This is a genomic window from Shewanella oneidensis MR-1 (assembly GCF_000146165.2).
GTDB classification, from domain to species: domain Bacteria; phylum Pseudomonadota; class Gammaproteobacteria; order Enterobacterales; family Shewanellaceae; genus Shewanella; species Shewanella oneidensis.
In genome coordinates this window covers 2,537,548-2,652,890 of sequence record NC_004347.2, presented here as the reverse complement: position 1 = coordinate 2,652,890, position 115,343 = coordinate 2,537,548, and the positions used below count along the sequence as shown (strand labels likewise).

The window sequence follows — 115,343 nt, the reverse complement described above, 5'->3', positions numbered from 1 at the left end:
TTCAGAGTGTTTAGGGTGTTTCAATGCAAAGCACATCAATCAATGTTGAGTTCCTGTTGAAATGATATAACCCTAAACCGAGCCCAAAGGACTCGGTTTAGCAGCTCCATGATGATTTACTGCAGAGCAGACATCATCGCTATTTCAGCGAGATTTTCTCAACAATGCTACTCCAAGGTAACCATTTAAAGGATTGGTTATTATCGGGTAAATGGTTGTGGCCATCTTGCACCACTAACATTCCTTGTTGCCATGCTCCTTTGCCAACACTTAAGTGGGTCACCGCAAGGCCATCGGTCTCGCTGCTGGCGTCGATACTGGTTTCGTGGCCATTTTCAACACCGTTTAAATTCATCCCGATCCTAAAACGTCCTACTTGGGCATAGGGCGGTTTGGCCTGATACAAAATATAACTATTATTGCCTTGGCTTGAGACCACCAGCAGATCCTGTTTTTGGCCTTGGATTTGAGCGCCTAAGTAGAGTGCTATACCTTCAACATCGGCCACTAAATCTCCTTCAGCTTTGATGATAAGCTCGCCTTGAGTATCGGCATTAGGTTTGGCATTAAAGCGCCAAATGCCTTTATCCTCTTCACCGATAAACAATGCATGTTGCGTTTCATCGGCCACACAACCTTCGACTTGGCTGGGGGTATGAATATTACGAAGGAGCTTGATACTCGGGCCATTGGCTTGCCAGTCGACACGGTACTGGGCAATGCGGCCGGATTTTTCATTGGCAAACACATAGAGATTGTCGGCATCTTGATACAAACACATGCCATAAATATCCACCAAGTCAGTGGCTTGGTTGGGATATTCAACAATCTTGCCCTGTGGATTGATTTCATAAAAGGCAAGACTGTCGTTGTCCCTTAAGGTGGCAACAGCGATATCGCGCTTTTTACCACCGAGCATAACCTGTTGACGTAAATCGACATTATTAATGCGTCCTGATGGCAGTGCTTGCACTTGCTCGCCGCGCATATTAAAGCTCAACAGCCCCCAGCGTTTGTTGGTGCCGAGTACAAGACTGTGTTCAGGCTGTGTGGGATGCACCCAAATCGCGGGGTCATCCATGGTATCGCCGGGTCTGTCCGAGGACGCGCTTTCAACCCACGCAGGGATTTCGATGATGTTATCGCTGGGCTTGCTACCTGCTTTAGTCAGGGCTGCAGGCAAGGCAGCTTGGGTTAATAAATACTGATCGGTTTTATCATCATAGAGGGCAAGTTGGATTGCCCTGTTGGTGCTAGTTCCGTTTAGATAACCACTGAACCCTTGTACCTTCCCTAAGTCGTAGTTTGCAATCGCTTGTTTATCTAACGTTATTTCACCTTTTTTATTGCTTAACAGTAACTTGCCATTAATGACCTGCATGCCCGCGATATCATTATCAGGCGAGGCCAAAATCAACTTAGCACTGTTGTCGGCAAAAGGGCTTGCGTCAAATTGCCAAACACCGGCTTCGCCTTCGCTGACGAATAAGGTATCGCCATCAATAGCGCAGCTAGTGCTGTTGACGGGAATCGCTTGGCGGCGCATTTTTTTAGGTACAAAGTGACCCGCATCGCCTAATAACCACTGTTCACTATAGCCATCTTCACTACCAAACCAGACGTAGATATTGCCATCCTGCGGCCTTGGTTGAATACAGATCCAATTGATTTCAAACGAAGCCATTGGCAGCAGCGGCAACACGTTGGTCGCGACATTGCCTTCTATCTGCTTGAGCATTATCGGCCTAATGCGATCGGCGCGGCGATCGAGTGTTAAGGCGTAGGGATCGCTAAAGGCTAACAGCTCAAACTCGCCTTTAACTAAGGTTGCGGCCGCAGGCATTGGCGTATTGTCGGCTGTTGGTAGCGTTTGCAACATCAGCCCTTGCTTTTCACTGACCCAGAGCCAAGCTGGCGTATTTGGGTTTTGTGGTGCTGTGGGTGTCGAACTACCATTGGCGGCGAAGACTAATGGTTGTGCTTGGCTGCCCTTATGAGCTGCGATCGAGTAGGGCGTTTGCGCTAAGCTGCTGGCGTGAATGCCCATGACACCGAACAGCGTTAAGGTGATTTTTTGAATAATCGAGCCGTAATGTTCACGGAAATAAATTAAAGGTTTCGTCATTGTTTTCTTCTTTTATCAATAGAGTATTAGTAGTTGGTATACTGCAGGCCTAATTGGAAAGTGCGTCCATAGGCTTCATATTGGGCGTTATAGGCGCTGTTGCCGGTGTAGCTATAATAGGGCTCATCGGTTAGGTTTACCCCTTTGAAATATAAGGTCACATTGCTGGTCAAATGGGCTTTTGCGACAAAATCCCATTGCAGATGATTGTCTTGGTAGAGATCAAGGCGCTCATCACTTAGCTCGGTGACTTCCTGTAAATATTCAGATTTATAGGCCGCCGATAACCAGACACTGGCGTAGCTATTTTCGTATCCCAGTGAGAGGTTCGCGGTTAGATCCGATTGGCTCGGCATCGGGATATCGCGACTCAGTAACTGGCCGTCCTCAATCCAACTGATGTTGGCACTGGAATCGGTGTAGGTAAGGTTAGAGTTGAGCACCAAGGCATTAAATGGCTCGGGTAAAAAGTGAAACTCCTGCACATAACTGAGTTCTAGCCCGTAGATGTCGGCGCTGTCACCATTAACAAAAGTCACGGCGCTGTGGGCATCCACATAGTCACCGAGGCCGGCTAAATCCGCTTGATAAATAAAGTTTTCGATATCTTTATAGAAAAGACCCGCCGAAATTAATCCTATATTGCCGAAATAGTGCTCAAGGCTTAAGTCAACATTCATTGATTCAAGCGACTTAAGCTGTGGATTACCAAAGGTTAAATCAATATCGCCATCATCTTCTTCGAGCAAATACCCCGGCGCTAATTGGCCGAACGTCGGGCGCACTAAGGTGTTTGTCCACGCGGCGCGCAGCACGGTATTGTCGGTATAACGATAGGTTAGGTGCAGCGCGGGTAGCCAATGATCTTCATCGCTAGAATGATTGATATCGATAAATTCGTCTTTGGCGCCATCATAGCCAGAGCCGGTAGAGTCCCATTGATTTTGCTCGACACGCAGTCCTGTGAGTATCCGCAGCTTTCCGATATCCATATGTCCCATTAGGTAGGCGGCATTAATATCTTCAGTAATGTCAAAATCGTTAATGGTGGACTCGACTTCATCGCGATTATCATCCGCATCGAGGCTATTGACGAGCTCCCACACTGGGGTTGAATCAATACCTGTACCGAAGCGGCCTAAGCTATAGTCGAGTTCATTGCCCGCATATTGGCTTAGCAGCAGGGCATCATCGCTCACACCTTGATCGCCTAAGTCACTGTATATCCAAATATCTTCCCGATTACTTTTATCGCGGCGACTCACTTTCACCCCAGTTTTCACTTCGGCGCTGTAGTCGCCTAGGGTGAGTTGACGGGTAAGATCGACATTCACTGCGTTGATGGTGTCTTCGGCCTTGGAGGCGGCAATTTCAATCTCATCGAGTTCAAAATTTGCGTTTTGGTAATAGTCTTCAGGGGCGATGATTTGTGGCGTCTGTGTATTGCTAAAGCCGGTGTTATCAATCTTGGCCACAAAATCGGCGCCCGCAATATCCCGCGGTTTTTCGGCGCTGGCGCTGCTGTGACTCGCTTGATAGTCAAAGGTCCAGCGGTCAAAGCGGGTTTGGCCGCCGAGCACAAAGGAAGTAATATTTTGATTCTCAGTACGCGATTTGAGCGAGCGGGTGGTTTTACCTTGGCTTAATGCATCTGCCTGCTGCGCTGACTTCCACTTGGTTTTAGCGCTATTGCGGGTTTCTGTGTCATCAAATTCGCTATAAAGTGTGCGTAGATACAAGTCGGTATCATCGCTTGGACGATAATCAAAGTTCACTCCGACACCTAAACGCTCACGATTGATTTCATAATCACGGGCATCAACAGATGCAAGTGCTGCGTCATCAAAGCCGGAATCCTCTGCAAACGCCCAATCGCCACCGGTTTCGACGTTATCAGAGCCAAAGTCGCGGTTATACCAACTGGTCGCGATGGCAATACCCAGATTTTCAGCAATGATATCGCTGTAACTGGCCGCTAATTTGGGGTTGATATTGTCGGTTAAGGTATCTTGGCTCGCCTCAGTGTTGAGATTGAGATAGGTATCATCGCGATCGAAGGCCGACAGGCTTTTTACCTCAATGGCGCCGCCTAGGGCATCAGCATCCATATCTGGGGTTAAGGTTTTACTCACTTCTACCGATTGCAGTAGATCCGATGGCACCACATCAAGGGCGACCGCGCGTCTATCACTTTCGGGGGAGGGTAAGCGTGTACCGTTCATCGATACTGAGTTATAGTCTGGCGCCATACCGCGCACACGCACAAAACGACCTTCGCCCTGATCCCGTTCAATTGATAAGCCTGGCACCCGTTGCAGCGACTCACTGATATTACTGTCGGGGAAATTCCCCAACACATCAGCGCTTACCACACTGAGCACATTATCTGCACCGCGTTGGCGGTTCATCGATTTACTGAGCGCGCCCTGTTGCCCCACAACGCGGATATGCTCCACATCATCTTGGCTGTTTAAACTGATATCTTGCAGTGTGGTTTGTTTGTCACGAATGCTGATCTTATGTTCAGTCGTCATTGCTCCGAGGTAATTGACGACTAAGGTGTAATCGCCATCTTTCACTCCCACAAAAAAGAAGCGGCCATCGCGGCCAGCCTGTTGACTCAGGTTTAGTTCTTTTAAGGTCACAGTCGCGCCCGCAAGGGGTTGCTGGCTGCTGTTATCACGAATTTGCCCTTCAAGTTTGCCCACGGCGAGGGCGTTAGTACTAAAACCTGCGAGCATCATTGCTAAGCTTATCGCCGAAAGGCGTGCCGAAATGGATTTGGATGCTTTTGCGATTAAACGTTCTTTATGTGGTGCAGACGCTGCTGCTTTTAAGGAGGATGTAGCAGATTGCATGTTTTTGTTCCTCTAGTTTTAAGACAGAGTCTTTAGCGATGTTTGGGCAAGCATGGTTGCCATCCGTTAATGGCCGCCAAGTTAGGGGAGCTTAATGTCAGATTTGTGACGGGATTTTGGGGTTGCTGCTTTCGAGGTGATTTAGGCCGTGCAATATGGCATTTTTTGCGCGGTGTTGAGCCAAAATGACTGCAAAAAATGCCGCAAATCAATCGTCAATAACCATACATAAGATCTGATAATGTGAATGTGGGCGTAAGGCGGTTTTTTGCTTAAAACAATTGATTTATAAATGGTTAAATGATTTTTAGCCATGTATGTCGATGAAAGTTGTTATCTGATGATTGATGTATTGCACCACCAACAAACCGCCAAACTAAGGGCAAATGGGGGCGTTATTCTGTACATCAGTGTGTTCATCATGATCTTAAAAAAATGCTTGAGCTAATTTACCGCAGTGTGAGCGGTTTAAGTCTGTTGCAAGGGCTTGCCAGACGAACCCTTCTTGCAGCATTTGGCTGACGTTTCTGCTGCGTTATCGTCCGTTTATGTTGAATAACTACACTACACGGACTTTGCCTTGCATAAACGGTGAGCCAAATAGCTGCAAAAATAACCCTGAAACGTCAACAAGCCCTAGCTTTACTGCTTATTTAAATTCAATTGATTAGCGGGGCAATGTCACTGTGTTGTCATAAAAGCTCGCTAACTTGCAACCCACAGTATTTTCACTGCATGAGCTCCTTTAGGACTTAACATAACAAGGTGTGTATTTTGGGCACTACTGCAAAATCATTACGTTTAGCCAGTGTCTATGGCTTAAGCCTGTTTATTCTCTTCATTGTGCCGCTGTATCTGTGGCAGAGCACTGCGGCCAAAATGATTGCAGAGGTGGATTGGCTTGATGTCGCTACCGAAGGCGCTTTATTTGTGCTCGGGATGTGCTGGTTGATGGTGATAGTGTCTGTTCGCCCTTCAGGGCGAGTGACCAACTTATTAATTGCGGGTTTATCAAGCTATTGTTTAGGTTGTTATTTGGATTTACTGGATGAGATTTTTATTGTCAAAACCCTCCCTATTTATAACTGGTTTGAAAAAATGCCGACGCCAGTAGGGTTACTGGTGCTTACGGGCGGTTTATGGTTATGGCGAGATGAGCAAACCGTGGTTAATCGCCAGCTACAAACGCGAGAGCAATTTCATCGGGAGCATCAATTGACAGATAGTCTGACCTTACTCAATGATGCCAAGGCTTTTGAACATCACTTAGTCAAACAATTATCACAAAATCAATCAGTTGGATTATTAATGCTTGATGTCGATTATTTTCATCGATATAACAAAAATCAAGGCGTTGAAGAGGGGGATAAGCTGTTGTCTCAGTTGGCACTCTGGTTAAGTTCAACCTTACGCAATCAAGATTTAGTCTGCCGCTACGCTGGAGATCGTTTTGTTATCCTGCTTCGTGGGGCGATTCCTTCATTTGTTAGTGTGATGGCAGAGCAGTTGCAGCATGGAATTAAGGCTTTTGATTGTAGCGCGACAGTGGTGTGGACACTGCCGTCACCCAAAATGCTTCCTCTGCAAAATAGTACATGTACAGCCAAAGAAGAGGCGATAGCACTACTGCAAGTATTGAATCAAAAAATGTCACAGCAAAAAGAGCTTCGTGTATCAGAGGCTATCGCTCCATCCCCCTTTAATACGCTGGATAAATCAGCAGCAAGCGAGCTTAACTAATGCGTGCGCTGGCCACTTGGCAGGATAAATGTATCGATAGCCAATTGCTGGTGGCAAGCCTTGTGGGGCTCTTTAAACAACGAGATCTTGATTGCGATAAGTTACTCAGGGGGACGGGCATTTTTATAACGGATATTCGTAAACCCGATCACCTTATCAGCCCCAAGCAGTTAGCTCGTCTGCTGGATAACGCATTAGCGCAATGGCCAAATGGCGATTTGAGTTTTTTGCTCGGCCAGCTGTGGTTTCCGTCACAAAGTGGTGTGCTAACGTCGGGGATGTTTTGTGCGCGGGATGTTAAGGAGCTGATTTATTTTTGGCATAAGTATCATTGGCTCACCCAGCCTTGGTTGCAAACCTGGCGTTGGCAGGGGGAGCATGAGTGGCATTTTTTGTTAAGCCTCGATTTAGGTATGCACAGGCACAAGCAGTTTTTTATTGAGTTAAGTCTGTCGTCATTTATGGCGTGTTTTAAGCAATTACTTGGGCAAGCGTGGCGCGGCAGTATCTGTTTTCCATACCCAGCACCGGATAATTTGGCCCATTACTATAAATATTTTGGTATGGATTTACGCTTTGATGCGCCGCTGTGCAGGATCTCCATGGCGAAAAATTTATTGCGCCAGCCTTCGCTATTTGCCAACCAAAGTCTACTTTATTCCCAACCCGAGAATGTCGATACTCACTGTGCTGAGGATGCTCAGCTGCCATCTGCGTCTCAATCTTGCATTCATGGTGAGGCAGCCTCTCCAGCTCTGGATATTCAACCTCTGCAATTGCCATTAAGGCCGCAACTCAATATGGCAAAGGCGGCTCGCCAAGCATTATTCGCGCAGGAGTTTCGTCTCGGATTAGCAGCGGGCATTCGCCTAAAATTGATGCGAAGAACACTGTCGTTGCCCGAAATGGCGCAGATCCTGGAGATTAGCCCTGCCACACTAAAACGCCGTCTTGGCGAGATGGGATTAAATTATGGGCAACTTGCTGATGAAAGTCGTTTAATCAGGGCGCTGTATTTTTTAGCAGAACCCGAGCAAGACGCCCACAGTATTGCCTCCTCGTTATCCTTTAGTGATGCCAGCAATTTTAGGCGTTCATTTAAGCGATGGACGGGCCAATTACCTGGTTATTTTCGCTATTGGTTAGCTTAGTTTGCGTCTAAAGCAAAGATTTGCCTATTTACTGAGTAAACTCACTGAATTTATGGGGCTTTTGAATTGTCATTCAAAATTTTGCATAAGTGTTAGCAAAATCTCCGGGGTTATACTTTTATTTATGCAAAATCTAGAATAAATATACTAGCCCGGACTTCCGCATTAGGGTAATGCTATAAATGTAATCAGCTTTCACATAGAATGACCTTTATGCATTACTTAACCTACGATTTTAACGGATAGTGTTAATTCATCAGCAATATACCCGCCATGGCCCTGATTATCGCTTTGGTGAGCAAATGACCTTTCTCGATGTGAAACAAACCTTTGGCTTTAGTCATGTGCGCGTAGGGCGTTGGGTTACGCGGGAAGAATCCTTAATTGCCGCTAATTTAGTGTTTGATTCGCTGGCAGACCTTGCCTTTATCCTGCATTTACCGCCCTTAACCTTAGGGCTAAGGCAAAGCTTAAGCCTTGCTTTTGGTCATGGCGGACAAAAGGGCGTGCAGGCTCATTATGCGCCTGCAGCAAGAGAGTTGGCATTGGCAAAAAATGCCGGCGCTGGCGCCTTGGCCCATGAGTTTTGGCATGCGTTTGACCATTATGTGGCGCCTAAGGCGTTTCAACGGGTAACGGGGCGGTTTACGTGCGCCAGCGATTTATGGCTTGCTGATCTGCCGCTCATTGATCATCCGTTAAATCAGCGTTTAGTCGAAATTTTTCGAGTGACATTACTCTCTGAGGACAATCTAGCGCCGAGCGATTATGTCCGCCGCGCAATAGCATTAGATAAACGTTATGGCTCGCAGTATTTTGCTAAACCTACCGAAATGATGGCTCGGGCCTTTGAAGCGTGTATCGAATCCTATCAAGGTATCCAAAATCCCTATCTGGTGTCTGGCACGCGATATTCATCCTTAGCCAAGGAAGGCGCGTATCCCGACGAGCCGCATAGGCAACGCATTTTCAAGGCACTGATTGCCTATTTTGAGCCGCTAGGCATCGCGTTAGGGAAAGCGGGATAAGCGTTCAGTGTTAATCTGCGAGTTGTTGCTGGCAATAGGCGAGCTGGTGGCGAATGGCATCCAGCCATTGTGAGGCTTGGTAATCCATTAAATACCAATGGCTTAGCTGTGTTTCGGGCTGGTGATTAAAAAACAGCGACTCACATGCGATGAGCTTGGCTTTATCTGCACACTGCAACCAAATCGCACTGGGAATGCAGGCTAATTCGGCTAAATGTTGCCGTATTCCTTGCTTAGTATCCTCATTCACACTCTCAACTAGGCGATATTGTCTCAATATATCCAGTTTACTAAAGGGATCTTCACTTTCATTGACGAAGTTTACTTGGTGTGTTGCCTCAGTTGTTTGCTCCCAAGGGGTCAGCGTAAATTCAGCCCAGTCTAAGCGCTCACAGAGCAGGGCTTTAGCGATTCTTCTTTCTCCTAACCAGTTATGAACCATGCAGGGGAGATGAACCGTCTCGGGCAGTTCAACACTCCGCCGTAAGCTGGGCAGTAGCGACATGCGCTGAACTTGTAGTTGTTGTGCCAAGGTCATCATAAGAACGATCGCCGTTAAGCCCGATGATGGCCAGCAACCGAGAGTTGCAGTGAGATCGGTGGCGACTTGGGTCAATGCCTTGGCCAGTTGCAAACTTTGGGGATGACCTTGAACTTCAAAAGCATATTGCGATTCGGCAAAACCGCCATTGGCAATCGTAACTACATGACCATGGGGCGTGAAATGCTGCGGACATTGCGTACCATTAAAAATAAAGGTGAGACCTTTAGCGGCAGGTTGCCATTCCCCTGACGCATTGCCAATGATGGTGGCTTGCTCAAGCTTGAGTTGCTCGGCAAGTGCTTTGAGGGAAATCCTAGGTTGCGGCTTAGCCAATTGACGGTGCATATGCGTATGTGGCTGAGGCACATCGGCTAAGGGCTGTGAATAGGGCATACTCGCAAAGACTCTCTAAAGCAAAGAGGATTAGTGTACTGGATCTTCTGTTTTGACTAAAGAATTATTGCCTGTAAGCTATCGACTTCATAATGAATAAATTTTCATACGTAACAGTACGTTAGACTGTTTTAAATTCTGCTGATTTTTCTTTGAATTGGTTTGTTAGGCATACCGATGGCCGGTTTTATGGCGTGGGAGTACGCCATGTCCGCGCCTTTATCGAGGCTCACAGTACCGATTTTGCTGCAGAGTTGTTTTTCACTGATAGAGTTGGCATCCTCAATATTTTGGTTAGAAGTATAAAAAGGAATGGGCATGGAATTTACTGACGCGGAGCTGGTATTGATTGCGGCAGCGAAACATAAGGTGAAGTGGGTGCAGCGAGTGCGGATTGGCGTGATTATTTTGCTTCTCTTAGGCACGCTGGCGTTGCTTGCTGATCTTTGGAGTCACCCGTATGCCATTTATATCGCTTTCGCGCTGGTGGTGTTTGCGGTGGCTTTGCCGCAGTTTGGCCAAGGGCCAAAATATGAGGAATTGCTTGAGCTATTACTGGAAAAATCTAGTAGTCCGAAAACCAATGTGTGAATAGTAAAGGGCTTTTAGCTTAGGAGTGTCTAGCCTGTAAGCCCTTTAGCTTTTAACACCTTATCCGTGAATTTATTCTTCGGGGTAAACCTTCTCTTTAAAGTGCTTTTATATTCACACAAATCTTCAATAATACAGCTGCCGCAGCGGGGTTTGCGTGCAAGGCAGGTGTAGCGGCCATGCAGAATAAACCAGTGGTGTACATCCACTTTAAATTCGGCGGGAACGACCTTTAACATACGCTCCTCGACTTCGACCACATTTTTACCTGGGGCAAATTTAGTGCGATTAGCGAGGCGAAAGATATGGGTATCGACAGCGATAGTTGGCCAACCAAAGGCGGTATTGAGCACCACATTGGCAGTTTTACGGCCAACACCAGGAAGGGACTCGAGGGCTTCTCTGTCTTCTGGCACTTCACCATTGTATTTTTCAATCAAGATCTCGCAGGCCTTAATCACATTGACGGCCTTGTTGTTATACAGGCCAATCGTCTTGATATATTCCTTTAATCCTTCGACACCTAAGGCATAAATACTGTGGGCAGTATTGGCCACCGGAAACAATTTATCGGTCGCCTTATTCACACTCACATCGGTTGCCTGCGCCGATAACGTTACCGCCACCAGTAATTCAAAAGGGCTGGAGAAATTCAGCTCGGTCTGTGGTTTAGGATTGTTTTCACGTAGGCGGGTGAGGATTTGGATGCGTTTTTGTTGATTCATGGTGATCCTTGTAAGTCAGAGGGTTTAACGCTAAACCCTCCGCCTATTCTGTTATCTCAATGAGTGAGAAGGCTTAACTCACTTTAGTGATCCGTGCCCGTGCGACGCTTGGTTGAACCGCCGTTTCAGGCTGACGCTCTCTAAGCTTTTTATCGATAACGTTTTTAAGAGCGATAAGTAAACCCATGACGATAAAGGCGCCGGGCGGCAACATGGCTAGCAGGAAGGACGTATCAACTTGCCATACCTGAAATGTTAAGGCTTTTGCCCAAGGGCCAAGCAGTTGATCTGCGCCATCAAACAGTGTGCCTTGACCAAGGATTTCTCGCGTGGCGCCAAGTAAGACCAATACCAAGGTAAACCCTAATCCCATCATCAAACCATCGAAGGCGGAGCTAAAGGCATTATTACGGGAAGCAAATGCTTCTGCGCGGCCAATGATAATGCAGTTGGTCACAATCAGCGGTAGGAAGATCCCCAACGACATATAAAGCCCATAGGCATAAGCATTCACCAGAAGTTGCACCGCCGTCACCAGCGCTGCAATGATCATCACAAACACGGGGATACGGATTTCCTTGGGCACATAGTCGCGTACTAACGATATTAAGACGTTAGAGCCTATCAGTACCAGCATAGTGGCGATACCAAGGCCAAGGGCATTGGTGAGGGTTGTTGTGACCGCTAGCAATGGGCAAAGCCCGAGGCGCTGTACTAGACCAGGGTTATTTTTCCACAGCCCTTGCCAAGCAATTTCGCGATAATTAGTCATGTTTGGCCTCACAATTAAGTGGTTGGCTGAAAATTTCTGCTTGATGCTGAGTAAAGTACCATACCGCGCGTTTTACGGCTTTCACATAGGCGCGAGGCGTAATCGTGGCACCGGTAAATTGATCGAAATCGCCGCCGTCTTTTTGCACCTGCCATTGCTTATCATCTTCGGATTTAAGTACTTTTCCGACAAACTTGGTGACCCAATCGGATTTACGTAATTCGATTTTATCTCCAAGCCCAGGGGTTTCTTGGTGGGCAAGGGTGCGCACGCCTAACACTTCACCTTGGGTATTGATGCCCACAATCAGTTTGATATTACCGTTATAGCCATCAGGGGCGATGGCTTCCATAGCGATTGCAACGGGTTTACCGGCTGCGGTGGCAATATAAGCAGGCATGGCATCTTCTGTGCCTAGCGCCTCTTTGTTCTGCAGCAATGTACATTGAGCGGTCAGCTCATTGTCATGGATTTCCTCGGGGATCAGTTGATGTAAGATGCCCATCAGTTCTTTCTGCTGTTGCAGCTTTATTTTATCGAAGGTCTGTTGATTGACCACTGCGACTAAGCCAGTGCAGAGCAGGGCAAACAGGGCGAGTAACAGACCATTTTTAATCATTGGGTTATTCAAATTTTTTCCTCAAGAGTCTTTGTTCAAGCTCGCTTGATTCGCTATTTCACAGGCCTAGCCCGCTGAGTGGCCATAGGTGCGCGGACGCACATAATAGTCAATAAATGGTGCACACAGGTTTGCGAGTAGCACAGCAAAGGCAAACGCATCGGGGTAGCCACCTTGGGTGCGAATGATATACACCAAGACACCAATTAACGCACCGAAAATGATACGGCCACGTGGACTGGTGGCGGCCGTGACGGGATCGGTCGCAATAAAGAAGGCGGCAAGCATGGTGGCACCAGAGAATAAATGAAACAGCGGGCTGGCATGGGTATCGGGCGATAATAAAAAGCCGACGCTAGATGCCACAAATAATCCCGCTAATACCCCCGTACTAATATGCCAGCGGATCGCTTTTAACTTCAGTAGCACTATACCGCCCGCTAAATAGGCTAAATTGACCCAAAACCAACCAACACCTGTGCTGCCATCAAAGATGCTTTTAGCCATACTCTCGGTCGTTGTTAGCCCTAAAGAAAGATCGGTCTTTAAGGTATCCAGCGGTGTTGCCATACTGATGCCATCAATGCCTAGGCGAAATTGCTCCATGCCTACGTGGGCGCCGACATTGAAGATAAGTTGCAGACTATCAACAATACTCGGGGTATTGAGTGCGACGGTACTTGGCGCAATCCAAGTTGTCATCTGCAGCGGAAACGACACCAGTAACAACACATAGGCGGCCATGGCCGGGTTAAACAGGTTATGCCCTAAACCGCCATAGAGATGCTTGACGATAACAATCGCAAAGGCGGTGCCCATGACGATCATCCACCAAGGCGCGAGCGGAGGAATGGCAACCCCAATTAAGATGGCCGTGAGCATGGCGCTATTATCACCAAGGCTCGCTTTGATGCTGCGCTTACGCAGTTTCATCACCGCCGCTTCACAGCTTAAGGCCACGATAATCGCCAGTAATACTTGGATAAGCGTGCCCCAGCCAAAAAAGGCGCATTGCACCACAAGTCCTGGGAGCAAGCATAAAATCACCCGCTGCATCACTGTTGATGTCTGCAAATTACGGGTTACATGGGGTGATGATGCTATTTTAAACGCCATTGTGATCCCTTTTATCTAATCTTGAGTCACTGATTTTTAAGCTACAGATTTTTAAGTCAACTGCGCTATTCATTTGAGTCACTGATCGCATCAGCTTCCCTTGCTGCTTTTTTTGCTTTCGCGCGGGCAACAGCGGCGGCCACTTTGGCCTTTTTCTCATCTTCTGGACTGAGTTGCGCGCTTAGTTCAGGGCTAAGTGGCGCATTACTTGGTTGAGCTGATACTGGCTCGGCCCCAACGATTGGTTGAGCCGGGATATCCTCATTCAATTCGACCTGTTGCGCGGCAGCTTTTTTGGCTTTCGCACGGGCAACGGCTGCAGCCACTTTGGCTTTTTTCTCATCTTCAGGACTAAGTGTTGAATTAGGTGCTGAATTAGGTTCTGAGTTAAGTTCAGGCTTAAGTGTCGCATTGCTTGGCTGAGCTGACTCTGCGACATCACTTGACTGAACTTCAGCAGCGTCATTCGATTCGGTTTGTTGCGCAGCGGCCTTTTTAGCTTTAGCGCGTGCAACCGCAGCGGCCACTTTGGCTTTTTTGTCATCCATCTCAGTGTTAGCTGCGGATGGAATAACAGGCTTATCTGAGTTTATCTCAGCAGTATCTGTACCCTCGTTAGCATCTGAGTCTGCATTCATCGCCGCTTTTTTGGCTTTGGCCCGCGCAATCGCCGCTGCGACTTTATCTTTTTGCGATAAAGACTCGGCTTGTTCAGTAGGCGCTGTTTGCTTAGAAGATTCAGCATCATCTTCTGCTTGAGAAACGTTGGTTGCAGCGGCTTTCTTAGCTTTTGCGCGGGCAATCGCAGCGGCTACAGCCGCTTTACCCTTAGGTGCTTGTGTGCTGACTGCATCAACTTCAGCAGTTGCGATCGTAGCCGTTGCGTCATCGGCGGTGGTTTGTGCTGCTTTCTTCGCGGCAATACGCGCCATGGCCTGTGCAACGGCATCCTTATCCGTTGTGGTCATGGTCGTTTGGCGACGCGCAGCGGCTTCTTTCGCCTTGGCTTCACGGGCGAGTTTTTCTTCTTCAAGACGTTGAAGTCGTGCCTCGAAGCGTAATTTTGCGCGCTCGGCTTGCTGTTTTTCATCTGCGGTTTGTTTTAGTGCTGACTTGGCGATGCGGTAGTATTCCACGAGGGGTATATCACTCGGACATACATAGCTACAACAGCCACATTCGATACAGTCTTTGAGGTTATAGCTGGCTGCTTTGTCGTATTCTTCAGCCTTGGCATGCCAAAACAGTTGCTGTGGTAGCAAGAGTGCAGGGCAGGCATTGGCGCATTCGCCGCAGCGGATACAGGCTTTTTCCTCTGGCGTGGTTCCAATCTCTTGACTGCTCGGGACCAAAATACAGTTAGTGCCTTTTAAAATGGGCACTTGGATCGTTGGCAGCGCATGGCCCATCATCGGGCCGCCAATAATCACCTTTTGATCGGCTGCGGCGTTAAATTCGGTATGGGCGAGCACGTGCTCAACGGGCGTGCCTATGGGTAACCAATAGTTGCCAGGTTTACCGACATTTTGTCCAGTAACGGTAACTACACGTTCAATCAGTGGTTTACCTTGGGTGACAGCTTGGTGAATCGCAAAAGCAGTACCGACGTTATGCACCACAATCCCAAGCTTAGCGGGGATGGCGCCAGAGGGTACTTCACGACCGGTGATGATCTGAATAAGCTGTTTTTCACCGCCAGAAGGATACTTGGTTGGGATCACTGTGACTCGAACACTGCCCGTAGGAAGCGTTGATTGACTCACTGCGTTCTGCATGGCTTGTATTGCTTCGGGCTTATTGTCTTCAATAGCAATCACAATGCGCTTGGGGGCTAAGAGGCGATGGATAATGCCAATGCCCGCCAATATCTCTTGGCTGTATTCACGCATGAGTCGATCGTCGGCACTGATATAAGGCTCGCATTCTACGCCGTTGATAATCACTAATTCGATTTCACTAACGGGATTAAGCTTGATATGGCTTGGAAAGGCTGCGCCGCCCATGCCGGCAATACCTGCCGCATGGATCTTGGTAATTATTTGTTGATTACTCAGACTATCGAGTGAGCCTGATGTGAGTTCACACCAACGATCTTCACCATCGGCGGCAATCACACAGGTATTCACTGGTAGCGCCGAGGCGTGGTTACTGGCTCTTAGCTCAATGGCGACAACAGCGCCGGAGGTTGGCGCATGCACGGGTAAATGCCAAATGGATGTACCTTGAGTTAAGGGCGTACCTTTTAATACTTTGTCGCCCACTTTTACTGCAAGGGTGCAGTTCTCACCGACCTGTGGCACAGGCACGAGGTATTCTCGTGCTAATGGCAGTTGGCTAATCGGCGTAGTATTGGAGAGGAATTTGACTTCGGGTGGATGTATGCCACCGGGTGAGCGCCAAAGGGTTCCTTTATCTAATTGATCTAATAAAGTTAGCACCGCTTATCCTCTCTTCTCTTCGTGCGGGGTCTCTTGGATAAGAGTCACGGGAATCGCATTTAAACGCCAATTCCAGTTTTTCAGATTTTGGGTCACTGGCACCATATCGATACAGTCGACGGGGCAGGGCTCAACACACAGATCGCAACCTGTGCAATCGGCAGTGAGCACGGTATGCATTAATTTACCCGCGCCAATAATGGCATCGACTGGGCAGGCCTGAATACATTTAGTGCAGCCAATACACTCATCTTCACGGATATAAGCGACTTTTTTAACCTGAGACTGCGCCTCAGCATTGAGAGGCTCTGGTTCTACGCCCATTAAACTGGCGAGTTTTTCCATTGTGGCAGTGCCGCCGGGAGGGCACTTATTGACTTTGTCGCCATTGGCAATGGCTTCGGCGTAGGGACGACAGCCGGGATAACCACATTGACCACATTGAGTTTGTGGCAAAATCGCTTCAAGCTCATCAACGATAGGGTTGCCTTCAACCTTGAATTTTAAGGCGGCAAATCCGAGTAATACCCCAAAGAATAATGCCAATAGGGTTAATAAGATAACGGCAATTAACATGGTGGACATTTATTTAACCAATCCTGTGAATCCCATAAAGGCCAAGGACATCAGGCCCGCGGTGATCATGGCGATGGCACCGCCTTTAAAAGGCTCTGGTACATCGGCAGCCGCTAAACGTTCACGCATCGCAGAAAACAGAATTAACACTAAGGAAAACCCTACCGCGGCACCAAATCCGTAGATAGCGGATTGAATAAAATCGTGTTTCTCATTCACGTTTAATAGTGCTACCCCTAATACAGCGCAGTTAGTGGTGATCAGCGGCAGATAAATCCCCAACGCGCGGTGTAGGGCTGCACTGGTTTTTTGCACGACCATCTCGGTAAATTGCACCACCACCGCAATCACTAAAATAAAGCTCATGGTGCGCAGATAACCGAGGTCAAAGGGCAATAGCAGATATTGATTCACGAGGTAACTGAGAATGGATGCCAAAGTCAACACGAAGGTGGTGGCCATAGACATACCGATAGCGGACTCCAATTTGCTGGAGACCCCCATAAATGGACATAAACCTAAGAATTTCACTAAAACGAAATTGTTGACCAATACAGTGCTGATCAACAACAGGAGATATTCACTCATCTCAATACTTGTCTAAACGGATCTTGGCCGTATTATCGACTTTTCCGTTTGCATAAACAACATATAGAATGCAGGGTTAACTATCTTTACTGTAAATTTGCGTGCTAGGTAAACACCGTTTTGGCTTAAATTTGATCAGTTAAGGTAATGCCCTGTGGCTGCGAAATATAATAGCCTTGTAGACCATCGACGAGGAGTTTTTCGAGGGTCAATTTTTCTTCTTGACGTTCAACACTGGTGGCGATCACGCGGATGCCGATACGTCTAGCAACGTCCACCATCATGCGCACGAAGAACTTATTGTTACTATCTTCATCGATAGACGCGGTGTAGCTTCCATCGAGCTTAATGTAGTCTGGGCGCACCTCGCTGAAGAATTTGAACGAAGTAAAGCTCATGCCAAAACGTTCAATCGATACCCTTGAACCCACACTATGAACTTCGCGGACAAACTTATAACTTGCCCCTAAATTGGCTTGCATACCGGATTCGTTGATCTCAAACACTAAGCGAGAGGCAATATATCGATGCTTACCAAGAATATCCCTTAACCAGCCAACAAACAGTTCCTGATGGGCAGAAAATGCACTGATATTGATGCCAAAATTGCCGCTAATGGTGGGATTTTCCTTAAGCATTTTTAATGTACTGATCACCACAAGTTTATCTAACTCAGTGCTCATACCATGACGTTCAGCCATGGCGATGACTGTGGTAGTAGGCAAAAACTTTCCTTCACTGTTGTAGAAGCGCGCGAGTAGCTCGCGATATACCTCAACATCATTGCGGCAGGGTTGAATGGGTTGTTGGAAAAACTTCAGCGCTTGGCGAGTGATTAAGTCATTGATCGCTAATTTCCAACGATCATCACCAAATTGCTCATCACCATTAAGTTTTTCTTGAATATGATAGCTATTGGGACCGAGGGTTTGCGCGATGCTGACTGCCGTATCAGCAAGTGAGAGCAAATTGACTGGATCCGCGCCCTGTTGGTAAGGAACAAGTCCTACATGGGCAGCGGATTCAGTTTTAATCATCTGTTGATATTCATCGAGTAAAATCTTCAGTTGGTCTAAAAACTTAGGTCCATCCTTTAGCACTAAATCAGGTAGAAAAATCGCAAAATCGGCACTGGATACGCGGTAGCACTCTGCATCGGGATATTTTGAGCTGGCCTTGCGAATGCAAGTGGCTAAATTCGATAAATAATCATCCCCTGCTGAGCGACCTTGGAGTTGGTTGATATGGGCCAATTCCGTAGCTTTGACCATGGCCATTAACCCTAGTTGGGGAACTGCGTGATTGCTAATGCTTTCCAATTTAGTCGTAAAACGAGGACGGCTACCGAAGCCTGTAATAGGATCTTGATAGGCTACTTTATGCAGTTTTTGGTTTTCATTTGTGAGGCTATCCATTTGCGATTTTAACTGTGCGCGGCATTCCTCAAGCGCTAATCTGACAGGGGTCATTTCACCATTAAGTTTGGAAGACTCTATGGCTGAAAAGTTCATCTCTGGAATGTGGGTAATATAATCGGCGGCATAACGGATAGCTGCTCTTACTTTGTTGATAAGCAATATAAAAACAACCACCAACACAATATAGGTTAGCAGCAGTACGAGTCCTAACTGCTGAGTGTTGGCAATAGCATTTTCAATGGCTTGGTCGGCAGCTAATTTGACTTGTAAGCGACCCGCTGCCAGTTTTTGGGTATGGGATAAATCTAAGGCAAATAATCCTGCGAGTGGTTGGGAAATTTGAGTGTTGAGTTCGCCTTGTGTGTAATTAAGTTGACCATCGGTATCGTCGATATACTGGAAAAATTGCAATGGGTAGAGTGTTGAGATGCTTTGGTAAAGATCGCTACCATTGCCTTGCCATTGGGAAAAATTAACCATGTATTGTTTGAAATTATTGAGTTCTTGCTGTTGATCTGCCTGTAACTGGTTATTCTCGTTTTGATAACCCCAACCAAACAAGCCTAAAAAAACCAGCAATAAGAAAATGGGATATGATTTAGACATCGCCATAAAAATCCGCTCTCAATATATCAGAGTATATGCAATAAGATATTGCATGATATTTCAAGCAATACCGCTATCTGCGTGATGATACTCGGAATTTTGGTTAACAAATTGCTCACAGTGTAACCGTATTTAACGCAAAACAGCAATGAAAAGCGAGATGACTAAATTTGAAGGGTAGTTTAAGCAGATAAAGTAGAGATTGGCTCCCCTGACTGGACTTGAACCAGTGACATACGGATTAACAGTCCGCCGTTCTACCGACTGAACTACAGGGGAGTAGAGGGTGCGATATTACTATCGACTTTGGCTATTACATTAAATTGGCTCCCCTGACTGGACTTGAACCAGTGACATACGGATTAACAGTCCGCCGTTCTACCGACTGAACTACAGGGGAGTAGAGGGTGCGATATTACTATCGACTTTGGCTATTACATTAAATTGGCTCCCCTGACTGGACTTGAACCAGTGACATACGGATTAACAGTCCGCCGTTCTACCGACTGAACTACAGGGGAATCATTTTAATGCATCAGCGTGTTAACTAAGTGGCTCCCCTGACTGGACTTGAACCAGTGACATACGGATTAACAGTCCGCCGTTCTACCGACTGAACTACAGGGGAATCGTTAGTTACCTAACTGTATTCTCATTGTTTACCGATACTTAGATTTGGCTCCCCTGACTGGACTTGAACCAGTGACATACGGATTAACAGTCCGCCGTTCTACCGACTGAACTACAGGGGAATCGTTTTTCTTGTCTCGATGACTCGTTGAGAACGGAGCGCATAGTAAAACGCTCTGTGGGAGGAGTCAACTCGAGTTACTAAAAAAAGTGTAATTATGCTGTTAAGTGCTTATCTAATGTGCATTCTGGCGTAGAAATCAGCATTTTGATGAAGAAATAACTTAACTTTTCGCAAGATAGCGATGTTCAGCATCATTTAAATTGGTTGATTTTTGAGGGGCAAATGGCCGTTAATGCCTTCAGTTTGCTTTGAGCTGTTTAGTCTATTAACAGGAAACACTTATAGCAGCCTTGCCCTGAATGACTACCCGGCACAAAACATGAGCCAGTGCTGATGCATATATTCTTTTTGGTTGTCGAGGCTCTGTATCAGATAAGAGAACATCCTTTGCGACAGTGCGCCTTGTTTAGTGAGCACCATCCTAGAGTAAACAATGTCATAGGTGGCTAAATCAATTTGAGTTAGAGGCGGTGAAATGAGCTCGTCAATTTTAGAGATAGCTTCAGCAGCAACACAGCGGAGTCTTTACCGCTTGGCTTAGCACTCCTTATGTTTACTATGGGAGCTAAATGTATCGATCGCATAGATGATCGTTTGATGGCTAGAAAATGAAACTTTTTGACTACGGTGATTTAGCGCTCAAACTGGCGCTAAAATGCCCTAAAATTCAGGGGAAATGCAAAATTAATACACAAGAGGGGACTTTCATCTGCTTACAAAATTGCAACTCCAATCTATCCCAAAGAAGATAAGGCTTGCTTTTATCAAATATTTGAAAATTAATAACTAATTTCCTCATCGCCAAAATAGTGCAATTTAAGTCCATTGCCCGTGGCGCAAGGCTTTGCTGCTCGTTTTAAGCCGCAACTCACAGGGTTATCCACAGAATTTGTTGATAAGTCGAAATAAACGAGAAACCATGCGGGATTCAGGACTTTTCTCGTCTGTGACATGCGAAAGGAACTGTTTGTAATTTAATTACATTTGATAAATGTTACTACTTGTTACGCAAAGTTTCTTTCAGCAATGCTTTGATTTAGAGATAACTGCTGGAGCTTAATGGGCGTCTTGATTAGAATGGTTCGACTAACCACAAGGATATGTAAGCGTGTCAGAATCTGTTTTTCAGCTTGAATCCCAATTTGCTCCCGCTGGTGATCAGCCCACAGCCATCGCTAAATTGGTTGATGGCCTCGAATCTGGCCTAGCTTGCCAAACCCTATTAGGGGTGACGGGCTCTGGTAAGACGTTCACCATCGCCAATGTGATAGCCAAGCTTGGGCGACCGACCATTATTATGGCGCCAAACAAAACACTCGCCGCACAGTTATATGGTGAGATGAAAGAATTTTTCCCCAATAATGCGGTGGAATATTTTGTCTCCTATTACGATTACTATCAGCCAGAAGCGTATGTCCCCGCATCCAATACCTTTATTGAAAAAGATGCCTCGGTAAACGCCCATATTGAACAAATGCGGCTCTCGGCCACCAAAGCTTTGCTAGAGCGCAAGGATGTGGTGCTGATTGCCTCGGTGTCGGCGATTTATGGTCTTGGCGATCCCGACTCTTACTTAAAGATGTTATTGCACCTACGCCAGGGCGATACCATGGGGCAGCGGGATATTCTTAAACGGTTAAGTGAATTGCAATACACCCGCAATGATATCGAGTTGCAGCGCGGCACGTTCCGCGTTCGCGGTGAAGTGATTGATATTTTCCCTGCCGATTCAGATCGCTACGCGATTCGAGTGGAGTTATTTGACGATGAGATTGAACGCTTAAGCGAGTTCGATCCGTTAACCGGGCAGATTGTAAAGCGTATCGCCCGCACCACAGTGTACCCTAAGACCCACTATGTGACGCCGCGGGAAAAAATCCTTGAAGCCACCGAGCTGATTAAACAAGAGCTGCGTGAGCGCAAGCAATATCTGCTCGACAATAATAAATTGATTGAAGCGCAGCGGATCCACGAGCGTGTGCAATATGACATTGAAATGATGGTGGAGCTAGGCTATTGCTCCGGCATTGAAAACTACTCCCGTTATTTATCAGGACGCGCCCCCGGCGAGGGGCCGCCAACGCTACTCGATTACTTACCCGCTGATGGTTTATTGGTGATCGACGAATCCCACGTTACCGTGCCACAAATTGGTGCCATGTATAAGGGTGACCGTTCCCGTAAAACGACCTTGGTGGAATATGGCTTTCGTTTGCCCTCGGCGCTGGATAACCGGCCGCTGAAGTTTGAAGAGTTTGAGCAGTTAATGCCGCAGACGATTTATGTGTCGGCGACGCCAAACTCCTATGAATTGGAGAAGAGTGGCGGCGAGATTGTTGAACAAGTTGTGCGGCCTACAGGATTGCTCGATCCTGAGCTTGAGGTGCGCCCCGTCGGTATTCAAGTGGACGATTTGCTCTCGGAAGTCGCTAAACGGGTTGCGGTAAACGAGCGGGTGTTAGTCACCACGTTAACTAAACGTATGTCGGAGGATTTAACTGAATACCTCGATGAACATGGTGTCAAAGTCCGCTACTTACACTCTGATATCGATACCGTAGAGCGGGTAGAGATCATTCGCGATTTGCGCCTCGGTAAGTTTGATGTGCTCGTCGGGATTAACTTGCTCCGCGAAGGCTTAGATATGCCAGAAGTCTCACTCGTCTGTATTTTGGATGCGGATAAGGAAGGCTTTTTACGCTCGGAACGTTCACTGATCCAAACCATTGGCCGTGCGGCGCGCAATGTGAATGGCAAGGTGATCCTCTATGCCGATCGCATCACCAACTCGATGGCAAAGGCGATAGGTGAAACCGAGCGCCGACGTGAGAAACAGCGTCTCTATAACCTTGAGCACGGTATAGTGCCTAAAGGGGTGGTGAAACGCATTACTGATGTGATGGATGTGGATGATGGCAGAGAGGCTGAAAAGGGTCATGGTCAAGCATCCCTTGGCAGAGTTGCTGAGCCTAAAGCGAAACGCTACCATGCTGATGCCGCGCAGCTTAGCCATGATATCGATAAGTTAGAAAAACAAATGCACGAGCATGCGCGTAACTTGGAGTTTGAACAGGCGGCGGCCTTGCGTGATGAGGTGAAACGCTTAAGGGAATTACTGATCAGCGCATAAATGAGTTTCTAGGGCGTGTTGACGTTTCAGGGTTATTTTTGCAGCAATTTGGCAGGCTTTTATGCAAGGCAAAGTCCGTGCAGTGTAGTTATTCTACATAAACGGACGATAACGCGGCAGAAAAGCCAGCCAAATGCTGCCCGAAGGGTTCGCCTGGCAAGCCCTTGCTCTTACTTTCTGTCATAAGAGCCGCTCGTCATTTGAGTAAACTACACATCATTCCTCGTTTCGCGAGCACGTGCTTGCCAGAACGAACAAAATCTAATCTCGAAACGTCAACACGCCCTAGTCTAAACAAGGCGTTAAGACTCGACTCTGTGGTGCTAAAGTTCTGCCACAAAGCTGTTCTACTGAATAAAAAGCCGCTAACACAATGTGTTTTGTGGCTTTTTATTAGATTAGATCATCAAAGAAGAATCAAGTATTTACGCTTTGGCTTTGGTTAGTATCAAGCGTTGGAATACAAAGAATAATAGCGCGCACACTAATCCGCAGATCAAACCAACTAAGTGCGCTTCGGTGGCGACCCGCGCACCGATCATTGCGGTTACATCGTCACTTGCGCCATAGAATTGTTCATGGCCAACTTTGATGATTACCCCGAGCAGTAGCAGATAACCCGAGCGCATTTTGCGGCGAATATCCTGCACTGCGCCATAGGCAAATAGGCCATGTAACATGCCGCTCAGCCCCACATAGCCTAATAATTGTGGATAGCCCAGATACAGACCAATGCCTTCAAACAGGCAAAGTAGGATAAAGAGTACGGTTAATCCCCTAGGCTGATAATGGAAGTGGTGCAAAAATAGCACTACCCATAATCCAGCGAGGTTCATCAGCAAATGCCAATGATTGGTATGTAGCAGGTTACCTGTGACTAGACGCCACCACTGTCCATCACCAATGTCGCTACGACGATAGGCAAGCAGAGTATCTATGCTTGGGGTAAAAAGTCCCGCTACATACAAGAGCGCGCAGAGCACACTGACGATAAACGCCAGCCAATAGGGGCCGAATTTATTTAACGTCAACAGTTTCACGCCTGTGGCTTACCTGTTTCAATTGCTTGTGTGAGCGAGGCCATCACTGCGGATTTGTTTTGCAGATAATCATCCAATCCACGTTGGCGAAGGTGGCAGGCAGGACAGTCACCACAACCATCACCCACAATGCCGTTATAACAGGTCAGAGTATGGTGGCGGACTAAGTCGAGCTGCTGATATTTATCTGCTAGCGCCCAAGTTTGGGCTTTGTTGAGCCACATTAGCGGGGTGATGATGTTAAGTTTTTTATCCATGCCTTGCACGAGTGCCGATTCCATCGCGCGGACAAAGTCGTGGCGACAGTCGGGATAACCGGAAAAATCGGTTTCACACACGCCCGTGATAATCGCCTCGGCCCCTAATTGATAGGCGTAAATGCCTGCTAGGGTTAAAAACAGAATATTACGGCCAGGGACAAAGGTATTGGGCAGGCCATTTTCCATCAACTCGTGGGAGACGGGGATCGCATCACGGGTGAGGGCAGAAATGGCTAATTCGTTGAGTAAACTCACATCCATCACTTTATGGCTGGTGATGTTTAAGCGTTGGGCGAGGGATTTCGCCACGTCAATTTCTTCACGGTGGCGCTGTCCATAATCGAAGGTGATCCCATGGACTTCATCATACTGTGTTAAGGCTTGAATAAGACAAGTTGTTGAGTCTTGCCCACCACTGAATACGACCACGACCTTTGAAACTGATGCTGACATAAGATCCACTTTAGAGTGACACAAAAATAGGGCGTAAGTGTAACTCAGGTGTTAGGGCTTGAAAACTCTTTGCTGGCGCGGCTATGCAGGCATTTATCTGTGTGGCTGCTTAAATGCAAGGCGGTAAAAACTTGCAGCTACCGTTAAAATCCTCTATAACTGCCGCCCCAGAAAAATGGAACGCTAGCATGAATTACCCAGTCAACGAAGTCTTTGAAACCATTCAAGGTGAAGGTGTCTTTACCGGAGTACCCGCCATTTTTGTGCGTTTACAGGGCTGCCCTGTAGGCTGTGCTTGGTGTGATACCAAACAGACTTGGGACTTGCTTGAGACGAATAAAGTCTCACCAGAGCAAGTGATCACCGTTGACGGCACTGTGGGGCGTTGGGCAAATCACACCGCGCAGAGTCTAATCGAGGCATTCCATGCGAAGGGATACACTGCGCGCCATGTGGTGATCACTGGGGGTGAGCCTTGCATGTACGATCTGCATGAATTAACCCACATGCTCCATCGCGCCGGCTTTGCCACTCAAATTGAAACTAGCGGGACCTTTGAGGTGAAATGCGATAAAGATACTTGGGTCACTGTTTCACCCAAGGTGAATATGAAAGGCGGTTATCCGGTGTTAGCGCAGGCCTTGAACCGTGCCAATGAAATTAAACATCCGATTGCGACTCAAAATCATATCGATGAACTTGATGAATTACTTAGCGATATTGATGTATCAGCCAAAACCATCTGTTTACAGCCTATTAGCCAAAAACCAAGGGCGACCGAATTAGCAATGAAGGTGTGTATTGCCCGTAACTGGCGTTTATCGATTCAGACCCATAAGTATCTGAATATCGATTAATGTGTACTTAGCTCAACGCAGAAATATTTCTTACTTAGCTCAACGCAGAAATATTTCTTAGCGCTCCAAATGGGGCGTTTTTTATCAGCAAAATCTACAGGTTAGAGATATAGATTTGAGCGATGAATAATAAGTTTGAATAAGCTGGTGTGCTAGAAAGAAAATTTGGGCAATAACGAGAGATAAAGTTTGATATGAGAAAGAAGTGGTGGAGGGAGAAGGATTCGAACCTTCGAAGGCGGAGCCGTCAGATTTACAGTCTGATCCCTTTGGCCACTCGGGAACCCCTCCACATATTTTCTTTTGACGGTTAAGTGGCAACTAAACGTCATCTTAAATCTTGGCCTGATTTAAGGGTAAAGCAAGTTACAGCAAACTAACACTCTTTGAACCACAGTCAGATAAAAGTGGTGGAGGGAGAAGGATTCGAACCTTCGAAGGCGGAGCCGTCAGATTTACAGTCTGATCCCTTTGGCCACTCGGGAACCCCTCCACAAGTATCTTTTATAGCATCGCTAATTGTTAGTGCAAATGGTGGAGGGAGAAGGATTCGAACCTTCGAAGGCGGAGCCGTCAGATTTACAGTCTGATCCCTTTGGCCACTCGGGAACCCCTCCTCAATTGCGGCCGCCATAGTAGTCAGAAACCTTAGGCATGTAAAGTCTAAATATGAAAATTTTCCTAAAGTTCTTGTTCAACTGGTCGATTAACTAACAACGAGTTGTTTTAACGATGTTTTTTTATGCAAATCGATGTTCCTTTAATCAATGAAGCCCAAATTGGCACCCGCTTAAATGCGGCAATCGAACACAACAGGCGAGGTGAGTTTGCCCTGTTGCTATCGTTATTGTCTGCTGATGCGAGGGACATGGCGCAGTTTCAATGGCAAAAAGAACTCGATGCGGCCGAAAAATTACAACGTCAGTTTGAATTACCACCAAAACAAACGTTAGTGGCGGATTTATCCTCCGACAATCATATTACCGATAATAGTGCTGTGTTTATGCAGCAAGGGGCGAGAGCATTTCAACTGCAACAGGCATTGCGCCCTGAAGCGTTAGTGATCCGAGGTAATGAGCCCATTGCCATGGCCGAAGCTTTAAGTAATTGTGAGTTAACGACTCGCTTGCGGCAGCGAGGACAATTGCCGTCCCCTCAAGTTGAAATCATGCACTTTGCCGATCAACTGGCTATCCAGCGTCATTTGGTACCACGCCTAGCCAGTGCTTAATGGCCTAGACTGAATCTTATCAAGGGGATTGATTTAGGATAATAAGCGTGAGCAATACCTGAGTCTCTTTCATCATAATTCCCTATAATTAGCCGTTAGTGATATTAATGTTGAGTCGCTTATGTTGAGTTTTTAACATGAGTTCATTAAAGAGGATAACCCTATGAAAGGTATCATTGCAGGACAAACCCCCACAGTAAATGACACTTGTACCGATTGCGGCAGCTTTGTGGATATCGGTGCTGTGATTGATGAACAAGATACTGCGCTTGAAATGCAGTTTACTGGGGCCGAAGCAAAAAATGAGGCCGCAAAGATGGTTGAGCGTGCCCAGACACGTTTTCGCCACACGCAAGCGAGCGTTGCTCCGGGTGAAACGGGTGTGACGCTCAAACTGGTATTTGATGTCAGTGTCGAAAAAATGATTTTCCAGTTAGAGAATGGTCTATAGCAAAAAACCTGTGATACAAGTCGAGGTTAATTTGTAATAAAGTGTGGCCGATGTTGCTGTTTTGAATATAGATAGTGTAATCTGCGTCAACAAAAATAATGATAAATCGACTCCATTAACACAGCTCTTTTTGGTGTTAGTTGCAGCAGAATCGTTTTACCCAACACGACGTTTTGTAGGGATCAGAGTGAAGCGACGTCAGCATCAGCACTTATTAGAGTCTTTAGTCCATTCTACGGCAAAGCAACAGGGTGATTTCACTAAGACGGCAGAGTTAGCGACAGAGCTACTCTGTCAGAATTTAGCGGTTTCTTTGGTGTCAATATGGATTTTTTCTGCCGATCAAGGCACGCAATCTCTTGTTGCTCAATTTGGCTCCATGGCGTTGCAGGACACGTATCGTCCCAGTCTGCTGCATACGGTGCCACGTTATTTAAATGAACTCAAAAATTATCGCCATATTGATGCAGGCAATACCCTTATCGACCCGCGATTGACCGAATTAGTCGATAGTTATTTTATTCCACGCCAAATTTTATCCAGTCTTGATGTCGGCATTCGCATCAATGGTCATCTTGAGGGCGTGCTCTGTATTGAACGGGCGCAGGTCACTCATCATTGGCACGATAGTGAAATTCATCTTGCTTGCCAAATGGCCGATCAATTAGCCCTCACCCTCGCCACAAAACATGCTTACGATAAAGAAGAGCGCCTTAGTCTTTTCCGTTGTGCCATAGAACAATCTCGCCAGATGAGTATGCTGATTAACTTGCACACTGAAAAAGTGGAATATGTTAATCAAGCCCATGAGGATATTACTGGGATTGCGCGGGATAAGAGTATAGGCACTAATTTACGCGATTTAACTTTTTTCAGGCAGCACAATGCGTTAGCTGAGCAGACCTTAGCAAAAATTTTCAGAGGGGATCAAGCAAAGGGTGAAGTGCAATTTAGTCGTACAGATGGCAGTCGTTACTGGCTGAAATACATCGTGAGCCAATTTATCACCGATAGAGGCAATCATTACGCTTTAGTGTCGGGTGAAGAAAACTCCGATGAGCATAACTACAAAGCGGAGCTGGAGCGGTTGGCGTGGCGTTGTGGTTTGACAGGGCTTAACAATCGCAGTCACTTTAATCGCGTGCTCGAGCGAACAACCCATGGATTACTCTTGTTGGTCGATTTGGTCGCCTTTAAGCGTTTTAATGATACTTATGGCCATGAAAATGGCGATAGCCTGTTGATTGAGGTCGGTCGGCGCTTAAAACATTTTTCAGAAATTAACAAAGCGACTGAAATCGCCCGCGTTGGTAGTGATGAATTTGCCGTGTTACTCACCGACGATAATGCGGTTTATGATCTCGACTATTTCAGTACCCGCTTATATCAGCATTTAGCTATGCCGATATTAATTGGCCGTGAGCAAGTCGAACCTAAGCCCGCGCTGGCCGTGGTTGATATTGCCTCCGTGGCGAATCTATTTGCGCCACTGACCTGCGCCGATATCGCAGTGCAATACGCAAAGAAGAAAAAAGGTACAGCAATTCAAGTCTTTAACAGTACATTGCTGAGTGCATTTAAGGAAGACGCGCAAATTGAGCGCGATTTACATAGTGCCATTCGTGGTCGCCAGTTTGAACTTTATTATCAACCCTTAAGGGACCTTGAGCAGCAAACCTATATCGGCGCCGAAGCCTTGATCCGCTGGCATCATCCCAAGAAAGGTGTGCTGTATCCCGGCGCATTTATCGATATTGCCGAACAGTCAGGCATGATTAACGCGATAGGCAGTTGGGTGTTAGAGGCGGCGTGTCGGCAATTGAATATTTGGCAGCATCATAATGCCGATCTTAGCATGCACGTTAACGTGTCAGCGCGGCAGTTTTTTAGTGGTAATCTGTATGAGCAAGTGTGGCAGCTTTTGACCCGTTATCGTTTAAAGCCCAAAACCTTAATTTTGGAAATCACTGAGACGGAACTGATGGGGGATATTCGCCATGCCACCTTATTGTGTCAGGAGTTAGCAGAACTGGGGGTTGGCTTAGCTATCGACGATTTCGGCACGGGTTACAGCTCGATGCGTTACCTTAAACAGTTCCCCATCAGCAAGTTAAAAATCGATCGCTCGTTTATCTCTGATTTGACCATTAGCCGCGAAAGTCAGGAAATTGTGTCAGCCATTATTGCGATGGCCAATGCGCTCAATATTTCCTTGACGGCCGAAGGGGTTGAAACCGCTGAACAGGAGGCATTTTTAGCCAAGAGTTTGTGTCATCAAGCGCAGGGATTTTTATACAGCCCAGCCCTGCGAGAACCCGAGTTTGCACAGTTTTTACTGACGGCTAAACAACCGAATCTTATCGCGCACTAAATCTGATGTTGGCATTCGGTGTAATGATAAAAACAAAGGCAATCAATTGATTGCCTTTGTTTTATGAGTCTATGCTGTCATCACGTACAATTAACGTGTTAAGCAACATTGTTTAAATTTCTTACCACTATGACAAACACAAGGATCATTACGCCCTGGACGTTTGGCATGCATTTGTTGCCCTTGAGTGTAATACCAACGCCCCTGTTGAAATACAAACTCAGATCGTTCATAGATAGCATCAATCTCTCCGGCAAGTTTGTACCAAGCCTTGAAGGTGACATTGCCGCGCAAAGTGCCATCGGGATGGGTTTCTTCATTTGCCGCCAATACCTCAAGCGCTAACCAATTCGGATTAGGGCCTTGTTTAAGTTGCTCAAGGGTTAAGCTACCCAGAAAGTCCACATGGTGAGTTTTAATAATGTAATCAAAATTTTTCAACACAAATGCACAGTAGCGAGAACGCATTAACTGCTCGGGACTGGTGGCAACTTGTGCCCCTGAATCAACATTAAGGTGCAATGCTTCACAACAGTTTTGGTAAGATTTTTGGCTGCCACAGGGACAGTGATTTTCTATGGTCATATATGTAAGTTATTAAAAGATAATGAATGACTATTTGGATTTTTTACTGTCAGGCAAGGGAGGAAACTGGCGGCCATAATGAAGATTTGGTACAGGCTTGGCATTCAAATAAAAACTTGGCTCAGCTCGATTGTTCATATCAAGAGTGACATTCCAGCTATGCTGAGTCTCTTTTTGCGTTCCTATCACAAATTTGCCTGCAAATTCACTCACAGGTTCGCCGGTTTCTTCTGCGGGATAAAATCGCACTAAATAATAACCGGTATCAAACGCGCTATCGCCTGATAATTTGCGGTTGAGAACCCGAAAGTCGATGTCGATGCGGGCCTTTTTAGCACGAATTTTATCGAAAAAGCGTTGGTAAATGGCAACGATATTGTCGCGGCCATAGTAGATTTCCTTACTTTGACTTTCAGAGAGATAACTTGCATCTTCAGCATAAATTTTGGCAGTAATATCTTGATTTAGTTCATTAAACGCCTGAGTTAACAAAGGATAATTAGCATTAATCAGCTGATCCGTTGTGGTGGTGGTTTTGGCTTTTGTGGGCGTCGCAAAACTTGGAAGCGATAATAGGCATATCAGGGCTAGCAGCAAAAATCTCATTACATTATTCTAATCAAGCATTCATGGCGCCACTATAATGGAGGCGCCCGCTGAACTAAAGAGTTGAATGTTTACAAAGTGTGTTTCTGTTATAAAAGTGCACACTGAGCGTGAAGAGTGGAGGAGCTTGCCATGCTGGATAATGAATCGGCACTGTTTTTTGAAGAAATGGCGGGAGTTGTGCCACTAAAAGGCGATATTAAAGCGGTGAATTTACAACCCAAGGCACTTACGGTTGAACAAATACAACGTCGTGATGCGCTGCAACGGGAGGCTTATTTAGCCTGTATGCCCTTGGAGTTAAGTTTGATCCCCATCATAGCCCCAGATGATATTGTCAGTTTTAAGCGAGAAGGGGTTCAAGGGGGCGTTTTTAAACGCTTAAGACTAGGGCAATACAGCATTAAGATGGAATTAGATGTGCACGCCTATCGTTTAAGTCAGGCGCGTGAGGCGTTACTCAATTATCTTTTAGCGGCGCTGGCACATGGTGAGCGCTGTGTGATGCTAATTCACGGCAAAGGTCATAATAGTAAACCTGTGGCGGGACTCCTTAAATCTGCTGTATGTCATTGGTTATCTCAGCTTGAAATGGTACTTGCCTATCATTCGGCGAAAACCGAGCAGGGCGGTACGGGCGCTTTGTATGTGATGCTGACCAAATCTGAACAGCTCAAGATTGAAAATAAAGAAGCCAATCGTAAGGGAATGGGCTGGCGCTAAGGATTTGCTCAACGGATTGACTTTACTGATTTCGTTTAACAGAGTGTCGCTAGGGCGTGTTGACCTTTCAGGGTTATTTTTGCAGCTAAATGCTGCCCGAAGGGTTCGTCTGGCAAGCCCTTGCTCTTACTTTCTGTCATAAGAGCCGCTCGTCATTTGAGTAAATTACACATCATTCCTCGTTTCGCGAGCACGAACTTGCCAGAACGAACAAAATTTAATCTCGAAACGTCAACACGCCCTAGTTTTTGTTTTCACAAATGAAGTAAAAAAATGCCCAACTTAGTTGGGCATTTTTGTGGGGTCTGTTTTTTAGTGTAATGGTTCCAAAGGCCAGCGACGCTAGAAACTGATTACCAGCCGCATTGACGATTCGCAGCCTTGTTCTGCTCATCAAGCCAGGTTTTGAGCGGCGCAAAATAATCGAGTACAGCGTTCGCGTCCATGGTTTCAGTGCCTGTTACTTCCTTTAAAGCCATAGGCCATGGCTGACTCGAGCCCAACTCTAACATTCTATTAAGTTTTTCTCCTGCAGCTTGATTGCCGTAAATGCTGCATCTATGCACTGGTCCTTTATCGCCTGCAGTTTCACACAGCGCCTTGTGGAACTGGAATTGCAAAATATGGGCGAGGAAATAACGGGTGTAAGGCACATTGCCAGGTACATGGTATTTTGCACCTGGATCAAAATCGGTCTCACTTCGCGGTGTCGGCGCTTTAACACCTTGATATTTTTCCCTCAGCTCCCACCACGCTTGGTTATATTGGGCAGGGGTGATTTCACCGCTAAATACCTTCCAACGCCATTGGTCGATCATTAGACCAAAAGGCAGAAAAGCGATTTTATCTAAGGCTTGCTTAAGCAATAAACCAATATCCTTTGAAGCGTCGGGTACCTCTTCGAGTAAGCCTATCTGCTTGAGATAACTTGGTGTGATAGACAGCGCGATGGTGTCGCCAATGGCTTCATGGAACCCATCATTGGCGCTGTTTTTAAATAGGAAAGGCTGCTGCTTGTAGGCGCGTTGGTAGAAGTTATGGCCAAGTTCGTGGTGAATGACGGTGAAGTCTTCAGCGGTTTTTTGGATACACATTTTGATGCGGATATCATCGAGGTTATCCAGATCCCATGCCGAGGCATGACACACTACGTCGCGATCTTTGGGTTGTAAGAATAAAGAGCGGCTCCAAAAACTGTCAGGCAGCGGCGCAAAGCCCAAAGAGGTGAAAAAGCTTTCGGCTTGTTTCACCATTCTGTGCTCGTCATAGCCTTTCTGCGCGAGTAGCTCGGTCACATCATAACCAGGGTCAGCATTCTCGGGCGCCACCAGATCATACACATTACCCCATTGCTGAGCCCACATATTCCCTAGTAAGTGTGCCGGAATTGGACCCGTCTTCGGGGCAATGGCATCACCATATTCTTTGTTCAACTCACCACGCACATAACAATGCAAGGATTCGTAAAGTGGTTTAACCTGGCTCCATAAACGGTCTAATTCCTGAGAGAATTCATCAGGTTTCATATCATATTGGCTGCGCCATAACTCAGAAAGGTTAGCGTAACCTAAGTCTTTTGCGCCTTCGTTGGCGAGTTCGACTTCACGTTGAAATAGCGGGCGCATTGGTTTAGCTATTTCACGCCAACCTTTCCAAGCTTCAAGTAATTTGGCGGGATCCCGTGATTCCGCCATGAGGGAAGACAGCTCAGGTTGCGTCATACATTTGCCATCGGCGAAACAGTATTTGCCTTTACCGTAGAGCCCATTGAGCTCAGAACTTATCTGTGCCAGCTCAGCATTTTTGGCGGGGTCAAGTGGCGCCGGTAACACTAATGCGCTACGTAGAATATTTAGTTTGCGGGCATTAGCGGGATCAAGTTCAACATTGGCATACTTTGCGGCTTCAGTGGCGAACTTGACGGACGCAGCGCTGACTTTTTCACCCACTGCGGCCGATAATGCGGCGGTATCTTCGGTGATGAAATTGCTATAAATCCATTCGGCACGATTCGCTTCAATGGATAACTGCGCCATTTGCGCTTCAGCATCTTGAATAAAGGCAATGGCTTGAGCTTTATCAGGTGTACTTGTACTAGCAGGTATAGAAGTCTTAGTTTCTGAAGTATTTTGTTTATTATTACAAGCAGTTAGGTTTAATGTTAACGCTATGGTGAGTGCTAGAGTTGTGGGACGATTCAATAGAATAGCCATGTATTGCAGTCCTTTGTTGTTTTTGTGTTACGCATTCTACCTAAGCACATCGTTTTTTGCACAAAGCTTGATGAGTTTTCATGATTAATTGCAATGGCTGTGAGTGAGCTGTTAAGCCTCGTTATTGTGACGCGGCCTATTTGGCCATTTTTCGTTTGACAACTCCCATACCAATGTTTAATTTAAACGAGTGTTTTAAATTAATTCAAGGTCATGGAATGGCAAGTCGATCTGATACAAAAACGAGAATACTTGATGCTGCGGAGAAACTCTTTGCCGAAAGAGGTTTTTCTGAGACGTCATTACGACTTATTACCAGCAAGGCAGAGGTCAATTTAGCGTCGGTAAATTATCACTTTGGCTCTAAAAAAGAGTTGATCCGTGCAGTGTTAGCCCGCTATTTAGATGTATTTATGCCCGCTGCATCAACGGCGATAAAGCGTCTGCATACAGCGCCATCTCAGGCTTCGTTAGAGGAAATTTTCTCAGCGTTAGTCGATCCGTTATTGGATTTAAATGACTTGCGGACTGAAGGGACCACGATTTTCCTGCAGCTACTTGGAAGAGGCTACATTGAAAGCCAAGGACATCTTCGCTGGTTTATCACCACCCATTACGGACAGCATTTAGATACCTTCGTGAAGGCGGTGTCGGCAAGTGCTCCCCATATACCTCCTGCTGAAATGTTTTGGCGCTTACACTTCACCCTCGGCACAATCGTTTTCACTATGGCGTCCGCTGATGCGTTAAACGATATTGCTGCGGCCGAATTTGGTGAGCACAACGATATTGAAGCCGTGATCCGCAAAGTGATCCCCTACATGGCTGCGGGCGTATCTGTTCCCGTGGCTTCTAAATAAAAGGTCTTGATTATGTTGACGATTATAATTATTGCCCTGATTGCGATTATTGCGCTGTTTGCAGTAAAAAGCCTCAGAATGCAATTTATTACCCAACCTGTTTTTCATTTTTTTAAAAAAGTGTTACCGCCATTGTCTGATACCGAGCGCGAAGCGATGGAAGCGGGCGATGTATGGTGGGAAGGGGAGTTATTCCGCGGTAATCCGAATTGGAATACGCTGCACAGCTACGGCAAGCCAACGCTGACGGCAGAAGAGAAGGACTTTATTGATAATCAGGTCATGACTGCCCTGACAATGATCGACGATTTTGACATTGTCCATAATCGAAAAGATTTGCCGCCAGAGCTGTGGGATTACTTCAAAAAAGAAGGCTTTTTTGCGCTGATCATTCCGAAAAAATTTGGTGGTAAAGCGTTCTCGGCTTATGCCAACTCGACGATTGTGAGCAAGTTAGCCAGTCGTAGCGTGAGTGCGGCGGTAACTGTGATGGTGCCTAACTCATTAGGCCCTGGTGAGCTATTGACTCACTATGGTACTGAAGAGCAAAAAGAACGTTGGCTACCCGCCTTAGCTAAGGGCGATGAAATCCCTTGTTTTGCGTTAACGGGCCCAGAAGCCGGCAGTGACGCGGGCGCAATCCCTGATGTGGGCATTGTGTGCCGTGGCGAGTTTAACGGCGAAGAGGTTTTAGGCCTTAAATTAACCTGGAATAAGCGTTATATCACCTTAGCTCCCGTGGCAACGGTATTGGGTTTAGCGTTCCAGATGCGCGATCCTGACGGTCTATTAGGTGAGAAAAAGAATCTCGGTATTACCTGCGCGTTGATCCCAACTGATCATCCTGGTGTGGTAATTGGTCGTCGTCATAATCCACTTAATATGGCCTTTATGAACGGTACAACCCAAGGCGATGAAGTCTTTATTCCGCTCGATTGGATCATTGGCGGTCCAGAATTTGCGGGCAGAGGCTGGCGCATGCTGGTTGAATGTTTATCGGCGGGGCGGGGTATTTCGCTGCCTGCGCTGGCAACAGCTTCTGGCCATATGGCAACCAAAACCACCACAGCATACAGTTATGTACGCCATCAATTTGGCATGGCAATTGGTCAATTTGAAGGGGTGCAAGAAGCACTGGCTCGGATTATTGCCAATACTTACCAGCTAGAAGCTGCACGTCGTTTAACCACAACGGGCATTGATCTTAAAGTCAAACCTTCTGTGGTGACGGCTATCGCGAAGTTCCATATGACTGAACTTGGTCGCGCAGTCATGAACGATGCGATGGATATTCAGTCGGGTAAGGGGATCCAATTAGGACCTAAAAACTACCTCGGCCATCCTTATATGTCGAATCCGATTTCGATCACCGTAGAAGGCGCGAATATCCTTACCCGCTCGTTGATGATCTTTGGTCAAGGCGCGACCCGTTGTCATCCTTATGTGCTGGCCGAAATGGAAGCAGCGGCAATGGAAAATCAGCACGATGCGCTCACGCGTTTTGACTCGCTGTTAATGGGCCATATGGGTTATGCGACGCGTAACGCGTTTAGTGCGTTATTCAACGCCCTAACAGCTAGTCGTTTTGGTAACGCCCCAGTGAGCGGAGAAACCAAACAGTACTACAAAGATATGTCGCGTTTATCTTCGGCGCTCGCCTTTATGACGGACATTTCAATGTTGATTATGGGCGGCGATTTAAAACGCAAGGAAATGTTGTCTGCACGGATGGGCGATGTATTGAGTCAGTTGTACTTAGGCTCTGCAACGCTAAAACTATTTGAAGACAATGGTCGCCAACAGGATGATTTACCTGCGGTACGTTATGTAATGGCGAATCGCTTACACTTAGCGGCGAAAGCACTAGAGGATGTGATCCGTAACTTCCCGAACCGCCCTGTTGCTTGGTTATTGCGTGCACTCATTTTCCCCATCGGTAATCATTTTAATGCGCCGAGCGATAAAATGGCGACGGAGCTTGTCTCTGGTATGTTAAAACCGAGTCCTGCCCGCGAGCGCATTACCTTCCTTTGTCCTGAGTTTGAAGGCGATGTGGGCGGAATTGCTGAAGTGGAACAGGCGTTTGTGGCACAGTATGCCTGTAAAGAGATTTACAAAAAGCTTAAAAAAGCGCAGCGCAGCGGTGAATTACCTGCAAAAGTACCAAACTTGGTACTGTTTGCTAAAGCGCTAGAGCAGGGCACAATTAGTAACGATGAACATCAAACACTATTGCATGCAGATAAGTTACGTTTAGCTGCCATCAATGTGAATGATTTCGAAGCTTTATAATCGTATTGGTTGAAATGAGTTAACTCAGTTTCTAGGGCGTGTTGACGTTTCAGGGTTATTTTTGCAGCAGTTTGGCTGGCTTTTATGCAAGGCAAAGTCCGTGCAGTGTAGTTATTCTACATAAACGGACGATAACGCGGCAGAAAAGCCAACCAAATGCTGCCCGAAGGGTTCGTCTGGCAAGCCCTTGCTCTTTGTCACTCGTCATTTGAGTAGAATAACTACACATCATTCCTCGTTTCGCGAGCACGTGCTTGCCAGAACGAACAAAATCTAATCTCGAAACGTCAACACGCCCTAGCAATGATAAGCCATAAAAAAACCACCTCAATTGAGGTGGTTTTTGTTTTTAAGCTTAATCACTGTTTAGATTAACGCTAAAACCGAACAGTCAAGATTAAGCGACAATCAGCACTTTACAAGTGTTCGTGCCACCGATGGTTTCCATCGCATCACCTTTGGTCATTAACACTAAGTCACCGCTGTGCAAGTAACCCGCTTTGGTTAATGATTCCAATGCTTTTTGTGCAAGCTCATCGGCTGGATAGATCGTTGAGTCGAAGTAAATCGGTAGTACACCACGGTACAGAGCCATCTTCGCCAGTGTTGTGTCATGGCGAGATAGGCCAAGGATTGGTAAAGATGAACTGATACGCGACATCAGTTTAGGTGTCGCACCTGACTCTGTTAAAGCGATAATCGCTTTAACACCTTCTAGGTGGTTTGCCGCATACATAGTCGATAGGGCGATGGTTTCTTCAACCGACGTGAAACGTGCATCTAATCTGTGCTTAGAAACTTTCACACTTGGGTGAGATTCTGCACCGACACACACATTCGCCATTGCTTTAACAGTTTCTTCTGGGAAGTCACCCGCTGCGGTTTCGGCTGATAACATCACAGCGTCGGTACCATCAAGCACGGCGTTTGCCACGTCCATCACTTCTGCACGGGTTGGCATTGGGCTCGAGATCATCGATTCCATCATTTGGGTCGCGGTGATGACGATTTTATTGAGCTGACGTGAACGGGCGATGAGTTTCTTTTGTACTGCTACCAGTGCAGCATCACCAATCTCAACCCCTAAATCACCGCGGGCAACCATCACAACATCAGAGGCTAAAATCACATCATCCATTGCTTCATCACTGGCAACCGCTTCTGCACGTTCAACCTTCGCGACGATCAGTGCGTTACTGCCAGCCTGCTGCGCTAAAGAGCGTGCATATTCGAGATCTGCACCGCTACGTGGGAATGACACGGCTAAGTAATCCACTTGGATCATAGCTGCGGTGAGAATGTCTGCCTTGTCTTTTTCAGTTAGTGCCGCAGCCGACAAACCACCACCTTGCTTGTTGATCCCTTTATTGTTCGATAAAGGACCTGCAACCGTCACAGTAGTATGGACTTTACGACCTTCAACGCGCTCAACACGCAGTTGTACTCGGCCGTCATCGAGCATCAGGATGTCGCCAACATTCACATCATCAGGCAATTGCTTATAGTCGATACCGACTTGATTCTCATCGCCTTCACCTTTAGCAAGTTCGGCGTCAAGAATATAGGTTTGGCCTAATTTCAGTTGAATTTTCTTGTTGTCTTTAAAGGTAGACACACGGATTTTAGGGCCTTGTAGGTCACCTAAAATAGCAACATGTACACCTAATTCTTTTGCGATTTCGCGAGCTTGAGTAGCGCGTTTGAGATGATCTTCGGGGGAGCCGTGGGAGAAGTTAAGACGAACAACGTTTGCACCTGCCGCAATAATACGGCGTAAGTTATCGTCACGGTCAGTGGCGGGACCCAGTGTGGTGACGATTTTGGTTCTGCGGAACATAAGATACTCCGTTAAAGTTAAAAAAATCTTGTGACTATATTAGCATGCAATTCCAAATTATGTAGTAAAGTTACAATCAAATTGATCTAAAGTTATGTTTCAAAATTGTGAGGTATCGCTGAAATTTGCTTTAAAAAAGGCTAGACGTGGGATTAGCACTAGCCTTTTTTAAGTTAGGAAGTGAATTACAGTATCGGATCTTTATTGATACGAGACTCTTTCAACACTTCTTTTACACGTTTTAAATTATCACGGAAACGTGGGCCGCGGCGTAGCGTAAAACCAGTCGCCAATACATCTATAGTCACCAATTGCGCTAAACGCGAGGCCATTGGTAAATACATATCCGTATCCTCAGGCACTTCCATGGTGACGGGCAGGGTACATTCCATCGATAACGGCGAGTTGCGTGCCGTGATACCAATTACGGCGGCGCCGTTTTCTCTTGCTAAACGTGCTATTTCAATCAAAGACTTAGTGCGGCCAGTGTGGGAAATTAATACCACTACATCGCCTTCATTGCTGTTGATACAGCTCATGCGTTGCATCAGAACATCGTCAAAACAGATGACAGGCACATTAAAACGGAAAAATTTATTTTGCGCGTCATGGGCAACTGAGGCTGATGCCCCTAAGCCAAAGAAGGAAATTGTCTTGGCCTGAGTCAGAATATCAACGGCTTTATTAATGGCGGCAACATCTAAACTTTGACGAGCGGTATCTAAGGAAGCCATTGAGGATTCGAATATTTTTGTTGTATATGACTCTGGTGAATCATCTTCTTCGACATGGCGGCTCACATAAGGTGTGCCGTTTGCGAGACTTTGTGCCAGATGTAACTTAAAATCAGGAAAGCCTTTAGTATCTAAGCGGCGACAGAAACGGTTTACAGTAGGTTCACTCACATCTGCCATCTTAGCTAAAGTGGCGATGCTGGAGTGAATAGCCGTTTGCGGAGAGGCTAAGATGACCTCTGCAACCTTGCGTTCTGACTTACTAAAATGGGTGAGGCTTTTTTGAACCTTTTCTAGGGTATTCATACGCGTACGTCCGCTAAATTGAGTATGTAATTTTATTTTTTTTGTTTAGTGCCACAGATCAGCTTTAGGATCCCACTAATCAACATTGCTTAAGTAAGTTTTAAGTCGGTTTTTGAAATAAGAATTTACTATCATCAGTAATTTAAGCACAAAAAGCATATCAGATTTATGCCTTAGGTGCCTAGTTAGCAAGAATGTTAATTTTGATAAAAATAGATGCATTTAACAAATTCTGTTGTTATATTACAACAAAATGTGGATTTCTTCATTGGCATGAAGGGACACGACATACAAAGGAGAGCGTAACGCAATGGGCAAAACAACATCAGGCGCCAAAGCTTGTGACTTCGTACTCTTTGGTACTAAAGGTGACTTAGCAAGACGTAAGTTATTACCTTCTTTATACCAGTTAGATAAGGCTGAGCTTCTCGATAAAGATACTAAGGTGATAGGTGTCGCAAAAGATGAATTCAGTCAGGATGAATACAGAGACTTAGTCATCCTTGCGTTAAAAACCTTCGTCAAAGAACCCCTCTGCGAAGACACTCTCAACCGATTCGTGTCCCGTTGTTATTATGTAGGCACTAATTTTACCGAATCAGCAGGCTACGGTGCCTTCCATGAATTGCTCAAACCAGAAGAGCGTGTCATGGTCAGTTACTTTGCCACCCCTCCATCGATTTTTGGTGATATCTGCCGCTGTTTACATGAACAAAACCTGATCCACAGTGACTCTCGCGTAGTACTCGAAAAACCCATTGGCTCTGATCTCGCATCTTCCCGTATTATTAACGATCAAGTGTCTGCCTACTTTAAAGAAAGCCAAGTCTACCGTATCGACCATTATCTTGGTAAAGAGACCGTTCAAAACTTGATTGCGCTGCGTTTTGCTAACTCCTTATTTGCCTCTAAATGGGATAACCGGACCATTGACCATGTCCAGATCACGGTTGCGGAAGAAGTCGGTATTGAAGGCCGTTGGGGTTACTTCGATAAAGCCGGTCAAATGCGCGATATGATCCAAAACCACTTGCTACAGGTGCTGACGCTCGTCGCAATGGATCCGCCAGTGAACTTAGATGCTGATAGTATTCGCGATGAAAAGGTGAAAGTGCTTAAGTCGCTGCGGCCGATTAATGCTGACAATGTGTATGAAAACACTGTCCGTGGTCAGTACAGTGCGGGCTTCCTGAAAGGTAGTCCGGTGCCAGGCTATTTAGAGGAAGAGGGCGCGAACGTACAGTCACACACCGAAACTTTTGTGGCGTTGCGGGTCGATATCGATAACTGGCGTTGGGCTGGGGTGCCGTTTTATCTGCGCAGCGGTAAGCGCATGCCGTTTAAGAGTTCTGAAATTGTGGTGTATTTTAAAAATCCTCCGCACAACCTTTACCGCTCTAGCTACCGTAACTTGCCACCTAACAAGTTAACCATCCGTCTGCAACCACACGAAGGGGTTGAGATCCAGATGATGAACAAGGTGCCAGGATTAGAGCAAAAACAACGTTTGCAAACCACTAAGCTCGACTTGAGTTTCTCGGATACCTTTAAAAACGAGCGCATTGCCGATGCCTACGAGCGTTTGTTGCTTGAAGCCATGCTCGGTAATCAAGCTTTGTTCGTGCGCCGAGATGAAGTGGAGCAAGCCTGGACATGGGTGGATGGCATCATCCAAGCATGGGAACAGAGCAATGAGAAACCGAAACCTTATCCTGCGGGCACTTGGGGCCCTGTGGCTTCGGTCGCGCTGATCACCAAAGATGGTCGCTCGTGGGATGAATAGGGGGCTTTGATGATTAAAGAAACCGTATTTAAATCCTTTGATACGCCTGCTGCACTCGAGCAACAGTTAGCGAATAAGATCGCTAGCCAGTTGCAAGAGGCGGTTGATGCCCGTGGCAAGGCCAGTTTAGTGGTCTCCGGTGGTTCAACGCCGCTGAAACTGTTTGAGCTACTTAGCATGAAATCCATCGACTGGAGTGATGTTTACATTACTCTCGCCGATGAGCGTTGGGTCGATGTGGAAGATAGCGCCTCTAACGAGCGTTTAGTGCGCGAGCATTTACTGCAAAACCGTGCCGCCAATGCCAAGTTCCGTGGGCTGAAAAATATGTTTTCCACCGCCGAAGCGGGCGCTGATATGACCTGCGAGTCCTTGTCTAACTTCCCGCGTCCCTTCGATGTGGTGGTGCTGGGGATGGGCAACGATGGTCACACTTGCTCATGGTTCCCTTGCAGTGCTGAGTTAAACGATGCGCTAACCACTCAAGCTTTGTGTGTGGCAACCAATCCAACCACTGCGCCCCATGGCCGGATCACATTATCTAAGAATGCGATCCTTAATAGCCGCCAGATTTATCTGCATTTGGTTGGGGAACAAAAATTATCCGTATATCGTCAAGCCTTAGAAAATGATGATGTTAATGCTATGCCCATCAGAGCCGTATTAGCGCAGCGTAAAACGCCCGTTGACGTGTTCTGGAGCGCTTAAGGAGTCACTCTCATGCACTCAGTCGTTCAATCTGTTACTGACAGAATTATTGCCCGTAGCAAAGCATCTCGTGAAGCATACCTTGCTGCGTTAAACGATGCCCGTAACCATGGTGTACACCGAAGTTCCTTAAGTTGCGGTAACTTAGCCCACGGTTTTGCGGCTTGTAATCCCGATGACAAAAATGCATTGCGTCAATTGACGAAGGCCAATATTGGGATTATCACCGCATTCAACGATATGTTATCTGCACACCAACCCTATGAAACCTATCCTGATTTGCTGAAAAAAGCCTGTCAGGAAGTCGGTAGTGTTGCGCAGGTGGCTGGCGGTGTTCCCGCCATGTGTGACGGCGTGACTCAAGGTCAGCCCGGTATGGAATTGAGCTTACTGAGCCGTGAAGTGATTGCGATGGCAACCGCGGTTGGCTTATCACACAATATGTTTGATGGAGCCTTACTCCTCGGTATTTGCGATAAAATTGTACCGGGTTTACTGATTGGTGCCTTAAGTTTTGGCCATTTACCTATGTTGTTTGTGCCCGCAGGCCCAATGAAATCGGGTATTCCTAATAAGGAAAAAGCTCGCATTCGTCAGCAATTTGCTCAAGGTAAGGTCGATAGAGCACAACTGCTCGAAGCGGAAGCCCAGTCTTACCACAGTGCGGGTACTTGTACCTTCTATGGTACCGCTAACTCGAACCAACTGATGCTCGAAGTGATGGGGCTGCAATTGCCGGGTTCATCTTTTGTGAATCCAGACGATCCACTGCGCGAAGCCTTAAACAAAATGGCGGCCAAGCAGGTTTGTCGTTTAACTGAACTAGGCACTCAATACAGTCCGATTGGTGAAGTCGTTAACGAAAAATCGATAGTGAATGGTATTGTTGCATTGCTCGCGACGGGTGGTTCAACAAACTTAACCATGCACATTGTGGCGGCGGCCCGTGCTGCAGGTATTATCGTCAACTGGGATGACTTTTCGGAATTATCCGATGCGGTGCCTTTGCTGGCACGTGTTTATCCAAACGGTCATGCGGATATTAACCATTTCCACGCTGCGGGTGGTATGGCTTTCCTTATCAAAGAATTACTCGATGCAGGTTTGCTGCATGAGGATGTCAATACTGTCGCGGGTTATGGTCTGCGCCGTTACACCCAAGAGCCTAAACTGCTTGATGGCGAGCTGCGCTGGGTCGATGGCCCAACAGTGAGTTTAGATACCGAAGTATTAACCTCTGTGGCAACACCATTCCAAAACAACGGTGGTTTAAAGCTGCTGAAGGGTAACTTAGGCCGCGCTGTGATTAAAGTGTCTGCCGTTCAGCCACAGCACCGTGTGGTGGAAGCGCCCGCAGTGGTGATTGACGATCAAAACAAACTCGATGCGTTATTTAAATCCGGCGCATTAGACAGGGATTGTGTGGTGGTGGTGAAAGGCCAAGGGCCGAAAGCCAACGGTATGCCAGAGCTGCATAAACTAACGCCGCTGTTAGGTTCATTGCAGGACAAAGGCTTTAAAGTGGCACTGATGACTGATGGTCGTATGTCGGGCGCATCGGGCAAAGTACCTGCGGCGATTCATTTAACCCCTGAAGCGATTGATGGCGGGTTAATTGCAAAGGTACAAGACGGCGATTTAATCCGAGTTGATGCACTGACCGGCGAGCTGAGTTTATTAGTCTCTGACACCGAGCTTGCCACCAGAACTGCCACTGAAATTGATTTACGCCATTCTCGTTATGGCATGGGGCGTGAGTTATTTGGAGTACTGCGTTCAAACTTAAGCAGTCCTGAAACCGGTGCGCGTAGTACTAGCGCCATCGATGAACTTTACTAATCAAAGGAAGAATAACGCAATGCTTGAGAATAACTGGTCATTACAACCACAAGATATTTTTAAACGCAGCCCTATTGTTCCTGTTATGGTGATTAACAAGATTGAACATGCGGTGCCCTTAGCTAAAGCGCTGGTTGCCGGAGGGATAAGCGTGTTGGAAGTGACATTACGCACGCCATGCGCCCTTGAAGCTATCACCAAAATCGCCAAGGAAGTGCCTGAGGCGCTGGTTGGCGCGGGGACTATTTTAAATGAAGCCCAGCTTGGACAGGCTATCGCCGCTGGTGCGCAATTTATTATCACTCCAGGTGCGACAGTTGAGCTGCTCAAAGCGGGCATGCAAGGACCGGTGCCGTTAATTCCGGGCGTTGCCAGTATTTCCGAGGTGATGACGGGCATGGCGCTGGGCTACACTCACTTTAAATTCTTCCCTGCTGAAGCGTCAGGTGGCGTTGATGCGCTTAAGGCTTTCTCTGGGCCGTTAGCAGATATCCGCTTCTGCCCAACAGGTGGAATTACCCCGAGCAGCTATAAAGATTACTTAGCGCTGAAGAATGTCGATTGTATTGGTGGCAGCTGGATTGCTCCTACCGATGCGATGGAGCAGGGCGATTGGGATCGTATCACTCAGCTGTGTAAAGAGGCGATTGGCGGACTTTAATCCGTTTTAGTACCCATTAATGTGTTAATAAAAACCACCTTCGCGGTGGTTTTTTATTACTATATCAAGAGGCTACATTTCTTTACTCAACTCCACGTTCGATCCAGCCTTAGGGTAAAGAGTTGTTGATAGAGTCGTCCGGCAAATTCGTCCGTCATCCCCGAGATATAATCGGCTAATATCCTGTGACTGTTTAAACCCAATTGCTCGCTTGCGCGCCAACGCTCTTGAGTGTTAAGTGGTAACAGGCGCTCGGGATCAGAGGCAAATGCCTCAAATAACCCCATCACAATTTGCTGACCTTTGTATTCGAGCATTTGGATCTCGGGTTTACGGATAACATATTTATACACAAGCTGTTTTAGCACATTAAGCGCATGGGCAAACTCAACTTCAAGGCTGGCATTAAACCGCAACAGCGGCTCTTCAAACACGCCATCATCTGTGATGATAATCGCTGTCACAAAACCGTTGACTAAGGTGCCTATGGCGTCTTTGCGTAGATGGTGTTCGTGGGAGAACAGTTTAGTGCCGATATCGGCCAACTCTTGGCGGATCCAAGGATCATTACTGTGCTCAAATGTTGGCGCCACATCTTGCTGCCATTGTGAGGCCGTCACTATCCCCATTACGATGGCATCTTCGAGATCATGCACTGCGTAAGCAATGTCGTCTGCAAGCTCCATGATCGAACAATCGAAGGATTTAAATTGGGTACGCAGGTGCGGATAGTTAGGCTGAATACTTGGTTGTGCTGAGGTAAAGCGAGTTCTATCTGCCGCTGATAATGGCTCAAGCACCCAGTCGAAGATGTCGTTATCATCGTCGAATATGCCTTTAACAGGCGGCCATTGTGACGGCTTAAGTTGCCTGTGGTTGGTGATTTCATGATGATTGCCTGCGATAAATAGGCTCGATTGTGGCGCGGGATATTTTAAAATTCCCAGCATCGTTCTGCGGCACAAATTCATCCCAAAATCTAAGGTGTAGGGTTCGAGTTTAGAGAGAATACGAAACGTTTGACCATTGCCCTCAAACCCACCGTGATGGCGCATCATATAGTTAAGGGCAACTTCACCGCCATGGCCAAAGGGCGGATGGCCAATATCATGGGCAAGGCATAAGGACTCTAGCAAACTCATTGAGTCTAATAAGGGCTTATGCTCGGGATATTTACGACTAAGCTGAGCGGCGATCCCCGTGCCGATTTGTGACACTTCCAGTGAATGGGTTAAGCGCGTGCGATAGAAGTCATTCATCCCCACGCCAAGCACTTGGGTTTTTGCTTGCAGGCGGCGAAATGCCGCAGAGTGGAGGATCCGCGCTCTGTCCCTTTGGTATGGGCTACGATGATCATTACGTCTTTGTTTATCTTCACCATGGCGGCGTTCTTGCCAAACACTTGAGGTCATAGCTATTCCTTGGGGGAGTGATACATCAGAGCATCTTGTTTATTTCGTCTAAATTCAAGGTAAAACTGGGCACAAAGCAATCCATAAAATATTTTACCGCAGGATTTGGGTTGGATTCGAGCATGGCTTCGAGGCGTTTACGTGCCGTGTTAAATTCAGTATTGCCTGCGCGGTTTTCTTCTAAACATTTTAGATAAGCACAAAGCGTATCGGCGGATTTCACTATGGCTTTGTAGGTTGGGTCGGCGTAATCACTGATAAACAAGCTGCGATAATCCTCTTTAAATTCATCGGGTACCATATCGAGCATTCGCTGCTCTGCAATGGCTTCAATCTTTTTATACTCGGCTTCAATTTCTTTATTGAAATACTTCACCGGTGTGGGTAAATCGCCAGTTAAGATTTCGCTGGCATCATGGAAGATGGCCAGACTCGTCGCTTGATGGGCATCGAGTGTCGTACCAAATTTCCGATTACTGATAATCACCAAGGCGTGTGCCACCATGGCAACTTGTAGTGAGTGTTCTTGGACGTTTTCAGTGCGCACGTTGTACATTAAGGGCCAGCGCTGGATAAGTTTCATTCGGGCGAGGTGGGCAAATAAATGACTCATAAGGCTCCTTTAAATGAAGGCTAAAAGGCGCGTCACTTGACTCTGAAGATAAGGGGAAAGCAAAGTACAAGTACGGCTATTGAGTGTAAGCCTAACACTTATCACAAGGATAAGTGAGTGAAAAGATGGGCAAGTTTGCTGAACAAATGCAAAAAAGCGATCCAAGGGATCGCTTTATCGTCTCGATAAATTATCTTTTTAAACGTTAGGCTTAAATCGACTTACTGCTTGTAGGTTTCAAGGAAGTTGCCAAACTCAGTCAAGGCTTTAGTTAGATCTTCTTTATAGGGTAAAAACACGACTCGGAGATGATCCGGCTCCGGCCAATTAAAGGCGGTACCATGCACTAAAAGGATTTTTTTGTCCCTTAATAAATCGAGTACCAAGCGTTCATCATCCCTTAAATTGAACTTTTTCATATCCAATTTGGGGAAAGCATAAAGTGCGCCTTTGGGCTTTTTCACGCTCACGCCGGGGATTTGGTTGAGCAACTCATAGCAGGTATCTCGCTGCACGGTCAAACGGCCACTAGGTAAAATCAGTTCATTAATGCTTTGATAGCCACCGAGTGCAGTTTGAATGGCATGTTGATTTGGCACGTTAGCGCATAGACGCATAGAGGCTAGCATGTCTAACCCTTCAATATAACTTTTCGCGGCTTTGAGATTACCCGAGAGCATCATCCAGCCTATTCTAAAACCGGCCGCGCGATATGCTTTTGATAATCCATTAAACGTGACCGTTAAAATATCATCGGATAAGCTAGCTGCCGGAATATGTTTGGCTTCATCGTATAAAATCTTATCGTAGATTTCATCGGCAAACAGGATCAAGTTGTGCTCACGGCATAGCTCAACGACTTGTAGTAATAATTCTTTACTGTAGACGGCACCCGTTGGGTTATTGGGGTTAATCAACACAATGCCACGGGTACGCGAAGAGATTTTGCTCTTAATATCATCAAGATCAGGGAACCAATCTGCTTCTTCATCACAGCGATAATGTACGGCTTTACCGCCAGCCAAGTTGGCTGCCGCTGTCCACAGTGGGTAATCGGGGGATGGGATCAGTATTTCGTCCGCGGTGTTTAATAAGCCCTGCATGGCCATCATAATCAGTTCTGACACGCCGTTACCGATATAGACATCCTCGATATCAACGTCATAGATCCCTTGCGCTTGATAATGCTGCACAATTGCCTTGCGGGCAGAGAATAATCCTTTTGACTCACAGTAACCTTGGGCGCTGGGAAGATTAAGGATCACATCGCGCACAATTTCTTCCGGTGCTTCAAAACCGAAAGGTGCAGGGTTACCAATATTGAGTTTAAGGATCCTATGGCCCTCGTCCTCTAAACGTCTGGCTTCCTTGTGCACTGGGCCGCGAATGTCGTAGCAAACAGTATCCAACTTGTTGGACTTGATGATAGGGCGCATTTACACCTCGAAACATGCAGTTAATTTTGGCTTAAGTTTGTGCACCATAACGAAATTATCTGGTTTAAGGAAGGGGCTTTGGGCATAAAAAGTGAGTTTTTTTCATTAAATTTGCTAGTTAAATATGCTTTAACTAAGTGTTAAATAAATTAATATAAGTTTTATCGTCTGAATGGTCGTTATCAATTGGTTTTTTATGCCGCCTCTTGTTGGTGGGCTAGCCTTTGAAACTATCAAACTGACAGCTTTGCATATGCTGGCAGTTCAATAGTGTAAATATTGGCAGCGGCATAAGATATTAATATAGATCAGCGTTAGCTTAATTACTGATTTCACTAATGAGATTTGCGTTAACGTAGCATAATCTTGCCTTCGGTGTTTTTTTGATATTTAGGCAGATTAACTGAATGCTTATTAAGCATGTAGACTCAAGCTAACATTTAACAACATTGCAGTAAAGTTATTTTAAATCAATTGGATGTTAAGTTTTTAAATTCATCGTGAAAAATTATTTAGCGTTAGCATAAATTTATAGTTGACTCGATATTCGATGCGCTTTATTTTCTGCGCGATGTTTTCGGCAGGGCACCTAAGATAACAAGCTTTTAGCAGGTTTTATCAGCGGAGTTAGTCATCATGAAGCAGCAATATTGGCGTGAGATATCGAGGCGATGTCTGGCGCTGTTCTAAAAACTTTTGCCTTTTAGGCGACTTATTTAGAGGACCTAAGTGCATGTCTGAACCGACAGCGTTAAGTCTTATTCCACCCGTGGTGGTATTGGTGTTGGCCATTTGGTTACGCCGCCCCATTTTATCTTTGATTATTGGTGCGGTAACTGGATTTCTGTTACTCGATCCGACGCAAGTTTTAAATAATTTCGCAAGAACCTCATTAAAGGTCATGACCGATGAAACCATCGGTTGGTTGATTTTAGTGTGTGGCTGTTTTGGTGCCTTGATCGCCCTGCTAGTGCGTACCGGTGGTGCATTGGCCTTTGGTCGAAATGCATTGAAATTTGCCAAAGGGCCAAGATCCTCCCTGTTTATGACTTTTATTCTCGGGATTGTGATTTTTATCGATGACTATCTGAATGCGTTAACCGTGGGTGAAACCATGAAGCGTGTTACGGATAAGTTTAAGGTCTCCCGCGAAATGCTGGCTTATGTGGTGGATTCAACGGCGGCGCCAGTGTGTGTGTTAGTGCCACTTTCCACGTGGGCGGTATTTTTTGGTGGCTTGCTGGTCGATAACGGTGTTGCTGCAGAAGGTCAGGGGATCAGCGTTTATATGCAAGCTATTCCCTATATGCTTTACGCTTGGTTAGCCGTCGCCATGGTATTACTCGTTTCACTGGGGATTGTACCTGCGATTGGTCCGATGAAAAAAGCACAACTGCGCGCTGCAAACGGTGAACCCGCAGAGGCACAAGTTGATTTAGACCAAGTGCAAACCTCTGATGAATATGCAATCGCGGCGATTGAAGAAGAGTTTAAGCATGCTGATAATCAAGGCAAGCTGCATAACTTTTTAGTGCCGATTCTGTTACTGGTTGGCTTCACCGTTTATTTTGATATCGATGTCTGGAAAGGGTTATTAGCGACGCTGGTTATCACCCTACCTTATTATGCGGTGCAGCGTTTGATGCCATTATCAGAGATGATGGATCAAATGATTGATGGCTTTAAGAGCATGCTGCCAGCCATTGGTACTGTAATTGCGGCATTTGTGTTTAAAGATGTGTGTGATGCGATGTTGCTACCACAGTATGTTATTGAGTCCTTAAGCCCATTTATGACGCCGCAGTTATTGCCTGCGGTAGTGTTCCTATCGATGGCCATTCTGGCCTTTGCAACGGGTTCTAGCTGGGGGATTTTTGCGGTAACGATTCCCATCGTGATGCCACTGGCGCAATCGGTTGGCGCGGATATTCCATTAGTGATTGGTGCACTGTTATCAGCGTCATCATTTGGTAGCCAAGCCTGCTTCTACTCAGATTCAACCGTGTTAGCCGCCCAAGGCTCGGGTTGTAATTTAGTCAGTCATGCGGTGACTCAGTTGCCCTATGCCTTAATTGCGGCTGTTATTGCATTCTTTGGTTTTATCCTGATAGCTTAATGTTTGACTTTATTAATAAAAAACCAGCTTCGGCTGGTTTTTTTATGCCTGAGTCATCATGAGATGTTAAATTCCTATCGAATTGTGTTGGGTAGTAATTAAGTCTCATACTTAGGCCAACTCGTTTTTGGAGAAAAGCGAGCTATGTTTTGCGCGAAATTATCTTATTTCGGATAAACAAAAATAATCCCAAGCGCTGAGTTGTGAGTCGTGATGAACTTAAGGATGTAACGCTTGGCTTGAGGCTTTACCTTTACACCATTTGCCGCTGTTATGCTGCTTTTTAAATGCGCACATGCTATCCCATCGACCACTTATGCCACTGTATTGACGATGAAACTCTTTGGCTGATGTGAGCCACGCATCGGGTGCAATACCTAATTCATGGAGCAACTTAGGTCGCTGATTATCGATATAGCCTTTCTTATCAAGGTGGATGGCGCGGCCCGCCCAATCAATCAGTTCGAGATAATCGGCAAAATGAAAGGGAATGCCCGCTTGTGCATTCAGGTGTGCTGCTCCATCGAACTGGACCAGAGACTTGTGCAGAATATGAGCTTGATTGGTTGCTGAGTCAGTTTGTGGCACAGGGAGGGTTAATGGATGATTTGGGGTATTTAGCGAGTTAATTCGCTCCTGAATCGATGTAAAATCAGAGGATTGCAAAGAATCGGCAATGCCTGCTCTGATTGGATTTAAATCCACATACATCATACAGGCCAGTAGTGCTTGCTCATCTAACAGCGCTTGCGACTTAAATCGGCCTTCCCAAAAGGCGCCCTTGCACTCATCTTCTCGATTAGCCTTACGGGCGATATCTTCATTTAAACAGCGCATAAACCAGGAGATACTGCTTAATCGCTCATGACACTGGGTAATTAAGCCATCGAGCAACATGCGTTCACTTTCGATTAATGCATCACCATTCATATACTTAGTAGCAATTGCATGACCTTTAGTGATTTGGCACCAACGGCTGATAATGTCTTTTTGCGTTAACGATTTGGCCTTATCGACATCTATTTTAAGCACTAAGTGGTAATGGTTACTCATCACCGCGTAAGCGCAAATATCGATACAAAATATCGCAGACAAGGCTTTGATTTTATCAACAATCCAGCCACGCCGATGCTCGTAACTGCGCCCAGAAAGCTTATCCTCACCGCACAAAAAAGCCCTTCTGACACAGCGATTTATCACATGATAGAAGGGCGTTGCATTAGCATCAATTAACAGTCTTCTGGCCGAAGTCATAGCAAACTCCACACAGACAAAATCAGGATAATTTAAAACCTAGGTGAAGGTACTGAAAAACACAAAAAGATATGGCTGTCCCCGCTTTACTTTAGATTAAATTTTGTTCGTTCTGGCAAGTTCGTGCTCGCGAAACGAGGAATGATGTGTAGTTATTCTACTCAAATGACGAGTGACAAAGAGCAAGGGCTTGCCAGACGAACCCTTCGGGCAGCATTTGGCTGGCTTTTCTGCCGCGTTATCGTCCGTTTATGTAGAATAACTACACTGCACGGACTTTGCCTTGCATAAAAGCCAGCCAAATTGCTGCAAAAATAACTCTGAAACGTCAACACGCCCTAGTAAAAAACCAGCTTCGGCTGGTTTTTTTATGCCTGAGTCATCGTGAGATGTTAAATTCCTGTTGTATTAGTGTAGGAGAATAATAAAGTCTCTATCCTTGAGGTGACTTACTCACCCCTTTATTACTCTCCTACATCTCAAAACGTCAACACACCCTAAATATTTGACATTCAGCGGGAGTGCTACGCACTTTAGATAAGGCGAAGGGGTGAAGGCATTGTGTGATGCTCTGCCAACTGCCTTAAATGTCGTATATTAAAGCGTTATCTTGTAGTGATTATCAGCCGCCCTTTGGGAACCTCACAGGCAGTCTGCATTGTCTTAAAATGCAAAAAAGGCGCTGATGCGCCTTTTTATGGAAAGTGAACCAAAGTTATTTCTTATCTTGCTCATTATCTGCAGGAGTCGACGACTTATCGGGATTTGGCGTTGTGCTTTCAGCTGTTTCAGTTGAAGGACGAGAAGTGGGGCCAGTTTTGAGCTGTTTATCTTTATCGTGTTGACCAAACTGTGGCAGTTTGAATTTGGCACTGTATTTCAGCGCGGCAAGATTGCTGGCAACCACACCAATAACCAAAATAATAATGATCCATACTTCTAAGTCCGACATTACAACTCCTTAGTTAACGCTGACTTGCTTAATCAACGGCTAAACGTTGTTCACACTTACGAATATCTTCCGGGGTGTCAACTTCGATAGAGTCGAAGGCACTGATAGCGACCTTGATTTTATGGCCGTATTCTAGGGCGCGCAGTTGTTCTAACTTTTCCAGATCTTCAAGGCGGCCTAATGGCAGGGCTGCAAAGGCTTGCACAAATCTGCGGGTATAAGCATAAACACCTAAGTGTTTGTAAACCGGATAATCTTTAGTATCGCGACCAAAGGGAATACGCGCGCGGGAGAAGTAGAGCGCATAGTAGTCGTTATCGAAGACCATCTTCACATGCATAGGATCGTCAAGTTCAGCTTTGTTGACAATTTCATAGCCGAGGGTCGCCATTTCAAACTCGCCAGGGTGACGTTCGAATAGGCTGATCACTTGCTCGATGGAGGTTGGGTCGATAAGAGGTTGGTCGCCTTGAAGGTTAATGACTAAATCATCATCCTTCAGTCCTAATTGATTGATTGCATCGTTAATACGATCTGTGCCCGATGCCGCATCTGGGCTAGTCATTACCACTTTGCCACCGAAACCTTCAACGGCGCTTTTAATACGCTCATCATCGGTTGCAACATAAATATTGGTGAGGCCTTTGGCTAACGACGCGCGTTCGTACACGTGTTGGATCATCGGCTTGCCGTTAATCGGGGCTAAAGGTTTGCCCGGGAAGCGGCTAGAACCGTAACGCGCCGGGATTAACAGAGTGACATTCATTAAATTATCCTATTTTATCAAAGATATGCAGTATAGATAGACAAAAGGGCTCACCATGAGCCCTTGTCATCTGCTTGGGAGCTTAAATGCGACGGAACAGGGCAGTCAACATTTCGTCAGTGACTTTCTCTTCCCACGTAGGGCCGTACACGTTTGCCCATAATGGACCCATGCTCTTAGTTACCGCAACCATTTTCGCGATGGTTTCATCTGGCAGATCTTTACAGATGTTTTTCGGCAGGGTGATGTTGTGCTTCTTCATCATCAGACGGAATTCTGCCACGCCTTCAGGATAGAATTCTTCTAACACGTCGAAGGCGATACAGTTACCGATACCATGGTGGTAGCCGAGGATATAAGACAGACCATAAGATACCGCATGGCACGCACCTACTTGGCTGTAAGCGATACTCATACCGCCCATAAATGACGCCATCATCAGCTTGTCGTCTTTTTCTGGGTGATCTTCTAGGTACACTTGGCGGCAAAGGTCCATGGCTTTTTCAGCGTAGGCTTTAGAGAATTCGTTTAAGAAGGTACCTTCTAATGATTCAACGCAGTGGATATAGCAATCCATACCGGTGTAGAACCATTGGTCAGTTTCAACGCCGTCGATTAACTCAGAATCCATAATGATTTGGTCAAATACGGTGTAATCGGAGTTCAGACCTAGCTTACGCACAGGACCACATAATACGGCGGTGCGTGACGCTTCTGCACCTGTACCTGAAATCGTTGGAATACCAATATGGTGAACCGCTGGTTTTTTGATTAAATCCCAACCTTGGTACATAGCTGAACCACCTGGGTTGGTCAGCATTAGCGATACCGCTTTGGCTACGTCCATGGTTGAACCGCCACCTAAACCGACGACGCTTACTGGCAGTTTGCCGTTAAAGGCTTGCACTTGTTCAGTCAGGGCATCGATTTGAATCGTGCTTGGCTCTTCATCAACGTTAACCCAAATCAGTAAGTCTTGGGCTTTGACTGGGATGCGTGCTTCGAGTGGTTTGCCTTGGTGAACGTCATCGACTAAAAATACCACGAAGTCATCATCGGCTTTACGCTGAGCAGCTAAGACGTCGTCTAACTGGACGAAAGAGCCACGACCGAAGATCATTTTTTCAACTACTTTAAAATTTTTAAAACTCATTGCAAAAACTCCCGTTTAATTATTGGGCAAATGCTTTCTTAATGTTTTCAATACGCTCGGCAATCTGAGCATCGGTCCAAGACAATTTAATGAGCATAGAAATAGTACGGCTCATAATGGCATCAGATTTCGGCACAGAAATTTGAGTATAGTCAGGTCGGTCGGCGATTAATGTGATTGGTAACGCAGCAGGGGCCTTAAGCTCCTGAATGTGTTTCCAGTTTTTCAGATAATGCCAGTTGTTTACGTACCAGTAGAAGCAGCCGTCTACACCATTGGCAGCTAATTTTTTGCTGATCTCTTGGGTACGCGCTTCGGTAGGTAACATAAAGCTTAAGAAGCCGGCTGAATCACCTTCAGGATCGGGGATTTCACGGAAGCTAACTTCAGGAATGCTGGCCATAGCATCTTTAATGGCTTTTTTGTTTTTACGTTGAATGTCGATAATGGTATCGAGTTTACGTAACTGGGCTAAACCTAAAGCCGCATTCATTTCAGAAATACGGAAGTTCAGACCCATAATCGGGTGTGACTCTGCACCACGGTCTTTACCAATATGGTCATGGCCATGATCGGAGAACATATGGGCGTTATCGTAGATTTCAGTGTTATTGGTAATAACTGCGCCGCCTTCACCACAGGTGATGGTTTTAACTGAATCGAAAGAGTAACAACCTACATCACCGATAGTGCCGAGGGCTTGACCTTTATAGCTGCCGCCGATGGCTTGGCAAGCATCTTCAAGTAATACGAGGTTGTGCTTTTTGCAGATGGCTTTGATTTCGTCCATTTTGGCCATCGAGCCGCACATGTGCACTAAGTTAATCGCTTTTGTGCGTGGAGTGATTACGGCTTCAATGCCTTCAGGTGATAAACACAGGGTTTCGTCGATTTCGGCAAAAATCGGTACTGCACCCGCCATGAAGATGGCTTCTACTGACGCAACAAAGGTAAATGGTGGCACGATAACTTCATCGCCAGCGCCAATGCCCGCGGCCATCATTGCCGTTTGCAGCGCGGCTGTACCGCTTGATAACAGATGGGCATGCTTAACATTCATTTTCTCGCAGAGCAGTTGCTCCATATCGCGAGTCTTCCAGCGATCATTACGCATATGGTCGAAGTTATAACGGAAGGTAAAGCCGTGCTCCATCACATCGGCGACTTCTTGTTTTTCTTCTGGACCAAATAATTCAAAACCGGGCATGGAAGGTATCTCCTTAGAATTTGTGGCGCATGGTCGCGCTGCAATTAACTGGCGGATTATAACTGGGCAAAAGATCCCTTGCGATGTTTTCTTGATGAAAATAAGGTCATGTTGAGATTTCGAGCTTAGTTTTTGCTCACTTAGCAACATTAGGTGAATGAAATGATAAATGTTGCCCATTGGCAATGATATGAATGGTTAAATTGGCGATGACTCTTCTTTCGGGCTAGCCAATGAGCGAAGGGGAAGGGGGCTTAATGGTATTAGAAGCAAAAACCTGCGCAGTGGCAGGTCTTTGTGGCGGAAGTTGGGCCGTTAATGGCGTATCGTACGATGAAAGACTTACACGACTTGCGCGCGATCCACCGTGACATCAAGATCCGTTAATAGGCCATTATCGATACCGTAAATCCACCCATGGACAGCCAGTTCTTGGCCGCGAGCCCACGCTTCTTGCACGATAGTACTACTGGTGACATTGGAAACCTGTTCAATCACATTGAGTTCACACAGGCGATCAAAACGTTTGGCTTCATCCATTTGCATTAATTCATCATGGTGCAGGCGATAGACATCGCGCAAATGGCCGAGCCAATTATCGATAAGTCCCAGGCGCTGATTTCCCATTGCCGCACGAACACCACCGCAGCCATAGTGACCGACGACCATAATATGTTTCACTTTAAGCACATCGATTGCATATTGCAGTACTGAGAGACAGTTAAGATCGGTATGGATCACCATGTTGGCAATATTACGGTGAACAAAGACTTCACCCGGCATTAAATCGATGATTTGGTTCGAAGGCACTCGACTATCTGAGCAGCCTATCCAGAGGTACTCCGGATTTTGTTGTTTCGCTAATTGCTCAAAAAAATCAGGGTGCTCTTGACTAATACGTCCGGCCCAGCGAAGGTTATTATCGAATAAGGGTTTGAGTAATTTCATTTTAACCTATTGTTTTATAGACATATTGAAATGCCTTTTGCCCTAAGTGATGCAAGCTGCACTTCTTTCTCGCTTGAGTATACCAGTAAATTTGCCGCGGCTGGTCTATCCAATGTCCCTCATAGGCCCATGGTGTATTGGGCCGCGACGGAGTAAAGCTCGCTATCTTCAATATGACACTTGAGATAAGAATTGGCGTAAGCGATCAGTGACAAATTCTGCTTGTTCTAGGCTTGAAATATGGCCAGCGTTTGGAATATGGACTAATTGGCTACCATCGATGGCATCACTCATCAAATAACTTTCTAACACACTGCGAGCCTTGTCTTCTACACCGACCATCACTAGGCAAGGTAAGGTAAATTGTTCGGCAAATTCTAGGGTATCGCGCCGACCAAAAATGATCCGTCCGAGTTTTACAATACTGGGAATGCGTTCGGGCGCTAGCCTAGCTAAATTGGCTTCAAAACCGTGTACTAATTCGGGATTATTTACTTTGGCATTATCAGCAAAAAACAGCGGTGAAATTGCACTGATAAGCTGTGGTGGAATACTGCCTGCGGTTTGGATCATATCTAACATGCCAAAATATTTGGCTCGGGTGATTTCGGGCTCAAAACCAATAAAACTGTCTAGCATGACAAGCGCTTTGACGCGAGTAGGCGCTTTAAGTACCAGTTCTGCGCCCCACATGGCGCCCACGGATAAACCGATGACGGAAAATGTCTCAATCTCAAGGGCGTCCATCAGGGCTAACATATGCTCACTAATGTCTAGCAGACTATGGCAGTTTTCAGGCACGGCTGCTGATTGGCCGTGTCCCCAGAGATCGGGCACGATGCAGCGGTAGCTTTTGCATAAGTTGGCAATCTGTGGCGCCCACATGGCGCTGTCCCATAGATAGCTGTGACCAAATAACAGCGCTGGGCCTGTGCCAATATCAAGGTAACTGAGTTGGCTACCTTCGATGCTGATCTGTTGTCTGTATGATGATAAATCCATAAAACCTACTTAATGTATAAAACAAAAAATGCGAAGTGAAGAAAGCTAAAACGTGGCGTAAAAAAGCCATTAAGGCTGCGCAATCCGATGTACATACTCCGCCACTAACTCGGGTAAACGCGCGAGCACAGCGTCTTTTAGCAACATATCGCTATGCGCGATAATTTGCGTCAATGCTTGCACCTCAAATTGGGGTAATAGGATTTGTGATACGGGAAAATAGCTGATATGCCAAGGCTCTGCACTTACCGCGCTTTGGCCTCGCTGGAACGGAAAATAAAACCCAAAATCCTTGGCGTTAGCCACTAGCCACTGGTGCAATTGTGCGCAGGGGCCGCCATCACGGTATTCCGCCTCCACCAGACGCAGGGATTTGACCTCAATTTTCTCGGCATCAAATACATCGATATCCGTGCCCCAATGGTGACGTGACGCGCCGGGCAATGCCGACCAGAGTAAGATTAAATCGACTAACTCACTCTCGCTGAGCGGCGTGATATCCACGGGCTGTTCATTGATATCTAGGACCACACGTTTACCGCTGGCCTTGGCGTTCCAAATGGCGAGTTGCCGATCGAAGGGGCGATAGGCAGAGCAAATCGCCAGCTTAATACCGTCTTTGGCGGCACTGTCGGCCATCGCCTGAAAGGCAAGGGCGGTTTGTGACTCCAACTTAAACCGCGTTTCTAGCTGATGATAGGGACTGAGTAACTCAACGAGCACTAGGCCGCTCATTGAGTCATTGTCAACATCCGCTGCTAAACCTGTCTCTAACCCTAACTCTAGGTCTAGGCCATAGAGCTGGGCATTTTTTGCCGTAATTGCCATGGTGTTTAACACAGTAATTGTTCCAAAATCACTTCGTAACACAGTGCTAATTGCTCTAGATCGTCGACCTTCACACACTCGTTTACTTTATGGATGGTGGCGTTCACAGGGCCAAGTTCCAACACTTTGGCGCCTGTGGGGGCAATAAAGCGCCCATCGGAGGTGCCGCCGGTGGTTTGCGGATCGGTGTCATAGCCCGTAACTTGACGAATAGCATGGCGGGTAGCGTCTAACAGTGGGCCTTCGCCAGTTAAAAATGGCAGGCCATTGAAAGTCCAACGGATGTCGTAATCCAGTTCATGGGCTGTTAATAAGGTCTCCACGCGCTCGATTAATATCTCGGCGGTCACTTCGGTAGAATAACGGAAGTTAAACATCACCTCTAAGGCGCCAGGGATCACGTTCGATGCGCCCGTACCGCCGTTAATATTGGCGATTTGCATACTGGTTGGCGGGAAGAATGCGTTGCCATTATCCCAATGGGTTTGGCTTAATTCGGCTAAAAAGGGGGCGGCTTTGTGGATGGGATTATCTGCAAGGTGCGGATAGGCCACATGGCCCTGAACGCCTTTAACGGTTAAGTTGGCGGTGAGACTACCACGGCGACCATTTTTAACCACATCACCGAGTTTTAAGGTTGACGAGGGTTCGCCCACCAGCGCCCAAGTGATTTTCTCATTACGGGCTTCTAAGGTATCGATAACTCGAGTGGTGCCATTGATAAACGGGCCTTCTTCATCGCTGGTGATCAAAAAAGCGATCGAACCGGGATGATTAGGGTGTTTAGCCACAAAACGTTCGGTTGCGACGACCATGGCGGCGAGTGAGCCTTTCATATCGGCAGCGCCGCGACCATACAGATAACCGTCAATAATCGTGGGCTCAAAGGGCGGTGTGTGCCAGCGGCTAAGATCGCCTGTCGGTACGACATCGGTATGGCCGGCAAAACAAAATACCGGACCGGTATTCCCACGCCGTGCCCACATGTTGGTGGTGTCTTCAAAGACCATAGCTTCAATATTAAATCCTATGGCGGCAAGACGCTCGGCCATCAGGGTTTGGCAGCCTTCATCCAGCGGGGTGACGGAAGGGCGGGCGATCAACGCTTTAGTCAGTTCGGTTACCGGCCCAGTTTGCGAAGAGTGCGCAGCGTCTGTCATAGGGAAAAGACCTTCTTATATTCTGCTTCATTAAAGCCTAGGAGCACTTGTTCACCCACCACCAGCACTGGGCGTTTAATTAACGTGGGGTGAGTGAGCATCAATTTAATGGCTTTGGCTTGGTCGATATTGGTTTTATCTGCATCACTTAAGGCGCGAAAACTGGTACTGCGTTTATTAAAGACGGTTTCCCATCCGGCAATTTGACACCAATGCTGCAGATCCTTTTCTGCTAATCCATCCTCCCTAAAATCATGAAAATTAACTGGGAGTTGATGAGTTTCAATCCACTTACGGGCTTTACGTACCGTATCGCAATTTTTAATACCATAAAGAGTCAAGATGATGTTCCTATCGAGGGGCGCCGATGGCACGCATTGATTTTGCTCGCATTGTGGCATTGTGTGTTGGATGCTACAAGGGGATATCGGATTGTTCGGCTAAGTATTGAGAAAAAGATGAAGTGAATAAAGGGAATCGAGTTTTGTAAGTCGTGACGTTTAAATCTATTAACTTTTAACTCTATTTACGACGTTTTGCGTTTATCTTTTTGTCCAAATCACATAAATAAATGCCCATCGATGGATGGGCATTTATTACTATGTGAAACAGCCTAAATCAAGCATAAGCTAGGATTTAGAATTTTTGGTTGTAGCGAACATAGTATTCACGGCCAATAGGATCGTACAAGTAGGTGTCATATCCTGGGAAGCCCAAGTTCTCATTCATTGCTGGTTCTTCGTCGAGCAGATTACGAATACCTACATTCACCTTAGCATTCCACGGTAAGTTGTAACCTGCTTGCGCATCTAACAACCACTGGCTTGGTGTTTTGCCATAGTCCTCATCTTCTTGGCTATCAGTATAACGGGCAAACAATGATGCTTCCCATTCACCTTGAGTCCAAGTTGTGCTGAGGTTGGCACGGAATTGTGGTTGACCAACATCACCGATAATATCTTCAAGCTCGGAATAAGGACCATCCTTCGACTCCCAGCTTAATACGTAGTTAGTTTCTGCACCGAAGCGGAACTCACCCACACTGGTTTCAAGCAGGTAACGAATATTGAAGTCAATACCAGAAGTTTTTAATTCACCGAGGTTCATCTTCTGTAGAACAACATAATCAATTTTACCTGTTACAGGGTCTCTAAACAGAACATTTGACATATCAAAGCCATCACGCTCTTGGTTAAGGACGTCTTGGGTTGACATGGTGCTGATCACATTGTCGATTTGAATGTCATAGTATGAGAGTTCAAAATCTAATGCGTCGGTGACGTTCCATACCAAGCCTAAAGAGAGTGAAGTCGACTCTTCGGGTTCTAAGTCATCATTCCCTTGATATTGAGCTTTGAATTGTTCTTGCACGCAACCATTAGGATTACCCGGACATTGCGTCCAGTCTCTAGCCCAAAGATAGGTTTCTGAAGCTGTAGCGTATAAGTCATCAAAGGTCGGAGCTCTAAAACCTGTGCCATAAGACGCACGAACTAACAGCGAATCAACGGGACGGTAACTTAAACCCACTTTAGGATTAAAGGTACTGCCAAAATCACTGTAGTCATCAAAACGTGCAGATAATTCTAAATCAAGTCCATCGATAATCGGGAACATAGTCTCAGCAGAGAAAGATAACACTTCTCGTGATTTACCTTGGATATTGTCGCCACCTGAAGTACCGATAATATTACCTAGGTTTGAACCCGCATCATTAGTCTTGTCGTACTCGGTACGCATAAATTCAAAACCGATGGCTAAGGGGACTGTGCCTGCTGGTAATTCAAATAAATCAAAGCTGGCACCACCATCGATTCCGTAGGTTTGGACGCGACCAGTGAAAATTCCTGTATGGGCGGCTTCTTGCAGTTGCAGCTCGTTTGAGCCTTCAACATAACCTGTACCCGCGGCAAAGTAATCTAATTTACCATTATCCAAAAACTCTTGGATCATATTGGCATTAGCTAAGCCAGTTTGAATGGTGGTGACATCTGAGCGAATCCACTGAGCACCTAAGTTCCAAGCGGTGCCGCCTAAAATATCACTATGACCTTCAAGCGCAGTTAAGAAGTTGATATCGGTATCTTCAACATTAGTAACACGTGGCCCAAGTGGCGTCGTACGCATTTTTAAATTGATGGTGTCACCACCAATTAAGTTACCTTTAGCATCATACTTCAGTTGGTTTTTTAAATAATCGTTGCCATATTTATTAACCGTTGCTAGATAAATATCACTGTTTTCTTTTGTCCAACGTAATTTAGGGCTATAACTGTTTGGTGCGGCGGCATATTGCCCCTCGGTCCAAACGCGGCTCATCATTAAGCGGTTAGTCCAGTTAATATCTTCAGTTAACTCGTGATCTACTTTGACGAAGGTTGAGAATCGTTCTTGTGCCGCCATCGTTGCCGATTCTGCTGCAGCATTATATGAACAAGTTTGATTTCCATCAGGTCCTGTGACTAAAGAGTTTCCCTCACCGCAACGTTTATCTGCAAATGATACTGTTTGATATTTTCCGGTTGGTTTTCCGTCCGCATCTAAAATTGGTTTTGTTTTATCAACATAAGAACCAGTACCAGGCCATCCATGAGCGCTATAAAGGGTATCGCTGTAATCGCGATCCGCATCGTAAAGTGCTGCGCGATTATAGTATTCAACCGAGGCAACCATATTGGTTTTTTCGCTATTGACACCAAAAGTGAAACGAGCATTTGATTTTTCTGCTCCACCATGTTGAGTCGCACCTAAATCTGCATCAAATTCAACACCTTCAAATTCTTTTTTGGTGATAATGTTAATTACACCAGCAACCGCATCAGAACCATAAACCGCTGATGCGCCGTCACGCAGAACTTCAATACGTTCAATCGCTGCCATGGGGACAACGTTGAGGTTTTGTGTACCGCCACCAAAGGCAACTGACGAGCCCATACGACGACCATCGATTAGCACTAAAGTACGTTGCGAACCTAAACCACGCATGCTTACTGTGGATTGTGAAGATTGTCCAGAACCAAAGCCTGATGCTTCGCGGAAAGAGCCAAAGCTGTTTTGCGATAGGTTACGCACAAAATCAGACACAGTAGCAGTACCAGAAGCATCAATTTCTGCGCGGCTGATAACTGTCACTGGAGAAGATGTTTCCATATCGGTACGTTGGATTCTTGATCCGGTTACAGCGATACGTTCAACTTTATTAGCATCTACAGCACCTTGTTCTGCAGCCATCGCAATCGGTGCAATCGAGGTGGATACTAAGGCTAATAAACTAAAACGAACCGCACGAGCTACGGTTGTTTGCGTAGTCATATATTTTCATTCCCTTAACAATGCCGTGATGATCAGGAAGGGTTTCATCAAGGCTTATATTTATTTGCAACCGCCCTCCATAGTCGGAAAACTATCATTAACAACTTTAATATCAATACCTTAATTGTTGTTGTAATATTGCGGGCATGTTGCATTTGTGAAGTTTGAAAGACTAATTAAGGTGGTGCTGAAGTAAATTTCTGAGGTATGGCATGCGAAAACCCTCAGTTGTATCGCAATGTAACGCAACAGTATCTTTACAATATCAGCCTTTAGGTTGAATTCATCATTTTGATGAGTTTTAAATTATGTGATCTTCATCAATTAGCGTTAAAAGGAGCGAATAGAAAGTATCTTATTAGGTGTTGAAATATAGACCATTATTGGCTGTAGTTTAGCGGATTTAACAAATGGAACAGCTCAAGCATATTTTTCATGCTTATGGTTTATTTTACAATCGGGATATGAGTCCATTGGGTGGTATAACGTGGAGAGAGTTGACCGCGCTTCATGCTCCAATCTGTATTAATAAGCCCTTATCCTGCAAATTTAATATTTCCTTTACCGCTGTGATTGATACGATCAAGCAGTTTCATCAATTCTTTACTTTTAGGTTGTGGTTTGGCCTCGTCAAACAATCCTAACTGAAACACGCCTGGCGCATAAAAATCGCCCAGCATGACGCCAGCTTTAGCATAGGCGGGACCTGTACGCCAAAGCCGATGCAATAGTCGCTGCGCTAATTCGATAAAATCACGGGTATTGTCACTGGGAGACACAAGATGTCCAGTCAATGCTTGGCTATATTGGGGCTGATTAACAGCTAAATAACTGGTTCGAATAAACACAGATAAGGTACGCGCAAGCAGGCCTTCTGCTCGCAGTTTTTCACAAGGCCCTAAAGGTATTATAGTCACTGATTGCCTGTTGCATCGCCTCAAAGGTGGGTAATGCGTGATCCAAAGGAGCGAGAGCTGACGATTTGCAGCTTTGTCGCCACAACCTGTTGAATATCATCACAGGTGATAGCGTTTAGCTCAAGCACCGTTCGTTCAACTGTGACGGAAAAACTGTCTCGGATAAGTTTAGGGTGGGTATCTGGATGGAGTATTGCAAGCCAACTTTTTTGAGCAATCTTCCTCACCTTTGGAAATAAAGTTCTGATTCGAATAAAGGCTTAAGTACGCTTGCCTCTGTAGCGGTGGGGCAGCGTTTGGGGCTGCGAGGAGACTAAAGCGGTTGGCATCTTGAGCCGCAAGTTCAGTTTAATGTGCAAACCTTCAATCAGAGTGTTACCAAGGCAGAAAGTAACGTTGGCACTGAGAGTGCGGTAAGTTTTGCTACAAGCACGGCATTAACCTCACGGATTGGGGCGAGATTGTCCAAGACTTGGATGAACGGTGATGAGCAACCTGATTCACTGTGGATAACGCCTAGTGTGATCCATACTCGCGGCGCGGATAGCAAGACTTGCTTTAGCACGCCGAGCCAAGGTAGCGTTGCTTTTAGAGATCAACTTATGGGTACTCGTGCAAGTTTGCAAATAGGGATGGATGGGTATGTCACAGAAAATGTAAGTGTTAATGCCAGGGTGGGAGGAGAAATTAGCCTGTCTGGCGATAGTCAGTCAAGTTATGGTGGTTAGATTGGTGCTAAGGTTGTGTTTTAACAGGAACTGAATAGTCAGACTCACGCGGATTTGAGCTGGTCGTTATCCTAATTGCTAAATTCCAGCAGCGTGGTGCCTCTAGATTAAAAACAGTTCAATTTTATTAGGATGAGGCGAGAACAACATTTGTTGTTCTCGCTATTTAAGCGATGAACCCGATATCACTTTGTATTTCAGCGCCTCTAGGTCGATAGCGGGGCGTAATTTATTGGCTATCATGTTGATGTTAATCTCAAAACTTAAGTTATGCTAAGTGCTTACAAGCCGGCATTAAAGCGGCAACAACACATAGATAAATCATTGATACATCAATCAGACCTAGGGATACTGTGCTGCTTAAAAGCGTATCAAGCGGTTTATCTACAATATACCGTGACATGCTCAATGAAAGATGGATATGACTGCTATCAAAATGCGTTAGCGGAGCGAGTAAACGGTATATTGAAATAGATGTGGCAACTCATAAGCCAGTAACGCCGCAAAAAAGTAAGGCAGATGGGAGCCGATTTATAATCAACGATGCCCCATTTTGCCTTAAAATACAAAACGCCCAATGAGGTTCATCAGGCATTTTAGGTGAAAATAAGTTCAGAATTAGGCCAAGTGAATGAGGAATCAAAGACTATCCCCCTTCACTATCCCGCGAACTTAATTCAACATACAGGCAGCGTAATAGTTGGATGTGCTGCTACTTGTTACTCTTTCTCCACTGTTTAAGTGCACTGAGTAATAGGTTGAGCCTGACAATTTTGTCCAGTATCCGTTCGATGAACCACCACAGCTACTGGCTATCGGCCAGCCATGAGTAGCACACATCGCATTATTTGGTACATAACCTGAATCTGGTGCTGCTGTGGGAGATTGGGTTGCATCAACAAAAAGGGCTTTCATCTCATTGACACTCCCTAGCCGCAATCCCAAATCTGTACAAAAACTATTTGCTTGTGCATAAGATCTCCTTATTTTTTCAGGTTCGGTGAACACATTAATCCATGGCACGGCTTTGGTTTCTACACTAGAGGATATACCATCCAAAGACGCGGATATTGTTGCAATACCACTCGGTCCAGCTTTGATTACACCTGTAGCATTGACACTCATTGCACCAGAGTTGTTAGTGGACCACAGCACTGTATTGGTGATATCTGTATTACTTCCATCAGAATATTGCCCCGTTGCTTTTAGCTGTTTAGTGGCTTGTATATATCTACTTGTTTCCGCAGTGTTACGCCCCAAAGAGAGTGAATCAAGAGAATTTGGAGTAATTGAGATGGCAACCAGAGCAGCATTGGTGACAGTCAGCTGAGCTGTTGCACTGAAAGATATTCCGTTCGTGGTACCTGATGCAGTAACAGTGGCATTGCCAAGGGCAACTCCAGTCGCGATTCCGTTACTGCCTGGTTGATTGCTGCTGATAGTCGCCACACTCGATGGTGCTGTACTCCAACTTAATGTTGGCTCGTTAGTGACATCAATCATTTCACCGTCAGACATAGTGGCTATCGCTGAGAATGGTTTAGTTAAACCTATTGGTACCAATTCAGTCTTTGGTTCGATGGCTAAGGCTGTCACAACAGCATTGGTTACTGTCAGTTGGGCAGTAGCACTAAAGAATGTCCGATTGGCAGATCCTGAGACCGTAATCGTAGCAATTCCGGGAGTGATACCTGTGGCAACACCATTATTTCCCGGTTGATTACTGCTGATAATGGCAACACTTGATGGAGTGCTACTCCAACTAATGGCTGGATCATTAGTAATATCTTGCATTCTGCCGTCAGAAAAAATAGCTGTGGCAATAAATGTTTTAGTTAATCCAACCGGAACGATCTGGGGTGTTGGTGAGATTTCCAAAGCTGTAATCACAGCATCCGTTACTGTTAATTGAGCTGTCGCACTAAAAAACGTCCTGTTCACTGTCCCAGACGCAGTTATTGTTGCAATACCAGTACTCACTCCTGTAGCAAGACCATTGTTATCTGGTTGACTACTGCTGATAGTCGCAATACTCGGCGCATTACTGCTCCAGCTTAGAGTTGGCTCATTTGTAACATCTCGCATTCTGCCATCAGAAAAGGTAGCTATTGCAGTAAACGCTTTTGTCAGTCCAACTGGGACGAATTCCGTTACTGGCGAGACTTCCAAAGCAGTGATAACGGCTTCTGACACTGTAAGCTGAGCTGTAGCACTAATGAACACTCTGTTCACAGTCCCTGATGCTGTTATTGTTGCAGTACCGATACTGACTCCAGTAGCAATACCATTACTATCTGACTGGTTACTGCTGATGGTAACGATATTCAATGCATTACTGCTCCAGCTTAGCGACGGATCATTGGTTACATCCTGTGTGCTGCCATCGGATAAGGTAGCTATTGCCGTAAATTTCTTGGTTAATCCAGCAGGAACGGACTCGGTTGCAGGTGTGACTTGCAAAGCGGTGAGCACCGCTTTAGTAACGTCCAACTGAGCCGTTGCATTGAATAGAGTGCCATCCACATATGCAGTGGCCGTGATGGTTGCTGTGCCGGTAGTCACCCCAGTTGCAATTCCATTGTTGCTGGGCTGGTTGCTGCTGATAGTTGCAATACTTAATGACGAGCTACTCCAGCTTAACGCTGGGTCGTTAGTCAGATCCTGAGTTCGACCATCGGATAGGGTAGCTATTGCTGTAAATGCTTTTGTCAATCCAACCGGAACAGACTCGGTTACTGGTGTGACTTGCAGTGCCGTCACAACGGCATTGGTTACTGTCAGTTGAGCCGTTGCACTAAAGAACGTTCGATTAGCCGTTACAGATGCCGTGATCATTGCTGTTCCGGGAGCAACACCAGTGATAATACCATTGTCTTCAGCCTGATTACTGCTGATGGTGGCAACAGTCGATGGCGTGCTATTCCAGCTAATAGCTGGATCGTTAGTAACATCCAGTGTTCTACCATCGGAAAGGATGGCTATTGCCGTAAATTGCTTGGTTAATCCAGTAGGAACAGACTCGGTTACTGGTGTGACTTGCAAAGCGGTGAGCACCGCTTTAGTAACGTCCAACTGAGCCGTTGCATTGAATAGAGTGCCATCCACATATGCAGTGGCCGTGATGGTTGCTGTGCCAGTAGTCACCCCAGTTGCAATTCCATTGCTGCTGGGCTGGTTGCTGCTGATAGTTGCAATACTTAATGACGAGCTACTCCAGCTTAACGCTGGGTCGTTAGTAACATCAAGTGTTCTACCATCAGACAGGGTGGCTATTGCCGTAAATGGCTTGGTTAATCCAACCGGAACGGGCTCAGTTGTCGGTGTGACTTGCAAGGCTGTTACCACCGCTTGAGTGACGTCCAACTGAGCTGAATAGTGTACCATCCACATATGCGGTGGCCTTGATAGTTGCTGTGCCAGTAGTCACCCCAGTTGCAATTCCATTGTTGCTGGGCTGGTTACTGTTGATAGTTGCAATACTTAATGACGAGCTACTCCAGCTTAACGCTGGGTCGTTGGTCAGATCCTGAGTGCGACCATCGGATAAAGTGGCTATTGCCGTAAATTGCTTGGTTAATCCGACTGGTATTGACTCTGTTACTGGTGTGACTTGCAGTGCCGTCACAACGGCATTGGTTACGGTCAGTTGAGCGGTTGCACTAAAGAACGTTCGATTTGCAGCTAAAGATGCAGTTATCGTTGCAGTTCCGGGAGCTACACCAGTGGTAATACCGTTGTCTTCAGGCTGATTACTGCTGATGGTGACAACACTCGATGGAGTGCTACCCCAGCTAATGGCAGGATCGTTGGTCAGATCCTGAGTGCGACCATCGGATAGGGTAGCTATTGCAGTAAATGGTTTAGTCAATCCAACCGGTACCGAATCAATTGCGGGAGTGATTTGCAAAGCAGTGACCACGGCTTGAGTAACATTTAACTGTGCTGTTGCATTGAAGAATGTGCCATCCACATATGCTGTGGCCGTGATGGTGGTTGAGCCTGTGCTCACACCAGTTGCTAACCCGTTATTATTAGGTTGGCTACTATTAATGGTGGCAATACTTGGTGAATCACTGCTCCAGCTTAGTGCTGGGTCGTTGGTCAGATCCTGAGTTCGGCCATCAGAAAGGGTAGCTATTGCAGTAAATGGTTTAGTCAATCCAACCGGTACCGAATCAATTGCGGGAGTGATTTGCAAAGCAGTGACCACGGCTTGAGTAACATTTAACTGTGCTGTTGCATTGAAGAATGTGCCATCCACATATGCTGTGGCCGTGATGGTGGTTGAGCCTGTGCTCACACCAGTTGCTAACCCGTTATTATTAGGTTGGCTACTATTAATGGTGGCAATACTTGGTGAATCACTGCTCCAGCTTAGTGCTGGGTCGTTGGTCAGATCCTGAGTTCGGCCATCAGAAAGGGTGGCTATTGCAGTAAATAGTTTAGTCAATCCAACCGGTACCGAATCAATTGCGGGAGTGATTTGCAAAGCAGTGACCACGGCTTGAGTAACATCTAACTGTGCTGTTGCATTGAAGAATGTGCCATTCACATATGCTGTGGCCGTGATGGTGGTTGAGCCTGTGCTTACACCAGTTGCTAACCCGTTATTATTAGGCTGGCTACTATTAATGGTGGCAATACTTGGTGAATTACTGCTCCAGCTCAATGCTGGGTCGTTGGTCAGATCCTGAGTGCGACCATCGGATAAGGTAGCAATTGCCGTAAATTGCGTGGTTAATCCGACTGGTACTGATTTCGTTACAGGGGTGGCTTGCAATTGAATAATGACAGCCTCTGTGATCGTCACTTGTGCTGTAGATGTGAATGTTTGACCGTTGGTGGCAATAAACGCACTAATAGTCACATTTCCCGGAGTTATTCCAGTAAGCCTTCCTTTATTGACACCGCTAGTTAAAATCGTGGCAATTGACGGCTCATCAACAGTCCAACTAAGTGCATCATCTTTAGTTACATCAAATACACGCCCATCTGAAAATATGGCTTTGGCATGAAACTGCTGAGATAAACCTGCAGGTAAAGAAGAAACAACAGGCTCTATCTGTAGTCTAGAGACAACTGCATCGGTGACAATTACTTGCACAGATGACTTAAAGGTTTGTCCGTTAGCAACACCAGAAGCAGTAATTGTCACCGTACCGGGAGCGACTCCCGTCAGCAAACCTTGCTTGGTACCGTTACCCACAATTGTTGCCACTTGTGTATTGCTACTGCTCCAACTCAACGCAGCATCAGAAGTTACATCTAAAACTCGGCCATCAGACAGAGTAGCCTGAGCAATTAACTGTTCAGATAAACCAACGGGAATTGATGAGGCAACGGGAGTGACTTGGAGCTTTACTACTACAGCAGGAGTAACAGTAACCTTAGCCGTTGCAGTGAAACTCTGGCCATTAGCAGTACCAGATGCCGTCATTGTTACGACTCCAGTGCTAAGCCCTGTGAACTTCCCTTTATCTGCTTCAGTATTACTAATATTGGCAATCTGTGAAGCACTACTACTCCAAGTCAATGCTGGATCTGTCGTTACATCAATTACTTGTCCATCGGACAGTGTTGCTTGAGCGTGTAATGTTCCGGATAAGCCAATTGGAATTGATGAAACGGCAGGAGTCACCTGAAGTTGGGTAACAACAGAATCAGTTACGGTTAAATTAGCAGTTTGTTCTGGTCTAATCCCATCGGACACTTAATTTTGAGACAGTATGGTCAATAAATTAAGAGGTCTATATGAGTCTGAAAAAATCACATAAGAGTTATCCGCAGGCATTTAAAGATGAAGCCGTCTTGATGGTGCTGGAGCAAGGTTATAGCGTTGCCGATGCGGCAAAGTCTCTTGGAGTTAGCACGAGCCTGCTTTACAACTGGAAGGAAAAACACGAAGCCCTGCAACAAGGCATCACCTTAGAAGAGTCTGAGCGTGATGAGTTGAAGCGATTGCGTAGAGAAAACAAAGAATTACGCATGGAAAAAGAAATTCTAAAAAAGGCAAGCGCCTTCTTTGCGAGAGAAATGAAGTAAGATTTCGTTTCATCAAACTGCAATCTCACCTGTTTCCCATAACACTGTTATGTCGAGTAATGAGTGTCAGTAAGTCAGGCTATTACGATTGGCATAAACGCCCTGCAAACGTGATAAGCGTTGAAACACTGAAGCTTTATCGCCTTGTTCGACAGCTATTTAAGCAAAGTCGAGGCAGCTTAGGGAATCGTGAAATGGTGAAGAAATTGCGCAAGGAAGGCTACCAGGTTGGTCGCTATCTCGTTCGTAAAATTATGCACCGCCTTCGACTCAAAGCAACCCAGCGATGTGCTTACAAGGTGACGACACAGCGAAAACACTCAGATGCAGTGGCTGATAACCTGTTAAACATGAACTTTAATCCAGTATCGGCTAATCAGGTCTGGGCGGGTGACGTGACCTATTTAAAGACGGGTGAAGGCTGGATGTACTTAGCTGTGGTGATGGATTTATATTCACGCCGGATTGTGGGATGGCGCATAGACAAACGCATGACCACAGATTTGATATCCAAGGCATTAATAAAAGCCTACAACCTGCGACAACCAGCGCGAGGGCTGGTATTTCACAGTGACCGAGGCTCGCAATATACCAGTAAACAATTCGGTAGGCTGCTATCGAGCTATGGTATCCGAGCCAGCATGGGTGATGTGGGTGCGTGTTGGGATAATGCCGTTGTTGAGCGATTCTTTGGTAGCTTGAAACACGATTGGATTTTTAAAGTTGCTCAACCAACAAGGGAGTTTATGAAGCAAGATGTGACGGCTTACATCAAATATTACAACTTGGAGCGACTTCATTCTGCTAATAACGATCTGTCACCTGTAGAGTTTGAGAATTCTCAAGTAAAAGTGTCCAGTTTGGGTTGACCAGTACAGTTCCAGAAAAAGACTGATTATTAGCAGTACCAGAAGCTGTGATTTTGACAACACCAGGCGTTAGTCCTGTGGCGATACCATTACTCGCCACGCGAGCAATTTCTTCATTGCTACTACTCCAGATAATTTCTTTATTTTCAGTTACGTTCAAAGCTTGGCCATCAGACAAAAAGACTGTCGCTGTAAAGCCAATGGATAATCCTTTCGGAACATTATCTGAGGCAGGAGTCACTTGTAATGCAGTAACAATAGCAGGGGTGACAGTGAGCGCGGCCGTACCTACAATGCTTTGACCTTTAGTATTTTTAATAGACGCTGTAATAGAGGTTTTTCCGGTTTCTAACGCAACCGTTGTTCCTGAACCATCTATCACTGCGATATTTTTGTTGCTACTTGTCCATGCAATTGAGGGGGAATTTGTCACATCAATAACACTGTCATCACTCATGATCGCCAAAGCAATAAACTGACTAGACAGTCCTACAGGCAACTGTTTAGTCGGTGGTGTAACCTGTAGCGAAACAACGTCAATACCCGGCTCTATGGGGGGGCGGTGTAATGCAACCACAATCCTCCTGACTGCACCCAAAAAACAACAATAAACAGCTGATAACTAACAGCTCTCTGTATAATTTCATCGAATTGTCCCTCAAATTATTAGGGCAGACTTGAACTGACGATTTCCTGTTTATGATCTGTGTTGTTTGTCAGTTTAGCTGACTTTGTTTTCTAAAAGCACAAACGGCTGCGCAGAGACCTCCGGAGCGCTAACACAATGCTTAGACGTTTTGCTTCATCGTTAATTGTTCATCCCATTCAGAATATTATTTTGATTTAAGCCAAATAAACATTGAACTTCTTTATTCGGAAACAAAGTAAGTTAAGCCCTAAGTTAAATTCAATTCGGTCTCAACCTGTTTTTAATCAAATATACATTTTTCCCTTAAATATACAGATACTAAATATAGTTGATAGAGTGAATTTTTTACAAAATATACATTCAGGAATGTTTACTGAGGAAAGTGTGATTCAGCTAGCCTTAACAATCATGTGACGTTTATTACGCCGGATAGGATGCAATGGTGTGAATATGTCATTTGTAAACAATGAGTCTTAATATCGCGCTGCATTTCTGTGCGATAGTGACGATAGTGTTGCCAATCTCATTGGCAACACTATTGTTCGCTTCAAGTTTAATATACTCAGAGTGGAGCTACGCTAGTCGAGTGGCTTGCAATATTTTTCAATTGGAGTCTTGTGATTAACTGCGCTCTTTGCGGCTCAAGCTCATCAAAATGTTGCTGATATGGGGCTAATGATGTGATCCCTGAACAGAGGGCAAATTTACCTAGAGGGTTATACATGAATTGGCTTACTTCAGCCATAAACCAAGGATTTGGGCAAGTATGCAGGGGGGTAGTGCCATCTAAAATAGCCGCGTAGCGGTTCACTGTGTCTTGATGTTGCATTAGAGGCATGAGTAACCACTGAGTCACAGTTGCAGTGATATCTGTATTATCAGTCGTCTGCATTGCTTTGGTCATGCGATTTAGGAAATACCATTCACCCACTTTTGTTTTTTCAAATGCAGTCACCTCGGCAGGGATCGGCGTTTGCCAGCTAATAGGGATTACGTTGCTTAATTGAGAGTGTGACAGTTGACCTAGTATCAATTCACCAAACTTCATGTTTGTTGATATGCCGCTTTTACTGGCGTTTTTTATCAGCAGTGCATGGGTATTTGCCGCCACTCGTTGCCAAAAGAACATATCTTGATTAATTGCTTCGGCAATCTGCTGCGGTGGCATGGTTTGAGCCTGTGCCAGTAAATCAATGAAATAGAGCTTTTGTGCCGTGAGGAGATGTGAAAGTGATGGTGAAGACAAAAATACATTAAATTGGCTGCCTTCTTGCCAAGTAGTTAACTGGATTAATGTTTTATATCGAGTGATTAATTCGGCGTGTGTAGCGAGGAGTTCGTTAAAATATGTTTGCTCTGTCAGTACAGGGAGGCAACTAGACAGAAAATCATCACGGTTAATGCATTCATTGAAAGGTGTTTGAGGTTTTTCTATACGAGCAGTGTTTAGCGTTGGTGCATGCTCCAACATACCAATCTGTTGTATGGTTTGGAGTCGTGATATGCCTTCATCTACTGGCGAGGTGCCACTCTTGGCATCAAAGCCCAGTGCATAGAGATAAGCATTTTGAGTTTGGTTATTTGCCAGCGCCTTATCACTCTCTTGAATTTCAAGTAGATAGGCTTTTGCCTGTTCAGAGGCTGGGCTATCTTTCAGATTGATCACTAGAAGAGCCAGATAAAGCCCAACAGGTACCAATAATATCGTCAGTAAAGTCCATTTTATTGCGATTTTAAAATATTTCATCAACAGTCCTTTCTTGCTAATTGGTTACAATTTGTTTACATGATGTAGCATTTTTGTGCTTTGTGAAAGTAAATTTGTATAAAAACAATAGTGATAAAAGCCAAGTTTTAGGACTGCCTCGCTTTAACAATCATCAAGAGTTTATTGCATCGGGTAGGATGTAATGGTGTTATTTGATATGTCATTCGTTAAAAATGAGAGAAACGACTCAGCCACAGTAGCGAGAACAATATTAGTTGTTTTCGCTGCTATGGCTGAATTCTATATTGAGTTAATTATTTCAACGTCTCCGGGACAATAGGGTAATGATCCCACAGTTGGCCATCATTCATTGAGCGCACTAACTTGATATATTCAGCGTGAGTCCAAGCAAGCGGAGTGGCAGAGTTAGTGCCTTGACCGAGTCGATATTGATAACGTGTGGCGTTACCAACACCATCCCATGCCTGCTCGGGGAGCATCATGCCGGCATTAGCAAAGGTTTCCATACCTTGTACATAGGTATTGATAAGTTGTTGCTTGGTTTGCTGTCCTTTCGTGCCAGTCAATTCCCCCTTTGCACTTGCTAAAGCCAGTTCAAAATGTCCCCGCTCGCCGGTGAAGAAGGGCCATACTCGGCCGCGTTGATTGTCGCTATTACCACCCGATTCAGCGTAGTTCGCGCCAGTGACAGTGTCTTCGCCATAGCCATCGTTACCATAACGCCTAAAGCCCGGAACACTGCTGCCGTCTTTTGCGGTAAAGCTATATTTGAGGCGTAGATTGTCTTCTAGCTTAGTGTTATCTACAAGTGCCAGACTTTGATTGATGAGCTTGTCGGTTGCGCCACGCACGCCATAGCGCACCAGTTCTAAAAAGCCTGCATCGAGGATCTGGCGTTGATCTAATCCCGCTTTACCGTTATTTGCAGCCAGTTTAGTCGCAGTGTTTGGCTCACCATGGGGGCTTAATCGCAGATAATAAGGAGTACTCACGCCTTGGCTATCCGTGAGCAACCCTTGGGTCGTCACTAAGTGTTTTTCAAGCTGTTGATTAAGCGTTTTGGCAGAATCTAAATAGCGCTGGCTGGCATTGAGATCATTCACCGCTTTGGCAATATCACTTGCTGTCACTAAACCTGCGATCACCGCGGCCGTGGTGGAGGGTGAGAAGCCCGCTTGTTCTTCCCAGCGTTCTTGCTGGGTTTTTGGCGGTGTGACTGGCGTGTGGTTCCAGTCAAGATTAACCTCGCCGCCGCTGACTAAAAAGTCCGCCGCGCCTTTTAACATCTCTTGATACCAATAGCTCAGTTCAGTTTGACTTAGCCCACCCGCTTGCCAGAGTTTCCAGCCGAGCATAATGGGCATGGCCGTTTGGTCAAGCTGTACGCCCACCCATTCAATTTGGCCATCCACATGGGTCTTTTGTAAAAACCAGCCGGGCGTGCCGCTAAAGCCTGAGGTTTTATCACTCACTTGCACTTTTTTAAGGTATTCGAAGGCGACTTTGGGGGTTTGGGTATCACCCATGGCCAAAAATGCCATCGCGCATTGATAAAAGTCGCGCGGCCAAACGGCCTTGTAACCTGTACTGGGGGTGATGGCCGAGACGGTATCACCCCAAGGGTTGGATAGTGATGCGATAAGTGCGCCTGCATAGGTTTTATCTTCCTGCGCTTTGAGTACCATGGCGCTGGTGTAGAGCAGTTTGCCATTATCTGTGGTGCTTTTTGCCATCCCTGCGATTGCGGGCAGTGACTGTAAATAACTGCGCCATCCAGCGTTGTATTGACCTAACACAGCATCGTAACCTGCATTTAACGTAGCCTTGGCATTGGTTAAGCTGCTTAACTCATCGTGGCCAAATCCAATCGCTAAATTGATGTTAAGCGGTTGATTTGGTGTTACTTCTGGATAACTCGCGGTAAAGGCGATATTGCCTTGAGTACGATTATCGGGCGCACTTGTGGCGCTATACAGGGTATCCAGTGTGCCGTTGTCGGCTAAATCGGCAAGCCCATCTGAGATACCCTCAAAGCCTGTAGTTGCGCGCACAAAGTTGATATCGGATTTGACCGTCATCACGCTGCTGTGCGGGGCGGCGGTGTAGGCGATAAGCGCTTGATGATCGATTCGGCCTATATCATTGGCTCCCGCATTATCAATATGAGGATTAACGTATAAATGCGGCGTGATACCTGCTTCAAAGGCGGTAAAAGTGACGCGCATCACCAACGTATCGCGGCCTGGATCGGTGAAAATATGTTTTTCTATCTGATACTTACCTTCAACATCACGATTGATTATCTTATAGGCCAAGGATTGCGGTCGGCCATTGGCATCGGTATCTAAATATTCAATACTGCTGATGGTATTGTCTTTTTCGGTATCGACAAAGCCATTGCCGGTGATCACAAATTGCAATTCTTTGAGCTGAGCATTGTGGATAAGGCCGAACATGGTCTCGGTTAAAATCCCCTGCGCAATCGAGAACCACACCCGGCTAATGGGGTTTTGCTGGCTATCTTGATATTGCCCTTGGGTATAAGGCTCATAGGATGTGCCAATACCGGTTTTGCCGGAGAATGCCCAAGTTGGCGCTTTGCCGGGAGCACCGGGGGCAATGTTATAGCTTGCCGTGTTTATCTCGTTATTTGATACGGCATTGGAGGTGGTTGATGAAGCCGATTTATCCGCTATCGGTGAACAGGCGCTCAAACTGGCCAATCCGATAAGGCTGGCTGTGATCGCTAAGGCAATGGGCTTTAAGGTTAAACTGCTACTGTGTTGCTTGAGTTGGCCACAGTCTTGTTTAGGCTGCTCGGTAAATGGCATGTTCATCAAAATCTCCCCAGTCATGATGTTGTTATAATTAATCTTTTTGAAATTTTGGTATTTAAAAGCTAAGTGGCTGAACCATGGCGCTTGATATACGCAAACGCCATGACTCCGTCGGTGGTAGGGTAAATAGCTTATCAATGCGGTGTCAGGGCTTTCGGTTGCTCAACAAAGAGCACGGCAATCCCTGCACAGAGCATAAATACGCCACCAGTGATCAGGGCATAGATGGGTTGACCATCAAATAATCCATTAAGAATTAAGCCTAAAACACTGGCTGCGAGTAGCTGTGGGATCACGATAAAGAAGTTAAAAATGCCCATATACACGCCCATTTTTTTCGGTGGCAAGGTGCCCGATAATATGGCGTAAGGAATCGAGAGAATTGAAGCCCAGGCGATACCCACACCTATCATGGCTAGCCATAACAGGTTGGGATCCTTGATAAAATAAAAACTGATCAAACCAAAACCGCCACAGAACATATTGAAGGTATGAGTGAGTTTGATCCCGATACGTTTGGCAAGTAGCGGAATAAATAGCGCCGCAATAGCAGAAAATCCATTGTAGGAGGCAAAGAGTACACCCACCCAATCAGCACCATCGTTATAGGCTTGGGATAATACATCGCTACTGCCAAAGTGATAGGAGGTCACCGCCGATGTGGTGTAGATCCACATCGCAAACAGTGCAAACCAAGAAAAAAATTGCACTATGGCTAACTGATGCATGGCTTTTGGCATATGGAATAAATCGTCCACCACGTTAAACACCATGCCAAGCTGTGCGCGTTGGCTCGGTTGGGATTGGCTTAAACGAAGCGCGCAATAGAGCTGTAATGGTCCAAAGGCAAATATCCCAATGCTCAAAATATACAACTGTTTATCTAAATCCTGCGCCCAAACGGTAAAGGTAAGCAGGGCGCCTAATCCCATCCAAACGAAGGACGCAAATTGGTAATCCTTGTGTGTGCGGCTGCGTTTACATTGTTCTTCCACATCGGTCTTGGTTTTAGCATGGAAAGCCGCAAGCTCCTCGGGAGAATATTCTTTGGTCGAAATCACGGTCCAAGTCACTGCAAGAAATAGCACTGTGCCGCCAAAATAAAAGGCATAACGCACTGAATCGGCAATTTCCCCTGCGGGCGCTGTATTGGCAACATTAAAAAAGTTGCTGAGTATATAGGGCAGGGCTGAGGCTACAACCGCGCCAATGCCGATAAAAAAGCTTTGCATGGCATAGCCTTGGGTACGCTGGCTGGGGGGTAAATTATCGCCAACAAAAGCTCGAAAGGGTTCCATTGCAATATTTATCGACGCATCCATAATCCACAGCATACCTGCGGCAATCCAGAGTGTTGGAGAATGCGGCATCACAAAAATCGCTAGCGTGGTCAATATGGCGCCGATTAAAAAATAAGGACGGCGGCGACCGAGGCACCCCCACGTGTTATCACTGAGATAACCAATAATGGGTTGCACAAGTAGACCGGTTAATGGTGCGGCAATCCACAGGATCGGAATTTCATCAATGGAAGCGCCAAGGGTTTGGAAGATCCGGCTGACGTTGGCATTTTGCAGAGCAAAGCCGAACTGGATCCCCAAAAAGCCAAAGCACATATTAAATATTTGCCAGAAATTAAGCTCGGGTTGAACGCTATGGGTGGCATGGGAATGCGTCGTTGCTGAGAAACTGTCTAATTGGGTAACCGTGTGATCCGCGGACATGGAACTTCCCTTCAGTTGCGGGCAGCAGAGGGCTGCCTTGAGTCATTTATCGTTATAATTTGAAAGCCTAATCAATGGCTTTTTGCTCAGTTTACGCGTTATTGTGCTAGTTCCCTGTGCTTGCTAAAAAGACGTCCTGCGAGGCTGAAAAAATGGCGAATATACCTCTCCCTCAGAAGCATATTCGCCAATAAATTCATTTTCATACTGTAAGCTAGAAGCTGATGTAAAAGCTAATGAGTAGAAAAGAACCTAAGCCTGACAGCTATCCTCACAGGCAACTACCAGAAACGACCTCACAGCGTTCAACCCCACAAGCAGAGGGTGAAACTAGCGAATTTATAGTAGCCGCAGCGCTAATTGGCACACAACCACTTACATACGTATTCATCATCAATTGATAACTCAGGTTAAACGGTTGCGTAACCTAATTGCGGCTGATTTTACACACCTGTGGGGTTGTGAGTATCCAGTCAGTGGTAAAAGTGTCAGCGGCAGTAAGCAATGGACGCATTTGCTGAGCTTATGCTATTGATACTGCAAGAATAATGGAACAGTATGTCAGCAGATGCTCTCATGTGGTCATTAATTAGCACCTGTGTAAATTTATTATGTTTTTGAATATAAAGGATATCTATGTTTGTTATTAGCTTAACCTACAAAAAGCCACTTGCAGATGTTGAGCTGCATTTAGCGGCGCATATTGCTTATCTTGATGCGTATTACGCCAAGGGCGTTTTTATTGCCTCCGGCCGGAAGGTGCCACGCACGGGTGGCGTGATCTTCGCCAAGGCGGAGTCGCGTGCAGTACTCGAGGCTATTTTGCAGCAAGATCCCTTCTACATTGAAGACGTGGTTGAGTTTGATGTGGTGGAATTTGTACCAACCAAAGCCGCCCCGGGATTAGAACAACTCATTGAGGTGCTTTAGCTATCGTTTGTTAAAGGATCAAATTGCGCATTGTTATTGCTTGATTATAAACACCTTTTTAAAAAATTTAAGTGTTTAGTCTAAACCCCTTGCAAGAGCGATAATATCATCGGCAAGCACAATCATAAGCGCTTGCCGCTTTCTGTGTTGTCACTAAGCCCGACAATTTGAAGCTATCGAGAAAACACAGCATGGCTGACATAGAGGCAATTAGGGCGTGTTGACGTTTCAGGGTTATTTTTGCAGCCAAATGCTGCCTGAAGGGTTCGTCTGGCAAGCCCGTGCTCTTACTTTCTGTCATAAGAGCAGCTCGTCATTTGAGTAGAATAACGACACATCATTCCTCGTTTCGCGAGCACGAGCTTGCCAGAACGAACAAAATTTAATCTCGAAACGTCAACACGCCCTAATATCAATCCTATTAAATCTCTGTTTATGCAACGGGAGTTCAACGCGCTTTAGGCAAGGCGATGACTTCGTAACCTATAATGTGTAAAAATTAACTGTTTACGCCGATGATATTTGCTATAAATGCAATAATTGCGGGTGTTGGCGCGGGAAAGAAAATGAAAACTCGGTCCGATGATTTAGAAATACTGCTTGCCGTCGTCGACAGTGGTGGTTTTTCAGCGGCAGCTGAGCTGTTAGATATTCAAGTTGCTCGCGTGTCTCGAGCGGTGAGCAAGGTTGAAAGCCAAGTTGGTGTTTCAATTTTAAATCGCACGACTCGCCGGCTCGAATTAACCGAGGAAGGCCGCCAATTTGTTGAAACCATCCGGCTTGGCTTATTACAGATCCAGCAAGCTGAAGAGGAGATCATCACTCGTGGAGAGCTACCAAGAGGTCGTTTACGTGTCGATGCCGCCAGTCCCTTTGTGTTTCATCAATTAGTGCCGCTTATCCGGCCATTTAAGCAAACCTATCCCGATATTGAATTGGAACTGACCTCCAACGAAGGTTTTGTCGATTTGCTTGAAAAGAAAACCGATCTCGCGATCCGCATTGGCAACTTAACCGATTCGACTTTGCATGCTAGGCCGCTTGGGAAAAGTTTGCTTTACATTGTGGCCTCACCAGATTACCTATCAAGGCGCGGTTTTCCCAATAAAAGCAGCGATTTAATTCACCACGATTCGCTGGGATTTTCTACCCCTAAAACACTCAATGATTGGCCACTGAAAGGATTTACTCGGCTTACACCTACATTAACCTCGAGTAACGGTGAAACGTTAAGGCAACTTGCGTTAACAGGCAACGGTATTGCCTGCCTATCGGGATTTATGGTGAAAAAGGATATCGCTGAAGGGCGTTTAATCCCCTTATTGGAGAGTGAAAAAATCAGCAATAGCGGCCGAGAGCATATCAATGCGGTGTACTATAAATCTTCTACCGTCGCGAAACGTATCTCAGCCTTTATTGATTTTATTCAGCCTAAGCTAGCACTGTAGGGCTTCAGAACGATATCCATCCTACTGACGTGTCCGTGGGCATTTTTGCATTTACAACAAAAATCATTTGTCTTTATTGCGCTCAATGTCTCTTGTGGAGTTTGCTAGTATGCCTGCAACGAAATGAGAGGGTTATATTATGACGCAATCACTGTTTCAACCGATCACCTTGGGTGCATTAACACTCAAAAACCGCATCGTTATGCCGCCAATGACTCGCTCAAGAGCCAGTCAGCCTGGCGATGTGGCCAATCATATGATGGCAATCTATTATGCTCAGCGCGCGAGTGCAGGACTTATTGTCTCTGAAGGCACACAGATTTCTCCAACTGCAAAAGGCTATGCTTGGACCCCAGGGATTTATACGCCTGAACAGATCGCGGGCTGGCGTATTGTCACTGAAGCCGTACATGCTAAAGGCTGCGCGATTTTCGCTCAGTTATGGCATGTGGGCCGGGTGACTCATCCTGACAATATCGATGGTCAACAACCGATTTCTTCATCAACATTAAAAGCGGAAAACGTAAAAGTGTTTGTCGACAACGGCAGTGATGAACCAGGTTTTGTTGATGTGGCAGTGCCTCGGGCCATGACAAAGGCGGATATTGCGCAAGTGATCGCCGATTATCGTCAAGCGGCGCTCAATGCCATGGAGGCTGGCTTTGATGGCATTGAACTTCACGCCGCTAATGGCTATTTGATCAACCAATTTATTGATTCAGAAGCCAACAACCGCAGCGATGAGTACGGCGGTAGCCTTGAAAATCGCCTACGTTTTCTAGACGAAGTGGTTGCGGCATTGGTCGATGCCATCGGTGCTGAGCGTGTGGGTGTGCGCTTAGCGCCCCTTACGACCCTCAATGGCACTGTGGATGCGGATCCTATTTTGACCTATACCGCTGCCGCTGCGTTACTTAACAAACATCGCATTGTTTATCTGCATATTGCTGAGGTGGATTGGGACGATGCGCCTGATACACCAGTCTCTTTTAAACGTGCCTTACGAGAGGCGTACCAAGGCGTTTTGATTTACGCGGGTCGTTATAATGCGGAAAAAGCGGAGCAGGCTATCAACGATGGTCTAGCTGATATGATTGGTTTTGGACGACCTTTTATTGCCAATCCGGATTTACCCGAGCGGCTACGACACGGCTATCCCTTGGCTGAGCATGTGCCAGCAACGCTGTTTGGTGGTGGCGAAAAGGGGTTAACTGACTATCCAACTTATCAAGCTTAGGAGGAAGTATGTTCAAGGCATTCAAAGGTCATGCATTAGAGACCAAAAACCGTATCGTGATGGCCCCAATGACTCGCTCACGTAGCACCCACCCGGGGGATGTGCCGAACGAGATGATGGCTAACTATTATCGCCAGCGAGCCAGTGCAGGATTGATTATTACCGAAGGCGCGCCTGTATCTGCGGTGGCGCGGGGCTATTCAATGACGCCAGGCATTTATACTCCAGCGCAGATTGAAGGCTGGAAAAAGGTCACTGAAGCGGTGCACCAAGAAGGTGGGAAAATCTTTATCCAACTCTGGCATGTCGGTCGTCGTAGTCATTCGAGCGTGTCTGGCGCTGAGCCTCTTGCGCCATCAGCGATCAAAATTCCAGACCAAGTATTCGGCCCATTGCCTGAAGGTGGCTTTGGCATGATTGAAACGCAGCAGCCAAAGGCGATGAGCGAGCAAGACATCCAAGCGACCATCAGCGATTTTGTCCAAGCAGCACAAAACGCGATGTTAGCCGGTTTTGATGGGGTTGAAGTGCATGCGGCCCATGGCTATTTATTTGATACTTTTTTGCGCTTAGAAAGCAATCAACGGCAAGATCGCTACGGTGGCAGCCAAGAAAATCGGCTGCGTTTTTTAGTCGACACTTTGCAAGCCCTTACACAGACCATTGGATCAGGGAAAGTCGCTGTGCGTATCTCTCCCCATATTGGCGAGGGGTTTACCGGTGATAACCCTGAAATCATCCAATTAACCCTTGCCTTGTTACAAAAGCTGCAACCGATGAATCTTGCCTATGTGCATTTTTCTGAAAACATCTCGCGCTATGTGGAAGTCTCTGACGCATTTCGTCAGCAAGTGCGCCGTGTGTATCAACACCCCATAATGGTGGCGGGGAAATTAACCAAGCAATCTGCTCAGCGTTTACTCGACCAACACTACGCAGACTTTGTGGCATTTGGCACGCCCTTTGTGACGAATCCGGATTTAGTCGCGCGCTTTACCCATGACTGGCCATTAACCGAGTTTGATGCTGATGCTAGGCTTACCTTGTATGGCGGCGGTGAAGCAGGTTATATCGATTATCCTGCCTATCAGGCATAGCGTAAAAAATAATGACCTAGCTTAGGCGCTAAGTGCTCTCTTGGTGCCTAATGTTAAAAAGAGCGTTGTTAAAAATTGTGCTTTGTTTAAAAAGGAATCCCCATGGAGCAACATCAAGTTTGGGCATACCAAACTAAAACCCACAGTGTCACCTTGAATTCTGTGGACATCCCCGCCTTGGCAGCGGATGACATTTTGGTGCAAAACCAAGCCATCGGCATCAATCCTGTGGATTGGAAATTTATCAAGGCTAACCCTATCAATTGGTCGAATGGCCATGTGCCAGGTGTTGATGGTGCGGGTGTCATTGTAAAAGTGGGGGCGAAGGTCGATAGCAAGATGTTGGGTCGGCGAGTGGCCTATCACACCTCGCTAAAACGTCACGGCAGTTTTGCCGAGTTTACGGTTCTCAATACCGATCGAGTGATGACGTTGCCCGATAATCTGTCATTTGAGCGGGCGGCTGCTCTGCCTTGTCCTCTGCTTACCGCATGGCAAGCATTTGAAAAAATACCGCTGACAAAACAGCGCGAGGTGCTGATCGTTGGTTTTGGCGCGGTTAATAATCTGCTGACGCAGATGCTGAACAACGCGGGTTACGTCGTTGATCTCGTGTCTGCAAGCCTAAGCCAAGCACTCGCGGCAAAACGTGGTGTCCGGCATCTTTATCGGGAGCCATCCCAAGTTACGCAAAAATATTTCGCCATTTTTGATGCTGTCAATAGCCAAAATGCCGCGGCACTCGTGCCATCGTTAAAAGCCAATGGACACATTATCTGTATCCAAGACCGCATTCCCGCGCCGATAGATCCGGCATTTACCCGCACGATTTCTTACCATGAAATCGCCCTCGGGGCGTTACATGACTTTGGTGATCGTCAAGATTGGCAGATCCTCATGCAACAAGGGGAAGCACTATTAACGCTTATTGCCCAAGGTAAGATGGAGATCGCTGCGCCTGATATTTTTAGATTTGAGCAAATGATTGAAGCGCTAGACCATAGTGAACAAACCAAATTAAAAACAGTGTTAACCCTAAACGAGTGATAGATCTTTTGCTGGTTAGGGCGTTGTCGACTTGAATCCCTTGCGTGACAAGAAGAGGCTTAAATAACATCGTTAACTGAGTTAGAACACGCCCTAGGGAGTCACTCAAACCGTGGTGCCTATCACATGCAAGGTCAGATATTGGATGTTTGCGGGAATTTATCCGATATTTTGCCACTCAGTTTGCTATCATGCCGTTTTCCTCTTGAGACCTTACGCAGGTTTCCGCTGTTCGAGTCCCACTTTTATGTCTATTCAAACGCTGTTATCGACGGCTTTGGCAAAGCGCCATGGTTTTTTCCTACAAGCAGAACAAGATCATACCGATTGTTTTCGGGTGTTCCATGGCACTGTCGAAGGCATCAGTGGTTTGAATGTCGACCGTTATGGCGATACTTGGTTGGTGCAGAGTTTTCATCAAACCTTGACCGTTGAGGAGTTAGCCGAAATAGTGGCGGTGCTAACTCAAGAGATGGATTTGCCTGTGGTGTATAACGATCGCTCCGCTGGTCATTCCCGCGTGCTAAATGCATTAAGCCCTGAATTGGATGATATTGCCTGTGCCGAGTTGGTCATGCAGGAAAATGGGATTAAATTCACCACTAAGCTGCGCCATGAAGGACAAGATCCTTTGTTATTCCTTGATATGCGTATTGGCCGCGAATATGTGCGGGCACACAGTCAAGATAAAACCGTACTGAATTTATTTTCTTACACCTGTGGCATTGGCACCGCAGCGGCCATGGGCGGCGCCGAACGGGTTGTGAATGTCGACTTTTCTTCTTTTGCACTCGCTGCAGGGCGAACCAATGCCGAATTAAACCAAGTGTCTGAGGTGTGTGAGTTTGTACAGAGTGATGCGTTTCCGGCCCTGCGCCAATTAGCAGGTTTGAGTGTGGGAGGGCGCCGCAATCACAAATTACCCAGTTACCCTAAATTGGCGCAAACCCAATTTGATCTGGTATTTCTTGATCCGCCACGTTATGCCAAGAGCGCCTTCGGTATTGTCGATTTAGTCAATGATTATCAAGGGTTATTTAAACCCGCGTTATTATCAACTAAAACGGGTGGCACTATAGTGTGTTGTAATAATGTGGCTAAAGTGGACCGTCGAGATTGGTTTGATAGCCTAGTACGCTGCGTTGAAAAACAAGGCCGGAGTGTGACTGAATACACTTGGCTTGATCCCCATGAAGATTTCCCTTCTTTTGATGATAATCATCCACTTAAGATTGTTGCCTTGACCTTAAACTAACAGCATTATCAGCGGAATAGGGCGCTTAGATAAGTTGCTCTAGAGTTGATGTCAATTGGCACGAAAGGACATAAGGCTTCTTTGGCGTAAAAAATAACCAAGGAGAGAACTCCTTGGTTGTTTTCGATATTTTGCCATCACTTGCAGAGCAAACAAGCAAACTTAACTTAAAGTACTTTAAAGCGTATTGCCGTGCCGCTACTGCTGGCGAGAGCGAGGTTCAGGCTATCTTTAGCACTCACTTCTTTAGTTTCAATCACATAATCATAGGGATTGGTTTTCCAATCTGCTTTTGCGCCATCGCGATAAATCTGCGCTTGGTAGCGTTTGTGAGGATCGAGAAAATCTAGTTTGACCGTGACCTTACGTGCGGTTTCATCTGTTAGGGCTCCTAAATACCAATCCTTTTGGTCCTTAGCTTGGCGGGCAAACACCACATAGTCACCCACTTCCCCGGCTAAGGCGATACTTTGATACCAGTCTGTTGGCACATCGCGGATAAACTGGAAGGCATCCAAGTGTTTTTGGTAGTTACGTGGTAAGTCGGCCGCCATCTGGATTGGGCTATAGAGCACCACATACAGGGCAAGCTGTTTCATCAAGGTCGTTTGCACGCGATTCTCTGCATCCAACCCCTTGGGCGCTAAGTCAAAAATCCCGGGAGTAAAGTCCATTGGGCCCGCGAGCATACGGGTAAAGGGCAGCATAGCAGTATGTTCAGGGCTGTTTGGTGGACTGCCCCAAGCATTGTACTCTTGGCCGCGGGCACCTTCGCGGGAGATCCAGTTCGGGTAAGTGCGGCGCAGACCGGTATCTTTAATCGGCTCGTGGGTATTAATGCTGATATGGTGCTTTGCGGCTTCAGTGACGTTGTATAGGTATTCACCCACCATAAACTGACCGTCATGCCATTCATGGCGCATGATGCCGTTTTCATCGAACCGTTTGATTTGGCCGCCATCGGCGACATAACCCGTTTTGACTTGGGTGACGCCATGTTTTTCATAGAGGATAAAGGCATCAGCCATTTGTTTGCGGTAATGGGTCACAGAGCCTGCTGTCTCATGATGACCAATTAAACGGACGCCTTTTTTTGCGCCGTAGGCGGTAATGGCCGGCAAATCGAAATCATCATAGGCTTTGGTAAAGCTAAATTGATCGCCATTATGGAACCAGTCGCCATCCCAGCCTTGGTTCCAACCTTCGACCAATACACCATCAAAATGGTATTTGGCAGCAAAATCCATATAACGCTTTGTTTCGCTTGTGGTTGCACCGTGTTTAGGGCCCGAGCCCCAAGTGTTTTTATTGAGGTGCATGCCCCACCAAATGCCGACGTATTTGCCGGGTTTGATCCAAGAGACATCCCCCAGTTTATTCGGCTCATTCAAATTAAGAATAAGGTGGGAGTTAAGCAGTCCTGTGGCCTTGTCGGCGATTTGAATCGTGCGCCAAGGGGTGTAAAAGCCCGCTTGGGTTTTAACGCGAATGCCATCTGACCAAGGGGTGAGATCGGCTTTTAATTTGCCATCACGCTGTTGATCGAGTGTCATTGAGGCAAAGTTGACTAAAGCGGCCTCGTGAATGCTCAAATGGGTACCATCGGCCAATCTAAAAGTGAAGGGCGTATGGGCTCTATCGACTTGATTGAGTGCGCTAGTGCGATAGAGATATTCATAGCGGTTCCATCCACGAGAGGGGATCCACCACGCGGTGGCTTTATTGCTTTGGCCAATATTAAATTCGGTCAACTCATCTGTGATTGATAATGGTGTATCGACTGGCAGAGCGGCTTGCTCGGCTAAGTGATAGCGAAAACCAATACCATCATCAAAGGCATTAAACTCGAGATTTAAGTCTATTTTACCGTCGGTTAATACCACGCTCAGTTGATTGTGTTGATCCTTTATCCACTCTTGCTCACCCCAAGGTTGTTGCCATTTATCATCAGTACTGGTTATATGGCTGCTTTTAATTCGTAATCCTTGTCCTAGTTCGCCAATTGATTGAAAAACTAACCCCAAGCGACTTGGTTCTATGATTGTCTTACCGTGAAAGTCGATTTTATATTCGGCCCGGCCAGTATCGTCACTCAAGCTGATTTGAATGTGTTGATTAGGTGAGCTGAGGGTAACAGTTTGAGCCACAAGGTTAGCACTAAAAAAGCTGCTGACGGTAAGGGCAATACACATAGGGCTTAATCGTCGTTGTGAGCGTAAATTCGACTGAAGCGTAGTTAACTGAATAGCGTTGGCCTTGATGAACATTCCTTGATCCTTGTTTTTATAATGAATGTAACTCACTGCATACTAGTGGCGATGGCTTTTTAACCGCAACGGCTTGCATACGTATTCCACTTGTTCTGAGTAGGTGTGGAGTGCGGCCGGGGCATCAACAAAAGGTGTGGTTTACTTTTGACTCGGGTAAAATGCGCGCCGTCATTATGATTAACAGCGCAATCTAGCGTGTTAAAAGCCGCAGTAGTTAGGTCAAATCGTGAAAATTAGCCAACGTTTACAACAGATAGATCGCATGATCCATGGTCATTACGATCATATTTGGGATTGTTGCTGCGATCATGGTCTACTCGGCATGTTATTACTGCAGAGAAACGCCGCGAAAAAGGTGCATTTTGTTGATTGCGTGATGCCCTTAATGCAGCAACTTTCTATTGAATTACAAAGGTTTTTTCCACAGCATGGGGGAAGTGCTCCGGCGACGCTTGGTGCTAGCATCTGCCAGAGCCAGTGGCAAGTGCATTGCCAAGATGCAGCAGCATTACCACTTGAATCCAGTAACATACAAGCTAACCACTTGGTTATTATTGCAGGCGTCGGTGGGGAGTTATTGGTTGAACTGGTGCGCAGCATTTTGGCGCGCCATAGTCATCGTCGACTCGAGTTTATTTTGTGTCCCGTGCATCATAATTATTATGTGCGCAGTTCACTGGTCGAATTGGGGTTAGTTCTTAAGAGTGAATTGTTACTCGAAGAAAATCAGCGCTTTTACGAAATACTGCATCTAAGGCACGCGAAAGGGTCTTCATCGAAAAAGGAAGACGACATACAGTTGAGTTGCACTGGTTCCATTATGTGGCAGGGACTAAACGAGGATAAAAAGCGGCAGGCTAAGCGTTATCTAATGCAGACGATTGGCCACTATCAGCGTATTCCAAAGAGTCGATTACCCAACAAGTTGCTGATTTTGGCGGCTTATCAACAGATTTTGCAGCAACTGAATGACGGCGGCTAAGCCACAGTCTTGTTAATCCCAAGGCATTGATGTTCACTGCTCACTTAGCGGATGGCTTTGCATAGTAGTTTTATTCTGTGAATCCTTTATTTTGGTTTATGCTAATAGGCCATTAATCTTGAGTCTTATTATGCGTTTATTGAAGTCTACCCAAGCTGCCAATATCGATCTTAAACAGGCACGGATCTTTTATCGCCAAGCGGCCCGTGCCATTGTGCTGTCGGGTGAAGATATTTTGCTGCTCTATACCCAAAAATATCGTGATTACGGCTTACCCGGTGGTGGTGTCGATAAAGGCGAGAGCATCGAGGTTGGCCTTATTCGTGAGTTACAGGAAGAAACGGGCGCAATTGCTGCCCATGTGCTCGCGCCCTTTGGCCGTTATGAGGAATATCGACCTTGGTTTCGTGAAGGCGCCAACGTAGTGCACATGGATTCCTATTGCTACCTGTGTGAAATCGATATGAGTTTAGGTTACCGTGGCTTAGGTGAGCCAAGGCTTGAAGCTCATGAGGTGAAAAATGGCATGCGCCCTGAGTGGATCAATATCCATCAAGCCATTGCCCATAATGAAGAAATTCAGCACACCTTTCCCAATAAAGGCCAATCTATCGACAGAGAAACCTTTTTGCTCAAACAGATAGTTGCAGAATTATTGTAGATAACGCTTGGCTGATAACCTTATCACTTAGCCGTAAAGCGCAGTCTCAAAGCATAGACATAAAAAAGCCACCCAAAAAGGATGGCTTGTGTGACTCAGATTGCGTGAGAGTAAGTCTGTATAGCTAGATCACGGTTAAATAAATACAAAAGAAATGGCTCATGGCGCCTGCTAACACAAACAGATGCCAAATCGCATGATTGTACGGAATGCGTTTGCCAACATAGAAGATCACTCCAAGGGTGTAAAACAGCCCGCCCAACAACAATAAATTAAATCCGAGCGGCGACATTGCTGCGGTCAAATCCCCAATCACCGTCATACAAAGCCAACCCATCGCTAGATACAGCACAAGACTGAGTTTTTTAAACCGGTGAATAAATAAGGTCTTAAAGAGGATCCCACCAATAGCAAGCGACCAAATGGCCGTGAGGATAATCGTCGACAGATTGCCTTGCAGACTGATTAACATTAATGGCGTGTAAGTGCCGGCAATCAAGCAGTAGATCGCACAGTGATCGACGATCTTCAGTTTGTGTTTCCAACCACGATGCGTCACGCTGTGATACAAGGTTGAGCTTAAAAACAACAGAATGAGACTTGCACCGTAAATTATGACGCCTGTAAGTTGAATACTAGAAAGATGATCGACACCTTTGAGGAGCATAAAGATTAATCCCACCGCACCAGCAATCACTCCTAGACCATGACTAATGCTGTTGGCGATCTCTTCACTTAGACTATATGCACTGATATTTAAAGGTTTTTCTTGATGCATTTGCGGCTCTATCAAACTCTGGTTTGCCATAGGGTTGATCCACTCAATAGCGATAATGACGAAGTCTATCAGCAGATAAATCTGAAAGCCATAATTAGCTTACACGTGTACGCTAATTTATTTTTGTGTAGATGGTACCAATGATTTTCACGTGAGTTACACATTTATCCCGTTCCATAATGAACGTGAATCATCCAAGAATACAGTTAAAACGTTGGAACTTTGTTTGTGTCCTTTTCTCTAACTTGCTGTTAATGATGTATGGATTTTATGCATACAGGATTTTTTTAAGTTCAGAGTTTGTGAAGTACAGTTTTTGCAAAGAGATAGGAGATGGATTTTGCCTTTTCGCCCCATTATTGCCTCAAGGAATGACAAAGCCTTTTATACAACCATCTTAGCGGCAGATGATGAAACCGTGCCATTTCGGACGATACCTTTCATCCCGACTAACACGTCCTTGGATAGCGATCTTAGCCTTAAACTGCATGAATTACACGAGACGGGAAACGCTGTTATCTCACTAGAAAAACCTTGCTTAAGTGACAGTCGATTCAATCTCTGGTTATTATTTGGCGTGATATTAGGACATGGTGTATTACTATTTTTATTGTTTTTTTTGTGGCGTAGCCAGTTGAGTCAATTGGGTTTTTCTTTGGCAGAATCGACTAACAACACCAAAGCCTTAAAAGCCTACTTTATTTATGCGCCGCAAACACAAATATTGCCAGAGGAGCCACCAGCAGCAGAAGCTATAATTGCCGCTGAAGCAATGACAGCCTCCCCAAAGCCAGTGGTGTCAACCACTACGATTGAATTACCCGCCACAGAGCCGAAAAAGCCAACAGAAAAACAAGTAAAACAGAGCATTAACGCTTCTGCACTCAGTTCAACTGAAAAGCCCGCCGAGGTTTTGGTAAAAACGCAGACTAAATCAACTCAAAGCCAAACGGCTGCCACTCATCAACCTCAAAGTCTGCCACAACCCCAGACTGAGCAACCAACGACGTCAAGTGTAAGTACAAGTGCGAGCATTGGATTATTTACCCAAGGCTATTTTGAACGTCAGCGTGAGCAAGCGTTGGATAATTTGGTCATTGAACAAACAAATAACTACAGCCGAAAATCGAATTTAACTGAAATGAGTCCCGATATGGAGGTGCTTATTGTCCCCAATGCTGAGGATTTTAGTGGGCCAACCAGTTTAGATTTAGAGCTTGATCCCAATCGAATTGTCCGTCAAGGTGATACCTGCTATCGGATTGTTAAAGTCGGTACCCCAATTAATCCCTATGCCGAGAACTTAGGTTTCCCCTTCGATTGCAGTGGCAAGAAAATGAACCAAGAAATTAACGATGCCATCCAAGCGCAGCTTAATAAAATGATGGTAAAGCGGCCAAAAAGCTAAAAAATAACGATGATAATTTTTCACTCAAAATAATGCTAATTATGATTTTTAAAATTTAATAACGTTAAATGTTTTAATATACAGCTAGTTATAACTTCTTTATTTTTGATTGGTAATTAGGTTTTTATCCTAAAATTACGCTTGTTTGTTCATCCTGCTTCTGCCTATACTTTTGGTCATCTTGTCGGAGTGCCTTTTGGCTGAGACCGTTTATTCGGGATCCGTTGAACCTGATCAGGTTAAAACCTGCGAAGGAAACAAGCATAATAACTTCCATTAAATCGTGTCAGCGGCAATCTTTTCGCCGTCTATTAACCCATCGATTTAGTCGTTATTGGGTCAGCAAACACGACTTACGGTTTGCATGATTCCGCTATCAACACTCAAGTCTCCAGACAAGCAACCCCATTTTTATTTGTTAAAGTGAGATTGCTTATGTCCAGTTTAGAATCGTCCTCAGAATCAATTGCCGTGAACATACTGGGGCAAACGAACCGCCGTGTGGCGCGCGCCCAGGCCCAAGCCTTTATCGATACGCTTAAACCATTACAACATCCTAATTCGCAAAAACTTTATTTGCAGGGAAGCCGTGCGGATTTACGTGTGGGGATGCGGCAAATTCTGCAAACCGATACGCGCATTGGTGGCCGCGCGGCGGCGCCCAACGTTGAGAAAAACCCTCCCATTCCAGTGTACGACTGCGCAGGTCCTTATTCCGATCCCGCAGCCCAAATCAATGTGCGCCAAGGCCTAGCTAAACTCAGATTACCGTGGATTATTGAGCGCCAAGATACTGAAGTGCTTGATTGCACGACCTCAGATTTTACCCAGCAGCGCTTGAAGGATGACGGGCTAGATCACTTGCGTTTTGAAGCAGGTTCAAGCGCGATTATTCGCCCACGCCGCGCCTTACCGGGTAAACGTGTGAGTCAACTACACTATGCCCGCCAAGGGATTATTACCCCTGAAATGGAGTATGTGGCGATTCGTGAAAATATGGCACTTGCCGATGTGCAGGACGAAATCTTAAACCGCCGAGGCCAAGGTGAATCTTTTGGTGCCGTAATTGGTAAACCGATTACCCCTGAGTTTGTCCGTGATGAAATTGCCCGTGGTCGCGCCATTATTCCGTTAAATATCAATCACCCTGAAGCCGAACCTATGACTATTGGCCGTAATTTTTTGGTGAAAGTGAATGCCAATATCGGTAATTCTGCGGTCACGTCCTCCATTGAGGAGGAAGTGGAAAAGTTAGTCTGGTCAACCCGTTGGGGCGCGGACACCGTGATGGACTTGTCCACGGGACGGTATATCCATGAAACCCGCGAATGGATTATCCGCAACTCGCCAGTGCCGATTGGCACAGTACCGATTTATCAAGCACTTGAAAAAGTCAATGGTGTAGCTGAGCACCTTACTTGGGAAGTGTTTCGCGATACTTTGATTGAGCAAGCGGAGCAGGGTGTTGATTACTTTACCATCCACGCGGGCGTGTTATTGCGCTATGTACCGATGACCGCCAAACGGGTGACGGGGATTGTGTCCCGCGGTGGCTCGATTATGGCCAAATGGTGTTTGAGCCATCATCAAGAAAACTTTCTTTATACCCATTTTCGTGAGATTTGCGAGCTATGTGTCGCCTACGATGTATCGCTGTCATTAGGCGACGGAATGCGTCCTGGCTCCATTGCCGATGCCAATGATGAGGCGCAATTTGCTGAGCTTGAAACCTTAGGCGAGCTGGTCAACATCGCCTGGGAATACGATGTGCAGACCATTATCGAAGGGCCTGGGCATATCCCGATGCAGCTTATCAAAGAGAATATGGATAAGCAGCTTATCCACTGCGCCGAGGCGCCGTTTTATACTCTAGGGCCGCAAATTACTGATATTGCGCCGGGTTACGATCATTTCACCTCCGGAATTGGGGCGGCGATGATCGCATGGTATGGCTGCGCCATGCTCTGCTATGTGACGCCTAAAGAGCATTTAGGTTTGCCCAATAAGCAAGATGTCAAACAGGGGTTAATTGCCTACAAGATTGCAGCCCATGCGGCCGATATTGCTAAAGGTCACCCGGGCGCGCAGATCCGCGACAATGCGTTGTCTAAGGCGCGTTTCGAATTCCGCTGGGAAGATCAATATAACCTCGGGCTCGATCCTGACACTGCGCGAGCCTATCACGATGAATCCCTGCCACAGGAATCGGCCAAGGTAGCGCATTTTTGCTCTATGTGTGGCCCTAAGTTTTGCTCGATGAAGATCACCCAAGATGTGCGTGACTATGCAGCAAGCCTTGAAGCGGATGCAAAGGCACAAAGCTTAGCTGCTGAGACTGACGGAGCACTTGCGCCATTAGGTTCCGTTCAGCAAGTGAAATCGGGACATTCTGAATTAAGTCATATCGATGCCGAACTAAATTATATCGCTGTCAAAACCCAAGATGAGTTAACCGCCGCCATGGCGCAAAAGTCGGCTGAGTTTGCGGCCTTGGGCGCTAAGCTGTATCTGCCGCTGGACAACGCCAATGCTGCCAATGAATTGGCCAAGCATAAGGACGGGGCAAAGCTGCAATCTAAGACGCAGGTTGCGAAGGTATGATGATGACCCCGACTAAGCATTTCAACCACTTGGTGCCTAAACCTATCGTCTGGACCATTGCGGGGTCGGACAGTGGTGGCGGCGCGGGGATCCAAGCCGACTTGGCTACCATCAATGATTTGGGCGGTCATGGATGCAGCGTGATCACCACATTAACAGCGCAAAGCTCGGTGGCGGTGGATTTAGTTGAGCCAGTAAGTGAAGCGATGCTACTTACGCAGCTTTCGACCCTATTAGCCGATCTACCGCCTCAGGCGATTAAGATTGGTTTACTTGCGGATCAGCAACAATTGCAATTACTTGCAGATTGGCTCGCGAACTTTAAAACTCACTATCCGCATGTACCCGTTATTCTCGACCCTGTAATGGTAGCAAGCTGTGGGGATGAACTAGGGAATAGGAGTACGCCACTGGATTTTAGCCGCTTTAAGGGCTTGATTAGTTTAATCACACCCAATGTGAAGGAGTTAGCCAGACTCACTTCATTCACTGATGCTCAAACCATTCCGTCAAAAATGACGAAGGCTGATTTTGCCGCTGCGGCAATACAATTAGCAGAGCAATTAGGCTGTAGTGTGCTCGCTAAAGGCGGGGATAATCGTTTTGATCCGCATCTGGCTGAGGACCTGTTGGTGTGCCACGATGTTGCAGGCTGCTCTGAGCTTGATAGTCATGGCCATTTTTGGCTGGTTAGCGATCGTATCGACACCGTTCATAATCATGGCAGTGGCTGCACTTTATCCTCGGCCATAGCCTCAGTGCTGGCCTTTGGCTTTGTATTGCATGATGCGATAGTGGTCGCTAAGGCTTATGTCAATCAAGGGCTAACCCATGCGCGGGGTTTAGGTCATGGCCCAGGGCCTTTGGCTCGCACCACCTGGCCGCATTCACTACTTCAGTACCCCAAAATTGTGGCGGTTTGCGCAGATAAACAACCGCAGCCTTATGCGTTTAAACGGCTTACCACAGATTTAGGGGTTTACCCTGTGGTTAATAACCTGCTGTTACTGGAGCAATTATTGGCTGCTGGCGTAAAAACCATCCAGCTTAGGGTTAAGTCTGACGCAGGAATTACCGCAGCAGAACTTGAAGCGCAAATTCAAACGGCTATCGCCTTAGGCAAGCATTATGATGCTCAGCTTTTTATCAATGATCATTGGCAATTAGCGATAAAGCACGGGGCATTTGGGGTTCATCTTGGCCAAGAAGATCTCGCTATGGCAGATCTAAACGCAATTCATGGCGCGGGGTTGGCGCTGGGCATCTCAAGTCACAGTTATTTTGAGCTGCTGCGTGCTCATCAACATGCGCCATCTTACATTGCCCTTGGGCATATTTTCCCGACGACAACCAAGCAAATGCCATCGGCGCCGCAAGGGTTATTCAAGTTAGCGCATTATGTTGAACTGTTAAAAGCGTACTATCCCTTAGTGGCAATTGGTGGCATAGGGCCTTCGAATCTTGACCAAGTCAACGCGACAGGGGTGAGAAATATTGCCGTGGTGCGCGCAATTACTGAGGCTGATGATCCGATTGCTGCATTGGCCGAGTTGACGCGGGCATGGGAGCAGGGCCGATGAGCGCAACCGCACAAAAATCATCATCACTTAATGATAAAGATTTTATTCGTTACTCACGGCAAATTTTTCTTCCTGAAGTGGGTGAAGCGGGACTGCTACAACTGAAACAGTGCCATGTGGTGATTATCGGCTGTGGCGGACTTGGGCAACTGGCCGCGCAGTATCTCGCTTGTGCGGGCATTGGCTCAATCACACTTGTTGATGACGATAGGGTAGAGTTATCCAATTTACCGCGGCAATTACTGTTTAATGAGGCTGATATTGGTCAGTACAAAGCATGGGTTGCTAAGCAAAAATTGGCCGTGCTTGCACCCGATTGTCAATTATTTGCCTTTGTGCAAATGTTAACCCTTGATTCAGCGGAGAGCTTGCTTGCGCACGTTGCTACTGCTAATCGGCAACAATCAGCTTTACTGCTTGATTGCACCGATAATCTTGCGGCGCGCCACTGTATCAATCAGCTGTGTATTGAGCATGCCTTACCCCTGGTAAGTGCCTCTATTGCCGCCTTTAACGGCCAATTGTTTGCGGTTGATCAGCAGCGATTTCCCGCAGGAGGCTGTTATCACTGTGTTTTTCCAGCCGATACCTACGCACCACAAAATTGCAGCAACCAAGGTGTGCTAGGTCCGAGTGTCGGCGTGATGGCCTCCATGCAGGCATTGCTCGCGATACAATTATTGCTCACAGCCACCGTACCAAATTTAGAGCACTCAACAAAACCACAAGCCGTAGGAGCAGAGCATCTGCTCGGGCGATTTTGGCGCTTTGATGCTAAGTCGCTGCAATGGCATTCAGCACGTTTGACTCGAGATCCTGAGTGCGAGGTGTGTGCACCTTCTTGGAATACAAACACCGACCACGTTCTCAAATCTGTCCATAAAGGAGAGTTGTTGTGATTTTAATTCATCTCAATAATGTTCCCCAGACACTTCAACAACCGCTGAGTTTACAAGCCTTGTTAGAAGCACAAAATATTAGTCAACAATCAGTCGCCTTAGTGCTAAATGAGGCCGTAGTGCCAAGGCATAGATGGTCATCAATCCTCTGTCATCATGAGGATAAAATCGATGTGTTTGCCGTAGTCGCAGGAGGTTAATATGTTAACTGTTGCAGGTGTAGAATTTGAATCGCGATTATTCACTGGCACGGGCAAGTTCAGCTCAAGTCAACTGATGCTTGAGGCGATAAACGCTTCAAAATCGCAACTTGTCACTGTTTCGATGAAAAGAATTGATTTAAAAACAGGAGCCGATGATCTGCTCACGCCGCTTCGACAAGCGGGCGTGCGGCTCTTACCTAATACCTCGGGAGCGCGTAATGCTAAGGAAGCGATATTCGCCGCCGAACTGGCGCGGGAAATGCTGGGAACACAATGGATTAAACTTGAAATTCATCCGGATCCAAAATATCTAATGCCCGATGCGGTCGAGACATTAACAGCGGCCCAAATCCTCTGTGAACGCGGCTTTATTGTGATGCCCTATGTGCATGCCGATCCCGTGCTGTGCCGACGTTTAGAGGATGTCGGCTGCGCAGCTGTGATGCCACTGGCAAGCCCAATTGGCACCAATCAGGGGCTGGTGACTGAGCCTTTTATCAAGATGATTATCGAGCAAGCAAGGGTGCCGGTGGTGATTGATGCGGGAATTGGCGCACCATCCCATGCGGCGCATGCGATGGAGTTAGGTGCTGATGCTGTGCTGGTTAATACTGCCATTGCCAGCAGCGCATCTCCCATTGAAATGGCATTGTGTTTTAGGGATGCGGTGAATTGTGGTCGACGCGCCTTTGAAGCGGGGCTTGGGCGAGTGCAAACTCAGGCGGTGCATACCAGCCCACTAACCGGATTCCTACAGCAATGAGTTTTGTCGACCATTTTGCCCGCATCGAACGGGATAAGTTATTGCTGGCGTTGTATTCATGCACTGCTGCTGATGTTGAACGTGCCCTAGTTCAACCAGAAGGCAACTTACAGAGTCTGCTCGCTTTGCTGTCTCCTGCAGCAGAGCCCTATATCGAAGAGATGGCGCAGCGCTCGGCGGCGCTCACTCGGCAACGCTTTGGGGCCAATATCGGACTGTACTTACCACTGTACTTGTCCAATCTTTGCGCTAACGAATGCGATTACTGTGGCTTTAGCATGAGTAATAAACTGAAGCGTAAAGTACTGAATGAACAGGAACTCGCCGCCGAAATAGCGATTATTAAATCCCGCGGCTTTGATTCTATCTTGCTGGTGTCGGGTGAGCATGAAACTAAGGTCGGGATGGATTACTTTCAGCGGGTTTTACCGTTGGTAAAACAGCAGTTTAGTTATTTAGCCATGGAGGTGCAGCCGCTTGAGGAAAGCCATTATCGTAAGCTCGTCGAGCAGGGACTCGATGCGGTGATGGTGTATCAAGAAACCTATCAAGCCGAGACTTATGCTAAACATCACACCCGAGGTAAAAAACAGGACTTCGCCTATCGGCTTGCCACGCCCGATCGCGTTGCCCGTGCGGGTGTCGATAAGATAGGCCTAGGTGTGTTACTGGGCTTAGATGACTGGCGGTTAGACGCGTTGATGATGGGCTATCATCTTGATTATTTAGAGCGGCACTATTGGCGCACCCGTTTTAGCATTTCGTTACCACGATTGCGACCTTGTACAGGAGGCATTGCACCAAAAGTACATTTAACCGATCTGGGACTCGTGCAAATGATCTGCACCTTTAGACTTTTTAATCAACAACTTGATATCAGTTTATCGACACGCGAGGCGCCATCACTTCGGGATAATTTACTGCCACTTGGGATAACGCAAATGAGTGCGGGTAGTTCAACCCAGCCTGGCGGTTACCAAGTTCCCGACAGTCAGCTCGATCAGTTTGAGATCAGTGATGATCGAACTGTTGAGCAGGTCATTACTCAAATGCGACTTAAGGGTTTTAATCCAGTCTTTAAAGATTGGGAATCCGCTTGGATTGTACCTAAAATGCGAGTTTAAAATGTGTTAAAAACGGCATAAAAAAACCGTTATAACGGCTGATAAACCTGTACATTGCACTAGGTTTGGTCAATAATTAATCGAGAGTCCACTAGATGCAGGGATCCCTTTATGCAAATTCAATCTGCTTATGCTTCCGGTCTGCAAGGCTTACAATCGGCTCAATCTGGGCTAACGCAGGCAACGATTGATGTGGCTAAACCTAGCCCAGCGCAAAGCGCGGCACCGACAGAAACTGCTAAGGCGGTAGATGAACCCGATAAAACCTCGGCGTTACTGTCAGCAAACGAATCATTGAGACAAGGAGAAGCGTCGAGCGAAGTGCTCGAACGTGGATCTGAGACCATAGGTTCGATTATTAATATCAAGGTGTAACTATGTCGGTTATGGCGCTGTCATCTCAGGTTGTGGCGCCATCCTCTTCTTTTGTGGGGGCGGATAAGTCTTTACAACTGAACAGCGGCGCTAAACCTCAAATTGGGCAGACTTATCAAGGTGGTGATGGTAAAGCTGTCACGATGTTTGCCGCTCAAACTGTAGGCCTCAATGCTCCCAAACTCGAAGCGAATGGGGCACTTGAACCATCATTGAACAGCCTTAGCGCTGTGATAAACCAAACTATACCTGCTGGCGCGGTTAAGCCTAGTATACCATTATTGAACGGTGGTAAACTTCCACGTCTTTCTCCTATCAGCACTGATAGCGGACTCGCTCAAACGGCGACAATGGAATTTGATACCAGTTTAAGTTCCTCTGTTCAGCGCTATTCAAACAATGCGAGTTTTAATCTATTAACGGGTCCACGGTCGATTGCAGGAATGAGGGAAGGGCAAATTGCAGCCTTACCGACCACATCAACACAAGGTACTGCAATTTTAAGTGCATCGGATGTGAGCCTCACAGCTTTAGCGGGGGTGAACAGCACAATCGCAGACAGTATTATGTTTGGCAGCTCTATCGGAACAACCATAGGCTCCCCAACAGGGTTAACGAACTCATTTCCAGCCTCTTCGATGGGAGATATTTTACCTTCATTCGTTACGCCTTCTGTAGCTGTAGGCACCTCCAGTACTAATAACGGATCGAGTTCAGTCATGAGTCCTTTTGCGGCAGACATGACGGCGAGCGGAGGCACAGGTATTAATTCAACGGTTAAAACTGTGAATGATGCTACTGGCTCAATCAGTACATCATCTTCTAGTAGTACCACTGAGACCATTTCGCCTGACAGCGGTGAACAATCTAATCTTAAACAACAATTTAATGCCATATTTGGTCAATCTGAAACAATAAATGGCCAAACGGATACTGAGTCTACCTCCGCGGCGCAAACAAAAGATCAGCAAGTTAAGGATGAACAAACCCAGCAAGAAAGAGAAAAGGTCGCACAAGAGCAAAAACAGAAGCAACAAGCCCTAGCCGCAATTTTTGCGAAAGAGACTCAACAATCGCCAGCTCAGCAATCACAGGAGGAAACTAAAACCCGCGAGCAAGAGTTGGCGAAGGAACACATTAAGCAAGCTCAAGAAAAGGCGATTGAACAACATAAAGCGCAAGTGGAAGCATTAAAATCAAGGGATTCAGAAGTGAAAGCCCATGAGCACGCCCATGCGACTGTAGGTGGTCAGTACGCGCAAAGCCCAAGTTTTAAATATGAGAAAGGGGCTGATGGGCAGCGCTACGCGACAGACGGTGAAGTGCAAATTGATGTGTCGATTATTCCAGGTGACCCAATAGCCACCATTAATAAGATGAAGCAAGTGTATGCGGCGGCAATGGCACCAGTCGATCCTTCTTCTGCGGATATTCGTGTGGCCGCAGAAGCGCTTAAAAAAATGAATGAGGCCAGAACCAAGTTAGCTGAGGAGCGTCAGCAGCAGATTGTTGATCAACAAACTACTGAGACGTTGATTGGCGCGGAGGCGCAAATTGAAGGATTGCCACCGCTAAAAGAACGCCAAATTCAAGTGACTGGTGAGGTTGATGCTCAGGGCAATATCGCTGCGCCTCAAGATGAACCTTCATCTCCAGTCACAGATGTGATTGATAAGATTAAACAAGCTATTACGGCGCAGATTGCGTCAAGTAAAACGTCCGATGCTATTAATGGTACAGAAGTTGATACTACCGATACCATTGAGCCACCCACAGCCACGCTTGCAATTGATTTGCCGCAAGCTGCTGAAGATAACAGTGCTCAGTCTTCAACTAATACACTTGCGTTACTAGCTGCTTCGACTTCATATAACCAAGACTTACTGCAAACAGGCCGTTCTGCGATGCGTTTTTATGGCTCGGTTGCTTTAGCCAATCTGACCAATAACGATGGTGTTAATGTGAGTCAGAGCGGAATAAACACTCAAGTCGCCGGAGCGATAACCTATTCAGAAGATAAAGAAAATCAGAGTAATAGCGTTCAATCAAGCAGGCTAACTCTAGAGTCGCTCCATAGCCTAGACACTCGCGGTTTGTTTAATGCTCAAACCTTAGCTTTGCATCGTCCACGCTTTTTAGATGTGAATGTCTGATCTGTCACCTAGCGTTAATTCTAAGTCATTTTCCCTGTTAATTGCCTACGTTAATTCTCCGAACGATTTGGGGTCACTATCCTATTTGACTCCTTTGTCGTTGATTATTAGCTATCCAGAGTAAGCAAAAGTCGTTTACATCTTATTTGGGGCTTTCACTCCATGGTGTTTCAAAATATAGGACGCAAGCAGTTTAGACGCGGGTCCTTGCTGATCGCGGTTTGGGATAATAAGGCTAAGCATAATTCGCCGTTTCTGGCTGCCCTGAAGGTGTAAACGGACTAATTTACCCGCTGCCAATTCTTCTTGAATAAGGAATGATGGTATCCAACAGAAACCAATTCCTTGATTTAAAATGACTTTAGCCTCATGGAAGTTGGACACTGTCCAGCGCTGCTCGGCCTTTAGCCAGCCGATATCAATGTTAGATTGTACGCCGGTGTCTTTTATCACTAATTGCAGATGCTGTGCTAACAGTTTGTCATCATCTAAGATGCCCATGTCAGCTAAGGGATGGCTCGGATGGCAAACGAGATACAACTCTTGTTCACACAGTGGCTCAGGTAAATAACCTTTGGGTGGGATGCCCGCACAGATCGCTATATCGGCTTTATTTTGTAGGATCAGCTCCTGCGTACCAGTGATCACCGAATCGAGCATAATAATGCGGGTGCCGCGGCTATGGGGCAGAAACTCACTCAATGCGCACACAAGACTGTCCATCGGATAGACAATTTCACGGGCAATAGTGAGTGTGGGTTCCCAGCCTTGTTCAAGATTACTAGCCAGTTGCTCTAGTTCATTTACAGATTGAGTGACATGGCGAGAACGTCGCAGTAATACTTCGCCCTGCGTTGTTAAGTAGGCTTTGCGCCCACGGACTTCGAGTAATTCTATCCCTAGTTGATGCTGTAACTTTGCCACGGCGTGGTTTAGGGACGATTGGCTCTTATTGAGTTTTTCTGCCGCCTGCGCATAGCCGCCATAATCAACGACAGCCTGCAAAATACGCCATTGCTCAAGGGTGGATTTAGCGCGAGTCATAGAGATCCTAATATTGACCAACAGGTTTCTAAAAAAACGATAAGTTTCAAGCTATAGTGGCGAGTTATGATCGTTTTTTCAATAAAATCGGTGATTAAGTTGAGAAAACGATAATCTCAGTGTGTGGATCCGAGATTATCGCAGATGCAAGATTGTGATAGGTTAACGTTCGCTAAGTGGCTGCGATAGAGTGTGTAAATCGATAGTATGTGTAAATCGACTATGTTTGTCATCGCGTTAAGCCGCTAAAAACACAAGGCTGAGTGGGATTCTGCGCTCCAGAGACAGGGATAATCCTTTGGATAAGCGATGCCGCATCAACGGGATCGCCAATACTGGCACGCAATTGCTCGCTTAGCGTGAGTGCAGCTTCATTGACCACCAGCAGATTAAAAAGCCCATGTTTATTTTTACAGTCTTGTGTGGATTGATAGATAAGCTTAGCTAATTGCGTTTGCCATAGGGATTGATAATAGAGTGGACCTTCATTGGCGATCGCATTGAAACTATAAGGATAATCAATTGGTTGTTCCCAATTTGCGCCAAAACTCTTATTAAACTCTGCTTTTAGATCGGAATAGCTTTGCTGGTTTAAGGACTGGTAAAAGTTAAGAGCCACTTTAGCGCGAAAGACGCTAAGTTGTTTCCCATAGGCGTTAGCAAGCCTTTCCCTTTGATTCAAAAATTGCGGGGCAAATGGCGAAAACAGTGCTTCGCGTATCACATTGCCCAGCCAAAGGCTTGGCAACTGATTTGAATCCAGACTTGGGCCTAAGGTATTGTTTAGATAAAAATGGCTTCCCCGAGCAAGTGACGTAATGGCATTGGCCAAAGCGTCGGTAAAGCGTTCGATATCTTTGTAATTGTTTAACGTTGGATTAAGTTCGAGCGCCTGCTGGCCAAATTGCTGGCCAATCACACTTTGCCTTAAGGTATGTTGATTGGCTTTAGCGTGTTGATTGCCGATGGCAAGATACACTTCCCCAAGCATTCGCTGCTGGTGGTAAATGCGGATGATCTGCTGCTGCACTTGAGATGCTGCCGGAGTCACTGTTGGTGCAATATGCCAGTCTATTACCTCAACACTCAATCCATACTCACCTAAGATACTAAAGGCTCTTTCGAGCATTTCACGGGTGTTAAGGCTGATATTTTCGGCACTATCTAATTGCGATAATTTGCGGCCAATGTCCCAAGGTGCAACCTGAATCGATTCGGTTTGGCTGTCAAGAAACTGTTTGACCAACGCGGGAGAATAGAGTTGCTGTTTAGCCAAACTGTAACTGGCGAAATCTACAAAGTGGGCATCACTCGCCATTTGTTGGCGCAATGTTGCAATACGATCCAATGCGAGTTGATTCTGCTCGCGGGTACGACCTTGATAGGCTTGCCACAGTATTTGTCGACATTGCGGATCTGGTTGTTTTAGCAGGTAACTGGCGATAGTGTCAGAGAAAGTGGTGCTTGCTGTATCTGCGCTATTGTCAACGGCATTAAGTGCGATATTGGCTGTGCTGTTAGACGTGGTCTCTCGCGGGAGTTGGCACTGAGTCCCTTGGATCGCTAATTGAAACTGCTGACGGCTTAATCCTTGCCGAATGGTGGCCTGCGCCGTGTGCAGCTTCGCTTTATCGAAGGTAGACTGATGTTGCTCAAGTAACGTTGTTAATTGCTCTGCGAGTAAGCGTTGATCTTGGATCAGATGCTCATCGTGATTGTTATTCTTATCAGCCGCGTGGGTAAGCTCATCTGCAAGTTGGCGATATTCTGTTTGGATTATAAGGTGGCTTAGTACATCGGCAAGGCGTAATTGGCATTGCAGTAAGCCTTGGCGCTCTTCCCCCGAGAGTGACAAACCTCGGTAGTAGTTGAGTCTGTCATTAATGTTATTAAGCCCTATGGTTTGTTGCTCAAGCACTAAGGCTTTATCAGAGAGCGTTAAGGCGGGTAAGCCATGCGCATTGGCATAGTGAATGTAGGTACTGGCCAAATCGATATTCGGTTGACGCAAACATTGCTCAGCCAATAGCGGCACAGGGCTTGGCGCAGCATACACTGCACCAATGATAGAGGATAAACACCAGCCAAATAAGCTAGCTGTTAATATCGTTTTTTGCATAGGCAAGAGGTTCTGCAACTGTCATTGATTGGGATGACATGGCTAAGGCATGCCTAAGTGTATCATGCCCTAGCTTAAATCTTGATTGGGCTGATTTTTCACTGCAATGATCGTTGCACGTTTGGGCGCCGGATACCCCTCAACCGTCTTCGTGATATCTTTAGGGTCAAGATATTCAACCAGTGATTCATTTGGCATCCAATCGGTTCGGCGCTGCTCAGCAAGGGCGGTGACATCGGTATCGACACAACGTATATCGGTGAAATCACACTTTTTAAGCCAGAGCATCAGTGCCGCGACGGATGGAATAAACCAAACGTTATTCATTTTGCCATATCTATCTTGCGGGACGAGTACCGCGTTTTCATCACCATCAATGACTAATGTCTCTAGCACTAATTCTCCACCCATGCGTAACTGATCGCGTAATTGCAACAGATGATCAATGGGTGAACGTCTGTGATACAAGACGCCCATGGAGAATACGGTATCAAAGGCATCTAATGGGGGCAGCTCTTCAATGCCAAGTGGTAACAGGTGTACAGGATGATTTTCACCACTTAAGCGTTTTACTGCTTCAAATTGGCATAAAAACAGTGGGGAAGGGTCGATACCTACAACACGCTTAGCACCGGCACCTAACATACGCCACATGTGATAGCCGCTACCGCAACCCACATCGAGCACAGTGCGATTCTGTAGTGGTGAAATATGCGGTTTAACCCGATCCCATTTCCAATCACTGCGCCATTCGGTATCGATATGAATGCCGTGAATATGGAATGGACCTTTACGCCAAGGCATAAAGAGTCGCAGTAAATTCTCGAGTTTTTCCTTTTCACCGGGCGTAAGTTGTTCGCCTGTGCCTATAGTGACACTATCAACCAAATCGACACTGTCAGGACTAGGATAGTGCAGTTTATTAAGCACTTTTTCCCATTTGGGTAAGTTGCCGTGTTTATGTTCTCTTTGCCATTTGCCAAGGATAGCTGGCAAGGTTTCAAGCCAATGCTGTAAATTGGAATCGGCGATTTGTTGATAAAAGGAACTGAAATTAATCACTTGATGGCCACCATAGAGGCAAAATTAAAACATTGGAACCAGGTACTAAAGTGGCTAAACCCTTGGTGGGTTAAGCGCTGCTGGTGGGTACTTAACGTGTCTGGTTTCATGACATTTTCTAGCGCGCTGCGTTTTTGACTGATTTCCAGCTCGCTGTAACCATTGGCGCGTTTAAAGTCCAGATGCAGTTCTTCAAGTACACTTTGAATGGGAGCGTCATCAAAGCGGATTTTCTCCGACAACACTAAGAGCCCACCGGGATTTAAGCCTTGATAAATCTTGGCGATTAGTGCATCTCTGTCCTCAGGTGGTAAAAATTGTAGCGTAAAGTTGAGCACCACTAAGGAGGCGTTTTCAATATGAATATCGCGAATATCGCCGCAGATAAGCTCAACCTCAGTATCACTGACATAGGCGTTGAGGTTTTCTTGGCAGCGGATCACCATAGATTCACTATTGTCTACGGCAACAATTCGACAGTCTCGGCCTTGGATCTGGCGACGAATGCTTAATGTGGCAGCCCCTAAAGAGCATCCTAAGTCGTAAACCTGAGTATTAGGTTTTACAAAACGATCCGCAAAATCGCCTATGGTATTGATGATTTGTGTGTAACCAGGCACTGAGCGGCGGATCATGTCACTAAAGACACCAGCAACACGGCTATCAAACTGGAAATCGCTAATGTGTTCGCTCACTTGAGCGTAGATCGTATCTTGGGAAGCGTTCATTTGGGAATGTCTCGAAAATTCAACCCCGCATTTTAACGAATCCCGTTGACTAGCAGCAAGTCTCGGGCTAGTAATTTGCCAGAAATTTCTGTCTAATATGCAACAAATAACAAAGCGTTTACATTGTACATCAGGTACTAGGGACCTCAATTGAAGTTAGTGCTCCAGCTAATTGTGATCCTGTGTTGTGTTCTCTCGAATAGCACAGTTAACGCCAGTCAGGGACAGACTGAATCGCTTATTGTGGTGATGGGAGAAGACAGCTTTCCCTATCAATTTGTGGATAACGATGGCGAAGCAACTGGGTTATTAGTCGATCTTTGGAAGGAGTGGGGCAAACGCACCCATACACCACTCGTCTTTGTTGCGCGGCACTGGAATGAATCCCTTGCGCAATTGCAGCAGGGAAAAGCGCAAGTGCATATTGGGATGGGCAAAACGCCTGAGCGCGAGCAGCGTTTTGATTTTGCTGACGCTATTGCCAACGTCAGCACCTATTTATATCTGCATAAATCCTTGCAAGGCAAAAAAAATATCAAAGAACTGATCCCCTACCAAGTAGGGATTGTGTCCGGATCTTCCCATGAAGCCGAACTGCGCCGCCTCGAACCTGGGTTGGTGTTTAAATACTACCAAAGCCGTGAAACGCTGCTTGCGGGTGTCGCAGCAGGTGAGACGGTCGTGTTTGCAGGGCTTGATGGTTATCTGCGCGATCCCGCTTCTAACCAAACGATAGCGGTAAATTACCCCCTCAATATTCGCATCCCTATCAAAGCCATGCAATTTGTTCCGGCGGTAATGAAAGGTAATACCGAATTACTGAATAAAATTAAGGCGGGATTTAATGGTTTTGATCCAAAATTTATTCAACAAACTGAGCGACGCTGGTTAGGTTTTAATGGGCAAAAACCGGGCATTGTGGTAGCTATGCAACTGGGAGTTGAGCCCTTTGTTGATTTAGGTGTTGATGGTTTACCCCATGGTTTTTATGTGGATCTTTGGCGACTATGGTCAGCGAAAACGGGCATTGATATTAATTTTATTTCGGGAGATATGAACGGCACAGTTAACGATGTACGCCAAGGTTTAGCCGATGCCCACATTGGTTATCCCGAAAGTGACGACATGAAAACCGGATTAACTCGCGCTTGGCAACTCTATACGGTGAAGAGTCGGCTGTTTTTATATCAGCAGCAATTAACTGACTTACTGAGTTTGAAGGGCAAGCGTATCGGTGTTGTGCCGACGGCACCTTATTTAGTGTCGCTGCGTAAAGCTCTGCCTGATGTGGCATTTCGTTACTACGACAATATGGATGCCATGGTCGCGGCAGCAAGAGCGGGTGAGATCATCGGCTTTGTGGCTGCGGGGGCTTGGACTTCCCATTATTTACTGCAGAACAAAGCATGGGCCGATTTTCATCAATATCCTGAACTGGAGTTTCCCACAGAGATTTATGTATTAACTCGAAGTGATGACCCTGGGTTGACTCAGCGGATAACTAACGGATTTCGCAGCATTAGCATGCAGGAATTTGCTGATGTTGAGCAAAAATGGATGCTTAATCCTAAAGACAGGATCTTCAACCAAGCCGGATTACACGGCATCCAACTTTCAGCCAGTGAGCAAGAGTATCTTGCCAGTATAGAAAGGATAAAGCTGGGTTATCTTAAGCAGTGGTTGCCGATGGAGTTTACCAATGAACAAGGTCAATTTGCCGGGATTAATAGCGATATTATCAATATGCTTTCTGAGCAACTAGGCCTTAAGATTCAGCCCATTGCCTTTGATGATTGGCAGTCGCTTATTGGTGCATTGCGAGCTGGGGACATTGCACTTGCGGGCAGTATTGCCCAAACCGCTGATAGGCAACGGCATATTGTGTTTAGTGATCCCTATTGGCCATCGCCTTGGGGGGTGGTATCACAGCTTGAGCAAGTCTCTGTCTTTAATCTGGCACAATTGGCGGGGCAAAGAGTGGCTGTGGTTGAAGGCTATCATCTTGTTACTCAACTGATGACGCTTCAGCCTTCGCTTAAGCTGGTGCTGGTACCCAACACGCAATCAGGGCTTTTAGCGGTGACTGAAGGCAAAGCTGATGTGTTTATTGATAAGGTTGTGACCTTAGCTTCCGAGTTAAAAACGGGCCAATATTCTTTACTTAAAATGTCATTATTAAGTGATTTAGCTGATCAGCACAGTCATTTTGGTTTGAATCCGCAATTTAGCTCGTTGGCACCATTAATCAACCGAGTATTAGCGCAGATCGACCAGCAAAAACAGCAACAAATTTATTCCCATTGGGTCAGCTTTACTATTGCCACCGACGATGGACAGTACTTGCGTTGGATCCGTTATTTATTGTTTGGGGCACTTGGATTATCTTTGTTCATGGTCGTGGTGTTAGTGGTTAATCGTCGTTTAAAACGTGAGATAACTCGCCGTATTGCCGCTGAAAAACGTTTGCAACACGTTGCGAGCCATGATGTATTAACTCAGTTACCTAATCGAGGCTTACTCGATGATAGATTATCGCAGGCATTATTATCCCATCGACGCGATCAGAGCCATTTTGCACTGCTGTTCATTGATTTAGATGGATTTAAACAAGTTAATGATCAACATGGGCACCCAATAGGTGATGCCTTGCTTTTACGCGTGGCGGGATTACTGACGCAAGCTATTCGCCATTCTGATACGGTGGCACGATTTGGTGGCGATGAATTCGTTATCCTGCTAAATCGTGTGCAAGATCTCGATGCTGCGACCCAAGTTGCTGATAATATTCTGCACTCACTTTCGTCTCCCTTCACTATTGAAGGCGTAACGGTAGAAATTGCTGTGAGCATCGGCGTGGTGATTTATCCCCGCGATGGTGATACGGCGATCGAATTATTAAAAAAAGCGGATCAATTAATGTATCAAGCCAAAACCGTGGGCGGGCGTTGCTACCGCGTGGCTTGATGTTTTTTTGAACGTTTATGCGCAGATAGTGCGTTCGCCTCTAGTCAAGGGCGTAAAACTGTTTGATACTTCACCGCCTAAAAGTGAAGTACTTTGGTAATCGGCATTATTTGACTATAATGCCGCTTTTATCTCGTTTTGATTATTTCCAAAGCACCGGTTTCCGGATAAAGGATAGAGTTAGATGCGCAGTCATTATTGTGGAGACGTCAATAAGTCTCACGTTGGACAAGAAGTTACCTTGGTAGGTTGGGTTAATCGTAGCCGTGATTTGGGTGGCGTTGTCTTTTTAGATTTAAGAGACAGAGAAGGTCTGGTCCAAGTGGTTTATGATCCAGATTTACCAGAGGTGTTCAATGTGGCTAGCACACTGCGCGCTGAGTTTTGTGTGCAGGTAAAAGGTGTGGTTCGTGCCCGTCCTGATAGCCAAGTTAACGCGCAAATGAAAACTGGCGAAATTGAAGTGTTAGGTAAAGCACTGACTATTATCAACAGTTCAGAGCCGTTGCCGCTGAGCTTGGATAACTATCAAAACAACAGTGAAGAGCAGCGTTTAAAATATCGTTATTTAGATTTACGTCGCCCAGAAATGGCGCAGCGCTTAATGTTCCGCGCGAAAGTGACCAGTGCAGTGCGTCGTTTCCTCGACTCAAACGGTTTCTTAGATATAGAAACGCCGATCCTGACCAAGGCAACCCCAGAAGGTGCCCGTGACTATTTAGTGCCGAGTCGTACTTACAAAGGTCAATTTTTTGCCCTGCCACAATCGCCACAGCTATTCAAACAGCTGCTGATGATGTCAGGTTTTGATCGTTACTATCAAATCGTAAAGTGCTTCCGTGACGAAGACTTACGTGCTGATCGTCAGCCAGAATTCACCCAAATCGATATCGAAACCTCATTTATGACGTCTGAGCAAGTGATGAATAAGACCGAAGAAATGATGCGTGGTCTGTTCCTTGAGATGCTGAACGTTGATTTAGGCGAGTTCCCGCGTATGACCTACAACGAAGCCATGCGTCGTTTTGGTTCAGACAAGCCCGATTTACGTAACCCATTAGAGCTGGTGGACGTTGCCGATTTACTCAAAGACGTTGAATTTGCGGTATTCTCAGGTCCAGCCAATGACGAAGAAGGTCGTGTTGCGGCGCTGCGTATTCCTGGCGGTGCAAGCCTGTCTCGTAAGCAAATCGACGATTATACTAAGTTTGTTGGCATCTACGGCGCCAAGGGCTTAGCGTGGATGAAGCTTAACGATCTGACTCAAGGCTTAGAAGGCATTCAATCACCTGTGCTTAAGTTCTTGAATGAGAACATTGTTAACGAAATCATCAACCGCACTGGCGCACAAACTGGCGATATTATCCTGTTTGGTGCAGATCAGGCGACAGTGGTTGCTGAATCGATGGGCGCACTGCGTCTTAAAGCGGGTGAAGACTTTAATCTGCTTGAAGGTCAATGGCGTCCACTATGGGTGGTTGACTTCCCGATGTTTGAGAAGATCAACGGTAGCTTCCACGCGGTTCACCATCCATTTACTGCGCCGCGTGGCGTGACACCTCAAGAGCTAGAAGCCAATCCTGCTAACCGCGTCTCAGATGCCTACGACATGGTATTAAACGGCTGCGAATTAGGCGGTGGTTCGGTACGTATCCACAACCAAGAAATGCAATCTGCGGTATTCCGCATTCTGGGCATTACCGATGAAGAAGCGAAGGAAAAATTCGGCTTCTTACTCGAAGCGCTGCGTTATGGTACACCGCCACATGCAGGTTTAGCCTTTGGTTTAGACCGCATCATCATGTTGATGACGGGCGCAAGCTCAATCCGTGATGTGATGGCGTTCCCGAAAACTACCACAGCTGCATGTCCGTTAACCAATGCCCCAGGTTTTGCTAACCCACAACAATTAGCAGAATTAGGCATTGCAGTGGTAAAAACTGCGAAGACTGAAGACTAATCCTTAGCGATTATCGAGTACCGAGGCGCAAGCCTCGGTCTATTTTTATCCCGTCATTTCATTTCTTATCAATATCTGCATTATCGACGTCACTTAATTTTCCGTCATTCACTGTGTAAAGGAACATTGAATAAAGGAGCATTATTGGAGGCGCCGTCAACGTTACCTTAGGCTATTGATAAGATGTGCAATGGCTATGTGTAGAGGAGTTCTCCCATGGCAGGTCATAGTAAGTGGGCCAATATTAAACACCGCAAAGCAGCACAAGATGCCAAGCGCGGTAAACTTTTCACTAAATTTATCCGTGAATTAACAGTTTCTGCCCGTGAAGGTGGCTCCGATCCCGATTCAAATCCACGCTTGCGTATCGCTATCGATAAGGCGCTGGGTGGCAATATGACCCGCGATACCATTGAGCGCGCGATTAAGCGCGGTGCTGGCGAGCTTGAAGGGCAACAACTCGAAACCATTATTTACGAAGGCTATGGCCCGGGCGGCACCGCGGTGATGGTGGAAACCATGACCGATAACCGTAACCGTACCGTCAGCGGCGTACGTAATGCCTTTAGCAAATCTGGCGGTAACTTAGGTACCGATGGTTCGGTTGCCTATTTGTTCACTAAACGCGGAGTGTTGTCCTATGCACCGGGCACTGATGAAGATGCCTTGATGGATGCGGCGCTCGAAGCGGGCGCTGAAGATGTGGTGAGTTACGATGATGGCGCGATTGATGTATTTACTGAACCAACCGCGTTTTACGAGGTGAAAGATGCCCTCGATGCCGCAGGGTTTGTCAGTGATAACGCTGAAATCGCAATGATCGCCTCGACTAAAGCGGAGCTAGATGCCGAGACTGCGGAGAAGTTTATGCGCCTTATCGATACCCTCGAAGAGCACGATGATGTGCAAGAGGTGTATCATAATGCGGAAATTTCCGATGAGATTATGGAAAGCTTGGGTTAATCCGACTTGAGGAGGCACAAGTGTTTGCAAGCTAGATGCTTGGTAAGACAAAGTGTCTCTTTTGATTGAATGAACTCGAGCAGGTTTTGAGTTGTTCTTGAATGGTTCTTTCATCAGTCATGATTTGGCTGAAAGCATATAAAGATACGAATCGACCGATTGACGTAAGGCGCACGCATAAGGAAACAATGGCAATTATTTTAGGTGTTGACCCGGGATCGCGGATCACAGGTTACGGCGTTATCCAATGCCAAGGGCGGCAGCAACTTTATTTAGGTAGCGGCTGCATTCGTACCTCGGGTGATGATTTGCCGTTAAAATTAAAGCAAATCTTTGATGGTATAAGTGAAATTATTCGCCAATATCAACCCGATGAGTTTGCCATTGAGCGGGTGTTTTTGGCTAAAAATGCCGACTCAGCCTTGAAATTGGGTCAAGCCCGTGGCGCAGCCATTGTCGCTGCAACAGTGGCAAACTTACCTGTCGCAGAATACAGCGCCACCCAGATAAAAAGTGCTGTAGTCGGGACTGGGCGTGCTAAAAAAGAGCAAGTACAACACATGATCCAGCAATTGCTAAAGCTCCCAGCCGCACCACAGGCAGACGCCGCGGATGCGCTTGGCGTTGCAGTATGTCATTATCACACCAATCAAAGTTTGGTTGCCTTAAGCGGCCGAGCGACAACAAGAACATATGGACGGTACAGATGATAGGTCGTTTACGTGGCGTATTAATTGAAAAACAAGCGCCAGAGGTGTTGATTGATGTAAACGGGGTCGGTTACGAATTGCAAATGCCGCTGACCAGCTTTTATGAACTCCCAGAGCTCAATCAACCGACCACGGTTTATACCCATTTTGTGGTGCGTGAAGATGCCCAGCTGCTCTACGGTTTTATCACCAAACAGGAGCGTTCACTGTTTCGCTTATTGATTAAGGCTAACGGTGTTGGTCCAAAACTCGCCTTAACGATTCTTTCTGGCATGACGGCCAGTGAATTTGTGGGCTGTGTTGAGCGTGATGATATAGTAACACTGGTAAAATTACCCGGTGTTGGTAAAAAAACCGCCGAGCGATTGTTGGTGGAAATGCGCGATAAACTCAAGAGCCTGATGGAGGCGTCAGTAGGCTCCGAGCGTGAGTTTGTATTGCAATCCAACTATTCACCGGCTCCTGTGGTGAATAGTGCCGAAGAGGATGCCATTTCTGCATTAATTTCTTTGGGTTACAAACCCCCACAGGCCAGCAAAGCGGTTTCAGCTGCTTTTAAAGAAGGCATGGACAGTGAGACTTTGATTAAGGCCGCGTTAAAATCGATGCTCTAATGATGACGTTTTTCACGGCGTGCTGTGACAACAGGCATAACAGTGTTGAGCGTAGATGATGCTATGCAGCAACAGGAAAAAATAAATGATTGAAGCAGATAGACTGATACAGCCGCAGCTGCAAGGTCAAGATGATGTTATCGATAGGGCAATGCGCCCTAAATTGCTCGATGAATACACTGGGCAGGATGATACTCGTGCTCAATTAAAGGTATTCATTCAAGCGGCGAAGAATCGCGAAGAAGCCTTAGATCATATGTTGATCTACGGCCCTCCGGGGTTAGGTAAAACCACCTTGGCGATGATTGTTGCCAATGAAATGGGCGTGAATATCAAATCGACCTCGGGTCCCGTGCTGGAAAAAGCAGGGGATTTAGCGGCGCTGCTGACTAACCTCGAAGCGGGTGATGTGCTCTTTATCGATGAAATCCATCGGTTAAGTCCGGTGGTTGAGGAGATCCTGTATCCAGCGATGGAAGACTATCAACTGGATATTATGATAGGTGAAGGACCGGCGGCGCGTTCCATTAAGCTCGATTTACCACCTTTTACCTTAGTGGGCGCGACCACGCGCGCAGGAGCATTAACGTCTCCCTTACGGGCACGCTTTGGCATTCCACTGCGACTTGAGTTTTATAATGTCAAAGATCTCAGCACCATTGTGACGCGTTCTGCCCAAGTGATGGGATTAGCGATTGATAGTGAGGGGGCAACGGAAATTGCCAAACGCTCTCGCGGTACACCCAGAATCGCAAACCGATTACTTAGGCGGGTGCGCGATTATGCCGAAGTGCAACACGATGGGGCGGTGACTCAAAACGTTGCTGAGCTGGCGCTCAATTTGCTTGATGTTGATGGCGAAGGCTTTGATTATATGGACCGCAAATTATTGTTGGCCATTATCGATAAGTTTATGGGCGGCCCAGTGGGTCTTGATAACCTCGCAGCGGCAATTGGTGAGGAGCGTGAAACCATTGAAGATGTGCTCGAACCTTTCCTTATTCAACAAGGTTTTATCCAACGTACTCCCCGTGGTCGAATAGCCACAGCGAGGGCATATGTACATTTTGGTATGATAAAACCAGAGTGATCCTCATACCGATTATCTGTTGCTTAATATACTAAAGCGGCCTATGCCGCTTTTTGTTTTTATATTTTTTGGATTTTGTTTTGGGCAAGCAATTGGCTTATCTAAGCGCTGTTTATATGAGTTTATGGGTATTTCACTGGTGAATATCAGTAAAATTATGATAAGTCGCTTTATCGAGATTTGACTTGTTTAACCTATTTTAAAAGTTATTAAAGATAGTTTTAGTCAATTTTTATTTCTCATTTTTCTCAGTATTACCTATTCACTTGTTTGTACTTTTGTAAGCCTGCCGCATCCAATCAAAGGAATATCCTTCTGTGCTAACTTGACAATTAATTGTTGCATTTGTGTTTTATGTGCCTTTGTGGTGCATAAAAATCACAAGTTATTCATTTTGTATCATTTGAGGCATTGAAACTGCTGATGTTTACTCAATCTTTAGCATAGCATTAATTACTTATATGCATATTTTTTCATTATTAGACACCACAACATTCTGTGCGTTAGATAGTTTATCGCTGAAAAAGTGTGATTAAAATCACACTTTTGATTCGTTGATGTGTTGCGTGAATGTTTATTTTTTAACAGTGAAAATCTCTTTAAAATTGGTAAATTCGGTTTATTAATGCTAAATAATCCTAT

General features: G+C 46.2%; 87 protein-coding genes, 8 tRNA genes, 4 pseudogenes and 1 riboswitch. Of the genes and pseudogenes, 43 read left to right on the top strand and 56 right to left on the bottom strand.

What is annotated here, in order from left to right:
* Positions 1-139: 139 nt before the first annotated feature.
* Positions 140-2,125, bottom strand: a complete 1,986-nt coding sequence (locus SO_RS11615; RefSeq protein WP_011072484.1) for a phytase — start codon at positions 2,123-2,125, stop codon at positions 140-142.
* Between the two features lie 26 nt (positions 2,126-2,151).
* The gene (locus SO_RS11610) at positions 2,152-4,983 is read right to left on the bottom strand and encodes a TonB-dependent receptor (RefSeq protein WP_011072483.1); all 2,832 of its coding nucleotides are present in this window, start codon (positions 4,981-4,983) and stop codon (positions 2,152-2,154) included.
* A 765-nt stretch (positions 4,984-5,748) separates the two neighbouring features.
* Between SO_RS11610 and SO_RS11605 the strand changes: the two genes are divergently transcribed.
* The 3 genes from SO_RS11605 to SO_RS11595 all read left to right on the top strand — a co-directional run bounded on the left by SO_RS11605 (position 5,749) and on the right by SO_RS11595 (position 8,902).
* Positions 5,749-6,723, top strand: coding sequence for a GGDEF domain-containing protein (locus SO_RS11605; protein WP_011072482.1), 975 nt, complete (start codon positions 5,749-5,751; stop codon positions 6,721-6,723).
* On the top strand, positions 6,723-7,874 hold the full coding sequence (locus SO_RS11600) for an AraC family transcriptional regulator (protein WP_011072481.1): 1,152 nt from the start codon (positions 6,723-6,725) through the stop codon (positions 7,872-7,874). The genes SO_RS11605 and SO_RS11600 overlap by 1 nt, the downstream gene beginning before the upstream one ends.
* Before the next feature lie 245 nt (positions 7,875-8,119).
* Positions 8,120-8,902 carry a CLCA_X family protein gene (locus SO_RS11595; protein WP_011072480.1) on the top strand — a complete coding sequence of 261 codons (783 nt, stop codon included), beginning with the start codon at positions 8,120-8,122 and terminating at the stop codon, positions 8,900-8,902.
* A 10-nt stretch (positions 8,903-8,912) separates the two neighbouring features.
* Here the strand turns inward: SO_RS11595 and SO_RS11590 are convergent, their stop codons facing one another.
* A complete protein-coding gene (locus SO_RS11590) occupies positions 8,913-9,839 on the bottom strand; it encodes a hypothetical protein (RefSeq protein ID WP_011072479.1) in 927 nt (308 codons plus the stop codon).
* 131 nt (positions 9,840-9,970) lie between these two features.
* Entirely contained in the window at positions 9,971-10,159 is a 189-nt protein-coding gene (locus tag SO_RS11585) for a hypothetical protein (protein ID WP_164925715.1), read from the bottom strand.
* Between SO_RS11585 and SO_RS11580 the strand changes: the two genes are divergently transcribed.
* The gene (locus SO_RS11580) at positions 10,158-10,430 is read left to right on the top strand and encodes a hypothetical protein (protein WP_011072478.1); all 273 of its coding nucleotides are present in this window, start codon (positions 10,158-10,160) and stop codon (positions 10,428-10,430) included. The two genes, SO_RS11585 and SO_RS11580, sit on opposite strands and share 2 nt — an antisense overlap.
* Positions 10,431-10,502: 72 nt before the next feature.
* Here SO_RS11580 and nth read toward each other — a convergent pair.
* The 13 genes and pseudogenes from nth to SO_RS11515 form a co-directional block, all read right to left on the bottom strand.
* A pseudogene (gene nth / locus SO_RS11575) lies at positions 10,503-11,155 on the bottom strand (endonuclease III).
* A gap of 73 nt (positions 11,156-11,228) precedes the next feature.
* Positions 11,229-11,927, bottom strand: a complete 699-nt coding sequence (locus tag SO_RS11570; RefSeq protein ID WP_011072476.1) for an electron transport complex subunit E — start codon at positions 11,925-11,927, stop codon at positions 11,229-11,231.
* Entirely contained in the window at positions 11,920-12,558 is a 639-nt protein-coding gene (gene rsxG / locus SO_RS11565) for an electron transport complex subunit RsxG (RefSeq protein ID WP_011072475.1), read from the bottom strand. Before rsxG ends, SO_RS11570 begins: the two co-directional genes overlap by 8 nt.
* A gap of 54 nt (positions 12,559-12,612) precedes the next feature.
* Positions 12,613-13,662 (bottom strand): electron transport complex subunit RsxD, encoded by a 1,050-nt coding sequence (gene rsxD / locus SO_RS11560; RefSeq protein WP_011072474.1) that lies wholly within the window; start codon positions 13,660-13,662, stop codon positions 12,613-12,615.
* Between the two features lie 65 nt (positions 13,663-13,727).
* Positions 13,728-16,100: an electron transport complex subunit RsxC gene (rsxC, locus tag SO_RS11555; RefSeq protein WP_011072473.1), complete on the bottom strand. Its 2,373-nt coding sequence runs from the start codon at positions 16,098-16,100 to the stop codon at positions 13,728-13,730.
* Between the two features lie 3 nt (positions 16,101-16,103).
* A complete protein-coding gene (rsxB, locus tag SO_RS11550) occupies positions 16,104-16,685 on the bottom strand; it encodes an electron transport complex subunit RsxB (protein WP_011072472.1) in 582 nt (193 codons plus the stop codon).
* On the bottom strand, positions 16,686-17,264 hold the full coding sequence (gene rsxA / locus SO_RS11545; RefSeq protein ID WP_011072471.1) for an electron transport complex subunit RsxA: 579 nt from the start codon (positions 17,262-17,264) through the stop codon (positions 16,686-16,688).
* Between the two features lie 125 nt (positions 17,265-17,389).
* The gene (locus SO_RS11540) at positions 17,390-19,294 is read right to left on the bottom strand and encodes an EAL domain-containing protein (protein ID WP_011072470.1); all 1,905 of its coding nucleotides are present in this window, start codon (positions 19,292-19,294) and stop codon (positions 17,390-17,392) included.
* A 197-nt stretch (positions 19,295-19,491) separates the two neighbouring features.
* A tRNA-Asn gene (locus SO_RS11535) sits at positions 19,492-19,567 on the bottom strand.
* Positions 19,568-19,612: 45 nt separating this feature from the next.
* Positions 19,613-19,688: transfer RNA gene (locus SO_RS11530), tRNA-Asn, on the bottom strand.
* A 45-nt stretch (positions 19,689-19,733) separates the two neighbouring features.
* A tRNA-Asn gene (locus SO_RS11525) sits at positions 19,734-19,809 on the bottom strand.
* 31 nt (positions 19,810-19,840) lie between these two features.
* Positions 19,841-19,916, bottom strand: a tRNA-Asn gene (locus SO_RS11520).
* Positions 19,917-19,964: 48 nt separating this feature from the next.
* Positions 19,965-20,040, bottom strand: a tRNA-Asn gene (locus SO_RS11515).
* A gap of 1,110 nt (positions 20,041-21,150) precedes the next feature.
* Between SO_RS11515 and uvrB the strand changes: the two genes are divergently transcribed.
* Complete coding sequence (uvrB, locus tag SO_RS11510; protein WP_011072469.1) at positions 21,151-23,172, top strand: excinuclease ABC subunit UvrB; 2,022 nt, start codon at positions 21,151-21,153, stop codon at positions 23,170-23,172.
* A 425-nt stretch (positions 23,173-23,597) separates the two neighbouring features.
* Here uvrB and rrtA read toward each other — a convergent pair whose 3' ends face one another.
* Together rrtA and queC are read right to left on the bottom strand one after the other, a co-directional pair.
* Positions 23,598-24,212, bottom strand: coding sequence for a rhombosortase (rrtA, locus tag SO_RS11505; RefSeq protein WP_011072468.1), 615 nt, complete (start codon positions 24,210-24,212; stop codon positions 23,598-23,600).
* Positions 24,209-24,925, bottom strand: a complete 717-nt coding sequence (gene queC, locus SO_RS11500) for a 7-cyano-7-deazaguanine synthase QueC (protein ID WP_011072467.1) — start codon at positions 24,923-24,925, stop codon at positions 24,209-24,211. Before queC ends, rrtA begins: the two co-directional genes overlap by 4 nt.
* Positions 24,926-25,113: 188 nt before the next feature.
* Between queC and queE the strand changes: the two genes are divergently transcribed.
* Positions 25,114-25,782, top strand: coding sequence for a 7-carboxy-7-deazaguanine synthase QueE (queE, locus tag SO_RS11495; protein WP_011072466.1), 669 nt, complete (start codon positions 25,114-25,116; stop codon positions 25,780-25,782).
* Between the two features lie 206 nt (positions 25,783-25,988).
* Here queE and SO_RS11490 read toward each other — a convergent pair.
* The 3 genes from SO_RS11490 to SO_RS11480 all read right to left on the bottom strand — a co-directional run bounded on the left by SO_RS11490 (position 25,989) and on the right by SO_RS11480 (position 26,399).
* A tRNA-Tyr gene (locus tag SO_RS11490) sits at positions 25,989-26,073 on the bottom strand.
* A gap of 117 nt (positions 26,074-26,190) precedes the next feature.
* Positions 26,191-26,275: transfer RNA gene (locus SO_RS11485), tRNA-Tyr, on the bottom strand.
* A gap of 39 nt (positions 26,276-26,314) precedes the next feature.
* Positions 26,315-26,399: transfer RNA gene (locus SO_RS11480), tRNA-Tyr, on the bottom strand.
* A gap of 125 nt (positions 26,400-26,524) precedes the next feature.
* On the opposite strand from SO_RS11480, the gene SO_RS11475 reads away from it, so the two are divergent.
* The 3 genes from SO_RS11475 to SO_RS11465 all read left to right on the top strand — a co-directional run bounded on the left by SO_RS11475 (position 26,525) and on the right by SO_RS11465 (position 29,835).
* Positions 26,525-27,013, top strand: a complete 489-nt coding sequence (locus SO_RS11475) for a VC2046/SO_2500 family protein (RefSeq protein ID WP_011072465.1) — start codon at positions 26,525-26,527, stop codon at positions 27,011-27,013.
* A gap of 163 nt (positions 27,014-27,176) precedes the next feature.
* Positions 27,177-27,464 (top strand): DUF406 family protein, encoded by a 288-nt coding sequence (locus tag SO_RS11470; protein ID WP_011072464.1) that lies wholly within the window; start codon positions 27,177-27,179, stop codon positions 27,462-27,464.
* Positions 27,465-27,651: 187 nt separating this feature from the next.
* The gene (locus SO_RS11465) at positions 27,652-29,835 is read left to right on the top strand and encodes a putative bifunctional diguanylate cyclase/phosphodiesterase (RefSeq protein ID WP_011072463.1); all 2,184 of its coding nucleotides are present in this window, start codon (positions 27,652-27,654) and stop codon (positions 29,833-29,835) included.
* A 90-nt stretch (positions 29,836-29,925) separates the two neighbouring features.
* Here SO_RS11465 and SO_RS11460 read toward each other — a convergent pair whose 3' ends face one another.
* Positions 29,926-30,420, bottom strand: a complete 495-nt coding sequence (locus SO_RS11460) for a YchJ family protein (protein ID WP_011072462.1) — start codon at positions 30,418-30,420, stop codon at positions 29,926-29,928.
* Positions 30,421-30,450: 30 nt separating this feature from the next.
* Positions 30,451-31,026, bottom strand: a complete 576-nt coding sequence (locus SO_RS11455; protein ID WP_011072461.1) for a nuclear transport factor 2 family protein — start codon at positions 31,024-31,026, stop codon at positions 30,451-30,453.
* A gap of 132 nt (positions 31,027-31,158) precedes the next feature.
* On the opposite strand from SO_RS11455, the gene smrA reads away from it, so the two are divergent.
* Positions 31,159-31,749, top strand: coding sequence for a DNA endonuclease SmrA (gene smrA, locus SO_RS11450; RefSeq protein ID WP_011072460.1), 591 nt, complete (start codon positions 31,159-31,161; stop codon positions 31,747-31,749).
* 353 nt (positions 31,750-32,102) lie between these two features.
* Here smrA and SO_RS11445 read toward each other — a convergent pair whose 3' ends face one another.
* Positions 32,103-33,962, bottom strand: coding sequence for a M2 family metallopeptidase (locus SO_RS11445; protein ID WP_011072459.1), 1,860 nt, complete (start codon positions 33,960-33,962; stop codon positions 32,103-32,105).
* Between the two features lie 218 nt (positions 33,963-34,180).
* Here SO_RS11445 and psrA point away from each other — a divergent pair, with 218 nt between their 5' ends.
* Both psrA and SO_RS11435 read left to right on the top strand, forming a co-directional pair.
* Entirely contained in the window at positions 34,181-34,822 is a 642-nt protein-coding gene (gene psrA / locus SO_RS11440) for a TetR family transcriptional repressor PsrA (RefSeq protein WP_011072458.1), read from the top strand.
* Between the two features lie 12 nt (positions 34,823-34,834).
* Entirely contained in the window at positions 34,835-37,114 is a 2,280-nt protein-coding gene (locus SO_RS11435) for an acyl-CoA dehydrogenase (RefSeq protein WP_011072457.1), read from the top strand.
* A 397-nt stretch (positions 37,115-37,511) separates the two neighbouring features.
* Here the strand turns inward: SO_RS11435 and pyk are convergent, their stop codons facing one another.
* Both pyk and SO_RS11425 read right to left on the bottom strand, forming a co-directional pair.
* Positions 37,512-38,951 (bottom strand): pyruvate kinase, encoded by a 1,440-nt coding sequence (gene pyk / locus SO_RS11430; protein ID WP_011072456.1) that lies wholly within the window; start codon positions 38,949-38,951, stop codon positions 37,512-37,514.
* 185 nt (positions 38,952-39,136) lie between these two features.
* Positions 39,137-39,991: a MurR/RpiR family transcriptional regulator gene (locus SO_RS11425; RefSeq protein WP_011072455.1), complete on the bottom strand. Its 855-nt coding sequence runs from the start codon at positions 39,989-39,991 to the stop codon at positions 39,137-39,139.
* Between the two features lie 310 nt (positions 39,992-40,301).
* Here SO_RS11425 and zwf point away from each other — a divergent pair, with 310 nt between their 5' ends.
* Genes zwf through SO_RS11405 form a run of 4 tightly spaced genes read left to right on the top strand, consistent with a single transcriptional unit; the run spans position 40,302 to position 44,982 of the window.
* Positions 40,302-41,774 carry a glucose-6-phosphate dehydrogenase gene (gene zwf, locus SO_RS11420; RefSeq protein ID WP_011072454.1) on the top strand — a complete coding sequence of 491 codons (1,473 nt, stop codon included), beginning with the start codon at positions 40,302-40,304 and terminating at the stop codon, positions 41,772-41,774.
* A gap of 9 nt (positions 41,775-41,783) precedes the next feature.
* Entirely contained in the window at positions 41,784-42,482 is a 699-nt protein-coding gene (pgl, locus tag SO_RS11415) for a 6-phosphogluconolactonase (protein ID WP_011072453.1), read from the top strand.
* 12 nt (positions 42,483-42,494) lie between these two features.
* Positions 42,495-44,321, top strand: coding sequence for a phosphogluconate dehydratase (edd, locus tag SO_RS11410; protein WP_011072452.1), 1,827 nt, complete (start codon positions 42,495-42,497; stop codon positions 44,319-44,321).
* Positions 44,322-44,340: 19 nt separating this feature from the next.
* Positions 44,341-44,982, top strand: coding sequence for a bifunctional 4-hydroxy-2-oxoglutarate aldolase/2-dehydro-3-deoxy-phosphogluconate aldolase (locus tag SO_RS11405; protein ID WP_011072451.1), 642 nt, complete (start codon positions 44,341-44,343; stop codon positions 44,980-44,982).
* A gap of 72 nt (positions 44,983-45,054) precedes the next feature.
* Here SO_RS11405 and SO_RS11400 read toward each other — a convergent pair.
* The 3 genes and pseudogenes from SO_RS11400 to SO_RS11390 all read right to left on the bottom strand — a co-directional run bounded on the left by SO_RS11400 (position 45,055) and on the right by SO_RS11390 (position 48,443).
* Positions 45,055-46,394: pseudogene (locus SO_RS11400) on the bottom strand (anti-phage deoxyguanosine triphosphatase).
* A gap of 25 nt (positions 46,395-46,419) precedes the next feature.
* The gene (yfbR, locus tag SO_RS11395) at positions 46,420-47,007 is read right to left on the bottom strand and encodes a 5'-deoxynucleotidase (RefSeq protein WP_011072449.1); all 588 of its coding nucleotides are present in this window, start codon (positions 47,005-47,007) and stop codon (positions 46,420-46,422) included.
* A gap of 221 nt (positions 47,008-47,228) precedes the next feature.
* The gene (locus SO_RS11390; protein WP_011072448.1) at positions 47,229-48,443 is read right to left on the bottom strand and encodes a pyridoxal phosphate-dependent aminotransferase; all 1,215 of its coding nucleotides are present in this window, start codon (positions 48,441-48,443) and stop codon (positions 47,229-47,231) included.
* Between the two features lie 733 nt (positions 48,444-49,176).
* Between SO_RS11390 and SO_RS11385 the strand changes: the two genes are divergently transcribed.
* Positions 49,177-50,559, top strand: a complete 1,383-nt coding sequence (locus SO_RS11385) for a Na+/H+ antiporter NhaC family protein (RefSeq protein WP_011072447.1) — start codon at positions 49,177-49,179, stop codon at positions 50,557-50,559.
* 219 nt (positions 50,560-50,778) lie between these two features.
* Here the strand turns inward: SO_RS11385 and SO_RS11380 are convergent, their stop codons facing one another.
* The 13 genes from SO_RS11380 to SO_RS23235 all read right to left on the bottom strand — a co-directional run bounded on the left by SO_RS11380 (position 50,779) and on the right by SO_RS23235 (position 64,058).
* Positions 50,779-51,813 (bottom strand): transposase, encoded by a 1,035-nt coding sequence (locus SO_RS11380; protein ID WP_011072446.1) that lies wholly within the window; start codon positions 51,811-51,813, stop codon positions 50,779-50,781.
* 715 nt (positions 51,814-52,528) lie between these two features.
* On the bottom strand, positions 52,529-52,765 hold the full coding sequence (locus SO_RS11375) for a DUF2897 family protein (protein ID WP_011072445.1): 237 nt from the start codon (positions 52,763-52,765) through the stop codon (positions 52,529-52,531).
* 28 nt (positions 52,766-52,793) lie between these two features.
* The gene (gene kdsB, locus SO_RS11370; protein ID WP_011072444.1) at positions 52,794-53,531 is read right to left on the bottom strand and encodes an 8-amino-3,8-dideoxy-manno-octulosonate cytidylyltransferase KdsB; all 738 of its coding nucleotides are present in this window, start codon (positions 53,529-53,531) and stop codon (positions 52,794-52,796) included.
* A gap of 82 nt (positions 53,532-53,613) precedes the next feature.
* Complete coding sequence (gene kdnB / locus SO_RS11365) at positions 53,614-54,684, bottom strand: 3-deoxy-alpha-D-manno-octulosonate 8-oxidase KdnB (RefSeq protein ID WP_011072443.1); 1,071 nt, start codon at positions 54,682-54,684, stop codon at positions 53,614-53,616.
* A 19-nt stretch (positions 54,685-54,703) separates the two neighbouring features.
* Complete coding sequence (gene kdnA / locus SO_RS11360; protein WP_011072442.1) at positions 54,704-55,891, bottom strand: 8-amino-3,8-dideoxy-alpha-D-manno-octulosonate transaminase KdnA; 1,188 nt, start codon at positions 55,889-55,891, stop codon at positions 54,704-54,706.
* 342 nt (positions 55,892-56,233) lie between these two features.
* Positions 56,234-56,839, bottom strand: a complete 606-nt coding sequence (gene can / locus SO_RS11355) for a carbonate dehydratase (protein ID WP_011072441.1) — start codon at positions 56,837-56,839, stop codon at positions 56,234-56,236.
* 168 nt (positions 56,840-57,007) lie between these two features.
* Positions 57,008-57,841 carry an alpha/beta fold hydrolase gene (locus SO_RS11350; protein ID WP_011072440.1) on the bottom strand — a complete coding sequence of 278 codons (834 nt, stop codon included), beginning with the start codon at positions 57,839-57,841 and terminating at the stop codon, positions 57,008-57,010.
* 69 nt (positions 57,842-57,910) lie between these two features.
* Positions 57,911-58,681 carry a M15 family metallopeptidase gene (locus tag SO_RS11345; protein ID WP_405130448.1) on the bottom strand — a complete coding sequence of 257 codons (771 nt, stop codon included), beginning with the start codon at positions 58,679-58,681 and terminating at the stop codon, positions 57,911-57,913.
* Positions 58,675-59,829, bottom strand: a complete 1,155-nt coding sequence (dapE, locus tag SO_RS11340; protein WP_011072438.1) for a succinyl-diaminopimelate desuccinylase — start codon at positions 59,827-59,829, stop codon at positions 58,675-58,677. Before dapE ends, SO_RS11345 begins: the two co-directional genes overlap by 7 nt.
* Positions 59,826-60,170 (bottom strand): ArsC family reductase, encoded by a 345-nt coding sequence (locus tag SO_RS11335; RefSeq protein WP_011072437.1) that lies wholly within the window; start codon positions 60,168-60,170, stop codon positions 59,826-59,828. The genes dapE and SO_RS11335 overlap by 4 nt, the downstream gene beginning before the upstream one ends.
* A 295-nt stretch (positions 60,171-60,465) precedes the next feature.
* Entirely contained in the window at positions 60,466-63,141 is a 2,676-nt protein-coding gene (locus SO_RS11330) for a TonB-dependent receptor plug domain-containing protein (RefSeq protein ID WP_011072436.1), read from the bottom strand.
* Positions 63,142-63,587: 446 nt separating this feature from the next.
* Positions 63,588-63,653 carry a DUF4113 domain-containing protein gene (locus tag SO_RS23240; RefSeq protein ID WP_238560595.1) on the bottom strand — a complete coding sequence of 22 codons (66 nt, stop codon included), beginning with the start codon at positions 63,651-63,653 and terminating at the stop codon, positions 63,588-63,590.
* A gap of 24 nt (positions 63,654-63,677) precedes the next feature.
* A complete protein-coding gene (locus tag SO_RS23235) occupies positions 63,678-64,058 on the bottom strand; it encodes a DinB/UmuC family translesion DNA polymerase (protein ID WP_238560482.1) in 381 nt (126 codons plus the stop codon).
* A gap of 332 nt (positions 64,059-64,390) precedes the next feature.
* Between SO_RS23235 and SO_RS11320 the strand changes: the two are divergent.
* A pseudogene (locus SO_RS11320) lies at positions 64,391-64,786 on the top strand (autotransporter outer membrane beta-barrel domain-containing protein); the annotation flags it as partial.
* 231 nt (positions 64,787-65,017) lie between these two features.
* Positions 65,018-65,386, top strand: a pseudogene (locus tag SO_RS23510) (integrase core domain-containing protein); the annotation flags it as partial.
* A 72-nt stretch (positions 65,387-65,458) separates the two neighbouring features.
* Here SO_RS23510 and SO_RS11315 read toward each other — a convergent pair.
* Positions 65,459-68,176, bottom strand: coding sequence for an Ig-like domain-containing protein (locus tag SO_RS11315; RefSeq protein ID WP_164925712.1), 2,718 nt, complete (start codon positions 68,174-68,176; stop codon positions 65,459-65,461).
* Entirely contained in the window at positions 68,097-70,496 is a 2,400-nt protein-coding gene (locus SO_RS11310) for a beta strand repeat-containing protein (RefSeq protein WP_164925711.1), read from the bottom strand. The genes SO_RS11315 and SO_RS11310 overlap by 80 nt, the downstream gene beginning before the upstream one ends.
* 41 nt (positions 70,497-70,537) lie before the next feature.
* On the opposite strand from SO_RS11310, the gene SO_RS11305 reads away from it, so the two are divergent.
* Positions 70,538-71,697, top strand: a protein-coding gene (locus SO_RS11305) for an IS3-like element ISSod1 family transposase (protein ID WP_141135407.1) whose coding sequence is annotated in 2 segments (ribosomal slippage) — positions 70,538-70,787 and positions 70,787-71,697 — 1,161 coding nt in all. Because the reading frame shifts where the segments join, the coding sequence is not laid out codon by codon here.
* Here the strand turns inward: SO_RS11305 and SO_RS11300 are convergent.
* From SO_RS11300 to SO_RS11285, 4 genes are all read right to left on the bottom strand, one after another.
* Positions 71,633-72,274: an Ig-like domain-containing protein gene (locus tag SO_RS11300; RefSeq protein WP_164925710.1), complete on the bottom strand. Its 642-nt coding sequence runs from the start codon at positions 72,272-72,274 to the stop codon at positions 71,633-71,635. The genes SO_RS11305 and SO_RS11300 overlap by 65 nt on opposite strands.
* Positions 72,275-72,908: 634 nt before the next feature.
* Positions 72,909-74,093: a hypothetical protein gene (locus SO_RS11295; protein WP_011072435.1), complete on the bottom strand. Its 1,185-nt coding sequence runs from the start codon at positions 74,091-74,093 to the stop codon at positions 72,909-72,911.
* A gap of 275 nt (positions 74,094-74,368) precedes the next feature.
* Positions 74,369-76,906 (bottom strand): glycoside hydrolase family 15 protein, encoded by a 2,538-nt coding sequence (locus SO_RS11290; protein WP_011072434.1) that lies wholly within the window; start codon positions 76,904-76,906, stop codon positions 74,369-74,371.
* Positions 76,907-77,046: 140 nt separating this feature from the next.
* Entirely contained in the window at positions 77,047-78,636 is a 1,590-nt protein-coding gene (locus SO_RS11285) for an MFS transporter (RefSeq protein WP_011072433.1), read from the bottom strand.
* A gap of 636 nt (positions 78,637-79,272) precedes the next feature.
* On the opposite strand from SO_RS11285, the gene SO_RS11280 reads away from it, so the two are divergent.
* Complete coding sequence (locus SO_RS11280; RefSeq protein WP_011072432.1) at positions 79,273-79,566, top strand: YciI family protein; 294 nt, start codon at positions 79,273-79,275, stop codon at positions 79,564-79,566.
* A gap of 106 nt (positions 79,567-79,672) precedes the next feature.
* On the opposite strand, the gene SO_RS11275 is transcribed toward SO_RS11280, so the two are convergent.
* Complete coding sequence (locus tag SO_RS11275) at positions 79,673-79,867, bottom strand: hypothetical protein (RefSeq protein WP_164925709.1); 195 nt, start codon at positions 79,865-79,867, stop codon at positions 79,673-79,675.
* A 265-nt stretch (positions 79,868-80,132) separates the two neighbouring features.
* On the opposite strand from SO_RS11275, the gene SO_RS11270 reads away from it, so the two are divergent.
* The 5 genes from SO_RS11270 (at position 80,133) to SO_RS11250 (ending at position 85,650) form a co-directional block, all read left to right on the top strand.
* Positions 80,133-81,014 carry a LysR family transcriptional regulator gene (locus SO_RS11270; RefSeq protein ID WP_011072431.1) on the top strand — a complete coding sequence of 294 codons (882 nt, stop codon included), beginning with the start codon at positions 80,133-80,135 and terminating at the stop codon, positions 81,012-81,014.
* Positions 81,015-81,153: 139 nt separating this feature from the next.
* Positions 81,154-82,251 carry an alkene reductase gene (locus tag SO_RS11265; protein WP_011072430.1) on the top strand — a complete coding sequence of 366 codons (1,098 nt, stop codon included), beginning with the start codon at positions 81,154-81,156 and terminating at the stop codon, positions 82,249-82,251.
* An 8-nt stretch (positions 82,252-82,259) separates the two neighbouring features.
* Positions 82,260-83,348 carry an alkene reductase gene (locus SO_RS11260; RefSeq protein ID WP_011072429.1) on the top strand — a complete coding sequence of 363 codons (1,089 nt, stop codon included), beginning with the start codon at positions 82,260-82,262 and terminating at the stop codon, positions 83,346-83,348.
* Positions 83,349-83,450: 102 nt separating this feature from the next.
* A complete protein-coding gene (locus tag SO_RS11255) occupies positions 83,451-84,395 on the top strand; it encodes a zinc-binding dehydrogenase (RefSeq protein ID WP_011072428.1) in 945 nt (314 codons plus the stop codon).
* Positions 84,396-84,642: 247 nt separating this feature from the next.
* Complete coding sequence (locus tag SO_RS11250) at positions 84,643-85,650, top strand: class I SAM-dependent rRNA methyltransferase (protein WP_011072427.1); 1,008 nt, start codon at positions 84,643-84,645, stop codon at positions 85,648-85,650.
* Between the two features lie 167 nt (positions 85,651-85,817).
* Here SO_RS11250 and SO_RS11245 read toward each other — a convergent pair whose 3' ends face one another.
* A complete protein-coding gene (locus SO_RS11245) occupies positions 85,818-87,917 on the bottom strand; it encodes a glycoside hydrolase family 97 protein (RefSeq protein WP_011072426.1) in 2,100 nt (699 codons plus the stop codon).
* A gap of 229 nt (positions 87,918-88,146) precedes the next feature.
* Here SO_RS11245 and SO_RS11240 point away from each other — a divergent pair, with 229 nt between their 5' ends.
* Both SO_RS11240 and SO_RS11235 read left to right on the top strand, forming a co-directional pair.
* Positions 88,147-88,902 (top strand): tRNA (adenine(22)-N(1))-methyltransferase, encoded by a 756-nt coding sequence (locus tag SO_RS11240; protein WP_011072425.1) that lies wholly within the window; start codon positions 88,147-88,149, stop codon positions 88,900-88,902.
* A gap of 130 nt (positions 88,903-89,032) precedes the next feature.
* Positions 89,033-89,563, top strand: a complete 531-nt coding sequence (locus SO_RS11235) for an NUDIX hydrolase (RefSeq protein WP_011072424.1) — start codon at positions 89,033-89,035, stop codon at positions 89,561-89,563.
* Between the two features lie 124 nt (positions 89,564-89,687).
* On the opposite strand, the gene trhA is transcribed toward SO_RS11235, so the two are convergent.
* Positions 89,688-90,371 (bottom strand): PAQR family membrane homeostasis protein TrhA, encoded by a 684-nt coding sequence (gene trhA, locus SO_RS11230; protein WP_011072423.1) that lies wholly within the window; start codon positions 90,369-90,371, stop codon positions 89,688-89,690.
* A gap of 310 nt (positions 90,372-90,681) precedes the next feature.
* On the opposite strand from trhA, the gene SO_RS11225 reads away from it, so the two are divergent.
* The 9 genes from SO_RS11225 (at position 90,682) to SO_RS11185 (ending at position 101,447) form a co-directional block, all read left to right on the top strand.
* Complete coding sequence (locus tag SO_RS11225; RefSeq protein ID WP_011072422.1) at positions 90,682-91,749, top strand: hypothetical protein; 1,068 nt, start codon at positions 90,682-90,684, stop codon at positions 91,747-91,749.
* Between the two features lie 175 nt (positions 91,750-91,924).
* Positions 91,925-92,023, top strand: a riboswitch (TPP riboswitch).
* A 161-nt stretch (positions 92,024-92,184) separates the two neighbouring features.
* Positions 92,185-94,350 carry a phosphomethylpyrimidine synthase ThiC gene (thiC, locus tag SO_RS11220; protein WP_011072421.1) on the top strand — a complete coding sequence of 722 codons (2,166 nt, stop codon included), beginning with the start codon at positions 92,185-92,187 and terminating at the stop codon, positions 94,348-94,350.
* 2 nt (positions 94,351-94,352) lie between these two features.
* Positions 94,353-95,930 carry a thiamine phosphate synthase gene (gene thiE / locus SO_RS11215; protein WP_011072420.1) on the top strand — a complete coding sequence of 526 codons (1,578 nt, stop codon included), beginning with the start codon at positions 94,353-94,355 and terminating at the stop codon, positions 95,928-95,930.
* Positions 95,927-96,829 (top strand): HesA/MoeB/ThiF family protein, encoded by a 903-nt coding sequence (locus SO_RS11210; protein ID WP_011072419.1) that lies wholly within the window; start codon positions 95,927-95,929, stop codon positions 96,827-96,829. The genes thiE and SO_RS11210 overlap by 4 nt, the downstream gene beginning before the upstream one ends.
* Complete coding sequence (thiS, locus tag SO_RS11205) at positions 96,826-97,029, top strand: sulfur carrier protein ThiS (RefSeq protein ID WP_011072418.1); 204 nt, start codon at positions 96,826-96,828, stop codon at positions 97,027-97,029. The genes SO_RS11210 and thiS overlap by 4 nt, the downstream gene beginning before the upstream one ends.
* A 1-nt stretch (position 97,030) precedes the next feature.
* Entirely contained in the window at positions 97,031-97,795 is a 765-nt protein-coding gene (locus tag SO_RS11200) for a thiazole synthase (protein WP_011072417.1), read from the top strand.
* Positions 97,792-98,919, top strand: a complete 1,128-nt coding sequence (gene thiH / locus SO_RS11195) for a 2-iminoacetate synthase ThiH (protein WP_011072416.1) — start codon at positions 97,792-97,794, stop codon at positions 98,917-98,919. Before SO_RS11200 ends, thiH begins: the two co-directional genes overlap by 4 nt.
* Positions 98,920-99,030: 111 nt before the next feature.
* On the top strand, positions 99,031-99,294 hold the full coding sequence (locus SO_RS11190; protein ID WP_011072415.1) for a chemotaxis protein: 264 nt from the start codon (positions 99,031-99,033) through the stop codon (positions 99,292-99,294).
* A gap of 2 nt (positions 99,295-99,296) precedes the next feature.
* Positions 99,297-101,447, top strand: a complete 2,151-nt coding sequence (locus SO_RS11185; protein WP_011072414.1) for a putative metalloprotease CJM1_0395 family protein — start codon at positions 99,297-99,299, stop codon at positions 101,445-101,447.
* Between the two features lie 135 nt (positions 101,448-101,582).
* Here the strand turns inward: SO_RS11185 and SO_RS11180 are convergent, their stop codons facing one another.
* The 4 genes from SO_RS11180 to cmoA all read right to left on the bottom strand — a co-directional run bounded on the left by SO_RS11180 (position 101,583) and on the right by cmoA (position 106,400).
* A complete protein-coding gene (locus SO_RS11180) occupies positions 101,583-102,491 on the bottom strand; it encodes a LysR family transcriptional regulator (protein ID WP_011072413.1) in 909 nt (302 codons plus the stop codon).
* 229 nt (positions 102,492-102,720) lie between these two features.
* Positions 102,721-104,610 (bottom strand): M3 family metallopeptidase, encoded by a 1,890-nt coding sequence (locus SO_RS11175; protein ID WP_011072412.1) that lies wholly within the window; start codon positions 104,608-104,610, stop codon positions 102,721-102,723.
* A gap of 69 nt (positions 104,611-104,679) precedes the next feature.
* Positions 104,680-105,672 (bottom strand): tRNA 5-methoxyuridine(34)/uridine 5-oxyacetic acid(34) synthase CmoB, encoded by a 993-nt coding sequence (gene cmoB / locus SO_RS11170; RefSeq protein ID WP_011072411.1) that lies wholly within the window; start codon positions 105,670-105,672, stop codon positions 104,680-104,682.
* Positions 105,669-106,400 (bottom strand): carboxy-S-adenosyl-L-methionine synthase CmoA, encoded by a 732-nt coding sequence (cmoA, locus tag SO_RS11165; RefSeq protein WP_011072410.1) that lies wholly within the window; start codon positions 106,398-106,400, stop codon positions 105,669-105,671. The genes cmoB and cmoA overlap by 4 nt, the downstream gene beginning before the upstream one ends.
* A gap of 150 nt (positions 106,401-106,550) precedes the next feature.
* Here cmoA and SO_RS11160 point away from each other — a divergent pair, with 150 nt between their 5' ends.
* The 6 genes from SO_RS11160 (at position 106,551) to ruvB (ending at position 114,701) form a co-directional block, all read left to right on the top strand.
* A complete protein-coding gene (locus SO_RS11160) occupies positions 106,551-109,364 on the top strand; it encodes a diguanylate cyclase domain-containing protein (RefSeq protein ID WP_011072409.1) in 2,814 nt (937 codons plus the stop codon).
* A 184-nt stretch (positions 109,365-109,548) separates the two neighbouring features.
* Positions 109,549-111,324: an aspartate--tRNA ligase gene (gene aspS / locus SO_RS11155; RefSeq protein ID WP_011072408.1), complete on the top strand. Its 1,776-nt coding sequence runs from the start codon at positions 109,549-109,551 to the stop codon at positions 111,322-111,324.
* A gap of 216 nt (positions 111,325-111,540) precedes the next feature.
* On the top strand, positions 111,541-112,287 hold the full coding sequence (locus tag SO_RS11150; RefSeq protein WP_011072407.1) for a YebC/PmpR family DNA-binding transcriptional regulator: 747 nt from the start codon (positions 111,541-111,543) through the stop codon (positions 112,285-112,287).
* A gap of 188 nt (positions 112,288-112,475) precedes the next feature.
* Positions 112,476-112,997, top strand: coding sequence for a crossover junction endodeoxyribonuclease RuvC (gene ruvC, locus SO_RS11145; RefSeq protein WP_011072406.1), 522 nt, complete (start codon positions 112,476-112,478; stop codon positions 112,995-112,997).
* A complete protein-coding gene (gene ruvA / locus SO_RS11140; protein ID WP_011072405.1) occupies positions 112,994-113,611 on the top strand; it encodes a Holliday junction branch migration protein RuvA in 618 nt (205 codons plus the stop codon). Before ruvC ends, ruvA begins: the two co-directional genes overlap by 4 nt.
* Before the next feature lie 85 nt (positions 113,612-113,696).
* On the top strand, positions 113,697-114,701 hold the full coding sequence (gene ruvB / locus SO_RS11135; protein WP_011072404.1) for a Holliday junction branch migration DNA helicase RuvB: 1,005 nt from the start codon (positions 113,697-113,699) through the stop codon (positions 114,699-114,701).
* The last annotated feature ends 642 nt before the right edge of the window (positions 114,702-115,343 follow it).

What these genes read in the sequence shown, in the direction of transcription:
- ruvB (WP_011072404.1), top strand. Translation starts at nt 113,697, where the DNA reads ATGATTGAAGCAGATAGACTGATACAGCCGCAGCTGCAAGGTCAAGAT.
- SO_RS11435 (WP_011072457.1), top strand. Translation starts at nt 34,835, where the DNA reads ATGTTGACGATTATAATTATTGCCCTGATTGCGATTATTGCGCTGTTT.
- SO_RS11580 (WP_011072478.1), top strand. Translation starts at nt 10,158, where the DNA reads ATGGAATTTACTGACGCGGAGCTGGTATTGATTGCGGCAGCGAAACAT.
- thiC (WP_011072421.1), top strand. Translation starts at nt 92,185, where the DNA reads ATGTCCAGTTTAGAATCGTCCTCAGAATCAATTGCCGTGAACATACTG.
- smrA (WP_011072460.1), top strand. Translation starts at nt 31,159, where the DNA reads ATGCTGGATAATGAATCGGCACTGTTTTTTGAAGAAATGGCGGGAGTT.
- can (WP_011072441.1), bottom strand. Translation starts at nt 56,839, where the DNA reads ATGAAATTACTCAAACCCTTATTCGATAATAACCTTCGCTGGGCCGGA.
- SO_RS11295 (WP_011072435.1), bottom strand. Translation starts at nt 74,093, where the DNA reads ATGAAATATTTTAAAATCGCAATAAAATGGACTTTACTGACGATATTA.
- pgl (WP_011072453.1), top strand. Translation starts at nt 41,784, where the DNA reads ATGATTAAAGAAACCGTATTTAAATCCTTTGATACGCCTGCTGCACTC.
- SO_RS11315 (WP_164925712.1), bottom strand. Translation starts at nt 68,176, where the DNA reads ATGTGGATGGTACACTATTCAGCTCAGTTGGACGTCACTCAAGCGGTG.
- SO_RS11270 (WP_011072431.1), top strand. Translation starts at nt 80,133, where the DNA reads ATGAAAACTCGGTCCGATGATTTAGAAATACTGCTTGCCGTCGTCGAC.
- rsxB (WP_011072472.1), bottom strand. Translation starts at nt 16,685, where the DNA reads ATGTCCACCATGTTAATTGCCGTTATCTTATTAACCCTATTGGCATTA.
- SO_RS11210 (WP_011072419.1), top strand. Translation starts at nt 95,927, where the DNA reads ATGAGCGCAACCGCACAAAAATCATCATCACTTAATGATAAAGATTTT.
- SO_RS11590 (WP_011072479.1), bottom strand. Translation starts at nt 9,839, where the DNA reads ATGCCCTATTCACAGCCCTTAGCCGATGTGCCTCAGCCACATACGCAT.
- SO_RS11610 (WP_011072483.1), bottom strand. Translation starts at nt 4,983, where the DNA reads ATGCAATCTGCTACATCCTCCTTAAAAGCAGCAGCGTCTGCACCACAT.
- SO_RS11390 (WP_011072448.1), bottom strand. Translation starts at nt 48,443, where the DNA reads ATGCGCCCTATCATCAAGTCCAACAAGTTGGATACTGTTTGCTACGAC.
- psrA (WP_011072458.1), top strand. Translation starts at nt 34,181, where the DNA reads ATGGCAAGTCGATCTGATACAAAAACGAGAATACTTGATGCTGCGGAG.
- SO_RS11200 (WP_011072417.1), top strand. Translation starts at nt 97,031, where the DNA reads ATGTTAACTGTTGCAGGTGTAGAATTTGAATCGCGATTATTCACTGGC.
- SO_RS11245 (WP_011072426.1), bottom strand. Translation starts at nt 87,917, where the DNA reads ATGTTCATCAAGGCCAACGCTATTCAGTTAACTACGCTTCAGTCGAAT.
- SO_RS11290 (WP_011072434.1), bottom strand. Translation starts at nt 76,906, where the DNA reads ATGCCATTTACCGAGCAGCCTAAACAAGACTGTGGCCAACTCAAGCAA.
- SO_RS11460 (WP_011072462.1), bottom strand. Translation starts at nt 30,420, where the DNA reads ATGACCATAGAAAATCACTGTCCCTGTGGCAGCCAAAAATCTTACCAA.
- SO_RS11405 (WP_011072451.1), top strand. Translation starts at nt 44,341, where the DNA reads ATGCTTGAGAATAACTGGTCATTACAACCACAAGATATTTTTAAACGC.
- SO_RS11150 (WP_011072407.1), top strand. Translation starts at nt 111,541, where the DNA reads ATGGCAGGTCATAGTAAGTGGGCCAATATTAAACACCGCAAAGCAGCA.
- edd (WP_011072452.1), top strand. Translation starts at nt 42,495, where the DNA reads ATGCACTCAGTCGTTCAATCTGTTACTGACAGAATTATTGCCCGTAGC.
- SO_RS11330 (WP_011072436.1), bottom strand. Translation starts at nt 63,141, where the DNA reads ATGACTACGCAAACAACCGTAGCTCGTGCGGTTCGTTTTAGTTTATTA.
- cmoA (WP_011072410.1), bottom strand. Translation starts at nt 106,400, where the DNA reads ATGAACGCTTCCCAAGATACGATCTACGCTCAAGTGAGCGAACACATT.
- SO_RS11445 (WP_011072459.1), bottom strand. Translation starts at nt 33,962, where the DNA reads ATGGCTATTCTATTGAATCGTCCCACAACTCTAGCACTCACCATAGCG.
- SO_RS11380 (WP_011072446.1), bottom strand. Translation starts at nt 51,813, where the DNA reads ATGACTTCGGCCAGAAGACTGTTAATTGATGCTAATGCAACGCCCTTC.
- kdnA (WP_011072442.1), bottom strand. Translation starts at nt 55,891, where the DNA reads ATGCCCGGTTTTGAATTATTTGGTCCAGAAGAAAAACAAGAAGTCGCC.
- SO_RS11280 (WP_011072432.1), top strand. Translation starts at nt 79,273, where the DNA reads ATGTTTGTTATTAGCTTAACCTACAAAAAGCCACTTGCAGATGTTGAG.
- SO_RS11540 (WP_011072470.1), bottom strand. Translation starts at nt 19,294, where the DNA reads ATGGCGATGTCTAAATCATATCCCATTTTCTTATTGCTGGTTTTTTTA.
- ruvC (WP_011072406.1), top strand. Translation starts at nt 112,476, where the DNA reads ATGGCAATTATTTTAGGTGTTGACCCGGGATCGCGGATCACAGGTTAC.
- SO_RS11475 (WP_011072465.1), top strand. Translation starts at nt 26,525, where the DNA reads ATGCAAATCGATGTTCCTTTAATCAATGAAGCCCAAATTGGCACCCGC.
- dapE (WP_011072438.1), bottom strand. Translation starts at nt 59,829, where the DNA reads ATGACAGACGCTGCGCACTCTTCGCAAACTGGGCCGGTAACCGAACTG.
- queE (WP_011072466.1), top strand. Translation starts at nt 25,114, where the DNA reads ATGAATTACCCAGTCAACGAAGTCTTTGAAACCATTCAAGGTGAAGGT.
- zwf (WP_011072454.1), top strand. Translation starts at nt 40,302, where the DNA reads ATGGGCAAAACAACATCAGGCGCCAAAGCTTGTGACTTCGTACTCTTT.
- SO_RS11260 (WP_011072429.1), top strand. Translation starts at nt 82,260, where the DNA reads ATGTTCAAGGCATTCAAAGGTCATGCATTAGAGACCAAAAACCGTATC.
- queC (WP_011072467.1), bottom strand. Translation starts at nt 24,925, where the DNA reads ATGTCAGCATCAGTTTCAAAGGTCGTGGTCGTATTCAGTGGTGGGCAA.
- SO_RS11190 (WP_011072415.1), top strand. Translation starts at nt 99,031, where the DNA reads ATGCAAATTCAATCTGCTTATGCTTCCGGTCTGCAAGGCTTACAATCG.
- thiE (WP_011072420.1), top strand. Translation starts at nt 94,353, where the DNA reads ATGACCCCGACTAAGCATTTCAACCACTTGGTGCCTAAACCTATCGTC.
- ruvA (WP_011072405.1), top strand. Translation starts at nt 112,994, where the DNA reads ATGATAGGTCGTTTACGTGGCGTATTAATTGAAAAACAAGCGCCAGAG.
- pyk (WP_011072456.1), bottom strand. Translation starts at nt 38,951, where the DNA reads ATGTTCCGCAGAACCAAAATCGTCACCACACTGGGTCCCGCCACTGAC.
- SO_RS11265 (WP_011072430.1), top strand. Translation starts at nt 81,154, where the DNA reads ATGACGCAATCACTGTTTCAACCGATCACCTTGGGTGCATTAACACTC.
- aspS (WP_011072408.1), top strand. Translation starts at nt 109,549, where the DNA reads ATGCGCAGTCATTATTGTGGAGACGTCAATAAGTCTCACGTTGGACAA.
- kdnB (WP_011072443.1), bottom strand. Translation starts at nt 54,684, where the DNA reads ATGAGTTTTAAAAATTTTAAAGTAGTTGAAAAAATGATCTTCGGTCGT.
- SO_RS11255 (WP_011072428.1), top strand. Translation starts at nt 83,451, where the DNA reads ATGGAGCAACATCAAGTTTGGGCATACCAAACTAAAACCCACAGTGTC.
- rsxD (WP_011072474.1), bottom strand. Translation starts at nt 13,662, where the DNA reads ATGGCGTTTAAAATAGCATCATCACCCCATGTAACCCGTAATTTGCAG.
- yfbR (WP_011072449.1), bottom strand. Translation starts at nt 47,007, where the DNA reads ATGAGTCATTTATTTGCCCACCTCGCCCGAATGAAACTTATCCAGCGC.
- SO_RS11235 (WP_011072424.1), top strand. Translation starts at nt 89,033, where the DNA reads ATGCGTTTATTGAAGTCTACCCAAGCTGCCAATATCGATCTTAAACAG.
- thiH (WP_011072416.1), top strand. Translation starts at nt 97,792, where the DNA reads ATGAGTTTTGTCGACCATTTTGCCCGCATCGAACGGGATAAGTTATTG.
- SO_RS11175 (WP_011072412.1), bottom strand. Translation starts at nt 104,610, where the DNA reads ATGCAAAAAACGATATTAACAGCTAGCTTATTTGGCTGGTGTTTATCC.
- SO_RS11275 (WP_164925709.1), bottom strand. Translation starts at nt 79,867, where the DNA reads ATGACAGAAAGTAAGAGCACGGGCTTGCCAGACGAACCCTTCAGGCAG.
- SO_RS11180 (WP_011072413.1), bottom strand. Translation starts at nt 102,491, where the DNA reads ATGACTCGCGCTAAATCCACCCTTGAGCAATGGCGTATTTTGCAGGCT.
- SO_RS11385 (WP_011072447.1), top strand. Translation starts at nt 49,177, where the DNA reads ATGTCTGAACCGACAGCGTTAAGTCTTATTCCACCCGTGGTGGTATTG.
- SO_RS11425 (WP_011072455.1), bottom strand. Translation starts at nt 39,991, where the DNA reads ATGAATACCCTAGAAAAGGTTCAAAAAAGCCTCACCCATTTTAGTAAG.
- SO_RS11570 (WP_011072476.1), bottom strand. Translation starts at nt 11,927, where the DNA reads ATGACTAATTATCGCGAAATTGCTTGGCAAGGGCTGTGGAAAAATAAC.
- SO_RS11185 (WP_011072414.1), top strand. Translation starts at nt 99,297, where the DNA reads ATGTCGGTTATGGCGCTGTCATCTCAGGTTGTGGCGCCATCCTCTTCT.
- rsxA (WP_011072471.1), bottom strand. Translation starts at nt 17,264, where the DNA reads ATGAGTGAATATCTCCTGTTGTTGATCAGCACTGTATTGGTCAACAAT.
- kdsB (WP_011072444.1), bottom strand. Translation starts at nt 53,531, where the DNA reads ATGAATGTCACTCTGTTAATCCCGGCGCGTTACGGTTCTAGCCGCTTC.
- trhA (WP_011072423.1), bottom strand. Translation starts at nt 90,371, where the DNA reads ATGGCAAACCAGAGTTTGATAGAGCCGCAAATGCATCAAGAAAAACCT.
- SO_RS11615 (WP_011072484.1), bottom strand. Translation starts at nt 2,125, where the DNA reads ATGACGAAACCTTTAATTTATTTCCGTGAACATTACGGCTCGATTATT.
- SO_RS11375 (WP_011072445.1), bottom strand. Translation starts at nt 52,765, where the DNA reads ATGTCGGACTTAGAAGTATGGATCATTATTATTTTGGTTATTGGTGTG.
- SO_RS11350 (WP_011072440.1), bottom strand. Translation starts at nt 57,841, where the DNA reads ATGGATTTATCATCATACAGACAACAGATCAGCATCGAAGGTAGCCAA.
- SO_RS11250 (WP_011072427.1), top strand. Translation starts at nt 84,643, where the DNA reads ATGTCTATTCAAACGCTGTTATCGACGGCTTTGGCAAAGCGCCATGGT.
- SO_RS11585 (WP_164925715.1), bottom strand. Translation starts at nt 10,159, where the DNA reads ATGCCCATTCCTTTTTATACTTCTAACCAAAATATTGAGGATGCCAAC.
- SO_RS11285 (WP_011072433.1), bottom strand. Translation starts at nt 78,636, where the DNA reads ATGTCCGCGGATCACACGGTTACCCAATTAGACAGTTTCTCAGCAACG.
- SO_RS11600 (WP_011072481.1), top strand. Translation starts at nt 6,723, where the DNA reads ATGCGTGCGCTGGCCACTTGGCAGGATAAATGTATCGATAGCCAATTG.
- SO_RS11470 (WP_011072464.1), top strand. Translation starts at nt 27,177, where the DNA reads ATGAAAGGTATCATTGCAGGACAAACCCCCACAGTAAATGACACTTGT.
- SO_RS11455 (WP_011072461.1), bottom strand. Translation starts at nt 31,026, where the DNA reads ATGAGATTTTTGCTGCTAGCCCTGATATGCCTATTATCGCTTCCAAGT.